This is a genomic window from Streptomyces sp. NPDC016851, from assembly GCF_055562795.1.
This window is the reverse complement of sequence record NZ_JBVHEP010000002.1, coordinates 228,036-312,943: the sequence shown is the minus strand read 5'-3', so window position 1 is coordinate 312,943 and position 84,908 is coordinate 228,036. Positions and strand designations below refer to the sequence as shown.

The window sequence follows — 84,908 nt, the reverse complement described above, 5'->3', positions numbered from 1 at the left end:
TTGGGGAGGTAGGCGGCGGGGTTGGTGTGGGCGAGTTGGCGTCGGATGCGTACGGCTTCGTGGGCGGGTTCGAGGGCGCCTTGGCGGTCTCCGGTCCCAGCCAGGTGGGCGGCGAGGTTGTTGAGTGAGGTGGCGAGGTTGGGGAGGTAGGCGGCGGGGTTGGTGTGGGCGAGTTGGCGTCGGATGCGTACGGCTTCGTGGGCGGGTTCGAGGGCGCCTTGGCGGTCTCCGGTCTCAGCCAGGCGGTTGGCGAGGTTGTTGAGGGCCATGGCGAGGTCAGGGAGGTAGGCGGCGGGGTTGGCGTCGGCGAGTTGGGTGTAGTGGCGTACGGCTTCGTGGGCGGGTTCGAGGGCGGCTTGGCGGTCTCCGGTGTCGGCCAGGCGGATGGCGAGGTTGTTGAGTGATCCGGCGAGGTTGGGGAGGTAGGCGGCGGGATTGGTGTGGGCGAGTTGGGTGTAGTGGCGTACGGCTTCGTGGGCGGGTTCGAGGGCGCCTTGGCGGTCTCCGGTCTCGGCCAGGCGGACGGCGAGGTTGTTGAGTGAGGTGGCGAGGTCGGAGAGGTAAACCGTGTCTCTGTCAGCCAGGTCCCTGTAGATGTCGGCCGCCTCGCGGGCGAATTCCACGGCAGCCGTGTGATGCGCGTTCCCCGACAAGGCGACGGAGACCTCGAACAGCGCCTCCGCCAGGTGCGGCAGCGCGTTCTCCCGGTCCCACACCACAAGGTCACGCAGCATGTCGATGCCCGGCCCCGGGGCGCTGGCCCAGGCCGCGTGGTGGGCCAGCCAGGTCCGTACGTACGGATCGGCCCGCTCCCAGCCGCCGGCCTCGGCCTGCCGCTTGAGGAGGTCCACCACCGCCCGCAGGACGACCACCTCGGCGGCCGCCCCCTCGGGTCCCTCGCGTCTCCTCAGATGTGAGACGAACTCCCGGTGATACAGCCGGTACACGGCCTGTGCGCCCGAACCATCCTCGACGATGTAGCGGCCGTAGGCGGACAGGACCCAGTCCACGTCGCCCTCGTCGTAGACGGCACCCTGCCCGCAGAGCGCCGAGGCCACGGCCTCCCAGACTCCGCCCGCGGGCATGCCCCGGCCGGCGGCCCACGCGAGCGCCGTGAGGAGGTCCCGCGCCGCCGAGGGGAGTTCGGTGCCGTCGTCGCGTACCCGCCGTGGGCCGGAGCGCAGGTCCTCCTCGAACGCGGCCTCCACGGAGTCGGGCAGCCCGGCGAGCAGGTCCTCGGTGTCGGTGGGCCCGTCGAACTCCCCGCCCGAGCGGTCCCGGAGGTCCCCGTGCTCTCGAAGCCGTGCGACGAGGAAGCCCGTGACCAGCCGGGCGAAGAGGAACCCCCCGTCCCGTGCCGTCGCGCGGTCCGCCAGGGCCTCGGCGACCCCGGCCCCGTCGACCTCGGCGGCCTCGCAGCGTCGCCGCACGTACTCGGCGATGTCCTGCCGGGTGTCCGGCTCGGCCTCCAGGTCCACCGTCGTGACGCTGTCACCGATGTGGCGGACCAGGGCGTCCGGCAGCGTCTCGCCCTCCTTCAGCCTGCCCCGGAAGGGCCGTTCCCGGGAGCCGACCAGCACGGGGAGCATCCGGCTCAGCGGAAAGACCAGCTCCTCGATCACGCCCTGGGTGTGCTCGGCCGGCACCTCGTCGAGACCGTCGAGGACCAGGACGGGAGGCGTCGGAAGCTCGCGCAGCTCCGCTCTCAGGGCGTCCGCGTTCCTCGGCTCGCGCAACCCCAGCCGGGCGGCGAGTTCCGCGGCGGCCTGTGTCGCGTCCAGGCCCCGCAGATGGACGGCCGCGAAGGTCCGGGCGTCCCGTGCACCCGGGTCCGGGTCACCCTCCCTGAGGGCTCCCTGCCGCTCGGCCTCCGCGCGCTGCTCGGGGTCCGCGAGTGTCGCGATACGGCCGAGCACCGCCGACTTGCCGCACCCGGCGGGCCCGGTGACCAGGAAGAGACCGGGAGTCGCGGCCTCCATCCACCCGATGATCTTCCCGAGCACCTGCCGCCGTCCGCTGAAGAACCAGCCCTCCTCCCGGTGCCCCACGCCGCGCGCGGCGAGCACCAGGTGCTCCACGAGGGTCGGTGCGGTACCCGGCCGGGCGAGGGGGTTGGGAAACGCGGGGCGTTCGTCGCCCACGGCGGCGCGTGCGGGCCGCTGGCCCTCCGCGTCCCATCTGGTCGGCAGTGCCCTCAGCAGCTCGACACCACTGACCAGCTCGTTGTGCGCGCTCCACGCACTCAGGTACTCGTCCGTCCGCGGGCCCTCCCGCAGCACCGCCGCCAGTGCCCGCAGCAGCGGGCCGTCGCCGTCCGAGACTTCGTTGCGCTGGCAGCTCGCCATGCTGCCGAGCCACTTGGTCCGGCCGGGCGGAAGGGAGATCTCGGACCAGTGTTTCAGGGCGGTTCGGACACCGTCCCCGACACCGTCTCCCGCATAGCAGGTGTCGACGACCACCAGGATCTGATCGGCCTCCGAGGAGACCGCGTATCCGATGAGCTCTTCCGTGGACACGCCCTGCTTGCGTATCCGGACGTTCCGCGTCCCCACATGGTCGCCGGGCTTCAGATCGCTGAGGACGAGCCGCAGTTCGTCGTCGGCGAGGACGCCGTGCCCCGACCAGAGGATCAACGCGGGCTTGCGGCCCCCCGAGCGCCGCCAGCCCTCGCTCCACTCCTCGATCTCCCGGTCGAAGGCAGCCCGGTCCGGGTTCCCCCCGCCCACCAGCCGCACGTCGAAGCCCAGCCCTTCGAGGAGGCCGGCGATCTCCTCCATCTGGGCCTTGGCGCCCACGAGCTGGGGGAAGGTCCGAGAATCGTCGTACGACTCGCACACCACGCACAGCGCGGTGGCCCTGAACTCCGGAGCCTCATTCACCCTCGGTGCCCTCTTCCCCCTCGTGCTCCATCACCAGCGTCAACGCCGTCACCGAGGCTTCCGGAGCGTGCCGTGCGCGGACCCTCAGCCGGTGCGGTCCGGGTGCGAGACCGGTGAGCGGTGCGGTGTAGCGCCCGTCGCCCCGGTTGCGCAGCGAGCGTTCGGGGCCGTCGTCCACGCTCAGGGCGAGTGCCAGCTCGTCGTGCCCGTGGACGTCCCTGGGGACCGACACCTCGACTTCCGCCGCCTCGCCTTCCGCCAGCACTTCCGGCGCGCGCACCCCGAGTGGCGGTGCCCCCGCATCCTCCGGACCGCGGTGCACCGGCAGCTCTGGTGTCAGCCACGCCCACACCGCCCAACGGACGGCGGAGTTGTTCTGCAGCGAACCGTGCTGTTCCCACGGGGTGTACGCGGGTCGCCGTACGCCCGTGAGATGGGCGCTGGACAGACGGGGCACCCGTCCGTCGCCGCCCTCGTCCGCGCCACCGATGGTGAACAGTGGCGAGAGCCGGCCGTCGGCCCCCGGCCGGGCCGTGGTCGGAGTCGGCTGCAGAACCCCGCTCACCGGCAGGTACTCCACCCCGTACGCGGCTCCCGTCCGGGACTCGCGCAACGCCGAGTGGAACAGCGCCGCGTCCTTGAGCAGGGCTTCGTCCACCCCCGGCAGCCCGGTGACCTCACGCGCGTAGCGGAGCTCCCCCGCTTCCGTGCCGTCACCCTCCAGACACGCGTAGTCCGGGGTGAGCTGATGCAGGGACGGCAGGCTGCGTGCGAATCGCGCCAGATTCAGCCGAAGCGGGCCGAACCCCGGCCGCAGGCCGTTCACCAGGTACAGCAGGGCGTCCAGCGAGCCCCGGTACGGCGTCCCGAGCGTGATCACCCGACGGGTGACCTCCGCGCCGCCGCCCAGCTCGACGTACTGCCGGGTCACCAGCCCGCCCATCGAGTGGCACACGAACACCACCCGGGCCTCCGCCCGCCCGGCGTCGGAGGCCCGCCAGCGGTCGAGTTCCTCCTCCACCCGCTCGCCGAGCCGTTCGGCGTTGTACCGGCAGGAGAGCCGCCAGTCGTAGGAGAAGTCCACCAGGTTGACCGGTGTACGAGGGTCGTCGCCCGGCAGTCGGCGTCGCAGGGTGAAGTGCCGCTCCAGCCAGTCCAGCAGCCCGTTGTAGCCGTCGACGAGCGGCCCGACCCCGGGCAGGGCGTGCAGATCCGGCATCGGCCCGGCGGGCCGCACGCCGTCACCGGGGTGGTCGTCCACCAGGTCGGAGGGGAGGACCAGCCGGGTCACGGACCTCCCGAAGGTCCTGATCCCGCGCAACAGGGCCTTTCCCGAGAGCCCCCATAACTCGTTCCCGTCCGCGTCCGTCAGCCGGCTGCCCATGATCCCCGGCACTACGACCACGAGATCGTCGACCCGGCCGCGCTGTGTCGTCATGCCGCCCCCGTATGTGCGCGTCGTGCTGTGAGGGGGTCAGCGTAATGACGGCGGAGTCGGCCGGACACGAGGAATGCGAAACTTGTCCGCACGAAACACGAAAGACGAAACGCGCTCTGGCCTGCGTGGAGAAGGGGTGACGCCGACCATGGTCGGCGTCACCCCTTCGTACTCCGCTACGAGCTACGAGCTACGAGCTACGGGCTACGGCAGCGCCAGCATCCGCTCCAGCGCCAGCTTCGCGAACGCCTCCGTCTCCTTGTCCACCTCGATGCGGTTGACCAGGTTGCCCTCGGCCAGCGACTCCAGGGTCCAGACCAGGTGGGGGAGGTCGATGCGGTTCATGGTCGAGCAGAAGCAGACCGTCTTGTCGAGGAAGACGATCTCCTTGCCCTCGGGTGCGAAACGGTTCGCCAGGCGGCGGACCAGGTTCAGCTCCGTGCCGATGGCCCACTTGGAACCGGCCGGCGCGGCCTCCAGGGCCTTGATGATGTACTCCGTCGAACCGACGTAGTCCGCCGCGGCCACGACCTCGTGCTTGCACTCGGGGTGGACCAGGACGTTCACGCCCGGGATGCGCTCGCGCACGTCGTTCACCGAGTCCAGGCTGAAGCGGCCGTGCACCGAGCAGTGGCCGCGCCACAGGATCATCTTCGCGGCGCGCAGCTCGTCGGCCGTCAGCCCGCCGTTCGGCTTGTGCGGGTTGTAGACGACGCAGTCCTCCAGGGACATGCCCATGTCCCGCACGGCGGTGTTGCGGCCGAGGTGCTGGTCCGGCAGGAAGAGGACCTTCTCGCCCTGCTCGAAGGCCCAGTCCAGGGCCCGCTTGGCGTTCGAGGAGGTGCAGATCGTGCCGCCGTGCTTGCCCGTGAACGCCTTGATGTCGGCGGACGAGTTCATGTACGAGACGGGCACGACCTGCTCGGCTATCCCGGCCTCGGTCAGCACGTCCCAGCACTCGGCGACCTGCTCGGCCGTCGCCATGTCGGCCATCGAGCAGCCGGCGGCGAGGTCGGGCAGGACGACCTTCTGGTCGTCGGACGTCAGGATGTCCGCCGACTCCGCCATGAAGTGCACGCCGCAGAACACGATGTACTCGGCCTCCGGGCGGGCGGCCGCGTCCCGGGCCAGCTTGAACGAGTCACCGGTCACGTCGGCGAACTGGATGACCTCGTCGCGCTGGTAGTGGTGGCCGAGTACGAAGACCTTGTCCCCGAGCTTCTCCTTCGCCTTGCGGGCGCGCTCCACCAGGTCCGGGTCGGACGGCGAGGGCAGGTCGCCTGGACACTCCACGCCCCGCTCGCTCTTCGGGTCGGCCTCACGGCCGAGGAGCAGCAGGGCGAGGGGCGTCGGCTGTACGTCGAGCTCCTGGGTTTGGGCGGTGGTCACGACACGCACCCTTTCTGTTCCGCGACTTTTCGTCGAATTGACGCTATCTATCATAACTGCTTCACGTCACTTTGACGATGGCCATAGCGTCTGTGTGACGTGAATCCCGGTGAGCCGCCGTTCATTCCCGGGAAGGCCGGGAAAGAGCCGTTTTCCGGTTCCGGGCGCGTGTGCGAGCATGAAAAGGAGCCGAGATCGAGCGCCCGGCCCGGAATGAATCCGCGGCCCCGCCGGTTGGACCCGTCGGCAAGCAGTCTCCGTACAACCCGGGAGAGATGTAGATGTCCGTATCGGACGAGACCACCACCGTCAGCGACGGCATCATCCTGACCGACGCCGCCGCGGACAAGGTCAGGACCCTGCTCGACCAGGAAGGCCGCGACGACCTCGCGCTGCGCGTCGCCGTCCAGCCCGGCGGCTGCTCCGGCCTGCGCTACCAGCTCTTCTTCGACGAGCGTTCCCTCGACGGTGACGTCGAGAAGGACTTCGGCGGTGTGAAGGTCGTCACCGACCGCATGAGCGCCCCGTACCTGGGCGGCGCCACGATCGACTTCGTGGACACGATCGAGAAGCAGGGGTTCACGATCGACAACCCGAACGCGACGGGCTCCTGCGCCTGCGGCGACTCCTTCAGCTGAGCCAGCCAAGCCGCTTCCCGCGGCCGCGGACATGACGAAGGCGGCGGCCCCCTGCGAGGGGGCCGCCGCCTTCGCGCTGTGCCGTGCCGTACTACCGCGTGTGCGTCGGGGGAGCCGGCAGCCGCGCGCCCTCCTTGGCCAGCGGGACGCCCTTGCCGTCCGAGCCCACGACCGCGCGGTCACCGAGCGGCTCGTCCAGCTGCACGGTCTTCTGGAACTGCTTCGCGATCATGATGCAGACCTTGCCCGGCCACGGGGTCGAGGTCACCGTGACCTTCACCTCGTCCCCGCTCTCGCTCGCCTTCACGTCGTAGTCGGAGCACACCCCGCCCGTGAAGGTCACGGTCAGCTCAGAGCCCTCGGCCCGGTAGCCGTCCACCTTCACGTCACGCGGCTCGGGAGCAGAGGTCGGCTTGTCACTCGGCCCGCTCGGCCCGCTCGGCGTCGAGGAGGCCAGATACTTCGGGTCGACCGCCGGGTACGTCACCGTGAACGGGTCCTTCGCGCCCGGCGCCGTCACCTCGAACAGCCAGGACGGCACCAGCGCCTGCCGCCCGTCCACGAAGTGCGAGGCCAGCCCGAACACCGCGTTCCGCACCGTCACCGCGTCCTGCTCGGGAGCGCCGCTCGCCGACGACTCGCAGGGCTGCTCCAGCCGGTCCTTCAGCGGCACGGGGCTCGCGCAGCCGCCGATGCCCATGCGGTGGTCGCCCGTCGGCCGCTTCTCCATCAGCTTCAGCGCCTCCTCGGCGCCGACCACGGGGTACGTGTCGCCCTTCACCGGCGTCTTCAGCTGACCGCTGCCGCCGACGACCTCGCCGTCCGGGCCGACCGTGACCCCGGTCGTCCAGCCGTGCGTCGGCAGTCCGCCGACCTCGGGAGCGGCGTTCACCACCCGCTGGGCGCCCATGACCTGGCTCATGTCGAGCTTCGCGTCGTCCTGACCCAACGCCTTCAGCACCGGCGCCGCGGCCTTCTCGGCCTCCGCCTCGCTCACCGGGCTGCCGCCGGAGCCCGGAGCGGTGCAGGCGTCGGTGCCCTTGCAGTCGTCGGTGCCGGGGGCGTACCGGTTGAAGGTCCAGGCGCCGGGTGCCTGCCTGTTCACCTGGAGGCTCGGCCCCGAACCGTCCTGACCGGCCCCGACCTTCCAGGCCTCGCCCTGCGCCACCGGAGTCCCCTCGACCCCGAGGGCCTTCGCCAGCCGGGCCACGTCCTCCTTGGTGACCTCGCCCCGCGCCCGGTACACCGGGGCTTCTTCGGGGCCGTCCGGGAGCGGGCCGTCCACCCGGTAGGTGGCGCCGTAGGGGTTCGGTTCACCGGGCGCGATGCCGTTGCCGCCGCCCGAGGTGGATTCCGAGTAGCCGTCGAGTGCGAGCGGCGGGGGAGTGCCGTCCCCGGCGGGCGCTCCCGGCGTCGAACCGCCACCGCCACCGGAGCCGCCCGAGGCGTTGGCCGCGAGCCAGGCCCCACCACCGCCGATCAGCAGCACGGCGGCGGCGACGGAGGCGATGATCGCGGGCGTCCGCGACCGCCCACTGCCCGGACGGACCGGGTGCTCCTCGTCGCGGGGCACGTCGCCGTCGGGGGCGGGGGGCGCTTTCTCGGGTGCTTCCGGGGCCGGGCCGGATTCCTCGGCGTCGGCACGGTCCCCGTCTCGGTCCGCGTCTTCGTCCGTCTCTTCGGCCGCCGCGGGCGCCTGGTCCGTCTCTTCGGCCGCTGCGGGCGCGTCGCCCGTCTTTTCGGCCGCCGTGGGCGCGTCGTCCGTCGGCTCCGGCTCCGAAGCCGACGCGTCCTCACCTGATGTCCCGGAAGCCTCGGCGGTCTCGATCGCCTCCGAAGCCTCAGCAGCGTCAGAAGCTTCAGTGGCTTCAGTGGCCTCATCGGTCTCTGCGGCCTCAGTGGCCTTTGCGGCCTCAGAGGCCTTCGCCGCCTCAGGGGTGTCCGCCGAACCCCGCTCCTCGACCTCCGGGGTGTCGGCGGATCCGGCGCCGCCCACTTCCCTGGCGTCGTCGTCGTTGTCGGGTCGCTCGGTGTTCACCGCATCGCTCCTTCGGCTGCACAGCTGTCCCATGGGACCCGGCCCGGTCCGACACGGGCAGCTGTCGGGTCGTATCCCGCCTCCCCTTTACGGGGGACAGCGATGGGACGCAGCGGGGGAGCGCACGGTTCCCTGCAGCGCGCCGCTCAGTCCCCGTAGTCCGACATCGCGTCGAGCAGCCGCGCCGACGCCGGGGGGACGGTCACACCGTGGATCAGGGCCGGGGAGACCGGCCGGGGGGCGACCCGGTCGGGAGCCGCCCAGTGGGGTGCCATCCGGGCGCCGTCGCCCGGCAGCGACGCCAGGTCGCCTTCGAGATCGACCGGAACGGGCACCTGGACCTTGAGGTTCGTCATATCCGCACCGTAGGCACGCCGGACCTCACGGAGAAAGATCTACTATCGGGTAGTTTTCATGCCTTCAGAGCGGCCCCGTCCACCCGATAGCGTGAAGCGTCAAGGTCCGCCTCCCACAGGAGAGTCCACGCCGTGCGCATCGCAGTCACCGGCTCCATCGCCACCGACCACCTCATGATCTTTCCCGGCCGCTTCGCCGACCAGCTCGTAGCGGACCAACTGCACACGGTTTCGCTGTCGTTCCTGGTCGACAAGCTCGACGTACGCCGCGGCGGCGTCGCCGCGAACATCGCGTTCGGAATGGGTCAGCTCGGCACCCGCCCGATCCTGGTCGGCGCCGCGGGCGGGGACTTCGACGACTACCGGGCCTGGCTCGACCGGCACGGTGTCGACACCGAGTCCGTCCACATCTCCGACACGCTGCACACCGCCCGCTTCGTGTGCACCACCGACGCCGATCACAACCAGATCGGCTCCTTCTACGCCGGCGCCATGAGCGAGGCCCGCCTCATCGAGCTGAAGACCGTCGCCGACCGCGTCGGCGGTCTCGACCTGGTCTCCATCGGCGCGGACGACCCAGAGGCCATGCTCCGCCACACCGAGGAGTGCCGCTCCCGGAACATCCCGTTCGCCGCCGACTTCTCCCAGCAGATCGCCCGCATGGAAGGCGAGGAGATCCGCATCCTGCTGGACGGGGCGACGTACCTCTTCTCCAACGAGTACGAGAAGGGCCTCATCGAGTCCAAGACCGGCTGGACCGACGCGGAGATCCTGTCCAGGGTGGGCCACCGGGTGACCACCCTCGGCGCGCAGGGCGTGCGCATCGAGCGGGCCGGCGACGACCCGATCGAGGTCGGCACCCCCGACGAGGAGCGCAAGGCCGACCCGACCGGCGTCGGCGACGCCTTCCGCGCCGGGTTCCTCTCGGGCCTCGCGTGGGGCGTCTCCCTGGAGCGTGCCGCCCAGGTCGGCTGCATGCTGGCGACGCTCGTCATCGAGACGGTGGGGACGCAGGAGTACCAGTTGCGGCGCGGGCATTTCATGGAGCGGTTCACCAAGGCGTACGGGGACGAGGCCGCGGCGGAGGTTCAGGCGCACCTGATCTGACCGTCGCCGTCTGCGGGCGCGTGGGGGCTGGTCGCGCAGTCCCCGCGCCCCCAAAAAAGGCGCGTTCAGCTCACCCGGCGGATCAGGTACGCCGTTCCCTTGTCCGCCGGCTCCTCCCCGACGTACTCCTGGTTCCTCATCTCGCACCACGCCGGGATGTCGAGCCGCGCCGCCTCGTCGTCCGACAGCACCCGGACCAGGCCGCCCACCGGCACGTCGCCGATGACCTTGGCCAGCTCGATCACCGGAATCGGGCAGCGCTTGCCGAGGGAGTCGACGACCAGGACGTCCTCCTCGCGGGCGACCTCGGAGGCGACCGGCGCCCCCAGCTTCTCCCGCACCGCCGCCACGGCCCCGGGGAGGACGGTCAGGAACCGCTCGACCTCCTCCTCCGCCGTCCCCACCGGCAGCGAAACCCGCACATTCCCCTCACTGAGTACGCCCATCGCCCGGAGCACATGGCTCGGCGTCAGCGTGCTGCTCGTGCAGGACGATCCGGACGATACGGAGAAACCCTCCCGGTCCAGCTCGTGCAGCAGGGCCTCCCCGTCGACATAGAGGCAGGAGAAGGTGACGACGCCGGGCAGCCTGCGTACAGGGTCGCCGACCACCTCGACGTCCGGCACGGCCTGCGGCACCCGCACCCGGATCCGCTCCGTCAGCTCCCGCAGCCGCGGGGCCTCCTCGGCGGCCTCGGCCCGTACCGCCCGCAGCGACGCGGCCGCCGCCACGATCGCCGGGATGTTCTCGAAACCGGGCGCCCGCCCCGATTCCCGCTCGTCCACCGGCCCTTGTGGCGCGAATCGCACACCCTTGCGGACGACGAGCAGCCCGACCCCCGACGGGCCGCCCCACTTGTGGGCGCTGGCCGTGAGCAGCGACCAGTCGCCCTCCACCGGCCCCCATCCCAGCGACTGCGCCGCGTCCACCAGCAGCGGTACACCCGCCGTCCGGCACACCTCGGCCACCTCGGTCACCGGCTGCTCGGTCCCCACCTCGTGATTGCCCGACTGCAGACAGGCCAGCGCCGTGTCCGCGCGCAGGGCGGCCGCGTATGCCGACGGCTCCACCAGGCCGGAGCGGTCCACCGGGATCTGTGTGACGGTCCCTCCGGTGGCCTCGAGGAGCTCCGCCGAATGCAGTACAGACGAATGTTCGACTGCTGACACGATCAGGTGGCGCCCGACCCGCCGCCGCCCGGCCAGCGCCCCGGCAATCCCCGTATGCACGGCACGCGTTCCGGACGACGTGAAGATCAGCTCGTCCGGCCGGCAGCCCACCGCCTCGGCAGCGGCCTCCCGCGCCGCGTCCAGCAGCACCCGGGCACGCCGTCCCTCCCTGTACAGACGCGCGGGATCCGCCCACCCTTCGTCGAGGGAGGCCTGAAGGGCCTGCCGGGCGATCGGATGAAGCGGAGCAGCGGAAGCAGCGTCGAAGTAGGCCACACCCCAACGCTAGAACGCCGACCAGGGAGACGTCCCTCAGGGGCGCGGGGAACTGCGCGAACGGCCACGACGAATGCCGCACCCGCCAATCAAGCGAACACCCCGACTCAGTAGGCACCCCTCCCCGAGAACCCCCGGAGGGCGTCGGCTAGGGTTTGGTCCGCATAAACATCCAAACCCCTGCCCGACGCAGGGCGGCGACCGACCAGCGAGAAGGCCAGGCCGCAGCCGATCCGCGCGGGCGAGACTCTCGGGAAGGCGCTACGTGAGTCCCAACGGCTCCGACCGCTCGCCGCGGCGCCCGATGCGGCGGAAGCTGCTGCAGGCACTGACCGCGGGCCTGGTCTTGGCGACAGCCACCGGTTGCTCGTACAACTGGGAAGACTTCCCCCGCCTTGGTATGCCCACCCCGACCACGGAAGAGGCTCCGCGGATCCTCTCCCTGTGGCAGGGGTCCTGGGCGGCTGCGCTCGCCGTTGGCGTGCTGGTGTGGGGTCTGATCCTGTGGAGTGCTTTCTTCCACCGGCGCAGCCGCACCAAGGTCGAGGTTCCTCCGCAGACCCGGTACAACATGCCCATCGAGGCGCTGTACACCGTGGTCCCGCTCATCATCGTCTCGGTGCTGTTCTACTTCACCGCCCGTGACGAGTCCGAGCTGCTCAGCCTCAAGAAGAAGCCCGACGTCACGGTCAACGTGGTCGGCTTCCAGTGGAGCTGGTGCTTCAACTACGTCGAGCCGGTCGCCGGTTCCACGGGTGACGCCAAGAAGTCCCCCGAGCTGGACGCGATCCCGGACCGGTTCAAGAAGGACTTCCCGGCGAACGCCGGCGGCGTCTACGACTGCGGCACCCCCGGCACCCGGAACCCGCAGACCAACAACCCGGGTCCGACGCTCTGGCTGCCCAAGGGCAAGACCGTCCGCTTCGTCCTCACCTCGCGTGACGTCATCCACTCCTTCTGGGTGGTGCCGTTCCTGATGAAGCAGGACGTCATCCCGGGCCACACCAACGCCTTCGAGGTGACCCCCAACAAGGAGGGCACCTTCCTGGGCAAGTGCGCCGAGCTCTGCGGCGTCGACCACTCTCGGATGCTGTTCAACGTGAAGGTCGTCTCCCCCGAGCGCTACGAGCAGCACCTCAAGGACCTCGTGGACAAGCAGCAGAACGGTTACGTTCCTGCCGGCATCGCGCAGACGAGCCACGAGAAGAACCGGGAGACGAACAACCTGTGAGCATCCTCAACGAACCCCAGGGTGCCGCGGCAGCAGGGTCCCACTACCAGGACGAGCTGCCGGTCAGGCGCCAGAACCGCGGCAGCGTCGTGGTGAAGTGGCTGACGACGACGGACCACAAGACGATCGGCACGCTGTACCTGGTGACGTCGTTCGCGTTCTTCGTCATCGGTGGCGTGATGGCGCTGTTCATGCGCGCCGAGCTCGCCCGGCCCGGTCTGCAGATCATGTCGACCGAGCAGTTCAACCAGGCGTTCACGATGCACGGCACGATCATGCTGCTGATGTTCGCGACGCCGCTGTTCGCGGGCTTCGCGAACTGGATCATGCCGCTGCAGATCGGCGCGCCGGACGTGGCGTTCCCCCGGCTGAACATGTTCGCCTACTGGCTGTACCTGTTCGGCTCGCTCATCGCGGTGGGGGGCTTCCTGACGCCGCAGGGCGCGGCCGACTTCGGCTGGTTCGCCTACAGCCCGTTGTCGGACGCGGTCCGCTCCCCGGGCATCGGCGCCGACATGTGGATCATGGGTCTGGCCTTCTCCGGCTTCGGCACCATCCTCGGCTCGGTCAACTTCATCACCACGATCATCTGCATGCGCGCGCCCGGCATGACGATGTTCCGCATGCCGATCTTCACCTGGAACGTGCTGCTGACCGGTGTCCTGGTCCTGCTGGCCTTCCCGGTCCTGGCCGCGGCCCTGTTCGCCCTGGAGGCGGACCGCAAGTTCGGTGCCCACATCTTCGACTCCGCCAACGGCGGCGCGCTGCTCTGGCAACACCTCTTCTGGTTCTTCGGCCATCCAGAGGTGTACATCATCGCGCTGCCGTTCTTCGGGATCATCTCCGAGGTCATCCCGGTCTTCTCCCGCAAGCCGATGTTCGGTTACTCGGGTCTGATCGGCGCGACCATCGCGATCGCGGGTCTGTCCGTGACGGTGTGGGCGCACCACATGTACGTCACCGGCGGTGTGCTGCTGCCGTTCTTCTCCTTCATGACCTTCCTGATCGCGGTCCCGACCGGTGTGAAGTTCTTCAACTGGATCGGCACCATGTGGAAGGGCTCGCTGTCCTTCGAGACGCCGATGCTCTGGGCGACCGGCTTCCTGATCACCTTCACCTTCGGTGGTCTGACCGGTGTCATCCTGGCCTCGCCGCCGATGGACTTCCACGTCTCCGACTCGTACTTCGTGGTGGCGCACTTCCACTACGTCGTCTTCGGCACCGTCGTGTTCGCGATGTTCTCCGGCTTCCACTTCTGGTGGCCGAAGTGGACCGGCAAGATGCTGGACGAGCGCCTCGGCAAGATCACCTTCTGGACGCTGTTCATCGGCTTCCACGGCACGTTCCTGGTCCAGCACTGGCTGGGTGCCGAGGGCATGCCCCGCCGGTACGCGGACTACCTCGCGGCCGACGGCTTCACCGCGCTGAACACGATCTCGACGATCAGCTCGTTCCTGCTCGGCATGTCGCTCCTGCCGTTCTTCTACAACGTCTGGAAGACGGCCAAGTACGGCAAGCCGGTCGGCGTCGACGACCCGTGGGGCTACGGCCGCTCCCTGGAGTGGGCGACCTCCTGCCCGCCGCCGCGGCACAACTTCATCACCATGCCGCGGATCCGCAGTGAATCCCCGGCGTTCGACCTGCACCACCCCGAGATCGCCGCTCTCGACCAGCTCGAGAACGTCGGTCACGGCGAGAAGGCCATCGCTGGTGGCAAGGAGGCCGGCAAGTGAAGATCCAGGGCAAGATGTTCATGTGGCTGAGCGTCTTCGTCCTCGCCATGGCTGTGGTCTATGGCGTGTGGTCGAAGGAGCCGGCCGGTACCACGGCCCTCTTCCTGGCCTTCGGCCTGTGCATCATGATCGGCTTCTACCTCGGCTTCACGGCCAAGCGGGTCGACGTCGGTGCGCAGGACAACAAGGAGGCGGACGTCGCGGACGACGCCGGCGAGGTCGGGTTCTTCAGCCCGCACAGCTGGCAGCCGCTCTCCCTGGCCATCGGTGGCGCCCTCGCCTTCCTGTCGATCGCGATCGGCTGGTGGCTGATGTACTTCTCGCTGCCGATCATCCTGATCGGCGTCTGGGGCTGGGTCTTCGAGTACTACCGCGGTGAGAACCGCACCCAGTAACACGAGCCGAGCGCTCCAGGGCCCGGACACTCCGCAAGGAGCGTCCGGGCCCCTGCTTTTGCCGCAATCCGTATCACTCGTACGAGTCACCCGGCGTGCCGCAGTTGACTTGGCTTCCTAGCGTGAGGCCATGAGCCACACAGCGATCTCCCGCCCCCGCACCGTCGTCAGCTGCACGCTGCTGGTGATAGCCCTCTGCGCGGGCGTCACCGCCTGCGGCTCGGACGGCAATCCGCTCTCCCACCGCCCCTACGACGCGGCGGACCAGATCTCCTTCAACGCCCCCTCAGAGGGCCGCAAGAAGGCCGACCCGGACAAGCCCCTGGAAGTGGTCGCCGAGGACTCCGACGGGCGCATCACGGACGTCACGGCCCACGACGCGTCCGGACGCTACGTGGCCGGCGAACTCTCCGCCGACGGCGGCCGCTGGCACAGCACCTCACCGCTCGCCGCCAACGCCAGCTACACGGTCCGGGTGAGCACCGAGGACGAGGACGGGGCGCCCGGCCGCAAGGTCCTCACCTTCGACACCGGCAAGCCCACCGCCAACAAGCGGCTGAACGTCACCTTCGGCCCCAAGGCGGGCACCTACGGCGTCGGCCAGCCCATCACGGCCGAGTTGAGCCAGCCGGTCAAGGACAGATCCCAGCGGGCCGTCGTCGAACGGGCCCTGAAGGTCTCCTCCATGCCCGCGACGGAAGGCGCCTGGCACTGGGTGGACGACAAGAAGCTCCACTACCGCCCGAAGGACTACTGGCCCGCGCAGGCCACCGTCCAGGTCCGCAGCAACCTGGACGGCATCAAGATCGGCGACCGGATGCGGGGCGGCAAGGCCAAGCCGCTGACGATCAACACCGCCGACAAGGTCATAGCCGTCACGGACGCCGCGGCCCACCAGATGACCGTCTACAAGAACGACGAGATCGTCCGGCAGATCCCGGTCACCACGGGCATGCCCGGCTACGACACGCGCAACGGCGTCAAGGTCGTCCTGGCCAAGGAGGGCACCGTCCGGATGACCAGCGCCAGCATCGGCGCCTCGGACTTCTACGACCTGATCGTCCACCACTCCGTGCGGGTCACCAACAGCGGCGAGTACGTCCACGCCGCCCCCTGGTCCGTCGGCTCCCAGGGCTACGCCAACGTCAGCCACGGCTGCACCGGCATGAGCACCGAGAACGCCGCCTGGTTCTACGAGAACGTCCGCGAGGGCGACATCGTCAAGGTCATAAACTCCGCCGGCGACACGATGGCCCCCTTCGGCAACGGCTTCGGCGACTGGAACCTCGAGTGGAAACAGTGGCGCACAGGCAGCGCCCTGACAGCCGGCACCCCGGAGGGCCCGACAGCAGCCGACAGAGCCCGCCTGCGACCGCAGAGTGCGTGACTGACCCAGGGGCGCGGGGAACTGCGCGAACAGCCCTCACGCACCCGCAGGTCGCCACACAACCGGACGTCCCGAGCTCCTAGGCGTTCAAAGCCGCCCTCTCCCGCAACAAGGAAGCCAGGGCCGCGGCGAACTCCACCGGATCCACCGGCAACGTCACCGCCGATTCAGCGCGACTCCAGGTCGCGAGCCACGCATCCTGAGGCCGCCCCATGAGCAGCAACACCGGCGGGCAGTCGAACACCTCGTCCTTGATCTGCCGGCACAGCCCCATGCCCCCCATCGGCACGGCCTCACCGTCCAGCACACAGACGTCGACCCCACCCCGGTCCAGCTCCTTGACCACCGCGTCAGGAGTCGCACACTCCACGAACTCCACCAGGGGAACGTCCGGCGCCGGCCGCCGTCCCGTGGCGAGCCGCACCTGCTCGCGGGTGTTGGAGTCGTCGCTGTAGACCAGCACCGTGGCGGTCGGCTGCATTGTTCCTCCGTGACGTCAGCGTCGTAAGGACAGGCCCGTTGGGCCGGATGCTACTCCCTTGAACACCACGTCAACACCGGTACGACCGGCTCAGACACTCCGAACGGCACCCCCCGGAGTGAGGGCGGGATAAGCGACCGACATAATGTCGGTCGTGGCGACAGCAACGACAGTAGAAACCGGGCACGCGCACCCGTCGGTCAACAGGCCGAACCTCACCAGCGTCGGAACCATCATCTGGCTGAGTTCCGAGCTGATGTTCTTCGCGGCCCTCTTCGCGATGTACTTCACCCTGCGATCGGTGACGGGTCCCGATCACTGGAAGGAGATGGCTGCCCATCTCAACTTCCCGTTCTCGGCGACGAACACCACGATCCTGGTGCTCTCCTCGCTCACCTGCCAGCTCGGCGTCTTCGCCGCCGAGCGCGGTGACGTGAAGAAGCTGCGGATGTGGTTCATCGTCACCTTCGTGATGGGTGCGATCTTCATCGGCGGTCAGGTCTTCGAGTACACCGAGCTGGTCAAGGAGGCGGGCCTGTCCCTGTCCTCCGACCCGTACGGCTCGGTCTTCTACCTGACCACCGGCTTCCACGGCCTGCATGTGACGGGCGGTCTCATCGCCTTCCTGCTGGTCCTGGGCCGGACCTACGCGGCCCGGAGGTTCACCCACGAGCAGGCGACCGCCGCGATCGTCGTGTCCTATTACTGGCACTTCGTCGATGTCGTCTGGATCGGCCTCTTCGCCACGATCTACATGATCAAGTAGCGGGACCGCAGCGCGCGCCCGACGAGGCACGCATCCCAGAAGCACCGACGCAGAAGATCCTGACACCGGGGTAATCCGTGAAAAAGCTCTCCGCACGACGACGCCACCCGTTGGCGGCGGTCGTCGTCCTACTCCTCGCGCTGCTCTTCAGCGGGGGGCTGTACGCCGTGTTCGCACCCACGAGCAAGGCTGAGGCCGACGAAACCGCCCAGTCCCTCACCATCGAGGAGGGCAAGAAGCTCTACTCGGTCGGCTGCGCCAGTTGCCACGGCACCGGCGGTCAGGGCACCTCCGACGGGCCGAGCCTGGTGGGTGTCGGCGCCGCCGCCGTCGACTTCCAGGTGGCCACCGGCCGTATGCCGGCCGCCACCTCCCAGGGCCCCCAGGTCCCGAAGAAGAAGAACATCTACAGCCAGGCCGAGATCGACCAGCTCGCGGCCTACATCGCCTCGCTGGGCGCCGGTCCTGCCATCCCGACCGAGGAGCAGTACGGCCCCCAGGGTGCCGACATCGCCAAGGGCGGTGAGCTGTTCCGCACCAACTGCGCGCAGTGCCACAACTTCACCGGCAAGGGCGGTGCGCTGACGCACGGCAAGTACGCACCGGACCTCGAGGGTGTCTCCCCGAAGCACATCTACGAGGCCATGGAGACCGGCCCGCAGAACATGCCGTCCTTCCCCGAGACCACGCTCTCGGTGGAGAACAAGAAGGACATCATCGCGTACCTGGACGCGGTCAACAGCAGCAAGTCCGAGAGCCCCGGCGGTCTCGAGCTCGGCGGCCTCGGGCCGGTCAGCGAGGGTCTGTTCGGCTGGATCTTCGGTCTCGGCGGGCTGATCGCCGTCGCCGTGTGGGTCGCCGCCCGGACCGCAAAGGCCAAGAAGTCATGAGTAGCCAAGACATTCCAGAAGAGAACCTGCCTGCCGTGCAGTCCGAGCAGACCGCAGGACATGACGAGCACGGGCACGGGGCGCTGAGCCCCGCGGACGAGCACCCGTTCGCCGACCCGGGCCTGCCCCCCCACGAGCACCGCATCCAGGACGTCGACGAGCGGGCCGCCAAGCGGTCCGAGCGCTCGGTCGCCCTGATGTTCACGGTGTCGATGCTGGCCACCATCGCCTTCATCGCCGCGTTCGTGGCGATCCCGGTCGACAAGTCGGTCTACATCTTCCCGCTGGGTCACATCAGCGCGCTGAACTTCGCGCTGGGCATGACGCTCGGCATCGCGCTGTTCTGCATCGGCGCGGGCGCCGTCCACTGGGCCCGCACCCTGATGTCGGACGTGGAGATCGCCGACGAGCGGCACCCGATCGAGGCGGAGCCCGAGGTCCGCGAGAAGGTCTTCGCGGACTTCAAGCAGGGCGCCAAGGAATCCGCGCTCGGCCGCCGCAAGCTGATCCGCAACACCATGTTCGGCGCGCTCACGCTGGTGCCGCTCTCCGGTGTCGTCCTGCTGCGCGACCTCGGCCCGCTGCCCGAGGACAAGCTGCGTCACACGCTGTGGTCCAAGGGCAAGCTGCTCGTCAACATGAACACGAACGAGCCGCTGCGTCCGTCGGACGTCGCGGTCGGTTCGCTGACCTTCGCCAAGCCCGAGGGCCTGGAGGAGCACGACCACGAGTTCCAGAACGAGATCGCCAAGGCCGCCCTGATGATCGTCCGGATCCAGCCGGAGAACATCAAGGACAAGCGCGAGCTCGAGTGGTCGCACGAGGGCATCGTCGCGTACTCGAAGATCTGCACCCACGTCGGTTGCCCGATCTCCCTGTACGAGCAGCAGACGCACCACGTGCTCTGCCCCTGCCACCAGTCCACCTTCGACCTCTCCGACGGTGCCCGAGTGATCTTCGGTCCCGCCGGTCACGCCCTGCCGCAGCTCCGCATCGGCGTGAACGACGAGGGCTACCTCGAGGCGCGCGGCGACTTCGAAGAGCCCGTCGGCCCTGCTTTCTGGGAGCGCGGATGAGCACTGCACAAGAACGACGCAAGGCGCCCGCGGGTGAGCGGGTCGCCGACTGGGCCGACGGCCGCCTCGGGATCTACTCCCTGGCCAAGGCCAACATGCGCAAGATCTTCCCGGACCACTGGTCCTTCATGCTGGGTGAGATCTGCCTCTACAGCTTCATCATCATCATCCTGACGGGTGTGTACCTGACGCTGTTCTTCCACCCGTCGATGAACGAGGTGGAGTACCACGGCAGCTACGTCCCGCTCCAGGGGCAGCTGATGTCGGAGGCGTTCGCCTCCACGCTGGACATCAGCTTCGACGTGCGCGGCGGTCTGCTCATCCGGCAGATCCACCACTGGGCGGCGATCATCTTCCTCGCCGCCATGTTCGTGCACATGATGCGCGTCTTCTTCACCGGCGCCTTCCGCAAGCCGCGCGAGATCAACTGGCTGTTCGGCTTCCTGCTGTTCGTCCTGGGCATGTTCACCGGTTTCACCGGCTACTCGCTCCCGGACGACCTGCTCTCCGGCACCGGTGTCCGCTTCACGCAGGGCGCGATCCTGTCCGTGCCGATCGTCGGCACGTACATCTCGATGTTCCTGTTCGGCGGGGAGTTCCCGGGTACCGACTTCGTCGCCCGGTTCTACTCGATCCACATCCTGCTGCTGCCGGGCATCATGCTCGGGCTCGTGGTCGGCCACCTGATCCTGGTCTTCTACCACAAGCACACGCAGTTCGCGGGTGCCGGACGCACCAACAAGAACGTCGTCGGCATGCCGCTGCTGCCGGTCTACGCGGCCAAGGCCGGAGGCTTCTTCTTCCTGGTCTTCGGTGTCATCGCGGCCATCGCCGGCGTCGCGACCGTCAACCCCATCTGGGTCCTGGGCCCCTACCGGCCCGACCAGGTGTCGACGGGCGCGCAGCCCGACTGGTACATGGGCTTCGCCGAGGGCCTGGTCCGCGCGATGCCGGGCTGGGAGATCAACCTCTGGGGTCACACGCTCGTCCTGGGCGTGTTCATCCCGCTGGTCCTCTTCGGCCTGTTCCTCGGGATCATCGCCCTCTACCCGTTCATCGAGTCGTGGGTCACCGGGGACAAGCGCGAGCACCACATCCTGGACCGGCCGCGCAACGCCCCGACGCGTACCGCCTTCGGTGTCGCGTGGGTCACCGGCTACATGATCATGCTGATCGGCGGTGGCAACGACATCGTCGCCACGCACTTCCATCTGTCGATCAACGCGGTCACCTGGTTCGTCCGGATCGGGTTCTTCGCCGGGCCGGTCGTCGCGTTCATCATCACCAAGCGCATCTGTCTCGGCCTCCAGCGCCGCGACAAGGAGAAGGTGCTGCACGGACGCGAGTCGGGCATCATCAAGCGCCTGCCGCACGGTGAGTTCATCGAGGTGCACGAGCCGCTCAGCCAGGAGCAGATGTACACGCTCACGGCGCACGAGCAGTACCAGCCGGTCGAGATCGGCCCGACGGTCGACGAGAACGGTGTCGAGCGCAAGGTGAAGGGCTCCGAGAAGCTGCGCGCCAAGCTCAGCGAGTCCTACTACGGCGAGGGAGCCCAGATCCCGAAGCCGACCGCCGAGGAGTACCGGGAGATCACGAGCGGCCACGGCCACCACTGATCACTGCTTCGCCACGCCACTGAAGGGCCCCGTCCGGTGTTCGGACGGGGCCCTTCGCGGTGCCCCGTGGCTGGATAGGGTGGACCTCGTTGAGACTCTCGTTCCGTACTGCGGGACGCCTGACCTTGGAGCGGCTTATGAGCGCTGTGACCCCCGCTGGAGGCGACACCGCGGCGGGCCGCTCCTGGCCCCTGCTGTTGAACGGTCTGCTGGACGGCAGGAACCTGACGGCCGACGACACCGCGTGGGCGATGGACCTGATCATGCGCGGCGAGGCGACGGACGCCCAGATCGCCGGACTCGTGGTGGCGCTGCGGGCCAAGGGCGAGACCGTCGAGGAGATCGCCGGGTTCGTCCGCGCGATGTACGAGCACGCGAACGTGATCGAGGTGCCGGGCCCGGCCGTCGACATCGTCGGCACGGGCGGCGACGGGGCGAAGACCGTCAACATCTCCACGATGTCGGCGATCGTCATCGCCGGCACGGGCGCGAAGGTCGTCAAGCACGGCAACCGCGCGGCGTCGTCGGCGTCCGGCGCGTCGGACGTGCTGGAGAAGCTCGGCGTCAATCTGGAACTGCCGACGCACCGGGTGGCCCAGGTCGCCGAGGACGCCGGGATCACCTTCTGCTTCGCGGCGAAGTTCCACCCGGCGATGCGCCACGCGGGCGCGGCGCGCGGCCAGTTGGGCGTCCGGACGATCTTCAACGTCCTCGGTCCGCTGACCAACCCGGCGAAGGTACGCGCCCAGGCCGTCGGCGTCGCGGATCCGCGCATGGCACCGATCGTCGCGGGCGTCTTCGCCGAGCGCGGCCACTCGTCCCTGGTCTTCCGGGGGGACGACGGCCTCGACGAACTGACCACCACCGCCACGTCCAGAGTGTGGGTCGTCCGCGACGGCAAGGTGACCGAGGAGGCCTTCGACCCGCGCGACGTGGGCCTCGAACTCGTCCCCGTGGAGGCCCTGCGCGGCGCGGACGCCTCCTACAACGCGGAGGTCGCCCGCCGCCTGCTGGACGGCGAGACGGGCCCCGTGCGCGACGCGGTCCTGCTGAACTCGGCGGCGGCCCTGGTGGCCCTCGAACCCGGCCCGGGGACACTCGTCGAGCAGATCCGCGCCGGCATGGCCAAGACGGCCGAATCGATCGACTCCGGGGCCGCCAAGCGGACCCTGGAGCGGTGGGTGGCGGCGAGCAACGCGTAGCGCCGGGTGTCCCGCGATCCGGACTCGGGTTGCGGGACGCCGATCTTTTCGCGTACGTTCCTGATCAGGTCATGAGTGACAGTCATGAGGCCCCGGCCGACTGTCCGGCAACCCTCCGTCCGTGGCGGGGTGCCCCGGGTGAAGACCAGGCCGCAGGCAGCGAGGTCTGTGGCAAGCGCGTGACGAGGAGTCTCTCGTGAACCAGCGAATGCGATAGGGCCGCAGAGCCCCGCCTCCGCACCCTCTTTCCTTCACCCCCCGCTTGAGCCATGTGCTCGCGGGCGGATTCCACCTGACTTCACGGGAGTTCCGCCATGTCCGTCTCCACCGTTGCCGCCGCCCCGTCCGTTTGTGCCCCGCTGCCCGTTCTGGGACGGGATGTCACCGTCCCGCTCGTCACCGGTGGCGAGGTCACCTACGCCGCGCTCGACTACGCCGCCAGCGCCCCGGCGCTCCAGCGGGTCTGGGACGACGTCGCCGCCTACGCGCCGTACTACGGCAGCGTCCACCGCGGTGCCGGGTACCTGTCCCAGCTGTCGACCGACCTGTTCGAGAACGCCCGCCGGACGGTCGCGGAGTTCCTCGACTGCAGGGACGGTGACCAGGTGGTCTTCACCCGGTCCACCACCGACTCCCTCAACCTCCTGGCCGCCGCGCTCCCGGCCGGCTGCCAGGTCTTCGTCTTCGAGACCGAGCACCACGCCTCCCTGCTGCCCTGGCGCGACGCCCGTGTCACGTACCTCGACGCCCCGCGCAGCCCCCGCCAGGCCGTCGAGACCCTGGAGCGCGCCCTCGCCGACCGCGACCCTTACGGCCCGGTCCTCGTCTGCGTCACCGGCGCCTCCAACGTCACCGGCGAGCTGTGGCCCGTACGGGAGCTCGCGGCGGCCGCGCACGCGCACGGCGCCCGGATCGTGCTCGACGCCGCCCAGCTGGCCCCGCACTACCCCGTGTCCGTCGCCGACCTCGGCGTCGACTGGGTCGCCTTCTCCGGGCACAAGCTGTACGCGCCCTTCGGCTCCGGTGTGCTGGCCGGACGGGCCGACTGGCTGCGCGAGGCCGAGCCGTACCTCGCGGGCGGCGGCGCCAGCCGCAAGGTCACCCGGCGTACCGACGGGGGAGTGGACGTGGAGTGGCACGACAGCGCCGCCCGTCACGAGGCGGGCTCGCCCAACGTCATCGGCGCCTACGCCGTCGCCTCCGCCTGCAAGGCGCTGACGGAGGCCGGCTTCGACACGCTCGTCGCGCGCGAGCAGTACCTGGTCGCCAAGGTGCGGGAGGGGCTCGCCGACGTCCCCCAGGTGCGGTTCCTGTCCCTGTTCGGGGACGACGCGCCGCGCGTCGGTGTGCTCTCCTTCGTCGTCGAGGGCTGGAACAGCTCGCACTTCGCCGCCGCGCTCTCCGCCGAGTACGGCATCGGCGTGCGGGACGGGCTGTTCTGCGCCCACCCGCTGGTGCGCACGCTGCTCGGCAGCGACCCGCAGACGCAGGGCGAGTGCGGGTCGCCGGAGTCGGTTCCCGGCGAGAAGTCCCTCAACGCCATCCGGGTCAGCTTCGGCGCGGGCACGCCGGACGAGCACGTGGAGCGGTTCGTGCGGGCCGTGCGGGAGCTCGTGACGGACGGGGCGCGGTGGAACTACCGCACGGAGGACGGGCGTTGCGTGCCGGACACCTCCGCCTGAACCGCCTCGAGGGTCAGGGGCAGCCGGGTGCCGAGGACGATCATCCGCAGGGCGCGTTCCGTGGCGTCGGTGAGCAGTTCGCTCGCGCGCAGCAGTGCCTCGGCCAGCTCCATCGGGGCGGGCAGGATGCCGTGGCAGGCGTCCACACCCGGCACCTCGTGCGCGCCCTCGCCGAGCGTGCCCGCCAGGGCCAGGACCGGGCGGCCGTGGAGCTTGGCCCGGCGGGCCACCTCGGCGGGGACCTTGCCGCGCGGCGTCTGGTGGTCCAGGGCGCCCTCGGCGGTGATCACCAGGTCGGCGCCGGCCAGCCGGGCGTCCAGGTCGAGGTGGTCCAGCAGTACGTCGAAGCGGGGGAGGAGACGGGCGCCGAGGGCGGCGAGGCCGGCGCCCAGTCCGCCGGAGGCTCCGGTTCCGGGGCCGTACCGCAGGTTGGTGTCCGGCACGGCGACGTCACGGGTGAGGACGAAGGCCCAGTTCTCCAGTCCGGCCGACAACTGCTCGACCTGCTCGGGCGTCGCGCCCTTCTGCGGGCCGAAGACCCGGGCCACGCCCCGCTCGCCGCACAGCACGTTGAACGGGTTGCAGGCGACGAGCAGCTCCACCTCCGCCAGGCGGGGGTCGAGGTCCCTGGGGTCGATGCGGTGCAGCCGCGTCAACTCCCGGCCCCCGAACGGGAGTTCCTGACCTCCCTCGTCCAGTAGCCGGGCCCCGAGCGCCTGGAGGGCGCCCGCGCCGCCGTCGGAGGTGCCCGAGTCGCCGCAGCCGACGAGGATCCGCCGGACGCCCGAGTCGAGTGCCGCCCGGATCAGTTCGCCGACGCCGTAGGTGGTGGTGGCGCCCGGGTCGCGCAGGTCGCGCGGGACCAGGGAGAGGCCCGCGACCGCCGCCATCTCCACGACCGCCGTGTCCCCGGAGCCCAGCAGGGCGAAGTGGGAGCCGACGGTCTCGCCGATCGGTCCGGTGGCGGGTACGGGGACGAGCGTGCCCCCGGTCGCCGCGGCGAGGGCGAGGGCCGTGCCCTCGCCGCCGTCCACCAGCGGGACGAGGTCCAGCTCGGCGTCGGGCAGGACCCGGCGTACGCCGGCCGCGATGGCGTCGGCGGCGGCCTCCGCGGACAGGGACTCCTTGAAACCACTGGGGGCTACGACGACACGGTTCAGCATGAGGGCTCCTTAGCGGGTGACGGAGACGCCGAGCAGCGGCCAGACCGCGACGGCGAAGAGCAGGACGAGCGCGGCGGTCAGCGGGGCCAGGAAGGCGGACAGCCGCAGTAGATCGCGCGGGGCGTAGGTGGGGGTGCCGGGAAGCTGCGCGAACAGCGTGACCGGCTTGGCGGAGGCGGGCAGGGTGTGGCAGAAGCCGGCGGCGGCGGTGGAGGCGAGCGCGGCGGCGACCGGGTTGACGCCGACGCCGACGGAGGCGGCCACGACGATCGGGACCAGGACGGAGGAGCGGGCGGAGCGGGACTGGAGGACCAGGTGGGCGGCCGTGCTGATGACGATCACTATCGCCAGGAACACCATCGGGGGCTCGTTCGTCGGCAGGCCGGAGACCAGCCACTTCGCCGCTCCCGAGTCGGCGAGCGCGACGCCCATCGCCATCGTCGCCGCCATGAACAACAGCAGCGACCAGGGGACGGTCTTCAGCGCGTCCTTCAGGCGTACGGTGCCGAGTGCGGGCGAGGCGGCCACGACCGCGCCGATCAGTGCCACGATCGCGGGCGGCAGGTGGTGCAGCGGCTCGCTGCACCACAGCAGCACGACCGTGGCGAGCAGCAGGGCGCAGCGCTTCTCGGCCTGCGTCCATGGGCCGGTGACCGCCTGTTCGCTGTGCTCCTGGATCTGCTGGGCGGTGATGTGAACGGGCCCGCGCCGGTCCTCGCGCCGCGTCATCGTCAACAGCACCAGCTCGGCGGCCAGGTGGGACGACACCACGGCCAGCGGAAGGCCCAGCAGCAGCCACTCCGTGAAGCCGATGTGCTGCCCGGTCGCCTCGAACAGCACCGACACGGTGATCAGATGCGCGCCGGCACCGATCAAAGTCGCTACTGCCGACAGAAGGATCACGGTCGGAAACAGCAGAGCCAGCATCACGACCAGTCGTTTGCGGTCGGCCAGGACCTTGGCGAGGGCCAGGAACACCGGCAGCGCCAGCGCGGCCCGGCCGGAGGTGGCCGGCACCGCGAAGGCCGTGACGACCAGGGCCGCCGTCGTCAGGTGCACGAGCTGTCGCACGGTGCGGGCTCCGCTGACGAGGAAGACCGCCGCACGGCCCGCGAGCCCGGTCCGCGACACCGCCGCCGCCAGGACGAACGCGCAGATCAGCAGCCACACGGTGTCGTCGCCGAGAGTGCCGAACAGGGTGTTGTTGCTGATCACGCCGGTCACCGTCAGCGCCAGTGCGGCGCCCAGCGCGATGTACGTGTCGTCTATCGACGTTCCGATCCACGCACAGGTCGCCAGGACGAACACGGCGAGGGTGAAGCGGGCGTCACCGCCGAGTCCCGGGAAGTTCCCCGGGACGGCCAGTAGGGCGCACAGCGAGAGTGCCACGCACAGGGCAGTGAGAGCTCGTAGGTTCCATGTCACGTCATCGAGGGTTCATCCGGGCCGTGAGCCGTCGATGAGCCGAACATGAAAGGAACTTCACCCGGTGGGGAGCCGGTAGCCCATCCCGCGCACGGTCTCCACCCGCTCCGCGCCGAGCTTCTTGCGCAGTGTGCGGACATAGACGTCCACGATGTTGGAACCGGGGTCGAAGTCGTAGCCCCACACGTGGGAGAGGATCTGCTCGCGGGACAGCACCTGCCCGGGGTGCCGCAGGAACAGCTCCAGCAGGACGAACTCACGGGCCGTCAGGTCGACGGTCCGCTCCCCGGACCTGGCGCGCCGGGTGCGCAGGTCCAGGCTCAGCGAACCGGCTCTGAGCACGGTCACCTCCGGCGCCCGGGCCGCCGTACGCAGCCTGAGGCGGACCCGGGCGAGCAGTTCCTCGAAGCGGAACGGCTTGGTCATCCAGTCGTCGGCGCCGCCCTCGAGGCCGGCCACCGCGTCCCGTACGGAGTCGCGTGCGGTCAGCACGATCACGGGGGTGGTCACCCGTGCCTCGCGCAGTTCGCGCAGGATCGTGAAGCCGTCGCGGCCGGGCAGGTTGATGTCCAGGACGACGAGGTCGAAGCCGCCGGTCAGGGCGTACTCGTAGCCGGCGTCGCCGTCGGTGACGACGGTCGTGGTGAATCCGTTCGAGCGCAGGCCCTTCTCGACGAAGGAGGCGATGCGCTCCTCGTCCTCGACGATGAGGATGCGGTTCACGTGTGATCGCCTTCCGGTGCCTGTGACGCGTGCAGAACGAGGGTGAAGGTGGCGCCGCCGCCGGGGGTGTCGGACAGCCGGACGTGGCCGTGGTGCCCTTCGGCGATGGCCTTGACGATGGCCAGCCCGAGTCCGGCGCCGGAGCCGCGTGCGCCTCGCCGGGCGGTGCCTCGCCGGAAGCGTTCGAAGATGACCTCGGCGTCCTGCGGCTGGACACCGGTGCCCGAGTCGGCGACGTACAGCTCGATGTGCGGGCCGGCCGTCCGGGAGCCGATGCGGACGGTCTGGCCGGGCGTGGTGTGCTGCACGGCGTTCTGCGCGAGTTGCACCATGGCCTGGGTGATCCGCTGGAAGTCCAGTTCGGCCTCCACGTCGGCGACCTCGGCCAGCCGCCAGTCGCGCTCGCCCAGGGTGCGGGCCTTGACGAAGACGTCGGCGGTGAGTTCGGCCACCTGAGCCGGCTCGGGGACGACGAAGTCGGGACGTTCGGTCTTGGCCAGGACCAGCAGGTCCTCGACGATGCGGCTCATCCGGTCGAGTTCGTCGGTGACCAGCCGGACCGTCTCCTCGCGTTCGGCCGGGTCGTCGCCCATGACCTCCAGATGACCCCGCACGATGGTGATCGGGGTGCGCAGCTCGTGGCCCGCGTCGTCGACGAACTCGCGCTGCGCGGCGAAGGCCCGGTCCAGACGGTCGAGCATGCCGTTGAAGGTCTCCGCGAGAGCCGCTATGTCGTCGTTGCCGTGCACCGGGATCCTGCGGGTGAGGTCCTGCTCGGTGATCTCCGCAGCCGCGGTGCGCACGAGCCGCACCGGCCTGAGGATGCGTCCGGCGACCACCCAGGCGATGCCGGTGGTGAGCAGCAGGGCGACGCCGGAGATGATCAGCAGGGTGCGGAACACGTTGTTCACCCGCTGTTGCTCGGGCTCCGGGTGGATGGCCACGACGAACGCGGCGTCCGGCTCCGCACCCGCCCGGGCCACCGGGACCTTGGCCCACCGGATCTCGCCCTGCGGCCGCCGCACCGTGCCGGAGGACTCCGGCGAGTCGAAGATGCGGCGTCTGGCGTCGGCGTCCTGGTGGAGGGGCAGCCCCGCGCTGATGGCGCCCTGCTGCCGGATCTGGCCCAGGTCACCGTCCGGCCCGCGGACCAGACCGATCAGTTCCTCGTCGGCGTCGGGGTTCTGCTGCTGGAGGAAGACCGTCAGCAGGCGGGGCGCGGTGGTGAACGGACGGTTCGTCTCGGGGTCCCTGCCCCGCTCCTCGAAGCCGGCGAACTCGTCGGCCTCCTGGGTGAGCAGACGGTTGATCCGGCTGTCGACGTCCCGCATCAGGAACGAGCGGGTGGTCGTGGTCACCTCGATCAGCGCCACCGCCATGACGAGCAGCAACCACAGCAGGATGCGGACCCGGGCGGTGATCCGCCGGCGGGCCGGGTCAGTTGGCGTCGTCGCGTCCGTCGTCGGGCCCGTCGTCTCCGGCGCCCTGACCGTGGTCGTCGTCATCGTCATCCATCGTGGGGCTGTCGGTCACCGGCTGCCGCGGCACGACCTCGTCGTCCGGAGAAGGATCGGGTGTGGGCTTGGTGGTGGGTGTCGGCGTGGGTGTGGGTGTGGGTGTGGGTGTGGGCGTGGGGGTGGGTGAGTCGCTGTCCAGCACCACCTTTGAGGGGACCTTCGGAGACTCCGGGCGGTCCGAGAGCGCGAAACTGGTCGCGGCGATACCCAGCGGGATCAGAACGACGGCGGACAGGGCCGCCATACGACGAGTGAAAGCCATGTGCCCGATCATCGGCCGGGAACACGGTGAGAAGGATGAGGGCCGGATGAAGAACTCTTCATCCGGGAGCTCCTCATCCGGGAGCGGTCCTCAGTTGTCCAGGCCGATCGAGAACGCCGCCTCCAGGTCGTGCTGCGAGTACGTACGGAACGCCACGTGCGTGTCCGTGCCCTCCACGCCGGGGATCTTGCTGATCCGGCCCGGAATGACCTCCGCCAGGTCCTCGTGGTCCTTCACCCGGACCATCGCGATCAGGTCGTAGGTGCCGGTGACGGAGAAGACCTCGCTGACGTTGTCCAGCGCGGCGATCGACTCCGCGATCTCGGGGATCCGGTCCACGCTGGTCTTGATGAGGACGATCGCGGTGATCACGGCTGGTTCTCTCCCTCGGGGGCCGGAGCTGGGGCGGCCTTCACTCTAGTAGGGCTGGTGGGACGGCCGTAGCGGACCGAGGCGTAGCCGAAGCCCAGGCCGAAGCCGACCAGGTGGGCGAGGTAGGCCACGCCCGGCCCGTCCGAGGCCCGCCCCGCCCCCAGCCACTGCAGCGCCGCCCAGAACGGCAGCACGATCCAGGCCGGGAAGCGCACCGGCAGGAAGAAGAGGAATGGCAGGAGACTGGTCACCCGGGCCCGGGGGAACAGGTAGAGGAACGCGCCGAGGACCGCCGAGATCGCCCCCGAGGCCCCGACCAGGGACTGCTCGGAGTCCGCGTTGACGGCGGCGTAGCCCAGCAGGGCCAGATAGCCGCAGCCGACGTAGAACAGGGTGAACTGCACCCGTCCCATCCGTTCCTCGGTCATCGCCCCGAAGACGTAGAGGAAGAGCATGTTGCCGAGCAGGTGCACCCAGCTGCCGTGGACGAAGAGGGCCGTCGCGGGGGTGAGGGCCGATCCGGCGGACCCCTCGAACAGTTCTGCGGGGATCACGCCCCAGCGCCGGAAATAGGCCCGCTGCGCGGCGAGCAGCTCGTCGCCCGTGCCGTACGCCGGACCGAGCCCCGAGGCGGGGCCGACCAGGAAGACCGCGCAGCACAGGGCGATCAGTGCGTACGTCACCGGCGCCGACGACCCCCGGACCGATCTGCCGGCCCGGACGATCGACGCACTCCACTTGCTGATCATGGCTACAGAGCATGACGTAACCGGACGCAACCGCACAGACCGCCTCGCCGCCGTGGACGCGTGGGCGGCGAGGACCCGCCAGGCCGTAGGGTTACGAGCCACACGCACCGGGGATGCCGGTGGCGTCACGGACACTAGAAGGAAAGAGAACAGGCCACGATGACGGTTCCCCTGCCGACCGCCTCGACGCGGTGGCGCTGCGCCCTCTGCGGCAACCTCACGAGGTTCGACGTGACCCGCTCGTCGAAGGTCGTCGAGTACGTCCACCTCGACCTGGCCGGAGAGCCGAAGGTCGAGGAGCGCGAGGTGCTCAGTGAGACCATCGAGTCGGTGCGCTGCCGCTGGTGCAACGCGGTGGACCAGGTGGAACTCGTGGACAGGCCGGGTGCCGGCTCCTGAGGGGAGCTGGCCCCGCACAGGCATTGGGGTGTGACGGATGGTGGAGACCACAGGCGGGGGGCCGGGCGACGGCGCCGCCGAGGTGCTCGACCGTCCGCTGCCCGACGGCGTGCGCCGCAGGGTCGTCCAGATCGTCTCCGACGGCTTCGGCTCGCTGACGGTCGGCGAGCTGCCCGCGCAGCTCAGGCAGTACGCCCGGTTCGCCCCGAACCGCCGGGCCAAGTTCGCCGGCAACGCCATGGCCGCGGCGCTGGAGACCGACCCGCTGTTCCGGCAGCGCATCGGGGAGAAGCTCAGAGAAGCCCAGCCGGAACTGACCGGCGCCCTCGACTCAGGCTCCCCGCCCCCGGCCGCGGACCCGCTCGACGTGGCGGCCGCGGCCTACGTACTGCGGCCCCTCGGCTGGGTGAAGCTGGTGACCGCCGCCGGCGAGGAGGCCCAGCGGGCCGACGCCGAGCGGGCCGACGAGGAGAACCGGGCCGAGCTGGAGCGGCTGCGCACCGAGCTCGCCCGGGCCCGTGACCACACCAGGGCCGAGACGGAGCGGCTGCGCACGGAGCTGGATTCGGCCAAGAAGGAAGCCGAGTCGCTGCACCGCAAGCTGCGCGCCGCCCTCAGCGACGTCAAGCGCGGCGAGGCCGCCCTGCGCAAGGCGCACGGCGAGATCGAGGCCGTCCGCGCAGAGGGGCACGCCCAGGTGTCCGCCGCCGAGAGCGAGAGCCGGCGGCTCAAGGCCCGGCTGGGGGAGGCCGAGGCCGCCCTGGAGGCCACGCGCCGGGCCGCGCGCGAGGGCCGCAGCGTCGAGGACATGCGGGTGCGGCTGCTGCTGGACACCCTGCTGGACGCCACTCAGGGGCTCCGGCGCGAACTGGCCCTGCCGCCGGTGTCGGTGCGGCCCGCCGAGACCGTGGACGCCGTCGAGCCGGGCAGGATGAGCCCGAAGGACATCGCCGCCCGCGCCCTGTCCGAGGACGACCCGCAGGTCCTCGACCAGCTGCTGGCGCTGCCGCAGGCCCATCTGGTCGTCGACGGCTACAACGTCACCAAGACGGGTTATCCGCAGATGCCGCTGGAGAAGCAGCGTCTGAGGCTGCTGGGGCAGCTCTCGCAGCTGGCGGCGCAGAGCGGCGCCGAGGTGACGTGTGTCTTCGACGGGGCCGAACTGGCCGCGCCGGTCCTGCTCGCGCCGCCGCGCGGGGTCCGGGTGCTGTTCTCGAAGCCGGGCGTCACCGCCGACGAGCTGATCCGCCAGCTGGTGCGCGCCGAACCGCCGGGCCGGCCGGTCATCGTCGCCTCCACCGACCGCGAGGTCGCCGACGGCGTGGCCCGCGCGGGCGCCCGCCCGGTGGCCTCGGCGATGCTGCTGAAGCGCCTTTCGCGATCCTAGAGGCCTTTGCGCCATCTGTAACTTACGGGCCCGATGCCTGAATTGATGGCGCATGTGTGCCACAGCGCGTCAAATGGGGCTCACCGCCTGTGAGTCAAGATGAAAAGATGGCTCACTGTGACGTGATTTTTCAGCTGAGGATTTGAACTGATCACAGGAAGGTCACTAGGGTCAGGCCCCGAACCTCCGCTCGGGTGATCGCTCACTGGGAGCGACGGCGGAGGGGCCGAAGAAGGAGCTTGTCACCCGTGGCGTCCCACCGTCGTCCCAAGCAGCCGAGCCGCGCACGTGTGACCGTGTTGACCACAGCCGCCGCCGCTGCCGTCGCCTTCAGCTCGCAGGCCGCCAACGCGGCCCCCAGCGAGAAGCCGAGCAAGGACGAGGTCAAGGCCAAGGTCGACAAGCTCTACGAAGAGGCGGAGCAGGCCACCGAGAAGTACAACGGGGCCAAGGAGAAGCAGGAGAAGCTCCAGAAGGAGATCTCCACCATCCAGGACAACGTCGCCCGCGGCCAGGAGGAGCTCAACGAGCTGCGCGACAGCCTGGGCCTCGCGGCCGCGTCGCAGTACCGGACCGGCTCCATCGACCCGTCCGTGCAGCTCTTCCTCTCCGCCGACCCGGACGACTACCTCGACAAGGCCTCCACGCTCGACCAGTTGAGCAGCCAGCAGGTCGAGGCGCTGAAGAAGGTCCAGGAGAAGCAGCGCGAACTGGCCCAGGAGCGCGCCGAGGCCTCCGAGAAGCTCAAGGACCTCGCCTCCACCCGGACCGAACTCGGCAACAAGAAGAAGGAAGTCCAGGGCAAGCTCGCCTCCGCGCAGAAGCTGCTCAACAGCCTCTCCGCCGCCGAGAAGGCCAAGCTCGCCGAGGAGCAGAACCGCGCCAGCCGGACCGCCGAGCGCGACGCCCTCACCAGCAACGTGCCGCCCGGCTCCGGCCGCGCCGCCGCCGCCTTCGCCTTCGCCCAGAGCCAGCTCGGCAAGCCCTACGTCTACGGCGCCACCGGCATGAGCTCCTACGACTGCTCCGGCCTCACCTCCCGGGCCTACGCCGCCGCCGGCGTGCAGATCCCGCGCACCTCCGAGGCGCAGACCGGAGCCGGCACCAAGATCTACTCGGTCAGCCAGCTCAAGGTCGGCGACCTGGTCTTCTTCTTCAACGACCTGCACCACGTCGGCCTCTACGCCGGCAACGGGCAGATCATCCACGCCCCGCGCACCGGCACGGTCGTCCGCTACGAGTCGATGGACACCATCGGCGGCCCGTTCATGTTCGGCGTCCGCGTCTGATCCCAGCGCCCGGGAGCCCCCGGCGTCTCCAAGATCAGGACACCGTATCCGCCGTTCGGGCGAATCACGGCAACCTCGAGTGAGCCCACGCCCCGCCAGTGACCTGCGTCAGTGGCGGGGCGTCGTGCCGCATACCCACGGATGGTCGTTGGCGGCCCCGCGTCACGGGGCTACTGTCTGCCGCGTTTCCTAGTCCGCCAGCGGAAGGAGAGCGGCTTCCCGTGGGGTCCCATCGCCGCCTTGCACCGTCCGGGTTCGACCGGGGCGCCAGTGCCGCGGTCAGCTTCCTTTCCGTCGCGGCCGCCGCCCTGGGCGCGGTACCGGCCGCGGCCGCACCGTACGACGACACCCGGGCCAAGGTGGACCGCCTCTACGAGCAGGCCGAGAAGGCGACCGAGGCCTACAACGAGGCCGGCGAGCGCGCCGACCGGCTGCGCGCCGAGGTCGGCACCGCCCGGGACCGGATCGCCCGGCAGCAGCAGCGCGTCAACTCCATGCGGGAGTCGCTCGGTTCGCTCGCCGGTGCCCAGTACCGGTCGGGCGGCATCGACCCGTCCCTCGCCCTGCTGTTCTCCGACGACCCGGACGACTACCTCGACAAGGCCTCCCGGCTGGACCGCATCACGGCCCACCAGGCCGGAGAGCTGAAGGAGCTTCAGCAGGCCATGCGCGAACTCGCCCAGGACCGCGAGGAGGCCGCCGGCAAGCTCCGCGAACTGGAGGAGAGCCGCAAGGCCGTCGCCGCCCACAAGAAGACCGTCGAGCACAAACTCGCCACGGCCCGGCGGCTGCTCGGCTCCCTTCCGGACAGCGAGCGTGACGCCTACGGCCGCGCCTCCCGCTCCGGCCGCGACGGCATCCCCGGCCCCGGCGGCGCCACCGCCGCCTCGGGACGCGGGGCCGCCGCCGTCGCCGCCGCCCGCAGCGCGCTCGGCAAGCCCTACATCTGGGGCGCCAACGGCCCCTCCGGATTCGACTGTTCCGGCCTGATGCAGTGGTCGTACGCGCAGGCCGGGGTCGCCCTGCCGCGCACCTCGCAGGCCCAGCGGTACGCCGGCCGGCAGGTCCCGCTGTCCGAGGCGCGCCCAGGTGACCTGGTCGTCTACCGAGGCGACGCCAGCCATGTCGGGATGTACATGGGCAACGGCCAGGTCATCCACGCGCCCTACCCCGGCGCACCCGTGCGCTACGACCCGGTCGGGATGATGCCCGTCTCGTCGGTCACCAGGGTCTGACCGGCGCGGCCCGGCGCCCGTACGATCGGGAACGTGGCTGGTCGAAGGTCGGGGTCCCCGGTGGTGGCGCTCGTTCTGCTGCTCGTCTTCCTGACCGGATGCGGCGGCCGGTCCGCCGCCGACAGCGCCACGGCCGACGTCCAGCGGCTCCTCGACCGGCGCGCCGCCGCGGTCCTCGACCACGATGAGCGGGCCTACGCGCGCACGGGCACGGGCACGGATTTCGCCCAGGTGCGCGCGCTGCCCCTGGCCGACTGGTCGTACCGCGTGACCGGCCTGCACCGCAGCGGCGACACCGCGACCGCCGACGCCGAACTGCGCTACCGCGTCGCGGGGTACGACCGGGCCCCGGTGACCGCCGGCCGCACCCTGAGGCTGAGCCGCGACGCGGACGGGCAGTGGTCCGTCGACGCCGACCGGCCCGCGAAGAAATCCGCCCAGCAACTGTGGGACCAGGGCGCCGTACAGGTCGTCCGGGGCGAGCGCAGCCTCGTGCTCGGCGTCGGGCAGTCCGGCCGGTCGCTGCGCGGCTTCGCGGACCTGGCCGACCGCGCGGTGCCCGCCGTCACTCAGGCGTGGGGCACGGACTGGGGCCGGCGCGTCGTCCTGCTCGTACCGAAGTCGCTGGAGGGGATGGCGGGGCTGCTCGGCTCACCCGCCTCCTCCTACCGCGGGATCGCGGCGGTCACCACGGGAGAGACGGGCGCACCGGCGCAGGCGCCCGCGGACCGCGTCATCGTCAACCCGGACGCGTTCGCACTCCTCGGCACCCTCGGCGAGCAGGTCGTCGTCACCCACGAGACGACCCATGTCGCCACCCGCGCCCACACCACCTCCTCCACCCCGCTGTGGCTGTCCGAGGGCTACGCCGACTGGGTCGGCTACCGGGCCGCCGGCCGCAGCCCGACCGAGGCCGCGCCCGAACTGTCCCGCGCGGTGACCCAGGGCCGGATCCCGTCCGCCCTCCCGGACGACAAGGACTTCGGCTTCACCGGCGACGCGAGCCGCCTGGCCCGGGCCTACGAGAGCGGCTGGACGGCGTGCCGGCTGATCGCCGACCGGTGGGGCGAGGCGCGGCTGGGCGAGTTCTACCGGGCCGTCGGGGAGCACCGGAAGCGGGCCGGGGCGGTGGAGGAGGCGATGCGCGAGGTGCTGGGGACGACGCCGGAGGCCTTCACGGAGGAGTGGCGGGACTATCTGCGGGTCCAGCTGGGCTGACCGGGCGACGGCTGGTCGGCCCGCGGGCTCATCTCGGCTGACGGCTGGCGTGGTCGACGGACGGCCGCACGTCCGGCTCGGCTGAGCGGGCGCGGCGGATCCGGCCGCCGCAGGCGCGGCCGAGCGGGCCGCGGCGAGGCCGCCCGCGGGTTCCCTCGGCTGATGGTGCCGTGGCCGGACCGGGCCGCACGCGGCCTCAACCGGCTATTCCAGCAGCGTGATGGCCTCCCGCAGCCAGGCCCGCTCCGCCTGGCCCGTCGCCCGCGCGACCCGCAGCATGCCCTGGCGGAACAGGTCGTCGGCCTCCTCGGCGCGGACCGGCTTGCCGGACTCGTAGAAGAAGCTCGACGGCGTCTCGAGGAAGTCCAGCCGGCGGCGCAGCACCGCGGCCTGCTCATGCCGGTCGGGGAGGTGGCGCAGGAACGCCAGGACCGTGTTGAAGCGGACCTGGTCGGTGATCTCGGCCTGCTTCGGACGGCGCAGCCGCTCCAGCAGCTCCTCGCGTCCCTTGCCGGTGAGAGCGAGGGTGCGGCGCGGGGCCGCGCTCGCGCCGGGCTCGGTGCGCTGGTCGAGCAGGCCCGCCCCCACCAGCCGCGTGATCGCCGGGTAGAGCGCGCCGTCGCTCACCGGCCGGACATGGCCGGTCAGCGCCTTGATGCGCTCCTTGAGCTCATAGCCGTGCAGCGGCTCCTCGGCCAGGAAGCCCAGGATCGACAGCTCCAGCATGGTCCTCCTCGTCCTCCTCGTCCTCCTTGCGGGGGCGTGAGATCCCATGCTACCTCTAACCGAGCTATCTCGAATCGAGGTTCGTGCGTCGGTCTCAGGGGGACAGTCACCGTGAACGCTCACCGCAAGCAGCTTCTCCAGCTCGCCCAGCCCGTCTACTTCTCACTCCTGGCGTCCGTCGCCGCCGGGATCATCAACACCGTCTGGGTCGCCCGGCTGGGCGGTCCGGCCGTGGCCGCCGTGGCCGTGGCCACCACGACGGAGAACGTGCTGCTGGGCGTCGCCCTGGTCTTCGGCTCTGGCACGACCGTGCTGGTCGCCCACGCCCGGGGCGCCCGCGACCCCGCCGCAGTCCGGGCGGCCGTGCGCGGCGGCTGGGCACTGTGGGCACTGGTGACGCCCCTGGTGGTGGCGGGCGGTCTGCTCGGCCGCGAACCACTGGCCCGGCTGGTGCTGGGCGGGTCCGACGGCGCCGCCCTCCCGCTCGCCGTCGCGTACTTCGCGCTCTCCATGCCCGGCATGGCCGTCTTCTTCGCCCAGCAACTCGTCGACGGCATCCTCAAAGGCACTGGCGACACCCGGACCCCGATGCGGCTCGCCCTGCTGTCCAACGGCCTGATCCTGGCCCTCGACCCCTTCCTCATCCACCTCTACGGCGTCCAGGGCGCCGCCGCCTCCACGGTGCTGTGCCGGTCCGTGGCACTCGGGGCCGGACTCGTCGCGGTCCGGCGCAACGCCCTGCTGCGGAGCACCCGCGGCGCGCCACCGGCCGAATCCCTGGCCGTCTCCCTGCGCCGGACGCTGACGACCGGCCTGCCCATGTCCGCCGACTTCACCGTGCGGCAGACGGGCGCCCTGGTCCTGGTCGCGATCGTGGCGCGGCTCGGGGTGACGGCGGTGGCCGCGTACTCGATCGCCTACAAGGTCATGTACGTGGCGACCATGGCCTTCTATGCCGTCCGCCAGGCCGCGTCCATCCACACCGCGCACACGCGGGGCGAGGGCAGGGACGCGCGTCGGGAGATCGGGCGGCAGGCCGTGCTGGTCTCCGGAGCCCTCGGCCTCACCGCCGCCGTGCTGCTGGCCGTCACCGCCCCGTGGCTCATGGCCGTCTTCGGGGCCGGACCCCCAGTCGCGCGCGAGGGTGTGCTCTTCCTGCGCTGTGTCGGGCCCTACCTGCTGCTGATGGCCTGCCTCATCGCGCTCGGCGGGGTCTTCGAGGGCGGCGGGGACGCCCCGAGGCTGCTGCGCGTGACGGTGCTCGGGACGGCGGTCCAGCTGCCGCTCGCGTACGGCCTGACGGGGCTCGGGCTGCCCGGCGTGTGCCTCGCGCTGGCGGTGGCGGCGGCGGTGCAGTGCGCTCTGGCGGGCATGCTGTTCCGGCGGGCTCCGGCTCAGGTGGTGGAGACCGGGGTCTCGTCGGAGCGGGTGGTGGGCTGAGCGGGCACGGAAACGGGGGCCGTGCGCGGCACCGTCGCCCGCCACAGGGCGCGGGCCGCGAGGAGCGCGGCGGCGACCAGCAGGCCGTTGCGCAGGAACAGCAGGGTCAGGCCGAGGCCGTCGCTGGCCACCACGCTGGCGAAGTAGAGCGGGAACTCCAGCACCGTCACGAAGCACGCCACCAGGACGAGCCCGACCGGCAGCCGCATCCGGCTCCCGGGGAAGTACAGGCAGACCGCGGCCAGCCCGACCAGCCACACCATGTACTGCGGGCTGATCACCCGGCTGGTGGTGGTGAACATCAGCACCGCCACGAAGGCCGCGTCGGCGACCGTGTGCTCCTCGAAGGTCCGGGCCAGCAGCCGCCACAGCACCAGCCAGCCGAAGGCCGCCCCCGTCAGGAACAGCGCGCCGGTGCTCACCTCGCTCACGTACGGCCCGAGGAACTCGATGGAGCCGTAGTTCAGCCGCACCTCGCCCCGCCAGCCGAAGTGGCGGGCGACATGGAAGACCAGCGCGCCCAGTGACTCCACCTCGGTGCCCCGGTCGCGCTGGGAGGTCAGGAAGGTGAACGCCCCCGGCGCGGCCAGGGCGAACACGCCCGTCACCGCGACGCCGGTCACCGCGGCCGACACCCAGGAGGCGGGCCGACGGACCCCCAGCAGGAGCATCGCCGGCCAGACCTTCAGCAGCGCGCCGAACGCGGCCAGCACCCCCATCACCTTGGGGTGCCGGGCGCCCGCGAGCAGCGCCGCCACGGCCACCGCCGTGACCATCACGTCGTAGCGGGCGTACACCGTCGGCCCGAGCAGCGGCACGCCCGCCACCCACACCCAGGCGCCGCGCAGCGACCTGCCGGGGCGCCGGCCCGCGTACGCCAGCAGGGCCAGGACGGCCAGGTCCGTGACGCCGACCAGCACGAAGAACGCGGTCGCGTACGGCAGGAAGGACAGCAGGCCGGGGGAGAGGATCGCCAGGGCGGCGGCGGGCGGGTACTGCCAGGTGACATCGTCCTGAGGGAACGTTCCGCTGGCCAGGACGTCGTACCAGCCCTGGTAGATCACGGACACGTCGCTCGTCACGTCCGGGCCCGGGAAGACGTACACCTTCAGCACGAACAGCAGCAGCACCAGCCTCGTGAGGCACCAGGCCACCGGCAGCCATGCCAGGGACCACTTCACGCCCGTCGTCCTCACCAGATCCCTGCCCGTCCGCGTACCGTGTCGAGGAGGCCATGATGTCCCCGACAGCTGTGAGCGTGCCACACCTGCCGGCGCGTACGGCCGTGCGGGGCGGTTCGGTAGGGTCGGCGGCGTGCGCAAGACCCTGATCGTGACCAACGACTTCCCGCCCCGGCCGGGCGGCATCCAGGCGTTCCTGCACAACATGGCGCTGCGGCTGGACCCGCAGCGGCTGGTCGTCTACGCGTCGACCTGGAAGCGGAGCCGGGAGGGCGTGGCGGCGACCGCCGCCTTCGACGCCGAGCAGCCCTTCACCGTCGTACGGGACCGCACGACGATGCTGCTGCCCACGCCGGGCGCCACCCGGCGGGCCGTCGGGCTGCTGCGGGAGCACGGGTGCACCTCGGTGTGGTTCGGGGCGGCGGCCCCCCTCGGGCTGATGGCACCGGCGCTGCGCGGCGCGGGCGCCGAACGGCTGGTCGCCACCACGCACGGCCACGAGGCCGGCTGGGCGCAACTGCCCGCCGCCCGGCAGCTGCTGCGCCGGATCGGCGACTCCACGGACACGATCACCTACCTCGGTGAGTACACGCGCTCCCGGATCGCCGGCGCGCTCAGCCCGCGGGCGGCCGCGCGGATGGCGCAGCTGCCGCCGGGCGTCGACGAGAAGACCTTCCACCCCGGCTCGGGCGGCGACGAGGTGCGGGCCCGCCTGGGCCTGACGGACCGCCCGGTCGTGGTGTGCGTCTCCCGGCTGGTGCGCCGCAAGGGCCAGGACACCCTGATCCAGGCCATGCCCCGGATCCTGGCGGCCGAGCCGGACGCCGTGCTGCTGATCGTCGGAGGCGGCCCCTACGAGAAGGACCTCCGCAGACTGGCCCACGACACGGGCGTCGCCGCCTCCGTCCGCTTCACGGGCCCGGTGCCCTGGTCGGAGCTGCCCGCCCACTACGGCGCCGGCGACGTCTTCGCCATGCCCTGCCGCACCCGCCGCGGCGGCCTCGACGTCGAGGGCCTCGGCATCGTCTATCTGGAGGCCTCCGCGACGGGCCTCCCGGTCGTCGCGGGCGACTCGGGCGGCGCCCCCGACGCGGTCCTGGACGGCGAAACGGGCTGGGTGGTCCGCGGCGGCTCTCCGCCGGAGGCAGCCGACCGCATCATCACCCTCCTCGGCGACGCGGAGCTGCGCCGCAGGATGGGCGAGCGAGGCCGCGAGTGGGTCGAGGAAAAGTGGCGCTGGGACCTACTCGCCGAGCACCTCAAAGACTTGCTGTAGGTGTCTTCCTTCAGGGGCGCGGGGAACTGCGCGATCAACCACGAACAACCCGCACTCGCCCACAACGATCAAGCAGCACCCCACTAGGCGGAACCCAATAATCCGCCGATGCTGCGCACATGACATCAAACCTGATACCCCGTCAGCTGACAAGACGTCAGATCCTCGGCATGGCAGCGCTGCAAACCGCAGCCACCCTGGGATTCACCCGCATCGGCCTCGACTCCGCCCGAGCGGCGCAGCCCGACGCGGTCGACACCGCCCCCGCCATAGTCATCGGCTCCGGCTACGGCGGCGCCGTAGCCGCCCTCCGCCTCGCCCAGGCCGGCATCCGCACCCTCGTCCTGGAGATGGGCCGGCTCTGGAACACCCCCGGCCCCGACGGAAAGATCTTCTGCTCCACCCGCACCCCGGACCAGCGCTCCATGTGGTTCCGCACCCGCACCGAGGCCCCCCTGGGCACCTTCCTCTGGCTGGACGTCGTCAACCGGGACATCGGCCGCTACCCGGGCGTCCTGGACCGCGTGCACTTCGCCCAGATGTCCGTCTACGTCGGCCGGGGCGTCGGCGGCGGCTCACTCGTCAACGGCGGCATGGCGGTCACGCCGCCCCGGGCCTACTTCGCCGAGCAGTTCCCCACCGTCGACGCCGACGAGATGTACGGCACGTACTTCCCGCGCGCCCGCGCCGCCCTCGGCGTGAACACCGTCGACCCGGCCTGGTTCGAGTCGACGGAGTGGTACCGCTTCACCCGCGTCTCCCGCAAGCACGCCGAGAAGACCGGCCTGCGGACCACCTTCGTGCCGAACGTCTACGACTTCGGCCACATGGCGCGCGAGGCGTCCGGCGCCGCCCCCAGGTCGGCACTCGCCGGCGAGGTCATCTACGGCAACAACCACGGCAAGCGCAGCCTCGACAAGACCTACCTCGCCGCCGCGCTCGGCACCGGCCACGTCACGATCCACACCATGGAGAAGGTCCGCGCGATCAGCCGGGCGCCGGACGGGAGGTACGTCCTGACCGCCGACCGCGTCGACGAGACCGGCCGGGTCGTCGGGACCAAGGAGTACGGCTGCACGTACCTCTTCCTCGGCGGCGGCAGCCTCGGCACCACCGAACTGCTGCTGCGCGCCCGGGAGACGGGCACCCTGCCCGATCTCGACCCCAGTGTCGGAGCAGGCTGGGGCACCAACGGCAACGTGATGCTGGGCCGGGCCAACCACCTGTGGGACACCGTCGGCGAGAACCAGTCGACCATGCCGGTCATGGGCATCGACGACTGGGCCAACGCCGCCAACCGCGTGTTCGCCGAGATCGCCCCGCTGCCGACGGGCCTGGAGCACTGGGTGAGTCTGTACCTGGCGATCACCGGCAATCCGGAGCGGGCGTCCTTCTCGTACGACACCGGCTCGGGCGCGGTACGGCTCGGCTGGACGGCCGCCCACAGCGCGGTCTCCGTCGCCATGGCCAGGAAGCTGTTCGACCGGATCAACGCCGCCAACTCGACGATCTACCGCTACGACCTGTTCGGATCGAGCAGCAAGGTCTTCGCCGACGACTTCACCTACCACCCGCTCGGCGGCTGCGTGCTGGGCCGCGCGACGGACGACTACGGGCGCGTGAAGGGCTACAGCAGGCTCTACGTCACCGACGGCTCGCTCGTGCCCGGGTCGATCGGGGTCAACCCCTTCGTGACCATCACCGCGCTCGCCGAACGCACGATGGCGCGGGTCCTCGCCGAGGACACCGCGCCATAGACGACCCCGTGGGTCACTTCGCGTAGATCGCCTCGACCTCGTGCGCGTAGTCCTTCGCCACCACGTTCCGCTTCAGCTTCAGCGAGGGGGTCAGGTGGCCCGACTCCTCCGTGAACTGGGAGGACAGAATGCGGAACTTCCGCACCGATTCCGCCTTCGACACCGCGGCGTTGCCGTCGTCGACCGCCGTCTGGATCGCGGCCAGCAGGTCCGGGTCCTCGCACAGCGACGCCGCGGTGGAACCCGCCGGCTTGCCGTGGTCCGCGCACCAACGGCCCAGGAACTCCTCGTCGATGGTGATCAGCGCGCCCACGAACGGCCGCCCGTCGCCCACCACCATGCACTCCGCGACCAGCGCGTGCGCCCGGATGCGGTCCTCGATCACGGCCGGGGCGACGTTCTTGCCGCCCGCGGTGACGATGATCTCCTTCTTGCGGCCGGTGATCCTGAGGTAGCCGTCCTCGTCGAGGGTGCCGATGTCACCGGTGTGGAACCAGCCGTCGGCCAGCGCCTCCGCGGTCGCGCCGGGGTTGTTCCAGTACTCCTTGAACAGGTGCTCGCCGTGCAGCAGCACCTCGCCGTCGTCGGCGATCCGTACCACCGAGCCGGGCAGCGGCTGGCCGACCGTGCCGATCTTCTGCCGGTCCCAGGGGTTGAACGCGGTGGCCGCGCAGGACTCGGTCAGGCCGTAGCCCTCCAGGACCGTGAAGCCGATGCCGCGGAAGAAGTGGCCGAGGCGCTCGCCCAGCGGGGCGCCGCCGGAGATGGCGTACTCGCCCCGGCCGCCGAGGACCGCGCGCAGCTTGCTGTAGACGAGCTTGTCGAACGTCTTGTGCTTGATCCGCAGACCGAGCGACGGGCCCGACGGGGTGTCCAGCGCCTTGCTGTAGGCGATCGCCGTGTCGGCGGCCTTGTCGAAGATCTTGCCCTTGCCGTCGGCCTGGGCCTTGGCGCGCGCCGAGTTGTAGACCTTCTCGAAGACGCGCGGCACCCCGAGGATCAGGGTCGGGCGGAACGCGGCCAGCTCGTCTGTGAGGTTCTTGATGTCCGGGACGCAGCCCAGCTTGATCGGCGCCATCATCGGCGCGATCTGCACGAGCCGCCCGAAGACGTGCGCGAGCGGCAGGAAGAGCAGCACCGAGCACTCGCCCGTGCGGAACAGCGGACGCAGCCGCTCCACGATGTTGCCGCACTCGGCGAAGAAGCTGCGGTGGGTGAGCACACAGCCCTTGGGACGGCCGGTCGTGCCCGAGGTGTAGACGATGGTCGCCGGGTCGTCGGCCTTGGCGATCGAGCTGCGCTCCTCGACCGTCTGGTCCGTGACGTCCTGCCCGAGCCGGCCCAGCTCCTCGATGCCGCCGCCCTCGATCTGCCACACGTGCTTGAGCGCCGGCAGCCGGTCACGCACCGATTCGACGGCGGCCGTGTGACCGTCCGACTCCACGATGCACGCGGTCGCGCCCGAGTCGCCGAGGATCCACTGCACCTGCTCAGGCGAACTGGTCTCGTACACCGGCACGGTCACCGCGCCCGCGCTCCAGATCGCGAAGTCCAGCAGGGTCCACTCGTAACGGGTGCGGGACATCAGGCCCACCCGGTCGCCGGGCTCGACCCCGGCGGCGATCAGCCCCTTCGCGGCCGTGTGCACCTCGGCGAGGAAGGCGGTGGCCGTGACGTCCTGCCAGGTGCCGCCGACCTTGCGGGCGATGACGGCGACGTCCGGGTGCTGCGCGGCGTTTCTGCGGACGATGTCGGTCAGATTGCCGTCCGCAGGGACCTCGTACAAAGCCGGAAGGCTGAACTCGCGCAAGACTGCTGCTCCTCATAGGGCGCCGGCGCCACGACGTTGTGTGATGCGACGGTCCGGTCCAAGGCTCGGGCAGGTGCTCCCGCATTCACTTGTTGAAATGCAGAGCACGACTGGACTGCCCGGACGTTACCCGCCGGTATGGGTTCTCCGACAGGGGGTCCCATCGAGATGTTCGCTGCGTCACACAGTTGGGTATTCCTTCGCGCACAGTAGTCCACGTACTAACTGACTGGCCAGTAACCGCAGGTAGGGCCGCCACTGTTCACAACTGCGCCCCTCGGCCTACCCTTGATCGCCATGGCACCCACACCAGCCGGAAATCACAGGACGCGCGTGCATGTGGTCAGCGACGTGCACGGCAACGCCCGTGACCTGGCGAGGGCCGGCGAGGGTGCCGACGCCCTGATCTGCCTGGGCGACCTCGTCCTCTTCCTCGACTACGCCGACCACTCGCGCGGCATCTTCCCCGACCTGTTCGGCGTCGAGAACGCCGACCGCATCGTCGCGCTGCGCACCGCCCGCCGCTTCCAGGAGGCACGGGAGTTCGGCGCCCGGCTGTGGTCCGGCGTCGGCGAGGACCGCGCCTCGGTGATCGAGAAGGCGGTGCGCAAGCAGTACGCCGAGATGTTCGCCGCGTTCCCCACTCCTACGTACGCGACCTACGGCAATGTCGACATGCCGCCCCTGTGGCAGGAGTACGCCGGCCCCGGCACGACCGTCCTCGACGGCGAGCGCGTGGAGATCGGCGGCTGGGTCTTCGGCTTCGTCGGCGGCGGCCTGCGGACACCGATGCGGACGCCGTACGAGATCAGCGACGAGGAGTACGCCGCCAAGATAGAGGCCGTCGGCGAGGTCGACGTGCTGTGCACGCACATCCCGCCCGAGGTCCCCGAACTCGTCTACGACACCGTCGCGCGCCGCTTCGAGCGCGGCAGCCGGGCCCTGCTGGACGCCATCCGCCGCACCCGGCCCCGCTACTCCCTCTTCGGGCACGTGCACCAGCCGCTGGTGCGGCGGATGCGGATCGGGGCAACCGAGTGTGTGAACGTGGGGCACTTCGCGGGGACCGGGACGCCGTGGGCGCTGGAATGGTGAGGACGTCCCAGGTCGGGTGAGATCGGCGGGTCCCGTGCGCGGTAGCCTTCACGCTGCACACGCTTGCGCACCACGACCTCATACCGGTCCGTATCTGGAGGAGCCACGGCGATGGCGGAACACACCAGCTCGAGCATCACCATCGAGGCGGCCCCGGCCGACGTCATGGCGGTCATCTCCGATTTCGCCCGCTACCCGGACTGGACCGGCGAGGTGAAGGAGGCCGAGGTCCTCAAGACCGACGAACAGGGCCGTGCCGAACAGGTCCGGCTCGTCATGGACGCGGGTGCGATCAAGGACGACCAGGTCCTCGCGTACACGTGGACCGGCGAGAACGAGGTGTCCTGGACCCTCGTGAAGTCCCAGATGCTGCGCTCCCTCGACGGCACGTACCTGTTGAAGCCGGCGGGGGCGGGGGGTACCGAGGTCACGTACGCGCTGACCGTGGACGTCAAGATCCCGATGCTCGGCATGATCAAGCGCAAGGCGGAGAAGGTCATCATCGACCGGGCGCTGGCGGGTCTGAAGAAGCGCGTGGAATCGGCCTAGCTGCGGGCAGTCGTGCCGCTGGGGCGGCACGGGTGGGCGCAGCGGCACCCCGCAGCGCCGGGTTGCGCACCCACTCGGCCTCAGCACCAACATGGGGTACCTCGTCAACGCCGAGTACCGTGCACCCCCATGCGCACCATCCTGATCACCGGCCCCGGCGGCAGCGGCCGTACCACCCTCGCGGCCGCGACCGCCCTGGCCGCGGCGGCGCAGGGCACCCGCACCCTCGTCCTCGGCACCGACCGCACGGACACCCTCGGCGCCGCGCTGGGCACCGGCACCGGTCCCGAGCCGGTCGAGGCCGCACCCCGCCTCATGGCCTGGCGCCCCGACCCCGCCCAGGACTTCCGCAGCGACCTCACCGCCCTCCAGGACCGCGCCTCCTCCGCCCTGGACCTCCTCGGCGCCTCCCGCCTCGACCCCGAGGAACTCAGCCCCCTCCCCGGAGCTGAGGAACTCGCCCTCCTGCGCGCCCTGCGCGACGCCGCGCTGTCTGAGGCGTACGACCTGCTCGTGGTCGACCTGCCCCCGGCCCCGCAGGCCCTCGCCCTCCTCGCCCTGCCCGAGGAACTCCGCCGCTACCTGCGCCGCCTGCTCCCGCCCGAACGCCAGGCCGCCCGCGCCCTGCGCCCCGTCCTGGGCCGGCTGGCCGGCGTCCCGATGCCCGCCGAGTGGCTGTACGAGACGGCCGCCCGCTGGGACCTGGAGCTGGCCGCCGTCGAGGCCGTCGTCGCCGACCGCGACACCGTCGTACGACTGGTCGCCGAGCCCGGCCCCGCCGGTGCCGACGCCCTCCGCACGGCCCGCCTCGGACTCGCCCTGCGCCGCCTGCGCACCGACGTCGTGGTCGCCAACCGCGTCCTGCCCGAGGCCTCCCCGGACACCTGGCTGGCCGGCCCGGTCGCCCAGCAGCGCAAGACACTGGACGAGTGGCAGGAGTCGCACGACGTCCGGACCGTCGCCCACCTCGGACGCGACCCGGTCGGCACCGACGACCTGGCCGCCCTCGCCGTACCCGGCGCCGACCCGGGCGAGCCCGTCCCGGCGGTCGAATGGCCGGTGGCCGACCGGCTCGGCGAGGACGGTGTGCTCGTCTGGCACATCCCGCTGCCCGGCGCCGTGCGTGAGGAGCTGGACCTCGTGCGGCGCGGCGACGAACTCGTCGTCACGGCGGGGCCTTTCCGCCGAATCGTTCCGCTGCCCTCCGCGCTGCGCCGCTGCACCGTCGACGGCGCCGCCCTGCGCGAGGGCGAGCTGCGCATTCGCTTCGCGCCCGACCCGAAGCTGTGGCCGCAGACGCGGTGAGAGGGGGTAACGTCGGAGGGACGAACCGTAGTCAGGAGTCCGTCATGAGCGAAGAGCTCCCCCCGTTCGACGCCGCCCGCGAAGAGGCCGCGGACGAGGTACGGGCGAGCGACGCCGACGCCTGGGCGACCGCGTGCGCCGAGGACCTCGAGGCGGAGAAGGCCCGCCGCCGCGCCGAGTACGGACCGCCCCAGGGCTCCGCGGCCGAGGAACTGAAGAAGCTCGTCGACGCCGTCGCGGACAAGCTGTCGGGGATCCAGTCCCCGCTGTTCGGTGCCGTCGCCGGGCCTGCCGCCGAGCAGGTCGTCCGCCAGGTCGTCCAGCAGGCCAAGGCCGCCGTGGAACCCGTCATCGAACGCAACCCGGACGTCTTCGACCACCTGGCCGCCGCCGGGAACGAACTGCTCGCCGCCTACCGCTCCGCCGTCGAGGCCCAGGAGCGGCGCTGGACCGGGCGCGACGACCGGATCGACCCGCGTGACCTGGACGAACGCCATGACCGGGGCGACGACACCGGTCCCGGGGAGCGCATCGACCTGGACTGAGCCCGACCTTCTCTTCGCGAGCCGCGACCGGCGTGCCGCCGCCGGTCCTGCCCAGCGTGCGGACGACAGCCGACCCGACGGCGTGCCTCGGGTACCGTTGGCCGTAGCGGGGCTCGACCGAAACTGAGGGATTCATGGGACTCACCATCGGCGTCGACATCGGCGGCACGAAGATCGCGGCCGGCGTGGTCGATGAGGAAGGCAACATCCTCTCGACCCACAAGGTGCCGACCCCGGGCACGCCTGAGGGCATCGTGGACGCCATCGCATCGGCGGTGGAAGGCGCACGCGTCGGGCACGACATCGTCGGCGTGGGCATCGGCGCGGCCGGCTACGTGAACCGGCAGCGCTCCGAGGTCTACTTCGCGCCCAACATCCACTGGCGCAACGAGCCGCTCAAGGAGAAGGTCGAGGCCCGTGTGGGCCTCCCGGTGGTCGTCGAGAACGACGCGAACGCCGCGGCGTGGGGCGAGTACAAGTTCGGCGCCGGCAAGGGCCACCGCAACGTCATCTGCATCACGCTCGGCACCGGCCTCGGCGGCGGCATCATCATCGGCAACAAGCTGCGCCGCGGGCACTTCGGCGTGGCCGCCGAGTTCGGCCACATCCGCATGGTGCCGGACGGGCTGCTGTGCGGCTGCGGCTCGCAGGGCTGCTGGGAGCAGTACGCGTCGGGCCGGGCGCTGGTGAGGTACGCCAAGCAGCGCGCCAACGCCACCCCCGAGAACGCCGAGATCCTCCTCGGGCTCGGCAACGGCACGCCCGACGGCATCGAGGGCAAGCACATCTCCATGGCCGCCCGCCAGGGCGACCGTGTGGCCGTCGACTCCTATCGCGAACTGGCCCGCTGGGTCGGCGCGGGCCTCGCCGACCTCGCCTCCCTCTTCGACCCCTCCGCCTTCATCGTCGGCGGCGGCCTGTCCGACGAGGGCGAACTGGTCCTGGGCCCGATCCGCAAGTCCTACAAGCGCTGGCTGGTCGGCGGCAACTGGCGCCCGGTCGCCGAGGTCCGCGCCGCGGAACTGGGCAACAAGGCCGGCCTGGTCGGAGCAGCGGACCTGGCGAGGGAACCCGACCCGATCATGTGACGCCCTCAGGGGCGCGGGGAACTGCGCGACCAGCCACGCACAACCGGTACTCGCGCACAACCCCCGCGCCCCGAGCTCTTGGGCGTAAATTGATCACATGCCCCTGCTCCCCAACTCCCGTACCGAACCCGACGGTTCCGCGGTCATCAGGGTCCTCAGCTACAACATCCGCTCGATGCGCGACGACACCGACGCCCTGGCCCGTGTCATCAAGGCCTGCGCACCCGACCTGGTCCTGATCCAAGAAGCCCCCCGTTTCTTCCGCTGGCGCAAGAAACTCGCCCGTCTGGCCCGCGAATCCGACCTGGTCATCGTCACCGGGGGCGCCACCACCACCGGTCCGGCGATCCTCAGCTCGCTCCGGGCGAGCGTCGAACGCACGGAGGACGTCCTCCTGCCCCCCACCCCCGGCCTGCACCGCCGCGGCTTCGCCACCGCCGTCGTCCGCTTCGCCGGCACCCGCCTCGGCGTCCTGAGCTGTCACCTGTCGCTCCAGAAGGACGAGCGCTACGACCAGTCAGGCCTGCTCCTGGACCGGCTCGCCGGCATGGGCGTGGAGCACATGATCGCCGGCGGCGACCTGAACGAACGCCCCGACGGCCCCGCCTTCCGCCGTCTCACCGACGCCCTGCAGGACTGCCACGCGACCGCGCCCTGGGGCGGCGAGCACACCTGGACGCCCGCCGACCCCTACCAGCGCATCGACGCGATCTTCGCGACCAAGGGCATCGAGGTGCTGGGCTGCGGCGTGCCGTTCGAACACCCGGGGGTGACCGACGCAGACCTGAGGGCGGCCACGGACCATCTCCCGGTCCTGGCCGCCCTCAAAGTGCCGGCTTCCTAGACGACCGCGCCCCGCCCCGGGTCGTCGTCCTCCTCGTCGTCCGTCCGCATCCGCATCACCAGCGTCACGAACCCGCCGACGAACCCGCCGATGCTCAGCGTGGTCAGCCACCAGGTCATCTCCCAGCCGAGCAGCACGGCCAGCAGAAGCAGCACCGGCCCGCCCAGCACGCCGAGCCAGGCGAACTTCGCGGTGGGGTCGGCGGACGGCAGCGGGGGCGGCTCCGGCGGCACGAAGTGCCCCTCGTCGTCCTCGTCGAAGTCGTCCTCGGCGGGCTCGGGCGCGGAGTAGTCGCGCGGGCCGACGCCGGGCGCGAAGGAGATGGAGCCGCCCAGAGGCTTGGCCGGCTTGTCCGGCTTGTCGCCGGATCCCTTTGGTTTCGGCCCGTCCGGCTCGCCGGGCTTCCCGGCCTCCGCGGGGGCCGACGCGGCCTCCGCGGCCGTGTCCACCCGGTCGTCGTTGACCCGGTCGTCGTTGGTCGGAGTCTCCAGCAGCGCCAGGTCCTCGATCGACTTGAACGGCTTGGCGCCCGGCGGGTCCGGCGGCTCGTCGCCGTACCCGGCGACGATCGCCGCCCAGGCGGCATCCTCGTCGAACGGGACGCCCTTCTCGTCCGGCTCGCGGCCCTCGCGGTCGGAGTCGTGCTCAGCCACCTGCGGTCGTCCCTTCCTTGCCGAGACCGGGCTCCCTGCCGAGGCCGGACGCGAGCCGGCTGATGAAAGAGGTGCTCTCCTCGAAAATCCGGTCCGCGTCATGGTCCAACGTGGCGACGTGGTAGCTCTGTTCCAGCAGGACCTCTTTCACGTCCGTCGACGAGATGCGGCTGAGAATACGGGCCGAGTCGGCCGGCGGCACCACATGGTCCTGCGGGCTGCGCAGCAGCAGCACCGGCTGCGTGACCTGCGGCAACTCGCGGTCGGCGACCTGGAAGAACTGGCGCAGGGAGTGCGCGGCGTGCAGCGGCACCCGGTCGTAGCCCAGCTCCCTGCTGTCCGGCTTGGCGATGTCGCTGGCGATGCCCTTCGTCGCGGGGACGAGGTGGCGGATCACCGGGAGGGCGTGCGCGGCCAGGCCGTGCACCTTGTTCGCAGGGTTGACGACCACCACTCCGCTGACGGCGTCGCCGTGCCGCGCGGCGAGCCGCAGGGCCAGGGCGCCGCCCATGGACAGACCGGCCACGAACACCTGCTCGCGGCGCTCGCACAGGAGGCGCAGCTCGCGCTCCACCTCCGCGTACCAGTCCTGCCAGCCGGTGATCCGCAGGTCCTCCCAGCGCGTGCCGTGGCCGGGGAGCAGCGGCAGCGAGACGGTCATGCCGCGTGCGGCGAGATGCTCCGCCCAGGGGCGCAGCGACTGCGGTGAACCGGTGAAGCCGTGGCAGAGGAGCACGGCGATCTCCCCGCCCTCGTGGCGAAACGGCTCGGCTCCGGCAAGGACCGGCACCTTCGGCCTCCTGGTCATGAGAAGGGACGGACACGATCACGGAATGTCACGGAACGTCATGGCAGGGGTCGCACGGCGTTCGCGGGACCTTCACCGTACGCGACGGCACTGACACCGACCAGGGCCGTCGGCGCCTTTGACGGCGCGCCGGGTTAAGGTCTGATCGACACATACAGGAGGCACTCGGTTGTTGTACGGCGCGATGAAGGTCGCTGTTGGGGGACCGCTGAAGGTCGCCTTCAGGCCCTGGGTGGAAGGCCTGGAGAACATTCCCGACGAGGGCCCCGCGATCCTGGCGAGCAACCACCTGTCCTTCTCGGACTCGTTCTTCCTGCCCGCGGTCCTGGACCGCAAGGTCACGTTCATCGCGAAGGCCGAGTACTTCACCACGCCCGGGGTGAAGGGCCGGCTGACGGCCGCGTTCTTCAAGGGCGTCGGCCAGCTGCCCGTGGACCGCTCCGGCGCGCGCGGCGCGGGTGAGGCCGCCATCAGGAGCGGCATCGAGGTGCTGGAGCGCGGCGAGCTGTTCGGTATCTACCCGGAGGGGACGCGCTCGCCCGACGGGCGGCTCTACCGCGGCAAGCCGGGCGGTCTCGCGCGCGTGGCGCTGGCGACCGGCGCGCCCGTCATCCCCGTCGCCATGATCGACACGGAGAAGATCCAGCCGCCCGGGAAGGTCATGCCGAAGCTGATGCGCCCCGGCATCCGGATCGGCAAGCCCCTGGACTTCAGCCGCTACCAGGGCATGGAGCACGACCGGTTCGTGCTGCGCGCCGTGACCGACGAGGTCATGTACGAGATCATGAAGCTCTCCGGCCAGGAATACGTCGACATGTACGCGACGGCCATGAAGCGGCAGCTCGCGGAGGCGGCGAAGGCGGAGAAGGAAGCCGAGAAGGCGGCGAAGGCCGCGCTCGCCCGGGCCGAGAAGGAACAGGCGGAGAAGGAACAGGCCGACAAGGAAGAGCCGGAGCGGTAGGAGCCGGAGAAGAGGCGGACGGAGCCCTGGTCGGGGGCGCGTTCCGGGGGTGGGGGAGATGGCCAGGCGCGAGCGAGTCATGAGGATGTCGGTCGAACAGCCGCTGTGGCGTGCGCTGACCGCCTATCGGGTGCTCACGATGCTGTACGCGATCGGCTTGTTCGCCACCGCCTACGAGGAGTTCGCCCGGCCCTGGGTCGCCGTCGCCTACTACGTCGTGCTGGCCGCGTGGACCCTGGCCACACTGCCCCGGGTCGCGAACGCGGCCCGCTGCACCAAGGGGTTTCTCGCCGCCGACCTCACTGTCGCCCTCACCGGCATCCTGCTCACGCCCGTCGCCGACGCGCACGAGCGGGTCCAGGCGGGCGGCCCGACGCTGCCGTCGATATGGACCGCCGGTGCCGTCCTCGCCTTCGCCGTCAAGGGCGGCTGGCGCTGGGCGGCCCTCGCCTCCAGCCTCGTGGCCGCCGCCAACCTGATCGAGCGCGGCAGCCCCGCCCGCGACACCGTCCACAACGTCATCCTGGTCTGCATCGCCTCCATCGCCATCGGCTACGTCGTCGAGGTCGCCCGCGCCTCCGAGCGCACCCTCGCCCGCGCCCTGGAGATCGAGGCCGCGACGAGGGAGCGGGAGCGCCTCGCCCGGGACATCCACGACAGCGTGCTCCAGGTGCTGGCGATGGTGCAGCGGCGCGGCGCGGTGATCGGCGGCGAGGCGGCCGAGCTGGGCCGGATGGCCGGTGAACAGGAGGTCGCGCTGCGCACGCTGGTCTCCGGCGGGCTCGTACCCGTCTCCAGGGTCTCGGAGGACGCCGCCGAGGGAGCCGTCGTCCGGGCCGTCGACGAACAGCCGGAGGAGAGCGGCCCTGTCGACCTGCGCGCCCTGCTCGCGCCGTACGCCGGGGCCAAGGTCAGCCTCGCCGAGCCCGGCGCGCCCGTGGCGCTGGCGCCGGCCGCCGCACGGGAGGTGGCCGCCGCCGTCGGGGCGGCCCTGGACAACGTCCGCAAGCATGCCGGGGACCAGGCGCGCGCGTGGATCCTCGTCGAGGACGAGCCGGACGAGGTGATCGTCACCGTACGGGACGACGGACCCGGCATCCCGGAAGGGCGGCTCGCCCAGGCCGAGGGCGAGGGGCGGCTCGGCGTCGCCCTGTCGATCCGCGGCCGGCTGCGCGACCTCGGCGGCAGCGCGGAGCTGATCTCGGTGCCGGGCCAGGGCACGGAGGTCGAACTGAAGGTACCGAAGGACGTGACGACCGTACGGGGGAAGGCGGAACAGCGATGACGGAGACCACGGAGGACCGGCGGGACCCGATCAAGGTCATGGTGGTCGACGACCACCCCATGTGGCGCGACGCGGTCGCCCGTGACCTGGCCGAGTCGGGCTTCGAGGTGGTGGCCACGGCGGGCGACGGCGAGCAGGCCGTGCGCCGTGCCAAGGCCGCCGCACCCGAGGTCCTGGTGCTCGACCTGAACCTGCCCGGCAAGCCCGGCGTCCAGGTCTGCAAGGAGGTCGTCGCCGCCAACCCCGCGCTGCGGGTCCTGGTGCTGTCGGCGAGCGGCGAGCACGCCGACGTCCTGGAGGCGGTCAAGTCCGGCGCGACCGGCTATCTGCTGAAGTCGGCCTCCACCGAGGAACTCCAGGACGCCGTCCGCCGCACGGCCGTCGGCGACCCGGTCTTCACCCCCGGCCTCGCCGGGCTGGTCCTCGGCGAGTACCGCCGTCTGGCCTCCGAACCCGCCCCCGCCCCCGACACCGACGAGCCGAAGGCGCCCCGCCTCACCGACCGCGAGACCGAGGTGCTGCGCCTCGTCGCCAAGGGGTTGAGCTACAAGCAGATCGCCGAACGCCTGGTCATCTCCCACCGCACGGTGCAGAACCACGTCCAGAACACCCTCGGCAAGCTCCAGTTGCACAACCGTGTGGAGCTCGTGCGGTACGCGATAGAGCGCGGCCTCGACGACGAGTGAGACCCACGCCACACTGACCTTTCGTCAGGCACCTGCGGCGAAGGGACTGTTCCATGCGCGTCGGAGTACTGACCGGAGGCGGCGACTGCCCCGGACTCAACGCCGTCATCCGGGCCATCGTCCGCAAGGGCGTGCAGGAGTACGGCTATGACTTCACCGGCTTCCGGGACGGCTGGCGAGGGCCCTTGGAAAACGACACCGTCCGTCTCGACATCCCCGCCGTGCGCGGCATCCTGCCCCGCGGCGGCACCATCCTCGGCTCCTCGCGGACCAACCCGCTGAAGGAGCGGGACGGCATCCGCCGCATCAAGGAGAACCTCGCCGAGCTGGAAGTCGAGGCGCTCATCGCCATCGGCGGCGAGGACACCCTGGGCGTGGCCGCCCGGCTGTCCGACGAGCACGGCGTGCCCTGTGTGGGCGTTCCGAAGACGATCGACAACGACCTGTCCGCCACCGACTACACCTTCGGCTTCGACACCGCGGTCGGCATCGCCACCGAGGCCATCGACCGGCTGCACACCACCGCCGAGTCCCACATGCGGGTCCTGGTCTGCGAGGTGATGGGCCGGCACGCCGGCTGGATCGCCCTGCACTCGGGCCTCGCCGGCGGCGCGAACGTCATCCTCATCCCCGAGCAGCGCTTCGACGTCGAGCAGGTCTGCGCCTGGGTGACGTCCCGCTTCCGGGCGTCGTACGCGCCGATCGTCGTCGTCGCCGAGGGGGCCATGCCCAAGGACGGCGACATGGTCCTCAAGGACCAGTCGCTGGACTCCTTCGGGCACGTCCGGCTGTCCGGGGTCGGCGAGTGGCTCGCCAAGGAGATCGAGAAGCGCACGGGCAAGGAGGCCCGCACGACGGTCCTGGGTCACATCCAGCGCGGCGGCACCCCCAGCCCCTTCGACCGCTGGCTCGCCACCCGCTTCGGCCTGCACGCCATCGACTGCGTCCGCGACGGCGACTTCGGCACGATGGTCGCGCTGCGCGGCACGGACATCGTCCGCGTCCCCATCGCGGACGCGACGGCCCGCCTGAAGACGGTGGACCCGACGCTCTACGAGGAGGTCGGGGTGTTCTTCGGCTGACCGCCCGGTCCAGGTACCGGTCGGGGCCGCGCGGCCCCGACCGGACCCCGGGCTACACCGAGGGCGCGCTCGTGCCCCGCAGCTGTCCCACCAGGTCCCGCACGACCCGCGCCCCGTTCAGCGTCAGCACCGACTCGGGGTGGAACTGCACCCCCGCGAACCCGGGCCCCCGCAGCGCGTGCACCTCCCCGTTCGCCGAGCGGCTGACCTCCACGCCGTGCGCGGCCAGCTCCTGACGGGCCCCTTCGTCGCAGCGCGCCACGAAGCTGTTGTAGAAACCGACCGTCTCGGGCCGCCCGAACAGGTCGATCGTCGTCTGCGCCCCCTGGTAGGGCACGTCCTTCCGTACGATCTCCAGTCCCAGCTCGGCCGCGATCAGCTCATGTCCGAGGCAGACGCCGAGCACGCCGTGCGGGTGCTCACGGATGACCTCGGCGGTGAGGCTCCGCAGAAGACGCATCTTGGGATCGGCGAGGTCGGAGGGGTCACCGGGACCCGGGCCGAGCACAACCGGGCCCTCGTGCGCGAGCACCGCCTCGCGGAGCCCGTCCTCGTCGTACCGGCGGACGGTCACCTCCAGTCCGCCCGACCGCAGCACATGCGCGAGCATCGCCGTGAAGGTGTCCTCGCCGTCGACGACCAGGGCGTGACCGGCGAGTTCCCCGGAGGGCTCCTGCATCCGCAGCCAGAACGGCGCGAGCGAGGCCCGGCGCCCGTCGAGCGCCGCCTGCACGCGCGGATCGTCGGCCAGGCGCGGCCGCACGGACTCCTCGCGCGGCCGTCCCGGCCGGACGCCCAGCGCCGTCAGTACCCCGGCCGCCTTCGCGTGCGTCTCCGCGACCTCGCCCGCCGGGTCGGACCCGCGCACGAGCGTGGCACCCACCGGCACCCGCAGCCGGCCACCGGCGTCGATGTCGGCCGTGCGGATGAGGATGGGGGAGTCGAGGGTCTGGGCGCCGCCCGAGTCCCTCCCCAGCAGGGCCAGCGCACCGGCGTAGTACCCGCGCCCGCCGACCTCGTGCCGCTCGATGACCCGGCAGGCGTTCTGCACCGGCGAGCCCGTGACGGTCGCCGCGAACATGGTCTCCTTCAGCACCTCGCGCGCGTCCAGCGAGGACCTGCCGCGCAGCTCGTACTCGGTGTGCGCGAGGTGTGCCATCTCCTTCAGCCGGGGCCCGACGACGACCCCGCCCATGTCGCCGACGGTGCACATCATCTTGAGCTCCTCGTCGACGACCATCGACAGCTCCTCGATCTCCTTGCCGTCGGCGAGGAAGTCCAGCAGGTGCTCGGGCGTCGGCCCCTCGGCGGGATAGCGGTAGGTGCCGCTGATCGGGTTCATGACGACCGTGCCGCCGGACATCCGCACGTGCACCTCCGGGCTCGCCCCGACCAGTGTCCGGTCGCCGGTGTGCACGACGAACGTCCAGTAGGCGCCCCGCTCGCCCTCCAGCAGCCGCCGGAACAGCGCCAGCGCGTCGGCCCGGCCGAACCCGGGGATCTCCCCCTCGTACGTCCGCCGGATGACGAAGTTCGCTCCCTCGCCCCGCCCGATCTCCTCCCGCAGCACGCGCCCGACGATCTCCGCGTACTCCTCGTCACCGACGTCGAAGCCACCGCCCTCGACCCGCACGTCGTGCGCCGGGAGCTGCTCCAGGGCGTCGGCGAGCGGGACGCCGTAGGACTCCACGGGGGTCAGCACCGACAGCGGCGTGCCGTCGTCGCGGACGTCGAAGCCGCGCTCGCGGATCTGCCGGAAGGGGACGAGCGCCAGGCCCTCGTCGGGGAGGTCGGCGAGGCGGTCGTACGTGGTGACGGGGCCGACGAGGACCTCGATCAGGTCGTGGTCGTGGCCCGGGGCGCGGCGGCGGAGCAGAGCGAAGGGGCGGGGCTCGTGCAGCAGCTGTGTCAGGTCCATGGTTCCTCCGTGGCTGTCGATCGACGGCGATCGATGTCGGTGAGGAGCGGACCTAAGGGAAAAACCGAAGGCCGCCCTCGGGCGGCCTTCGCGAAGTCTGTCGTACGCGCAGTCAGTGGGCCGCCGGATGAGCGGTCCACCACCAGGTCTGGATCGAGTGCGCGAACATGGCAGGCACCCTACCCCATGCCCCGAGGCCCCATGTCCGAGTCGTGTACCCCGTGTCTCAATTGCTGGGCATGGGCCAGGACGCCCGACACGACCCCGTAATGTTGAGGCCGTGACCGTGAACGCTAAGACCAGCGCGAGTGCTGGCAACACCTGGCGAGACCTGCCCGCGGCGCAGCAGCCCGAGTACCCCGACACCGAGGCTCTGCGCGCAGTCGTTGCGGACCTCGAGTCGTATCCGCCGCTCGTCTTCGCGGGCGAGTGCGACCAGCTGCGCGCCCGGATGGCGGCCGTCGCCAAGGGAGAGGCGTTCCTCCTCCAGGGCGGCGACTGCGCCGAGGCCTTCGACGCGGTGTCCGCGGACCAGATCCGCAACAAGCTCAAGACGCTGCTCCAGATGGGCGCCGTGCTGACGTACGCCGCGTCCGTGCCGGTCGTGAAGGTCGGCCGCATCGCCGGCCAGTACTCCAAGCCGCGTTCCAAGCCGACCGAGACCCGCGACGGCGTGACGCTGCCGACGTACCGGGGCGACTCCGTCAACGGCTTCGACTTCACCGAAGAGGCCCGGATCCCGGACCCCGAGCGGCTGAAGCGGATGTACCACGCCTCGGCCTCCACGCTGAACCTGGTGCGCGCCTTCACCACCGGCGGCTACGCCGACCTGCGCCAGGTGCACGCCTGGAACCAGGACTTCGTGAAGTCGTCCCCGTCGGGGCAGCGCTACGAGCAGCTGGCGCGCGAGATCGACAACGCGCTGAACTTCATGCACGCCTGCGGGGCCGACCCCGAGGAGTTCAAGACGGTCGAGTTCTACTCCTCGCACGAGGCGCTGCTGCTCGACTACGAGTCCGCCCTGACCCGGGTCGACTCGCGCACCGGGCAGCTCTACGACGTCTCCGCGCACATGGTGTGGATCGGCGAGCGCACCCGGCAGCTGGACCACGCGCACATCGAGTTCGCCTCGAAGATCCGCAACCCGGTCGGCATCAAGCTCGGCCCGACGACCACGGCCGAGGAGGCGTTGCAGTACATCGAGCGCCTCGACCCCGAGCGTGAGCCCGGCCGGCTCACCTTCATCGTCCGCATGGGCGCCGACAAGGTCCGCGACAAGCTCCCCGAGCTGGTCGAGAAGGTCACCGCTTCCGGCGCGACGGTGGCCTGGATCACCGACCCGATGCACGGCAACACCTACGAGGCGGCCTCCGGGCACAAGACCCGCCGCTTCGACGACGTGCTCGACGAGGTCAAGGGCTTCTTCGAGGTCCACAAGGCGCTCGGCACCCACCCGGGCGGCATCCACGTGGAGCTGACCGGCGACGACGTCACCGAGTGCGTGGGCGGCGGCGACGAGATCTTCGTCGATGATCTGCACCAGCGCTACGAGACGGCCTGCGACCCGCGGCTCAACCGCAGCCAGTCGCTGGACCTGGCGTTCCTCGTGGCCGAGATGTACAGGGACCAGTAACGGGTTCGCCTGTTACCCGACATCGACTGGGGCGCGGATCACATACGATCCGCGCCCCTCTCGACTTTTGTGCCTCCCACCCGGCGGGTAAGGTTAGGTTAGCCTCACCGATCAACGGGGACGGCGCCTTGGGAACGACCCTGTCGGGAGGTGGACCGCGTGTACGTGTGCAGTTGCTTCGGGATCACCGAGCAGCAGGTCAAGCAGCACGCGGACGGCGGCGCCTGCACCCCCCGGCAGATTGCCTCCGCCTGCAAGGCGGGCACGGACTGCGGGTCGTGCGTACGCCGCATCCAGGCGATTCTGGGCAGGGGTGCCTGCCCTCGCCGTGAGATGGCCGACCGGGGCCAGCCGGTGCTCGCGGAGCTGGAAGACGCCGCCTAGAACCGCTAGCTCGGCTGCTCGATCTGCTGCGCGATGTACAGCGCCTCGCCGATCTTGTCGATGAGCTCCAGCTGCGTGTCCAGGTAGTCGATGTGGTGCTCCTCGTCCTCGAGGATCGACTCGAAGAGGTTCGCGGACGTGATGTCGCCCTTGCTGCGCATCACCTCGATACCGCGCTTGAGGCGGTCGATCGCCTCGACCTCGACCTGCCGGTCCGCCTGGAACATCTCGGTGACCGTCTGACCGACCCGGACATGGAAGAGCCGCTGGTAGTTGGGCAGACCGTCCAGCATGAGGATGCGTTCGGTGATCTTGTCCGCGTGTTTCATCTCGTCGATGGATTCTTCACGCGTGTACTTGGCGAGCTTGGTCCAGCCTTTGTTGTCCTGGATCCGGTAGTGCAGCCAGTACTGGTTGATCGCCGTCAGCTCGCCGGTCAACTGCTCGTTGAGGAATTCGAGGACTTCGGGGTCGCCCTGCATCGCAGAGGCTCCTTCCGCGCGGGGGGAACTGGCAGGTTGCGCCGCATGATTCCACCGGTGGCGAAGATCGTCCAGTAAGTCTTCACTTACTAAGTAAGGGCATGCTTAGTTCTCATTGCCCTGTTTTGGGGTCGCCCCGGTCGGGGGCATCACCGGGGGTCTGTCAGGATGGAGCCATGGGTCAGCCGGTGGGACACGAATCGGGAGAAGGGCGCGATCCGGCAGGAGCGACGCAGCCCGGGCTTCCGCCGGGACAGCGGGTACAGCGCGGCTGGCCGGTCACGCACTACGGGCCCGTCCCCAAGTTCCGGCCCGAACGCTGGGAGTTCAGGGTCTTCGGCGCCACGGCGGACGGCGGCAAGCACTGCTGGACCCACGAGGAGTTCACGGCCCTGCCGTACACCACCGTCGTGGCCGATCTGCACTGCGTCACCAAGTTCAGCATGCTGGGCGCCGAGTGGGGCGGTGTCCCCGCGCGCACGATCCTCGACATCGCGCCGCCCGCCGACGACGTCACCCATGTGATGGTGTGGGCCGAGTACGGATTCAGCTCCAACCTTCGGCTGTCCGACTTCGCCTCCGAGCACGTCCTGTTCGCCACCCACAAGGACGGGGAGCTGCTCACCGCCGAGCACGGCTTCCCGCTGCGCCTGATCGTGCCCCACCTGTACGCCTGGAAGGGCCCCAAATGGGTGCGCGGCGTGGAGTACATGACCGCCGACCGGCGCGGCTTCTGGGAGGAGCGCGGCTACCACAACATCGGCGATCCGTGGCAGGAGCAGCGCTACTCGTACCAGGAGGAGGCGGGGGACGGCCCCGACCTCTGAGGCCTGCGAGGCTTTGACGCCTCTGGGGCCTGGGCGGTCTTCAGCAGTCGCGCAGCTTCTTCAGCCGTTCCACGTCCGCCGCGTGCCCCTCCTTGCCGCCCGGCGTCTCGATGATCAGCGGTACGCCCTCGGTCGCGGGGTGCGTCATCAGGGCCCGGAACGGGTCCTCGCCGATGTGGCCGACACCGATGTTCTCGTGCCGGTCCTTGTGCGCGCCCACCACGTCCTTGGAGTCGTTGGCGTGGATCAGCTTCAGCCGGCCCTCGCCCACCGTGTCCACCAGCAGGTCCAGCGTCTGGTGCATGCCGGACGGGCCGGTCAGGTCGTGCCCGGCGGCGAAGATGTGGCAGGTGTCCAGGCAGACGCCCAGCATCGGATGCGCGTCCAGCGCCTCGAAGTACGGGCCGAAGTCCCACGTCCGGGAGCACAGGGAGGCGCCCTGGCCGGCGGTCGACTCCAGCAGTAGACACGGATCGTCGTCGTGGGTCAGCTCGTCGAGCAGCGGCAGCAGACGCTCCCGGACCTGCTTCAGCGCCACCGACCGCTCCCGGCCGCCGGTCGCGCTGCCGGTGTGCACGACCACGCCCAGCGCCCCGATCTCCCGTCCGCGGCGCAGCGAGTGCCGCAGCGACTCCACCGACCGCTCCACGGTCGCCTCGGTGTGCGAGCCGAAGTTGATCAGGTAGGGGGCGTGCACGTACGCCGGGATCGACTCGGCCTCGCACGCGGCGCGGAACGCCTCGTCCTGCTTCGGATTGCCGGCCGGAGTGGCCCAGCCGCGCGGGTTGGCGACGAAGACCTGGACGGTCTCGGCCTTCAGGTCACGGGCGTAGGTCAGACCGACGGAGTGGAGCCCACCGGCCACGGGGACGTGGCCGCCCACGGGGTTGCGGGAGGGGCCGGACAGCTGATGATTCACCCGTTCAGGGTGCCATGCGCCCGGCCCTGCCCCGTCCACGGGCTCCCCGTCCGCTCCCTCACCTGATCTTGATCGTGATGGTCGAGCCCTTGGGCGCGGTCTCGCCGCCCTTCACGGACTGGTCCTTCACCGTGTCGCCGAACAGGCCGAGCAGTCCACGGTCCTCGTCGACCTGGAACCCGGCGCCCTCCAGCTCCCGTGTGGCGTCGTCGACACCGGCGCCGACCACGTCCGGGACCTCGATCATCTCGGGGCCCTTGGACACCGTCAGCGTCACCGTGTCGCCCTCGGCCGCCCGGCCGCCGGGGTTCGGGCTCTGCCGGGCCACCTGGCCCTTGTCGAACGCGGAGGAGGTGACCCGCTCGGTGGCGACCTTCACCTTGAGACCGGCGTCCGTCAGCTCGGCCCTGGCGTCCGCCAGGTCGTCACCGGTGACGTCGGGGATGTCGATGGGGCTGCCCTTGCTGACGACGAGCGCGACCGCCGAACCCGCGCGCACCTTCGTGCCGTCCGCCGGCCGCGCGGAGATCACCGAGCCCCTGGGCACGTCCTCGTTGAACTCCCGGGTGACCATACCCGGCTCCAGCCCGTCCTCCTTCAGCAGCGACCGCGCCTTGTCCAGCCGCTGGCCCTCCAGGGCGGGCACCCGGACGTTCTCGGGGCCGTCGGAGATGGTGAGGGACACCGAGTCGTTGCCGCGGATGCGCGTCCCGGCCTTCGGGTCGCTGCTGATGACCGTGCCGCGCTTCACGGTGTCGCTGTAGGCGTGCTCCACCTTGCCGAGCTCCAGCCCGGCGTCCGCCAGCCGGTCCTCGGCCTGCGCCTGCGTCTTCGCCAGCAGCGGGGGGACCTCGGTGAACTGGCCCGAGTTGACGTACCAGATGCCGGTGCCGAGCCCGAGCACGAGCAGGACGGCGACGACGATCGCCATGGGGCCGCGCCGGGGTCCCGAGCGGCGCCGGGACGGCGGGGGCGGCGGGGACGCGAAGCGGCTGGTGCGGTTGAGCGCGGTCGCGGAGCCCTCCTCGTCCTCGTTGACGGGCAGGGGGCGCGGCGTGGCCAGCGCGCGCGGGATCACGCTCGTACGGTCGTCGGCGTTGACGTGGTCAGCGGCGAGCGCCTGCGGCGGCACCGCGTCCAGTTGCCCCTCGGTCAGCCGGACGCGCCCGTCGCGGACCTGCGCGAGCAGCGCCACCGCGTCGTGCGGGCGGATCTCCGGGGTGCGGGCGGTCGCCGAGGCCACCATCTCGTCCAGCTCGTACGCCAGACCGGGCACGGCGGCCGAGGGGGGCGGGACGTCCTCGTGCAGATGCTTGTAGAGGATCACGGCAGGGGAGTCCCCGTCGTGCGGCTTGTCGCCGGTGAGCATCTCGTACAGCATCACGCCGCACGCGTACACGTCGACGCGAGGGTCGGCGGTGCCGCTCTCTATCTGCTCGGGGGCGAGGTACGAGACCGTGCCGAGGACGGTGCCGGTGGTGTTCGTCACCGTGTCCACGGCCCGTACGAGGCCGAAGTCGGCGACCTTGACCCGGCCGTCGTCCCCTATCAGGACGTTCTCGGGCTTCATGTCCCGGTGCACGAACCCGGCGCGGTGCGCGGCGCCCAGCGCGGCCAGCACCGGCTCCAGGATGTCCAGGGCGGCACGCGGCTGCAGGGCCCCGCGCTCACGCAGCACGTCCCGCAGGGTGCAGCCCGCGACGTACTCCATGGCGAGGTAGACGTAACCGCCGTCGGTGCCCTGGTCGAAGACCTGCACCACGTTCGGGTGCGCCAGCCGGGCCACCGACTTCGCCTCGCGGATGAACCGCTCGACGAACGAGCCGTCGACCGCGAGCGAGGGGTGCATCACCTTGAGTGCGAGGACCCGGTCGAGCCGGGTGTCCACGGCCCGGTAGACCGTGGCCATCCCGCCGACCGCGATCCGCGCGTCGACGCGATACCGGCCGTCGAGCACCTGCCCGACCAAGGGGTCCTGAAGGGTCGTGTCCACGCAGGCGAGTGTACGAGCCACGACTGACAGCTCTCGCGCCCCGGCCATTTTCGGAGCGCGACTGAAGCGGACCTGTGACGTGTATCCGACCACGCTGGGGGCAGTCGTAGCCGCCCCAGCTGCGGGCAGTCGTGCCGCTGGGGCGGCACGGGTGGGCGCAGCGGCACCCCGCTCCGCCGGGCTGCGAAACGCCCCGCCCTCAGCACCAACGCCGGGTCACTGAAAAGCAGGCCGCTCCGGATCAAGCGCAGCCATGCCCTCAGCAGGCGAAGACGCCTCCGCGAAATGCCGCCGAGGAATACGCCCCGCCCGATAGGCCAACCTCCCCGCCTCGACCGCGTTCCTCATGGCGGCAGCCATCAGCACCGGCTCCCGCGCCCGCGTCACCGCCGAGGCGAGCATCACACCCGCACACCCCAGCTCCATCGCCAACGCCGCATCCGACGCCGTACCGGCCCCCGCGTCCAGAATCACCGGCACGCGCGCGTGCTCGACGATCAGCTGGAAGTTGTGCGGATTGCGGATGCCCAGCCCGGAGCCGATCGGCGAGCCGAGCGGCATGATCGCCGCGCAGCCCACGTCCTCCAGCTTCCGCGCCAGCACGGGGTCGTCATTGGTGTACGGCAGCACCGTGAACCCGTCGTCGACCAGCGTCTCGGCCGCCTCCAGCAGCTCGATCGGGTCCGGCAGCAGGGTGCGCTCGTCGGCGATGACCTCCAGCTTGATCAGGTCCGTGCCGAGGGCCTCGCGCGCGAGACGGGCCGTGAGGACGGCCTCACCGGCGGTGAAGCAGCCCGCCGTGTTGGGCAGGACGCGGATGCCGAGCCTGTCGAGGACGGACAGCACCGAGCCGTGCACCGAGGCGTTCACCCGGCGCATCGCGACCGTCGTCAGCTCCGTCCCGGACGCGACCAGCGACCGTTCCAGCACGTCGAGACTGGGCGCCCCGCCCGTACCCATGATCAGGCGGGACGTGAAGGACGTACCACCGAGGACAAACGGATCGTCGGCCATGATCAGCCTCCTTGGACGGCGGTGAGGACTTCCACGCGGTCCCCCTCGGTCAGGGGCGTGGACGGCCACTGCGCGCGCGGGACGACGGTTTCGTTCAGGGCGGCGGCCACGCCGGACGGCGCGGCGGTGAGGGACTTCACGACGATGTCGAGAGCCGTACCGGGCCGGACCTCCCGGGGCTCCCCGTTGACGGAGATGTTCATGCGGGCTGCTCCGTGAGTGCGGGGGCGGTGCTGAAGCGCTTCGGCGTGAAGGGGCGGGCCTCCTCGGGGAGCTCGCCCGTCGCCAGGACGTGCGCCATGGCGTCGCCGGTGACCGGCGTGAGCAGGACGCCGTTGCGGTAGTGCCCGGTGGCCAGCAGCAGCCCCTCCAGCCCGGTGGGGCCGAGCAGGGGCGCGTTGTCGGGGGAGCCGGGGCGCAGTCCGGCCCGGGTCTCGGTGAGGGGCAGCTCGGTGATGCCCGGGACCAGCTCGTGCGCGTCGCGCAGCAGCTCGTACACGCCGCCCGCCGTGACGGTGGTGTCCCAGCCCATCTCCTCGCTGGTCGCCCCGACGACCAGCTCGCCGCTCTCGCGCGGCACCAGGTAGACGTGGCTGCCGCGCACGACGGCGCGCACGGTCCGGTTCAGGAAGGGCCCGTGCCGCTGCGGCATGGTCAGCCGTACGACCTGCCCTTTCACCGGCCGCACGGGGGGCAGCACATCCTCCGGGACGCCCGCGAGCCGCCCGCTGAGGCTGCCCCCGGCCAGGACGACCTGCCCGGCCTCCAGCGGGGTGCCGTCGTCCGTGACGGCGCCCGTGGCCCGGTCCCGCGCGACGGTGAGCCGCTCCGCCCACGCCCGGTGGAAGACCACACCGGCCCGTTCACACGCGGTGACCAGCGCCCCGGCCAGTCGCCGCGGATCGATCTGGTGGTCCCCGTCGACCCGCAGCCCGCCGCGCACGCCCGGCGCGAGCATCGGCTCCAGGCGACGGCACTCCCTGCCCGACAGCCACTGCGACTCCAGGCCCGACTGCTGCTGCAGGGCGTGCAGTTCGCGCAGATGGGCCCGGTCGTCGGCGTCCAGGGCCACGGCGAGCGTGCCGCACCGGCGGTAGCCGAGGTCGTGGCCGGTCTGCTCGGTGAGCTCGGCCGCGAAGTCCGGATAGCGCCGGGCGGAGGCCAGGTTCAGCCCGAGCAGGGTCTGCTCGCCGTAGTGCAGTTCCGTGACGGCGGCCAGCATCCCGGCCGCCACCTGCGCGGCTCCGCCGCCCGGCTCCGGGTCCGCCACGGCCGTGGCGAGCCCCCGCTGCGCGGCCCGCCACGCGGTGACCAGGCCGATGATCCCGCCCCCGATGACGAGGACGTCTGACGTGCGCGTACGCGACATGGGCGTCCAGCCCCTCCCTTCGCCGGCATGACCCGGATCAGGTTCGTACGGTCGGAGGCCGCCAGCCTCCCTCTCAGCCCGGTGCGTCCGGGCTCCCGCGAGTGCATTGCGTTGGCCACCCACCCTAGCCCGCTGCCGTGTGCCGCAGTAAGGGAGCCACCCCCACGGCCCGCTCCCTCGGCGGCTTCGTCCTCGCCCCGGTCGCGTGTGCAGCAGGTCACTGGGTATGAGCACTGACTGACAAAATGTCAGTTGTCTATGGTGATCAGGTGAGCGAGCAGACGCAGGAACCAGGTTCGTCCGCGCCCCGGCGCGTGGTCGTGGCGGGCGCGGGGATGGCCGGTGTCCAGACCGCGGTCGCCCTGCGTGAGCAGGGCTTCACCGGCACCGTGAGCCTGATCGGCGCCGAACCCCACCAGCCCTACGACCGGCCCCCCTTGTCCAAGGCCGTCCTGCTCGGCAAGGCCGAGGGCTCCGCCTTCGACGTCGACTTCGAGGCCCTGGGCATCGAGCTGCGGCTCGGCTGCGAGGTGCGTGGCCTGCGCCCGGGCGACCACGAGCTGGACACCGAGGACGGGCCGGTGCCGTACGACGTCCTGGTCGTCGCGACCGGTGCCGAACCGGTCCGGCTGCCCGGGGCGGAGGGCGTGCCGGGCGTGCATCTGCTGCGCACCCTGGACGACGCCGAGCGGCTGCGGCCGGTGCTGGCCGGCCGGCACGACATCGTGGTCGTCGGCGCCGGCTGGATCGGCGCGGAGTTCGCCACGGCCGCGCGGGAGGCGGGCTGCGCGGTGACCGTCGTGGAGGCCGCCGAACGGCCCCTCGCCGGGGCGCTGCCCGCCGAGGTCGCGGCGCCGATGGCCCGCTGGTACGCCGACGCGGGCGCCGTGCTGCGGACGCACGCGCGCGTGGAGCGCGTGGAGCCCGGCACGGTGGTTCTCGACGACGGCGCGCGGCTGCCCGCGGACGCGGTCGTCGTCGGCATCGGCGCCCGTCCGGCCACGGCCTGGCTGGCCGGCTCCGGGATCGAGCTGGGCACGCACGGCGAGATCGTGGCCGACCAGCACCTGCGTGCGTCGGTGCCCGACGTGTACGCGGTCGGCGACTGCGCCTCCTTCCCCTCGGGCCGGTACGGCGAGCGCCTGCTGGTGCACCACTGGGACAACGCCCTCCAGGGGCCGCGCACGGTCGCCGTGAACGTCGTCGGCCGGGCCTCGGGGGAGACCCCCGCGGTGTACGACCCCGTGCCGTACTTCTGGTCGGAGCAGTTCGGGCGATTCGTGCAGTACGCCGGGCACCACGCGGCCGCCGACACGACCCTGTGGCGCGGCGACCCGGCCGGACCGGCCTGGACGGTCTGCTGGCTGCGGGGAGACCGGCTCGTCGCGCTGCTGGCGGTGGGCCGTCCCCGGGACCTGGCGCAGGGCCGCCGCCTGATCGAGTCGGGCACGCCGATGAATCCGGCGTTGCTGGCGGACCCGGCGAGGCCGTTGAAGGCGGCCACGGCGTAGCTCGGGAGGCGCGCGGGTCCGCCCAGGTGGGCGGGCCCGGCTTCCGACTGTCAGTGGGGGATGGCAGGCTGGTTTCCGTGACCGAGATTGACGCAAAGATCGATGCTCTCGTCCCTGCCTGGCTCACCCTCCCCGACATCGCTGAACAGTTCGGCGTCGAGGTGACGCGCGTGCGGCAGCTGGTCAAGGAGGGCCAGCTCATCGCCGTACGCCGCGGTGAGAACCGCGCACTGCACGTCCCCGCGGCCTTCATCGACGGGGACAAGGTCGTCAAGGGCCTGGCCGGAACCCTGACGCTCCTGCGGGACGACGGCTTCACCGTCGAAGAGATGCTGGAGTGGCTCTTCACCCCCGACCCGAGCCTGCCCGGCACGCCGGCACAGGCCCTGAGCGAGAACCGTGGCACGGAGGTGAAGCGCCGAGCCCAGGCGCTCGCGGTCTGACCGACCACGACCGAACAACGGTCCGGCGCCGCACCCGCGGGGCCGGACCCGAACAACCGCCCGGTGTGGGCCGGGGCCTGTGGGGCGACCCGCGGGGCCCCGGTCACGGGGTGGCTTGTGCCCGGCACTGACGCGACGCCCGGTGCCTCGTAATGTCACCGGCACGGGCGCACCCCGCACCCGCACGCCACCGACACCAGGGGGACGACACGCATGGCCGCCACCACCCGCACCACCGCCCGCGCCCGGCTCGCCGACGCCCGGGTCTACCTCTGCACCGACGCGCGCAAGCGGCAGGGCGATCTCGTGGAGTTCCTGGACGCCGTGCTGGCCGGCGGGGTCGACATCGTGCAGTTGCGGGACAAGGGCATGGAGGCCGCCGAGGAACTGGAACACCTGGCCGTCTTCGCCGACGCCTGTGCCCGGCACGGCAAGCTGCTCGCGGTCAACGACCGGGCCGACGTCGCCCACGCCGTCGGCTCCGACGTGCTGCATCTCGGCCAGGGTGACCTCCCCGTCCCCGCGGCCCGCGCGATCCTCGGCGACGACGTCCTGATCGGCCGCTCCACGCACGCGGAGTCCGAGGCCGCCGCGGCCGCCGTCCAGGACGGTGTGGACTACTTCTGCACCGGCCCCTGCTGGCCCACCCCCACCAAGCCCGGCCGGCACGCCCCCGGCCTGGACCTCGTCCGGTACACCGCCGCCCTCGGCACCGACCGGCCCTGGTTCGCCATCGGCGGCATCGACCTCGGCAATCTCGACCAGGTCCTGGAAGCGGGGGCCCGGCGTGCGGTCGTCGTACGGGCGATCACCGAGGCCGACGACCCGGGCGCGGCGGCGGCCGAATTCGCGAAGCGGCTGCGGGAGCAGCAGGAGGCCGGCTCGTAGGCCCGTATGTCCAAGGGATGGACAACAAGTGCACAAATCGGGCCAAAGTTCGGTGCCCGGTTGGGGGACCGTCCGCCCCTGACTAACCTGCCGGTATGGCCCTCGGCACCGCATCCATCAGATCGGACCACGCGCGCACCGTCCGTGACCTGCTCGCGACCGGCAAAACGACGTACTCGTTCGAGTTCTACGCCCCGAAGACCCCGAAGGGCGAGCGGAACCTGTGGAACGCGCTGCGCCGGGTCGAGGCCGTGGCACCCGACTTCGTCTCCGTGACCTACGGCGCGGGCGGCTCCACCCGCGCGGGCACGGTCAAGGCGACCGAGGCGATCGCCTCCGACACCACCCTCACGCCCATCGCGCACCTCACGGCGGTCGACCACTCGGTGGCCGACCTGCGCAACATCATCGGCCAGTACGCCGACGCCGGGATCCGCAACATGCTCGCCCTGCGCGGCGACCCACCCGGCGACCCGATGGGCGACTGGGTGCCGCACCCCCGGGGCCTCGCCTACGCCGCCGAACTCGTCGAGCTGATCAAGGCGTCCGGCGACTTCTGCGTGGGCGTCGCCGCCTTCCCGGCGATGCACCCGCGCTCCACCGACTGGGACGCCGACGTCCGCCACTTCGTCGACAAGTGCCGTGCGGGCGCGGACTACGCCATCACGCAGATGTTCTTCCACCCGGAGGACTACCTCCGGCTGCGCGACCGCGTCTCGGCCGCCGGTTGCGACACCCCGATCATCCCCGAGGTCATGCCGATCGCCAGTGTGCGCACGCTGGAGCGGATCGGCTCCCTCACCAACGCCGCGTTCCCGGCCGCCCTGAAAGAGCGGATCCTCACAGCAAAAGACGATCCGGCCGCTGTACGCTCCATTGGTATCGAATTCGCCACGGAGTTCTGTGCGCGGCTGCTCGCCGAGGGTGTGCCCGGCTTGCACTTCATCACGCTCAACAACTCCACGGCGACGCTGGAAATCTACGAGAACCTGGGCCTGCACCACCGACCGCAGGCCTAGACCGTTCGCACCGGTATACGACACACTGCGTTGCGGCGACTGGGAGAGGGGCGTACATGGGCTGGGCGGTCCTCTACATCGCGTTCGGCATCGTCGCGCTGTGGCTGCTGGGCGAGGTGCTGTTGCAGTACAAGGCGCGGCTGCGCTGGCGGCTGCTGGCCTTCGTCGGTTTCCTCGGCGTCGTGGTCGGTGTGCTGATCCCGTCCGTCATCGTGATCGGGCTGGGCGCGGCCGCCTTCGCGGTCGGGCAGACCTACGTCACCCTGTCGTTCCGCAGCGGCTTCTCGGAAGGCTGGGCGATGAACGCGCCGATGCTGGGCGGCGGCAAGAGCCGCCGCGGTGAGCGCGGCCGTCAGGAGCCGAGCCTGGAGGTCTCCGGCATGGAGGCGGCCGACGGCGGCTACGGCGACGAGGGCGCCGACTACCGCCGCGACACCACCGCTCCCGCCTACGGCCAGGAAGACGACTACGACCGCGACGACGTCTTCACCCCGTCGCGGTCGGTGCAACCGACGGCCGCCGAGACCACGGCCGTCTACGAGCCGCAGCCCGTGCCCGACGACACCGGCTCCTACGGCGTGTACGGCGACACCGGCTACCAGCAGGGCCCGCCCCACGACCAGTACGCCGCCACGGCCCAGGGCACCGACCAGCCCTACTCCTACGACTACTCGGGCTACGGCCAGCAGCAGGGCTACGACGCCACGGACCAGCAGCAGTACGCCGCCTACTCCGACCCGTACATCGGCACGCCGACGTACGGCGGGGCCCCGTACGACACCTCCTACGGCGACCAGCAGTACTACGCCCAGCAGGGCTACGGCCAGGACCAGTACGCCGGCACCTACGGCGGCGAGACCCCGCCCGGCGGCGTATGGGTCCCGCAGCAGCGCAACACCGACGAGTACGGCCAGGAGCTGCCGCCGGAGCAGCAGCCGTACCCGTACCAGGGCAACGGGCAGCAGCAGACGCCGCAGCAGCAGACGCCCGGGAACGGCTTCGACGAGCAGTACCGTTTCTGAAGCCTGAACGCCGCCGCGGCGGCGGCGAGCTCACTGAGAGCCCCGGAACTCCGGTCCCTCCACGATCAGCCCCGCCACCAGCGCACCCGACATACCCGCGTGCGGCAGACCGCCGCCGGGATGCGCCCAGCCGCCGACGGTGAACAGACCGGGCACGCGCGTGCTGTTGGACGGATGCAGCAGCCGCCCGCCGTCCGCCGCCAGGGCGGGCACCGGCACCGCCCCGCCCTCCGCGCCCGTCGCCTCGGCGATGTCGGCCGGGGTGCGCACCTCGTGCCAGAGGAGGCGGTCGCGCAGATCCGGTACGGCGCGTTCGGCGACCGTGATCATGTTCTCGGCGAGCGCGTCGCAGGGCTCGCCGGGCCGGGCGGGCACCACCGTCGTGAGCGTGACCGCCTCGTGGTCCGCGTCCGGGACCAGTTCCGGGTCGTCGGGCCGCAGGACCGTGACCGTGGGACGCGGGTTCTGCGCCACCGTGCCGAACAGGGCGTCCAACTCGGCCTCGCGGTCCGCCGCGTGGACCACCGTGCGATGTGCCGTGCCCTCGGGGCGGGCGCCGCGCAGGGCGAGCAGCACCGTGACCCGGCTCGCCGCCGCGGGCTGCGGCGGCACGTCGCCGTCACCCCGCACCACGGCCTGTGCCGACAGCCGGTCCAGCGCGCCGGGCGCGACACCGGCGACCACGAAGTGCGCCTCCGCGACCGTGCCGTCGGCGAGTTCCACCCCCGAAGCGCGGCCGTCCTTCTCCAGCACCCCGGTCACGTCGGCGCCGAATCGGAACTCGACCTTTCGGGCCACACACCGCTCGTACACCGCGCGGGCCAGCTCACGCAGGCCGCCGCGCACGTACCAGATGCCGAAGGCGTGCTCCATGTACGGCAGTACGGCCGCGCTCGCCGGAGTCGTCCGGGGATCCAGGCCGTACGCCAGGGCGTGGCCCTCCAGGAGGGCGGTGAGCCGGGCGTCCCGCAGCTCCCAGGCGCCGACCTCGGCGAGCGTGCCGGCCCGGCGGGTGCGCAGCAGCCGCTTGTGAGGCACCGCCGGATAGGGCTCACGCTCGGCCAGCACCTGCCAGTTCGGCCACAGCGGCTCCTCCAGGAGGGGGCGGCGCGTGCGGTCCCAGGCCTCGCGGGCCCGCACCAGGAAGTCGCCCCAGCGCTTGCCCGCCCCGGAGCCGAGCGCCTCGTCCAGGGCCGCCACGACGCCCGCGCGCGAGGCGTTCGGCAGCGAGACCCGGGTGCCGTCCGCGAACACGTGCCGGGACGACGGGTCGACCTGGACCAGGTCGACGCAGGCCTCCAAGGGCTCCTTGCCGGTCTTGACGAACAGGTCGCGGTAGACGGCGGGCAGCGGGAGCAGGCCGGGGCCGGTGTCGAAGGAGAACCCGTCGCGCTCGAAGCGGCGCAGCGCTCCGCCGTATGTGTCCGTCCGCTCGTACACCACCACCCGGTGGCCCGCGACGGCCAGCCGGGCTGCCGCCGCCATGGCGCCCATCCCGGCGCCGATCACCGCAATCCGTGCCATGCCAGGGACCTTATCGGCCCCCACTGACAGGCCCCGCCGAGAGCCCCCTGACAGCCCCCGCGGCCGGCCTCCGAGTACGGGCGCGGAGGTGATCGTGACCAGTCGGCCATGGCACGTTCTGGGGCCGCGTGCGCAGGGCTGAGTAGGTGTACCTAGTGAGGGAGTTGAGTACGCGCGCGGATGGGAGACGACCTGAGAGAACGAGAGAGTGGAGGCACGGAGAGGGGGCACGGCTCCGGTACCGGCGACACGGGGCGCCGGAACGGGACCGGGCCCGCGATCCGCTCCTTCCGCCGACGGTGTCGGCGGGAGCGAGGCACGGGGGAGAATCGGGGGACGACCGAACGGGGGTCCTGCGGGGGGACGTACGGGGGAGCAGGAAAACGGGGGAGCACGGAAGGCGCCGGTTCGAGGTGGCCCGCGGGGGACGCGGCCACAGCGGACCGGCGCTTTCACATGCGTTCGGGTGCCTTCAGCGGCAGCGCTCAGGGGGTGTCCTCAGCGGCAGCCGCTCACCCGTCCCTGGAGCAGCCGGGACAGTGCCGCGTGGACGTCGTCCAGGGAGCGCTCCGGCTGGAAGGACTTCCAGTCCAGCGCGGCCACCAGGACCATGCCGACCAGCGCGGCCGCCGTCAGCGGCACGTCGATCTCGTCGCTGAACTCGCCGCCCGCCACGCCCGCGCGCAGCACGTCCTCCACGACCGCGACGGCCTGCTGCCGGACCACCATCAGCGTCGACTGCCAGGCCCGGTTCGTGCGCCACAGCTCGGCCACGTACAGCTGCGTGAAGGCCGGGTAGCGGTCGATGAAGACCAGCCCCGCGCGGATCATCGCGTCCAGGGCGTCGACCTTGGTGCCGCCCTCCCGGGCGGTGCGCTCGGCCGCTTCCCGCAGGGAGGCGGTGAGGAGGCCTACCCCGTGCCGCAGCAGCTCCTCGAAGAGGACGGACTTGCTCGCGAAGTTGTAGTAGACCGTGCCCTTGGCGACTCCGGCACGCTCGGCGATCTCGTCCACGGTCGTGGCGGAGAAGCCCTGCTCGGCGATGAGCGTGACGGCGGCCTCGTAGAGCTTCTGCCGGGTGGCCTCGCGGCGCGTGCTGCCGCCCGACGCGGCACTGCTGCTTTCCATGGCCCTGATTGTCACAGGAACCTTTCCGGGGGATGTCACCGAAGGGCTCACCGGGGACGTCGAAGGGCTCACCGGGGACGTCGAAGGGCTCACCGGGGACGTCGAAGGGTTCGCCGGGGATGTCGCCGAAGGGCTCACAGGGTCAGCTCCGGGTGCAGCCGGTCCAGCGTCCACACCTGGCGGCGGCGGGCCGACACGGCGGTCAGCGCGAGGGCGCCGGCGGTGAACGCCGTCAGCACCACGCACGCGTGCCACACCGGTTCCAGACCGCCGCCCGTGATGAGCCTGCGCAGCGCTTCGACGACGTAGCTCATCGGCAGGAACGGATGGAGCGCGTTGAAGAAGCCGGGACTGGTCTGCACGGGGTACGTGCCGCCCGCCGAGGTCAGCTGGAGCATCAGCAGGGCGAGGACGAGGATCCGGCCCGCCGCTCCGAAGCGCGCGTTCAGCCACTGCACGATCGCCGCGAAGCACGCCGTCACCAGGAACAGGAAGCCCACTGTCCCGGCCGCCCGCGCCATCTCCAGGCCGACCGCCCAGTGCAGCACCGACATCAGGGCCACCGTCTGGAGCACTCCGATCGCCACCACCGGCAGCCAGCCGGCCAGCGCGATCCGCCATGCCGGGGCGCCCGCTGCGAGCGCGCGCCGGTTCATCGGCGTGATCAGCATGTAGGCCACCATCGCGCCCACCCACAGGGACAGCGGAATGAAGTACGGGGCGAACCCGGTGCCGTAGTTGGGTGCCTTGTGCAGGTCCTGGGAGGCGAGCCGCACGGGGTCGGCCATGACCTCGGTGCGCCGGTCGCGGTCCTGCTTGTCGTAGTCGGGGATGCGCTCCGCCCCGTCGTGCAGTCCGCCGGCGAGCTTGCCGGAGCCGTCGACGAGTTTGAACATGCCCCCGTTGAGGTCGTCCGCGCCCGTCTTGAGCCGGCCGACGCCCTTGTTCAGGTCGACGGCACCGGTCCTGGCCGTGCCGAGCCCCTTGTGCAGTTTCTTCGCGCCCGCGGCGACCTCGGCCGCCCCGTCGTTCAGCTTGTTGATCTTCTTGACGGCGTCGTCGAGGTCCCCGGAGAGGTGCGGCGCGCGCTCGGCCAGGGCCTGGGACTGCTTCTGGAGGGTGGCGAGGTTCTTGTCCAGCTTCGCCAGATCGCCGTTGTGGTCAGCGATCAGCGTGTTGACGTCGCCGGCGATGAGGGCCGCGTCGGCCGCCGCCTCCTTGGCCTTCTTCAGGTCGGCACAGGCGGCATCGGGCAGGACGGGGTCCCCGCAGCGCCTGGCGTAGACGCCGTTCAGCGTGTCCGACGCCGTGCGGGCGCCCTTGGCGGCGGTCGGGGCCCTCTTCGCCAGGGTGTCCAGGTGCTTGCGGATCACGCCGGAGGAGTCGGCGACGAGCCGGGCGGTGTCGCCGATGGTCTTCTCGTTGCCCTTCAGGAAGGGGCGGACCTTGCCGGCGGTGCCGTTGATCTTGTCGGCGAGCTTCTGCGTGCCGTCCGCGACCTGCTTCGAGCCGTCCTCCAGGTCGCCCGCGCCCGTGTGGAGCTTCTTCAGGCCCGTGGACAGCTTGCCGCTGCCGTCCTTGGCGGTCTTCAGGCCGTCGGCGAGGTCCTTGGAGCCCTTCTCGGCCTTGCCGATGCCGCCCTTGAGCCGGTCGGCGCCCTTCGCCGCCTTCACGGTCTCGCCGTGGATGTCGGAGAACGAGACGAAGATCTTGTCCAGGAAGGACCGCGACGTCTTCGTGGACGCGGCCTGGCGCACCTCGCTGAACACCGTCCGGGAGATCTGCCCGACGATGTAGTTGTTCGCGTCGTTCGTGTGCACCTGGAGGGCGCCGGTCTCCGGGGAGTTCCCGGAGCTGGAGGCGATCCGCTCGCTGAAGTCGGCGGGCATGGTGAGCGACAGGTAGTAGGTGCCGTCCTCGACACCCCTGCGGGCCTCGGCGGCGCTCACCTCCCGCCAGTCGAAGGTCTTGCTGTCGTGCAGGCCCTTCGTGATGTCGTCGCCCGCCGTGATCTTCTTCCCGTCGGCGGTCGCCCCCTTGTCGTCGTTCACGAGCGCCACGGGGATACGGTCCAGACGGCCGAAGGGGTCCCAGAACGACCACAGGTACAGCGCGCCGTACAGCAAGGGCAGCACCAGCAGCGCGACCAGCGCGGCGCGCGGCAGCTTGCCCCGGCCGAAGCGGCGGAGCTCAAGCGCGGCGAGTTTCGGCGAGCGCATCGGCCTTCTCCTCTCCCTGACCGGCCTCTTCGCCCTCGGCGGCCCGGTGATCGTCGCTGTCGTCCCGGTTCTCCTGGCCGGCCTGGTTCCGGGCGTCCTGGCTCTCCTCTGTGGACACCCTGACGGCGCCCTCCGGGGCCTCGCTGCACACCGCCACGACCGTCGTCCCGGCGTCGGCGAGGGACCTGAGCAGGGACCAGACCTCGTCCCGCTCGCCGTCGGAGAGCTTGAGGTCGGTGTCGTCGACCCCGAGCAGCCGGGGCCGGCCGACGAGCGCGAGGGCGATGGACAGCCGGAGCGCCTCGAGGCGCTCCAGATCGCGTACGGCGGTACGGGGGCCCTTGGGCAGTGCCTCCAGGTCGAGGCCGGCGGCGGCCAGTGCCGCGTCGACGCGCTGCGCGGCCTCGGCCGCCCGCTCGCCGCGGGGACGCAGCAGCCCGCGCAGGGAGTCACCGAACCGCCGCTGGAGCAGGGCCCGTTCCCGCAGGTGCTCGCCGACGGTCAGGGCCGGGTCGAGCTCGCTGACCCCGGGCACATGGGCCAGGGCGCTGACCCGGCGCACCGCCGACAGCTGCTTGGGCAGCCTGGCCTCGCCGACCGTGGCCGTGCCCTCCGCGATCTTCATGCGCCCCGTCAGCGCGAGCAGCAGGCACGTACGGCCGGACCCGGACGGGCCCTCGACCGCGACGAGCGATCCCGGCTCGGCGTCGACGGAGATCCCGCGGAACGCCCACCCGCGCGGCCCTTTGACCGCAAGGCCGGCGGCGACGATCCGCGCCCCTCCCACTCGTTCCCCCACGAGTCTCCCTCGATCTGTCGGAGAATTTGAACTGACTGGTCAGTGCAAAAACTACTCCGAACCTACGATCGAAGCAAAACCGCAGGTCAGAACGGATTGTCAGTGCCATACCTCACGATGGGTCACATACGGCACTCCTTACCGGACGCGCCGTCACGCAGACGACAGGAGGTTCGTCATGGCCAGCTACCACGCAGCAGCCGCCCGCCGGCGCCGTGCCACCGGCCCTGCCCCCTCACTGACCGGACCGGCGAGCGACGTGCACCCCGTGCTGCGCCGGGCCACGGCCCCGCCCGCCGCCCTCGACCTGCTCGCCCAGGCCCACGCCGCCCTCGACGAGGCAGCCGTCCTGGAGACACCGAACGAGCGCTACGCGACGGCCCACCTCGCCGCCCTCCGCACCGCCGCCGCCGTGCTCGCCGCCCGGGGCCGGCCGGAGACCTCGCCCCGGGCCCGGGCCAAGATCAGGAGCGCCTGGGAAGTGCTCCCCGAGATCGCGCCCGAACTGTCCGAGTGGAGCGCCCTGTTCGCCTCCGGCGCCCGGCGCCGTGCCCGGGCCGAAGCGGGCATCCGGGACGCGGCCAGCAGCCGGGACGCCGACGACCTGATACGGGACGTGGCGATGTTCCTCCGCCTCGTCGAGCGCATGCTGGTCCTCCAGCCGGTCCTCCCGCAGCCCCGCCCGGACCAGGACCAGCCGGAGCGACCGGGGGAGGGGCGGGACATGCCGGACGCGGGCTGAGCGGGCACCGGCGGCGCCTGTCCGCCCGGTCGTGACGAGGCGGGTCCGGGTGAGCACCGGCCCAGGCCGGCGGGCCTGCCGGAGGCAATAGGGTCCGGCCTGCCAAAGGCAATAGGGTGGGGGGCGCCTGAAGTCTTCCCTCCCCCTCGCCGGGGCCGGGGGAGACGCCCCGTTCGCTCCGCCGTGCAAGAGGCGGTGCCGCGCCGAGGAGTCAACTGCCGTGTCGGACCCGATGCGCCCCCGCGCCTCACTCCGTACCGCCGTGGTCTGGGAGGTCCTCCAGGACGCCCTTGACCGCCGGGTCAAGGCCACGGGTCGGGAGTCGCTGGACGTCCTCGACACCGGGGGCGGCAGCGGCAACTTCGCGGTGCCCGTCGCCCGTCTCGGCCACCGCGTCACCGTCGTCGACCCGAGCCCCAACGCGCTGTTCGCCCTGGAGCGCCGCGCCGCCGAGGCGGGAGTGGCCGACCGGGTGAAGGGTGTGCAGGGCGACGCCCACGGCCTCTTCGACGTGGCCGAGCGCGGTGGCTACGACGTGGTGCTGTGCCACGGCGTCCTGGAGTACGTGGACGACCCGGCCGAGGGCGTCCGCAACGCGGTGGCCGCCCTGCGCCCGGAGGGCGTCCTCAGCCTGCTCGCCGCCGGTCTCGGCGGTGCCGTGCTCGCCCGTGCCCTCGCCGGGCACTTCAAGGAGGCCCGGCAGGCGCTCGACGACCCGAACGGTCGATGGGGCACGGGTGACCCCGTCCCGCGCCGTTTCACCGCCGAACAGCTCACCGGGCTGGTCGAGGGCGCGGGCCTGCGTGTCGGCGCCGTGCACGGCGTGCGGGTCTTCGCCGACCTCGTGCCCGGCGTCCTCGTCGACACCGAGCCCGGCGCCCTGGAGGCGCTGCTGAAGCTGGAGGAGGCAGCCGCCGAGCTTCCCGCCTTCCACTCGGTGGCCACGCAGCTTCACGTGCTGGGCGAAACCACTGAGACAGCTGTGACTGGCGAGGCAAACGAGGCTGGTGGGTCTGCCGAGGCCTGAGTCCCCTGGTGAGGTACCACCGCTGATCAGCGCCTTGGCTGTGCATGGAGTACGCCACAGGCCCCCCGAACGGCGGCTTGGCGCCGTATGATCGAGGGAGACCGTTCTGGCATGACGGGTCGGCCGCCGGGGAATGGAAGCCTCAGCGAGCCGGGACGTCCATGGCGGATTCCGGTTGGCCAATTGGCGCAGAGGGGCGGGTTTCACGGGGGCGATTCCCTGCCTATCCTGAAGAGACCCCCCGGGTCGCCCCGGCGACTGCACGATGAGGAGGACTCCGTGCCGCTCTCGGAGCACGAGCAGCGCATGCTCGAGCAGATGGAGCGAGCGCTGTACGCCGAAGATCCCAAGTTCGCGACGGCGCTCGAGGGAAGCGGGCTGCGTACGTACACCCGGCGACGGGTCTACCAGGCGGTCGCGGGCTTCCTCGTAGGTATTGCGCTCCTCATGGCCGGTATGGTCGCCAAGCAGGTCTGGCTCAGCGTCGTGGGCTTCCTCGTCATGCTGGGCTGCGCGGTGCTCGCCGTGACCGGCTGGCGCAAGGCCCCGAAGCCAGGTGAACAGGCGGCCGGGGCAGGCGGACAGCAGGCCGCCCGCCGACAGGGCCGGCAAAAGCGCTCCATGATGGACCGCATCGAGCAGCGCTGGCAGAAGCGCCGCGACGAGCAGGGCGGCCATTAGCCCGGAGCGCAGCTCCCCAGGACACACACAGACATACGTCAGGGGTGACCACCTACTAGGTGGTCACCCCTGACGTATGTGTACCGGCGCGACAGCCCCCTGCCGGGGCTGCCCGTCAGCCCTGCTGGCCCGATGCCTTCCGCCACGTCGGCCGCAGCGCCAGGGCACGTGTCCGCACGCCTGACCACCAGGCCGACACCGCCCACACCACGCGCACGGTCGAGCGGGGGACCAGGACCGCGCGGAGCCTGGCACCGCGCCCCACCCCGGCGCTCAGGCCCGCTGCCGCACGGCGGACGTCGTCCGTGAGGCCCGCCGTCGGGCGGGGATGCGGTGCGTACAGGACCTGCTCCACCGCGTCCGCCACCCGGTGCACCGAGGCCGCGGCCGTCGCGTCGAGGGAGCCCAGCCGGACGATACGGGCGGCAGCCTTGCGCGGCGTCTGCGACTCGTCCGGCGCGATGCCGAAGTCCCAGGCCGTGTCGGTCAGCTCCTGCCACACGGCCAGCGTGTGCGGCAGCGCGTCCGCCTCGCCGCGGCCGTGCGCCCCCAGCCGGACGGCGCGGGTCCGCCGGCGCCACAGCATCGGTGCCAGCGGGAGCGCCAGGACGGCGAGGCCGCCCAGGGCCCAGGCCAGGACCGCGTACCACTTCGGGCCGTCGTCGCCCGTGGGCAGCACCGCCTGCGGGGACTCGCTCGCGCATCCGCCGTCCAGCTTCTTCTGCTCCGGCGTGCAGCTGTCGCTCGTCGACGGCGTCGGGGAGGGCGCGGCGGACGACGTCTGGGTCGGGCGTGCCTCGTCCGGCACCGAGCTGCCGGTGTCGTCCGGCAGGGTGTACTGCGGCATCGAGCCGCGGTTCGGGGTCGGCTCGAAGCGGGTCCAGCCCACGCCCTCGAAATACAGCTCCGGCCAGGCGTGCGCGTCGCGCAGCCCCACCGACACCGAGCCGTCCGCCTGCGGGGAACCGGGCGCGAAGCCCACCGCGACCCGGGCCGGTATGCCCAGGGAACGGGCCATCGCCGCCATCGCGAAGGAGAAGTGCACGCAGAAGCCCTGCTTGTCCTTCAGGAAGCGGGCGATGCCCTCCGAGCCGCTGCCGACCTGCACCCGGGTGTCGTACTCGAAGCCGCCGGTCACCGCGAACCAGTCCTGGAGCTTGACCGCCTGGTCGTAGGGGTTGGCGGCGCCCGCGGTGACCTGGCGGGCGGTCCGGCCCACCACCGCCGGCAGCGAGTCGGGCAGCTTGGTGAAGTCGCGCTCGATGGCCCCCGGCGGAGGCGGCGCCGAGGCCAGCTGCTCCGCCGTCGGCTGCACGTCCAGGCTCTTGACCTGGTACGTGAGCCCTCGTGTGTTCTGGCCGTGGTCGCCGACCAGCGTCATGCCGAGGGGCTCGTAACGCCAGTTGCCCCGGATGCTGACGTCGCTCGGCGGGTACGGCATGGGCAGCCAGTCCTGGGCGTACCAGCCGGCCGCGGTGATCGTGCTGGCGACCTCCGTGCGCTTGACGTCGGAGCCGAGGCCGATCGGCGTCGGGAAGGTTCCGCCGGGGACGGCGGTGATGGAGCGCCGGGACGGCTTCCAGCTGGTGCCGTCGAAGTCGTCCAGGGACACGATCCGCAGATAGAGGTCCGAGACGTCGGCCATCTTCGTCTTCACGGACAGGACCTGCCGGTCCTCGTCCACGTTCAGATTGTCGCGCAGCGACACCAGCGGGTTCACGGCGGAGATCGTGCCGCCGTTGCCCGTGCCGCCGCCCGCGCCCGTGCCCACGGAGTCCAGCAGGCCGCCGTTCATCGCGGGCAGGCCGAGCGGCACCACCAGGGCGATGCCCAGCGCGACCACGCCGATGCGCCGGCCGGTGCGGACCGGGGCGACGGCGCCGCTCGGTTCCCCTCCGGCCGTGCGCGGGGCCCCGCCGAAGACCCGGCCCCACTGCGAGAGCCGGTCCCGGCCCTCGGCCAGGAGCAGCATCAGATAGCCCGCCGCCGCGACCAGGAACCACAGCCAGTCCGTGCCCCCGTCGGACAGCCCCGCGGCCACCGAGTACAGCGCGAGCAGCGGCAGACCGGCCGGGGCGGCGCTGCGGAAGGTCACCGCGAGGGTGTCCACCAGCAGCCCGATGATCAGGACACCGCCGATGAGCATCAGCCGGATGCCGTCGGACTCCAGGGGCGCCGGGATCGCGTACCGCGCGATGTCGTCGCCGCCCTGCCGGAGCAGCTGCGCGAAGCGGTCGAGGGCCTCCGGCCCGGGCACCAGCCCGGCGAGGGCCTGTTCACGGGCGAACAGGAACGTCAGCAGCACCACGGTGACCACGGCCTGGGCCGCCACCGTGAGCGGCCGCGCCAGCGGCACCCTGCGGGTCGCGGCACCCACGCCCGCCTGCACGGCCAGCAGGAAGGCCGCCTGCACGATCCACGTCGCCGGTCTGACGAGGGGCAGCAGGGCGCACGCGGCCATCAGTGTGGCCGCCCACGCGCCCAGCGTCAGTCGTACCCGCCCGCTCATCACGGCCCCTCCCCGCCGCCCGCGGCGGCCAGACCCCTGCGCTCCCGGTCGGCCTGCCGCCACAGCTCGTCCACGGAGGCGCCCCGCGGCACGCGGAGGGCCGTCCAGCCCGCCTCCCGCAGCATGCGCAGCCGCTCCCCGCTCCGGTCCAACGGACCGGGTACGTCGCTCGGTTCCCGCACCCAGGTGTCGCTGTCCAGCACGAAGGCGACCGCGCCCGGGCTGCGCTGCCGCATCCGGCCCAGCACGGCCGCCTGCTCCTCGTCCAGGTCGCCGAGGAAAGCCACCAGCAGCCCCTCGTTCCCGCCGCGCAGCACGTCGTACGCCCGGGACAGACCCGCGCCGTCGGAGTGGTCGATCACCGCGAGGGTGTCCATCATCAGCCCGGCCGCGTCCGCCGACTCCTGGCTCGCGCCCGCGAAGCCGTCCCCGCCGTCACCGGGCACCGCGCTGCCGGTGTCCGTCAGCAGCCGTACCGAGTAGCCCTGTTCGAGCATGTGCACCAGCACCGACGCGGCGCCCGACACGGCCCACTCGAAGGCCGAGTCCGGTCCCGCGCCCTGATAGGCGATGCCCCGGGTGTCGAGCAGCACCGTGCAGCGGGCGCGCTGCGGCTGCTCCTCGCGGCGCACCATCAGCTCGCCGTAGCGGGCGGTGGAGCGCCAGTGCACCCGGCGCAGGTCGTCGCCGTAGCGGTACCCGCGCGGGATCACGTCGTCCTCGCCGGCCAGCGCGAGCGAGCGCTGCCGCCCGTCGCCGTACCCCTTCGCCTCGCCGCTGAGGCGCACCGGCGCCAGTGCCTCCACGCGCGGGATCACCGTCAGGGTGTCGTACGTCGAGAAGGACCGGGTCAGCTCGCACATGCCGAACGGGTCGGTCAGGCGCAGCTGGAGCGGGCCCAGCGGGTAGCGGCCGCGCAGGTCGGAGCGCACCCGGTAGGACACCTCTCGCCGGCCGCCCGCCTCCACCCGGTCGAGCACGAAACGGGGCCGGGGGCCGAGCACGTACGGCACCCGGTCCTGGAGCATCAGCAGGCCCGTGGGCAGCCGCGAGACGTTGTCCATCCGCAGGTGGACCCGGGCCTCGCTGCCGGCCGGCACGCGCGCGGGGGAGAGGCGGCGGCTGCCCGCGACCCGGTAGCGCGTGCGGTACAGCACCGTCGCGCACACCAGCGGCAGCACCGCCAGCAGCAGGCCCACGCGCAGCAGATCGCTCTGCCCGAGCACATACGCACAGACGGCGGCCGCGACGCCGGCGGCCAGGAAGGAGCGTCCGCGGGTGGTCAGACCGGCCAGGGCGGTGCGGATGCCGCCCTGCTCGCCCCGGTCGGCCTCCGCCTGCCCTGTCCCCGCGGTGGTCATCACAGCCTCCGCGGCGGCTGCTGGGGATACGCCGGCACGCCTCCGCCGAGGCCGCCGAACCCACTCTGCTGCTGGGGCGCGGCCGGCACCGGGGTGCGCTGGAGGATCTCCTCGACGACCTGCTCGGCCGTGCGTCGGTTGAGCTGGGCCTGGGCGGTGGGCAGCAGGCGGTGGGCCAGTACGGCGACGGCGAGTGCCTGCACGTCGTCCGGCAGCGCGTACTCCCGGCCGCTCAGGGCCGCGGACGCCTTCGCCGCGCGCAGCAGGTGCAGCGTCGCGCGCGGGGAGGCGCCCAGTCTCAGGTCGGGGTGCGTGCGCGTGGCGCCGACCAGTTCGACCGCGTAGCGCCGGACCGGCTCGGCGACGTGGACGCCGCGCACCGCCTCGATCAGCTTGAGGATCTCGTGCGCGTGGGCCACGGGCTGGAGGTCCTCCAGCGGTGAGACGCCGCCGTGCACGTCCAGCATCTGCAGCTCGGCCTCGGCACTCGGGTAGCCGACCGAGACCCGGGCCATGAAGCGGTCGCGCTGGGCTTCCGGCAGCGGGTAGGTGCCCTCCATCTCGACCGGGTTCTGCGTCGCCACCACCATGAAGGGGCTGGGCAGCTCGTAGGTCTGGCCGTCGATGGTGACCTGGCGCTCCTCCATGGACTCCAGGAGCGCGGACTGCGTCTTGGGCGAGGCGCGGTTGATCTCGTCGCCGATCACCACCTGCGCGAAGATCGCGCCCGGCTTGAACTCGAAGTCGCGGCGCTGCTGGTCCCAGATGGACACACCGGTGATGTCCGAGGGCAGCAGGTCGGGCGTGAACTGGATGCGCCGCACCGAGCAGTCGATGGACCGCGCCAGCGCCTTGGCCAGCATGGTCTTGCCGACGCCCGGGACGTCCTCGATCAGCAGATGTCCCTCGGCGAGCAGTACGGTCAGCGAGAGCCGTACGACCTCGGGCTTGCCCTCGATCACGCCTTCCACCGACTCCCGCACGCGTTGCACCACGGCGGTCAGATCAGTGAGGCTCGCTCGATCGTCATAGGTCGTCACCCGGCCCTCCTCGGCCTTTCCCTTGCTCTCAGGAAGCACGGGATACCCCATTTTCCCGGGCCGACGCCCCAAGACGCGGGCCGGCCCACCCCGAACCACGGACACCACGCGCGAAACGTTCCGCGTGACGCCACCCCCGCATTCTTGCTGCCGTTACCGATTCGTGTCACTCGACTGTGGATAACTGGCCGCGATATGTCCGCCTTGCGACCATTCGAACGTGTGACTGACAGGCTTTCGACAGCTGCGGCAGGTTGTGTTCGGGGCGGGCGGCCAGGTCAGACGGCGGGGTCGACCTCACGCAGCCGGCCGGTCTTCACGTCGAAGACAAACCCCCGCACGTCGTCCGTGTGCGGCAGGAACGGCGAGGTGCGCACGCGCTGCATCGACTGCCGTACGTCCTGGTCGACGTCCCGGAAGGACTCCACCGCCCACGCCGGGCGCTGGCCGACCTCGGCCTCCAGTTCGTTGCGGAAGTCCTCGGTGAGGCTCTCCAGACCGCAGCCCGTGTGGTGGATGAGGACGATGCTGCGCGTCCCCAGCTTGCGCTGACTGATGGTGAGGGAGCGGATCACGTCGTCGGTGACCACGCCGCCGGCGTTGCGGATCGTGTGACAGTCACCCAGTTCGAGACCGAGCGCCGCGTGCAGGTCGAGCCGGGCGTCCATGCAGGCCACGATGGCGACGTGCAGCACGGGCCGGGCGTCCATCCCCGGGTCGGTGAACTCGGCGGCGTACCGGGCGTTGGCGTCGACGAGGCGGTCGGTGACCGTGCCACCGTCGGCTGGGGCGTTCTCCGAGGCCGTGGGAACCGATGCAGAAGTCGTCATATCCATGACGTTACTGGTCACACCCCGTCCGAGCCTCTTGTGAGAGTGGACAAAGAATGTCAGCCAGCCTCTGGTGTGAGGTAACCCACAAGGGTGGTGTGCCGGCGGTCGCGACGCGCAGGCCGGTTGATTGACCGGGAGACAGGGTGGACTAAAGTGACGCGAAGCGGGAGGCGAGACCCTCCCCGCTGGACTGTTTTCCCCGGAGACCCCGGCGACGACCGGAGATCTCCCCACGTGCGCGGCGCGTACGTACGGCTCGGCCTCCTCCCGCTCCCGGTCGGCTGACGCTTCCGGCGCCGGCAGGCCTCCCCTTCACGAGCGGGCGGGGACCCGGCGGTGCGTAGGCCCGCGCCGGATCTGAGAGGGCCCCTTGAGCCAAAGTCGACACGTCCCGGTGATGCTCCAGCGGTGCCTGGATCTGCTGGCACCCGCCCTGGAGGGCCCGGACGCCGTGGTCGTCGACTGCACCCTCGGTCTCGGCGGCCACAGCGAGGCGCTCCTGGAGAGGTTCCCCGGAGTCCGTCTCGTCGCCCTCGACCGCGACAAGGAGGCCCTGCGCCTGTCCGGCGAGCGTCTCGCGCCTTACGGGGAGCGCGCCACCCTCGTCCACGCGGTGTACGACGAGCTCCCCGAGGTGCTGCACAAGCTGGGCATCGCGCGCGTGCAGGGCGTGCTGTTCGACCTCGGCGTCTCCTCCATGCAACTCGACGAGGCCGACCGCGGCTTCGCCTACGCCCAGGACGCCCCGCTCGACATGCGCATGGACCAGACGTCCGGAGCCAGCGCCGCCGAGGTCCTCAACACGTATCCGCCGGGCGAGCTGGTGCGCATCCTCCGGGCGTACGGCGAGGAGAAGCAGGCCAAGCGGATCGTGTCCGCGATCGTGCGCGAGCGCGAGAAGGAGCCGTTCAGCACCAGCGCACGGCTCGTCGAGCTGATCCGGGACGCGCTGCCGCAGGCCGCCAAGCGCACCGGCGGCAACCCGGCCAAGCGTACCTTCCAGGCCCTGCGCATCGAGGTCAACGGCGAGCTCGCCGTCCT

The 84,908-nt window shown here is 71.3% G+C and carries 77 protein-coding genes and 2 riboswitches (1 of these 79 only partly in view); of the genes, 42 read left to right on the top strand and 35 right to left on the bottom strand.

What is annotated here, in order from left to right; genetic code table 11:
* The 3 genes from ACZ3I3_RS04130 to nadA form a co-directional block, all read right to left on the bottom strand.
* A partial coding sequence (locus ACZ3I3_RS04130; protein ID WP_467362355.1) for a tetratricopeptide repeat protein occupies positions 1 to 2,879 on the bottom strand: 2,879 nt, incomplete at its 3' end.
* Complete coding sequence (locus ACZ3I3_RS04125) at positions 2,872 to 4,317, bottom strand: alpha/beta hydrolase (protein ID WP_467362354.1); 1,446 nt, start codon at positions 4,315 to 4,317, stop codon at positions 2,872 to 2,874. The genes ACZ3I3_RS04125 and ACZ3I3_RS04130, both read right to left, overlap by 8 nt.
* Before the next feature lie 204 nt (positions 4,318 to 4,521).
* Complete coding sequence (nadA, locus tag ACZ3I3_RS04120; RefSeq protein WP_356924417.1) at positions 4,522 to 5,706, bottom strand: quinolinate synthase NadA; 1,185 nt, start codon at positions 5,704 to 5,706, stop codon at positions 4,522 to 4,524.
* Between the two features lie 281 nt (positions 5,707 to 5,987).
* Between nadA and ACZ3I3_RS04115 the strand changes: the two genes are divergently transcribed.
* On the top strand, positions 5,988 to 6,344 hold the full coding sequence (locus ACZ3I3_RS04115) for a HesB/IscA family protein (protein WP_086851802.1): 357 nt from the start codon (positions 5,988 to 5,990) through the stop codon (positions 6,342 to 6,344).
* Positions 6,345 to 6,435: 91 nt separating this feature from the next.
* Here the strand turns inward: ACZ3I3_RS04115 and ACZ3I3_RS04110 are convergent, their stop codons facing one another.
* On the bottom strand, positions 6,436 to 8,382 hold the full coding sequence (locus tag ACZ3I3_RS04110; protein WP_467362352.1) for a hypothetical protein: 1,947 nt from the start codon (positions 8,380 to 8,382) through the stop codon (positions 6,436 to 6,438).
* 146 nt (positions 8,383 to 8,528) lie between these two features.
* A complete protein-coding gene (locus ACZ3I3_RS04105; protein WP_467362350.1) occupies positions 8,529 to 8,738 on the bottom strand; it encodes a hypothetical protein in 210 nt (69 codons plus the stop codon).
* 132 nt (positions 8,739 to 8,870) lie between these two features.
* Between ACZ3I3_RS04105 and ACZ3I3_RS04100 the strand changes: the two genes are divergently transcribed.
* Positions 8,871 to 9,845: a carbohydrate kinase family protein gene (locus ACZ3I3_RS04100; protein WP_467362348.1), complete on the top strand. Its 975-nt coding sequence runs from the start codon at positions 8,871 to 8,873 to the stop codon at positions 9,843 to 9,845.
* Between the two features lie 65 nt (positions 9,846 to 9,910).
* Here ACZ3I3_RS04100 and ACZ3I3_RS04095 read toward each other — a convergent pair whose 3' ends face one another.
* A complete protein-coding gene (locus tag ACZ3I3_RS04095; protein ID WP_467362346.1) occupies positions 9,911 to 11,290 on the bottom strand; it encodes an aminotransferase class V-fold PLP-dependent enzyme in 1,380 nt (459 codons plus the stop codon).
* Between the two features lie 265 nt (positions 11,291 to 11,555).
* Here ACZ3I3_RS04095 and ctaC point away from each other — a divergent pair, with 265 nt between their 5' ends.
* The 4 genes from ctaC to ACZ3I3_RS04075 all read left to right on the top strand — a co-directional run bounded on the left by ctaC (position 11,556) and on the right by ACZ3I3_RS04075 (position 16,036).
* Entirely contained in the window at positions 11,556 to 12,521 is a 966-nt protein-coding gene (gene ctaC / locus ACZ3I3_RS04090; RefSeq protein WP_359201219.1) for an aa3-type cytochrome oxidase subunit II, read from the top strand.
* Positions 12,518 to 14,254 (top strand): aa3-type cytochrome oxidase subunit I, encoded by a 1,737-nt coding sequence (gene ctaD / locus ACZ3I3_RS04085; RefSeq protein ID WP_467362344.1) that lies wholly within the window; start codon positions 12,518 to 12,520, stop codon positions 14,252 to 14,254. The genes ctaC and ctaD overlap by 4 nt, the downstream gene beginning before the upstream one ends.
* Positions 14,251 to 14,649: a cytochrome c oxidase subunit 4 gene (locus tag ACZ3I3_RS04080; protein ID WP_356929770.1), complete on the top strand. Its 399-nt coding sequence runs from the start codon at positions 14,251 to 14,253 to the stop codon at positions 14,647 to 14,649. Before ctaD ends, ACZ3I3_RS04080 begins: the two co-directional genes overlap by 4 nt.
* Before the next feature lie 130 nt (positions 14,650 to 14,779).
* Positions 14,780 to 16,036, top strand: coding sequence for a L,D-transpeptidase (locus ACZ3I3_RS04075; RefSeq protein WP_467362341.1), 1,257 nt, complete (start codon positions 14,780 to 14,782; stop codon positions 16,034 to 16,036).
* Positions 16,037 to 16,115: 79 nt separating this feature from the next.
* Here the strand turns inward: ACZ3I3_RS04075 and ACZ3I3_RS04070 are convergent, their stop codons facing one another.
* Positions 16,116 to 16,517, bottom strand: coding sequence for a response regulator (locus ACZ3I3_RS04070; protein WP_467362339.1), 402 nt, complete (start codon positions 16,515 to 16,517; stop codon positions 16,116 to 16,118).
* 145 nt (positions 16,518 to 16,662) lie between these two features.
* Here ACZ3I3_RS04070 and ctaE point away from each other — a divergent pair, with 145 nt between their 5' ends.
* From ctaE to ACZ3I3_RS04040, 6 genes are all read left to right on the top strand, one after another.
* A complete protein-coding gene (gene ctaE / locus ACZ3I3_RS04065; RefSeq protein ID WP_033312739.1) occupies positions 16,663 to 17,283 on the top strand; it encodes an aa3-type cytochrome oxidase subunit III in 621 nt (206 codons plus the stop codon).
* A gap of 77 nt (positions 17,284 to 17,360) precedes the next feature.
* The gene (qcrC, locus tag ACZ3I3_RS04060; protein WP_356929772.1) at positions 17,361 to 18,173 is read left to right on the top strand and encodes a cytochrome bc1 complex diheme cytochrome c subunit; all 813 of its coding nucleotides are present in this window, start codon (positions 17,361 to 17,363) and stop codon (positions 18,171 to 18,173) included.
* A complete protein-coding gene (gene qcrA / locus ACZ3I3_RS04055) occupies positions 18,170 to 19,249 on the top strand; it encodes a cytochrome bc1 complex Rieske iron-sulfur subunit (RefSeq protein WP_467362337.1) in 1,080 nt (359 codons plus the stop codon). The genes qcrC and qcrA overlap by 4 nt, the downstream gene beginning before the upstream one ends.
* Positions 19,246 to 20,868, top strand: coding sequence for a cytochrome bc1 complex cytochrome b subunit (qcrB, locus tag ACZ3I3_RS04050; protein ID WP_467362335.1), 1,623 nt, complete (start codon positions 19,246 to 19,248; stop codon positions 20,866 to 20,868). The genes qcrA and qcrB overlap by 4 nt, the downstream gene beginning before the upstream one ends.
* A 137-nt stretch (positions 20,869 to 21,005) precedes the next feature.
* A complete protein-coding gene (trpD, locus tag ACZ3I3_RS04045; protein ID WP_467362333.1) occupies positions 21,006 to 22,070 on the top strand; it encodes an anthranilate phosphoribosyltransferase in 1,065 nt (354 codons plus the stop codon).
* 67 nt (positions 22,071 to 22,137) lie between these two features.
* A riboswitch (SAM riboswitch) is annotated at positions 22,138 to 22,254 on the top strand.
* 130 nt (positions 22,255 to 22,384) lie between these two features.
* Positions 22,385 to 23,752, top strand: a complete 1,368-nt coding sequence (locus ACZ3I3_RS04040; RefSeq protein WP_467362331.1) for an aminotransferase class V-fold PLP-dependent enzyme — start codon at positions 22,385 to 22,387, stop codon at positions 23,750 to 23,752.
* On the opposite strand, the gene ACZ3I3_RS04035 is transcribed toward ACZ3I3_RS04040, so the two are convergent.
* From ACZ3I3_RS04035 to ACZ3I3_RS04005, 7 genes are all read right to left on the bottom strand, one after another.
* Positions 23,707 to 24,915: a glycerate kinase family protein gene (locus ACZ3I3_RS04035; protein WP_467362330.1), complete on the bottom strand. Its 1,209-nt coding sequence runs from the start codon at positions 24,913 to 24,915 to the stop codon at positions 23,707 to 23,709. The genes ACZ3I3_RS04040 and ACZ3I3_RS04035 overlap by 46 nt on opposite strands.
* 9 nt (positions 24,916 to 24,924) lie before the next feature.
* Positions 24,925 to 26,340, bottom strand: a complete 1,416-nt coding sequence (locus tag ACZ3I3_RS04030) for an SLC13 family permease (protein ID WP_467362328.1) — start codon at positions 26,338 to 26,340, stop codon at positions 24,925 to 24,927.
* A gap of 57 nt (positions 26,341 to 26,397) precedes the next feature.
* Complete coding sequence (locus ACZ3I3_RS04025) at positions 26,398 to 27,063, bottom strand: response regulator transcription factor (RefSeq protein ID WP_279542168.1); 666 nt, start codon at positions 27,061 to 27,063, stop codon at positions 26,398 to 26,400.
* Positions 27,060 to 28,568, bottom strand: a complete 1,509-nt coding sequence (locus tag ACZ3I3_RS04020; RefSeq protein ID WP_467362325.1) for a sensor histidine kinase — start codon at positions 28,566 to 28,568, stop codon at positions 27,060 to 27,062. The genes ACZ3I3_RS04025 and ACZ3I3_RS04020 overlap by 4 nt, the downstream gene beginning before the upstream one ends.
* Positions 28,501 to 28,842 carry a small secreted hydrophilic protein gene (locus ACZ3I3_RS04015; protein ID WP_467362323.1) on the bottom strand — a complete coding sequence of 114 codons (342 nt, stop codon included), beginning with the start codon at positions 28,840 to 28,842 and terminating at the stop codon, positions 28,501 to 28,503. The genes ACZ3I3_RS04020 and ACZ3I3_RS04015 overlap by 68 nt, the downstream gene beginning before the upstream one ends.
* Before the next feature lie 90 nt (positions 28,843 to 28,932).
* The gene (locus tag ACZ3I3_RS04010; protein WP_010048935.1) at positions 28,933 to 29,214 is read right to left on the bottom strand and encodes an Lrp/AsnC family transcriptional regulator; all 282 of its coding nucleotides are present in this window, start codon (positions 29,212 to 29,214) and stop codon (positions 28,933 to 28,935) included.
* Positions 29,211 to 29,963 (bottom strand): rhomboid family intramembrane serine protease, encoded by a 753-nt coding sequence (locus ACZ3I3_RS04005; protein ID WP_467362321.1) that lies wholly within the window; start codon positions 29,961 to 29,963, stop codon positions 29,211 to 29,213. The genes ACZ3I3_RS04010 and ACZ3I3_RS04005 overlap by 4 nt, the downstream gene beginning before the upstream one ends.
* 159 nt (positions 29,964 to 30,122) lie before the next feature.
* On the opposite strand from ACZ3I3_RS04005, the gene ACZ3I3_RS04000 reads away from it, so the two are divergent.
* From ACZ3I3_RS04000 to ACZ3I3_RS03980, 5 genes are all read left to right on the top strand, one after another.
* The gene (locus ACZ3I3_RS04000) at positions 30,123 to 30,362 is read left to right on the top strand and encodes a hypothetical protein (RefSeq protein WP_020272953.1); all 240 of its coding nucleotides are present in this window, start codon (positions 30,123 to 30,125) and stop codon (positions 30,360 to 30,362) included.
* A 37-nt stretch (positions 30,363 to 30,399) separates the two neighbouring features.
* Positions 30,400 to 31,749 (top strand): NYN domain-containing protein, encoded by a 1,350-nt coding sequence (locus ACZ3I3_RS03995; protein WP_467362319.1) that lies wholly within the window; start codon positions 30,400 to 30,402, stop codon positions 31,747 to 31,749.
* Positions 31,750 to 31,997: 248 nt separating this feature from the next.
* Positions 31,998 to 33,038, top strand: coding sequence for a C40 family peptidase (locus tag ACZ3I3_RS03990; protein WP_467362317.1), 1,041 nt, complete (start codon positions 31,998 to 32,000; stop codon positions 33,036 to 33,038).
* A gap of 221 nt (positions 33,039 to 33,259) precedes the next feature.
* On the top strand, positions 33,260 to 34,273 hold the full coding sequence (locus ACZ3I3_RS03985; protein ID WP_467362315.1) for a C40 family peptidase: 1,014 nt from the start codon (positions 33,260 to 33,262) through the stop codon (positions 34,271 to 34,273).
* A gap of 33 nt (positions 34,274 to 34,306) precedes the next feature.
* Positions 34,307 to 35,491, top strand: a complete 1,185-nt coding sequence (locus tag ACZ3I3_RS03980) for a hypothetical protein (protein WP_467362313.1) — start codon at positions 34,307 to 34,309, stop codon at positions 35,489 to 35,491.
* A 204-nt stretch (positions 35,492 to 35,695) separates the two neighbouring features.
* On the opposite strand, the gene ACZ3I3_RS03975 is transcribed toward ACZ3I3_RS03980, so the two are convergent.
* Positions 35,696 to 36,217: a PadR family transcriptional regulator gene (locus ACZ3I3_RS03975; protein ID WP_467362311.1), complete on the bottom strand. Its 522-nt coding sequence runs from the start codon at positions 36,215 to 36,217 to the stop codon at positions 35,696 to 35,698.
* Positions 36,218 to 36,328: 111 nt separating this feature from the next.
* Here ACZ3I3_RS03975 and ACZ3I3_RS03970 point away from each other — a divergent pair, with 111 nt between their 5' ends.
* A complete protein-coding gene (locus tag ACZ3I3_RS03970; protein ID WP_467362309.1) occupies positions 36,329 to 37,657 on the top strand; it encodes an MATE family efflux transporter in 1,329 nt (442 codons plus the stop codon).
* Here ACZ3I3_RS03970 and ACZ3I3_RS03965 read toward each other — a convergent pair.
* The gene (locus ACZ3I3_RS03965; protein ID WP_467362307.1) at positions 37,612 to 38,853 is read right to left on the bottom strand and encodes a glycosyltransferase 87 family protein; all 1,242 of its coding nucleotides are present in this window, start codon (positions 38,851 to 38,853) and stop codon (positions 37,612 to 37,614) included. The two genes, ACZ3I3_RS03970 and ACZ3I3_RS03965, sit on opposite strands and share 46 nt — an antisense overlap.
* 118 nt (positions 38,854 to 38,971) lie before the next feature.
* Here ACZ3I3_RS03965 and ACZ3I3_RS03960 point away from each other — a divergent pair, with 118 nt between their 5' ends.
* Together ACZ3I3_RS03960 and ACZ3I3_RS03955 are read left to right on the top strand one after the other, a co-directional pair.
* Positions 38,972 to 40,114: a glycosyltransferase family 4 protein gene (locus ACZ3I3_RS03960; protein WP_467362306.1), complete on the top strand. Its 1,143-nt coding sequence runs from the start codon at positions 38,972 to 38,974 to the stop codon at positions 40,112 to 40,114.
* A 119-nt stretch (positions 40,115 to 40,233) separates the two neighbouring features.
* Positions 40,234 to 41,871, top strand: a complete 1,638-nt coding sequence (locus ACZ3I3_RS03955; RefSeq protein ID WP_467362305.1) for a GMC oxidoreductase — start codon at positions 40,234 to 40,236, stop codon at positions 41,869 to 41,871.
* A gap of 13 nt (positions 41,872 to 41,884) precedes the next feature.
* On the opposite strand, the gene ACZ3I3_RS03950 is transcribed toward ACZ3I3_RS03955, so the two are convergent.
* The gene (locus ACZ3I3_RS03950) at positions 41,885 to 43,681 is read right to left on the bottom strand and encodes an AMP-dependent synthetase/ligase (protein WP_467362303.1); all 1,797 of its coding nucleotides are present in this window, start codon (positions 43,679 to 43,681) and stop codon (positions 41,885 to 41,887) included.
* Positions 43,682 to 43,978: 297 nt separating this feature from the next.
* On the opposite strand from ACZ3I3_RS03950, the gene ACZ3I3_RS03945 reads away from it, so the two are divergent.
* The 6 genes from ACZ3I3_RS03945 (at position 43,979) to ACZ3I3_RS03920 (ending at position 49,107) form a co-directional block, all read left to right on the top strand.
* A complete protein-coding gene (locus ACZ3I3_RS03945; RefSeq protein ID WP_467362301.1) occupies positions 43,979 to 44,776 on the top strand; it encodes a metallophosphoesterase family protein in 798 nt (265 codons plus the stop codon).
* A 111-nt stretch (positions 44,777 to 44,887) separates the two neighbouring features.
* The gene (locus tag ACZ3I3_RS03940; protein ID WP_086564878.1) at positions 44,888 to 45,325 is read left to right on the top strand and encodes an SRPBCC family protein; all 438 of its coding nucleotides are present in this window, start codon (positions 44,888 to 44,890) and stop codon (positions 45,323 to 45,325) included.
* 129 nt (positions 45,326 to 45,454) lie between these two features.
* A complete protein-coding gene (locus ACZ3I3_RS03935) occupies positions 45,455 to 46,630 on the top strand; it encodes an ArsA family ATPase (protein ID WP_467362299.1) in 1,176 nt (391 codons plus the stop codon).
* A 44-nt stretch (positions 46,631 to 46,674) separates the two neighbouring features.
* On the top strand, positions 46,675 to 47,175 hold the full coding sequence (locus tag ACZ3I3_RS03930; protein WP_467362298.1) for a DUF5304 domain-containing protein: 501 nt from the start codon (positions 46,675 to 46,677) through the stop codon (positions 47,173 to 47,175).
* Positions 47,176 to 47,309: 134 nt separating this feature from the next.
* Positions 47,310 to 48,263 (top strand): ROK family glucokinase, encoded by a 954-nt coding sequence (locus ACZ3I3_RS03925; protein WP_020272969.1) that lies wholly within the window; start codon positions 47,310 to 47,312, stop codon positions 48,261 to 48,263.
* Positions 48,264 to 48,360: 97 nt separating this feature from the next.
* A complete protein-coding gene (locus ACZ3I3_RS03920) occupies positions 48,361 to 49,107 on the top strand; it encodes an endonuclease/exonuclease/phosphatase family protein (RefSeq protein WP_467362296.1) in 747 nt (248 codons plus the stop codon).
* Here ACZ3I3_RS03920 and ACZ3I3_RS03915 read toward each other — a convergent pair.
* Positions 49,104 to 49,760, bottom strand: coding sequence for a hypothetical protein (locus ACZ3I3_RS03915; RefSeq protein ID WP_467362294.1), 657 nt, complete (start codon positions 49,758 to 49,760; stop codon positions 49,104 to 49,106). The genes ACZ3I3_RS03920 and ACZ3I3_RS03915 overlap by 4 nt on opposite strands.
* Positions 49,753 to 50,550: an alpha/beta hydrolase gene (locus tag ACZ3I3_RS03910; protein WP_467362721.1), complete on the bottom strand. Its 798-nt coding sequence runs from the start codon at positions 50,548 to 50,550 to the stop codon at positions 49,753 to 49,755. Before ACZ3I3_RS03910 ends, ACZ3I3_RS03915 begins: the two co-directional genes overlap by 8 nt.
* A gap of 202 nt (positions 50,551 to 50,752) precedes the next feature.
* On the opposite strand from ACZ3I3_RS03910, the gene ACZ3I3_RS03905 reads away from it, so the two are divergent.
* From ACZ3I3_RS03905 to ACZ3I3_RS03890, 4 genes are read left to right on the top strand one after another with little or no spacing between them, the layout of a single operon-like run.
* Positions 50,753 to 51,529, top strand: coding sequence for a lysophospholipid acyltransferase family protein (locus tag ACZ3I3_RS03905; RefSeq protein ID WP_467362292.1), 777 nt, complete (start codon positions 50,753 to 50,755; stop codon positions 51,527 to 51,529).
* A gap of 58 nt (positions 51,530 to 51,587) precedes the next feature.
* The gene (gene macS, locus ACZ3I3_RS03900; RefSeq protein WP_467362290.1) at positions 51,588 to 52,814 is read left to right on the top strand and encodes a MacS family sensor histidine kinase; all 1,227 of its coding nucleotides are present in this window, start codon (positions 51,588 to 51,590) and stop codon (positions 52,812 to 52,814) included.
* Positions 52,811 to 53,500, top strand: coding sequence for a response regulator (locus ACZ3I3_RS03895; RefSeq protein WP_467362288.1), 690 nt, complete (start codon positions 52,811 to 52,813; stop codon positions 53,498 to 53,500). Before macS ends, ACZ3I3_RS03895 begins: the two co-directional genes overlap by 4 nt.
* 53 nt (positions 53,501 to 53,553) lie before the next feature.
* Positions 53,554 to 54,582, top strand: coding sequence for a 6-phosphofructokinase (locus ACZ3I3_RS03890; protein WP_467362286.1), 1,029 nt, complete (start codon positions 53,554 to 53,556; stop codon positions 54,580 to 54,582).
* A gap of 52 nt (positions 54,583 to 54,634) precedes the next feature.
* Here the strand turns inward: ACZ3I3_RS03890 and ACZ3I3_RS03885 are convergent, their stop codons facing one another.
* Together ACZ3I3_RS03885 and ACZ3I3_RS03880 are read right to left on the bottom strand one after the other, a co-directional pair.
* Positions 54,635 to 56,500, bottom strand: a complete 1,866-nt coding sequence (locus ACZ3I3_RS03885) for an anthranilate synthase family protein (protein WP_467362284.1) — start codon at positions 56,498 to 56,500, stop codon at positions 54,635 to 54,637.
* Positions 56,501 to 56,612: 112 nt separating this feature from the next.
* Positions 56,613 to 56,669: a trp operon leader peptide gene (locus ACZ3I3_RS03880; protein WP_082319877.1), complete on the bottom strand. Its 57-nt coding sequence runs from the start codon at positions 56,667 to 56,669 to the stop codon at positions 56,613 to 56,615.
* A 111-nt stretch (positions 56,670 to 56,780) separates the two neighbouring features.
* On the opposite strand from ACZ3I3_RS03880, the gene ACZ3I3_RS03875 reads away from it, so the two are divergent.
* Together ACZ3I3_RS03875 and ACZ3I3_RS03870 are read left to right on the top strand one after the other, a co-directional pair.
* Positions 56,781 to 58,133 (top strand): class II 3-deoxy-7-phosphoheptulonate synthase, encoded by a 1,353-nt coding sequence (locus ACZ3I3_RS03875; protein WP_467362282.1) that lies wholly within the window; start codon positions 56,781 to 56,783, stop codon positions 58,131 to 58,133.
* Positions 58,134 to 58,283: 150 nt separating this feature from the next.
* Positions 58,284 to 58,517 carry a (2Fe-2S)-binding protein gene (locus ACZ3I3_RS03870; protein ID WP_020272981.1) on the top strand — a complete coding sequence of 78 codons (234 nt, stop codon included), beginning with the start codon at positions 58,284 to 58,286 and terminating at the stop codon, positions 58,515 to 58,517.
* A gap of 5 nt (positions 58,518 to 58,522) precedes the next feature.
* Here ACZ3I3_RS03870 and bfr read toward each other — a convergent pair whose 3' ends face one another.
* The gene (bfr, locus tag ACZ3I3_RS03865; protein WP_020272982.1) at positions 58,523 to 58,999 is read right to left on the bottom strand and encodes a bacterioferritin; all 477 of its coding nucleotides are present in this window, start codon (positions 58,997 to 58,999) and stop codon (positions 58,523 to 58,525) included.
* A 176-nt stretch (positions 59,000 to 59,175) separates the two neighbouring features.
* Here bfr and ACZ3I3_RS03860 point away from each other — a divergent pair, with 176 nt between their 5' ends.
* Positions 59,176 to 59,826: a sulfite oxidase-like oxidoreductase gene (locus ACZ3I3_RS03860; RefSeq protein ID WP_467362280.1), complete on the top strand. Its 651-nt coding sequence runs from the start codon at positions 59,176 to 59,178 to the stop codon at positions 59,824 to 59,826.
* A 40-nt stretch (positions 59,827 to 59,866) separates the two neighbouring features.
* Here ACZ3I3_RS03860 and ACZ3I3_RS03855 read toward each other — a convergent pair whose 3' ends face one another.
* The 5 genes from ACZ3I3_RS03855 to thiO all read right to left on the bottom strand — a co-directional run bounded on the left by ACZ3I3_RS03855 (position 59,867) and on the right by thiO (position 65,121).
* Positions 59,867 to 60,745: a deoxyribonuclease IV gene (locus tag ACZ3I3_RS03855; protein ID WP_467362278.1), complete on the bottom strand. Its 879-nt coding sequence runs from the start codon at positions 60,743 to 60,745 to the stop codon at positions 59,867 to 59,869.
* A gap of 58 nt (positions 60,746 to 60,803) precedes the next feature.
* Positions 60,804 to 62,738 carry a Stk1 family PASTA domain-containing Ser/Thr kinase gene (gene pknB / locus ACZ3I3_RS03850; protein ID WP_467362276.1) on the bottom strand — a complete coding sequence of 645 codons (1,935 nt, stop codon included), beginning with the start codon at positions 62,736 to 62,738 and terminating at the stop codon, positions 60,804 to 60,806.
* A 216-nt stretch (positions 62,739 to 62,954) separates the two neighbouring features.
* A complete protein-coding gene (locus tag ACZ3I3_RS03845) occupies positions 62,955 to 63,752 on the bottom strand; it encodes a thiazole synthase (RefSeq protein ID WP_467362274.1) in 798 nt (265 codons plus the stop codon).
* A 2-nt stretch (positions 63,753 to 63,754) separates the two neighbouring features.
* On the bottom strand, positions 63,755 to 63,955 hold the full coding sequence (thiS, locus tag ACZ3I3_RS03840) for a sulfur carrier protein ThiS (RefSeq protein WP_467362272.1): 201 nt from the start codon (positions 63,953 to 63,955) through the stop codon (positions 63,755 to 63,757).
* Positions 63,952 to 65,121, bottom strand: coding sequence for a glycine oxidase ThiO (gene thiO, locus ACZ3I3_RS03835; protein WP_467362271.1), 1,170 nt, complete (start codon positions 65,119 to 65,121; stop codon positions 63,952 to 63,954). Before thiO ends, thiS begins: the two co-directional genes overlap by 4 nt.
* Positions 65,119 to 65,230: riboswitch (TPP riboswitch) on the bottom strand. Its footprint overlaps the gene before it by 3 nt.
* 160 nt (positions 65,231 to 65,390) lie before the next feature.
* Between thiO and ACZ3I3_RS03830 the strand changes: the two genes are divergently transcribed.
* From ACZ3I3_RS03830 to ACZ3I3_RS03810, 5 genes are all read left to right on the top strand, one after another.
* On the top strand, positions 65,391 to 66,632 hold the full coding sequence (locus ACZ3I3_RS03830; protein WP_467362270.1) for an NAD(P)/FAD-dependent oxidoreductase: 1,242 nt from the start codon (positions 65,391 to 65,393) through the stop codon (positions 66,630 to 66,632).
* Between the two features lie 77 nt (positions 66,633 to 66,709).
* A complete protein-coding gene (locus ACZ3I3_RS03825; RefSeq protein ID WP_184982857.1) occupies positions 66,710 to 67,075 on the top strand; it encodes a helix-turn-helix domain-containing protein in 366 nt (121 codons plus the stop codon).
* A 213-nt stretch (positions 67,076 to 67,288) separates the two neighbouring features.
* Complete coding sequence (gene thiE / locus ACZ3I3_RS03820) at positions 67,289 to 67,963, top strand: thiamine phosphate synthase (protein WP_467362269.1); 675 nt, start codon at positions 67,289 to 67,291, stop codon at positions 67,961 to 67,963.
* Between the two features lie 95 nt (positions 67,964 to 68,058).
* Positions 68,059 to 68,982, top strand: coding sequence for a methylenetetrahydrofolate reductase [NAD(P)H] (metF, locus tag ACZ3I3_RS03815; RefSeq protein ID WP_467362268.1), 924 nt, complete (start codon positions 68,059 to 68,061; stop codon positions 68,980 to 68,982).
* 56 nt (positions 68,983 to 69,038) lie between these two features.
* The gene (locus ACZ3I3_RS03810; protein WP_467362267.1) at positions 69,039 to 70,004 is read left to right on the top strand and encodes an SCO2102 family sporulation regulator; all 966 of its coding nucleotides are present in this window, start codon (positions 69,039 to 69,041) and stop codon (positions 70,002 to 70,004) included.
* A 30-nt stretch (positions 70,005 to 70,034) separates the two neighbouring features.
* Here the strand turns inward: ACZ3I3_RS03810 and ACZ3I3_RS03805 are convergent, their stop codons facing one another.
* From ACZ3I3_RS03805 to ACZ3I3_RS03790, 4 genes are all read right to left on the bottom strand, one after another.
* Positions 70,035 to 71,528 (bottom strand): phytoene desaturase family protein, encoded by a 1,494-nt coding sequence (locus ACZ3I3_RS03805; protein ID WP_467362265.1) that lies wholly within the window; start codon positions 71,526 to 71,528, stop codon positions 70,035 to 70,037.
* Positions 71,529 to 72,026: 498 nt separating this feature from the next.
* Complete coding sequence (locus ACZ3I3_RS03800; RefSeq protein WP_020274478.1) at positions 72,027 to 72,656, bottom strand: TetR/AcrR family transcriptional regulator; 630 nt, start codon at positions 72,654 to 72,656, stop codon at positions 72,027 to 72,029.
* A 134-nt stretch (positions 72,657 to 72,790) separates the two neighbouring features.
* A complete protein-coding gene (locus tag ACZ3I3_RS03795; RefSeq protein WP_467362263.1) occupies positions 72,791 to 74,875 on the bottom strand; it encodes a YhgE/Pip family protein in 2,085 nt (694 codons plus the stop codon).
* On the bottom strand, positions 74,847 to 75,674 hold the full coding sequence (locus ACZ3I3_RS03790; RefSeq protein WP_467362261.1) for an ATP-binding cassette domain-containing protein: 828 nt from the start codon (positions 75,672 to 75,674) through the stop codon (positions 74,847 to 74,849). Before ACZ3I3_RS03790 ends, ACZ3I3_RS03795 begins: the two co-directional genes overlap by 29 nt.
* 178 nt (positions 75,675 to 75,852) lie before the next feature.
* Here ACZ3I3_RS03790 and ACZ3I3_RS03785 point away from each other — a divergent pair, with 178 nt between their 5' ends.
* From ACZ3I3_RS03785 to ACZ3I3_RS03775, 3 genes are all read left to right on the top strand, one after another.
* Complete coding sequence (locus tag ACZ3I3_RS03785; protein ID WP_356922989.1) at positions 75,853 to 76,416, top strand: SAV_6107 family HEPN domain-containing protein; 564 nt, start codon at positions 75,853 to 75,855, stop codon at positions 76,414 to 76,416.
* Positions 76,417 to 76,636: 220 nt separating this feature from the next.
* On the top strand, positions 76,637 to 77,443 hold the full coding sequence (locus ACZ3I3_RS03780; RefSeq protein ID WP_467362259.1) for a methyltransferase: 807 nt from the start codon (positions 76,637 to 76,639) through the stop codon (positions 77,441 to 77,443).
* Positions 77,444 to 77,722: 279 nt separating this feature from the next.
* Positions 77,723 to 78,124 (top strand): DUF3040 domain-containing protein, encoded by a 402-nt coding sequence (locus tag ACZ3I3_RS03775; RefSeq protein WP_467362258.1) that lies wholly within the window; start codon positions 77,723 to 77,725, stop codon positions 78,122 to 78,124.
* Positions 78,125 to 78,239: 115 nt separating this feature from the next.
* Here ACZ3I3_RS03775 and ACZ3I3_RS03770 read toward each other — a convergent pair whose 3' ends face one another.
* The 4 genes from ACZ3I3_RS03770 to ACZ3I3_RS03755 all read right to left on the bottom strand — a co-directional run bounded on the left by ACZ3I3_RS03770 (position 78,240) and on the right by ACZ3I3_RS03755 (position 83,870).
* On the bottom strand, positions 78,240 to 80,633 hold the full coding sequence (locus ACZ3I3_RS03770; protein WP_467362256.1) for a transglutaminase TgpA family protein: 2,394 nt from the start codon (positions 80,631 to 80,633) through the stop codon (positions 78,240 to 78,242).
* Entirely contained in the window at positions 80,633 to 81,994 is a 1,362-nt protein-coding gene (locus tag ACZ3I3_RS03765) for a DUF58 domain-containing protein (RefSeq protein ID WP_467362255.1), read from the bottom strand. Before ACZ3I3_RS03765 ends, ACZ3I3_RS03770 begins: the two co-directional genes overlap by 1 nt.
* The gene (locus tag ACZ3I3_RS03760) at positions 81,994 to 83,034 is read right to left on the bottom strand and encodes an AAA family ATPase (protein ID WP_467362253.1); all 1,041 of its coding nucleotides are present in this window, start codon (positions 83,032 to 83,034) and stop codon (positions 81,994 to 81,996) included. The genes ACZ3I3_RS03765 and ACZ3I3_RS03760 overlap by 1 nt, the downstream gene beginning before the upstream one ends.
* A 278-nt stretch (positions 83,035 to 83,312) precedes the next feature.
* Positions 83,313 to 83,870, bottom strand: a complete 558-nt coding sequence (locus ACZ3I3_RS03755; RefSeq protein ID WP_467362251.1) for a beta-class carbonic anhydrase — start codon at positions 83,868 to 83,870, stop codon at positions 83,313 to 83,315.
* 367 nt (positions 83,871 to 84,237) lie between these two features.
* Between ACZ3I3_RS03755 and rsmH the strand changes: the two genes are divergently transcribed.
* Positions 84,238 to 84,908: the 5' portion of a 16S rRNA (cytosine(1402)-N(4))-methyltransferase RsmH gene (gene rsmH / locus ACZ3I3_RS03750; RefSeq protein ID WP_467362250.1), read on the top strand. The gene runs 286 nt beyond the window's last position; 671 of the gene's 957 nt are visible here — the first part of the coding sequence; the start codon lies at positions 84,238 to 84,240; its stop codon lies off the right edge, out of view.

Coding starts and splice junctions, on each gene's coding strand:
- ACZ3I3_RS04070 (WP_467362339.1), bottom strand. CDS start 16,517: ATGCAGCCGACCGCCACGGTGCTGGTCTACAGCGACGACTCCAACACC.
- ACZ3I3_RS04075 (WP_467362341.1), top strand. CDS start 14,780: ATGAGCCACACAGCGATCTCCCGCCCCCGCACCGTCGTCAGCTGCACG.
- macS (WP_467362290.1), top strand. CDS start 51,588: ATGGCCAGGCGCGAGCGAGTCATGAGGATGTCGGTCGAACAGCCGCTG.
- trpD (WP_467362333.1), top strand. CDS start 21,006: ATGAGCGCTGTGACCCCCGCTGGAGGCGACACCGCGGCGGGCCGCTCC.
- qcrB (WP_467362335.1), top strand. CDS start 19,246: ATGAGCACTGCACAAGAACGACGCAAGGCGCCCGCGGGTGAGCGGGTC.
- metF (WP_467362268.1), top strand. CDS start 68,059: ATGGCCCTCGGCACCGCATCCATCAGATCGGACCACGCGCGCACCGTC.
- ACZ3I3_RS03770 (WP_467362256.1), bottom strand. CDS start 80,633: ATGAGCGGGCGGGTACGACTGACGCTGGGCGCGTGGGCGGCCACACTG.
- ACZ3I3_RS03785 (WP_356922989.1), top strand. CDS start 75,853: ATGGCCAGCTACCACGCAGCAGCCGCCCGCCGGCGCCGTGCCACCGGC.
- ACZ3I3_RS03755 (WP_467362251.1), bottom strand. CDS start 83,870: ATGGATATGACGACTTCTGCATCGGTTCCCACGGCCTCGGAGAACGCC.
- ACZ3I3_RS04015 (WP_467362323.1), bottom strand. CDS start 28,842: ATGGCTTTCACTCGTCGTATGGCGGCCCTGTCCGCCGTCGTTCTGATC.
- ACZ3I3_RS03860 (WP_467362280.1), top strand. CDS start 59,176: ATGGGTCAGCCGGTGGGACACGAATCGGGAGAAGGGCGCGATCCGGCA.
- ACZ3I3_RS04105 (WP_467362350.1), bottom strand. CDS start 8,738: ATGACGAACCTCAAGGTCCAGGTGCCCGTTCCGGTCGATCTCGAAGGC.
- ACZ3I3_RS03925 (WP_020272969.1), top strand. CDS start 47,310: ATGGGACTCACCATCGGCGTCGACATCGGCGGCACGAAGATCGCGGCC.
- ACZ3I3_RS03905 (WP_467362292.1), top strand. CDS start 50,753: ATGAAGGTCGCTGTTGGGGGACCGCTGAAGGTCGCCTTCAGGCCCTGG.
- ACZ3I3_RS04115 (WP_086851802.1), top strand. CDS start 5,988: ATGTCCGTATCGGACGAGACCACCACCGTCAGCGACGGCATCATCCTG.
- ACZ3I3_RS03895 (WP_467362288.1), top strand. CDS start 52,811: ATGACGGAGACCACGGAGGACCGGCGGGACCCGATCAAGGTCATGGTG.
- ACZ3I3_RS04005 (WP_467362321.1), bottom strand. CDS start 29,963: ATGATCAGCAAGTGGAGTGCGTCGATCGTCCGGGCCGGCAGATCGGTC.
- ACZ3I3_RS03945 (WP_467362301.1), top strand. CDS start 43,979: ATGGCACCCACACCAGCCGGAAATCACAGGACGCGCGTGCATGTGGTC.
- ACZ3I3_RS03955 (WP_467362305.1), top strand. CDS start 40,234: ATGACATCAAACCTGATACCCCGTCAGCTGACAAGACGTCAGATCCTC.
- ACZ3I3_RS03845 (WP_467362274.1), bottom strand. CDS start 63,752: ATGGCCGACGATCCGTTTGTCCTCGGTGGTACGTCCTTCACGTCCCGC.
- ACZ3I3_RS03975 (WP_467362311.1), bottom strand. CDS start 36,217: ATGCTGGAGCTGTCGATCCTGGGCTTCCTGGCCGAGGAGCCGCTGCAC.
- ACZ3I3_RS03765 (WP_467362255.1), bottom strand. CDS start 81,994: ATGACCACCGCGGGGACAGGGCAGGCGGAGGCCGACCGGGGCGAGCAG.
- ACZ3I3_RS03800 (WP_020274478.1), bottom strand. CDS start 72,656: ATGGAAAGCAGCAGTGCCGCGTCGGGCGGCAGCACGCGCCGCGAGGCC.
- thiO (WP_467362271.1), bottom strand. CDS start 65,121: ATGTCGCGTACGCGCACGTCAGACGTCCTCGTCATCGGGGGCGGGATC.
- ACZ3I3_RS03995 (WP_467362319.1), top strand. CDS start 30,400: ATGGTGGAGACCACAGGCGGGGGGCCGGGCGACGGCGCCGCCGAGGTG.
- ACZ3I3_RS03935 (WP_467362299.1), top strand. CDS start 45,455: ATGCGCACCATCCTGATCACCGGCCCCGGCGGCAGCGGCCGTACCACC.
- ACZ3I3_RS04020 (WP_467362325.1), bottom strand. CDS start 28,568: ATGACGACGACCACGGTCAGGGCGCCGGAGACGACGGGCCCGACGACG.
- ACZ3I3_RS04125 (WP_467362354.1), bottom strand. CDS start 4,317: ATGACGACACAGCGCGGCCGGGTCGACGATCTCGTGGTCGTAGTGCCG.
- ACZ3I3_RS04000 (WP_020272953.1), top strand. CDS start 30,123: ATGACGGTTCCCCTGCCGACCGCCTCGACGCGGTGGCGCTGCGCCCTC.
- ACZ3I3_RS03795 (WP_467362263.1), bottom strand. CDS start 74,875: ATGCGCTCGCCGAAACTCGCCGCGCTTGAGCTCCGCCGCTTCGGCCGG.
- bfr (WP_020272982.1), bottom strand. CDS start 58,999: ATGCAGGGCGACCCCGAAGTCCTCGAATTCCTCAACGAGCAGTTGACC.
- ACZ3I3_RS03885 (WP_467362284.1), bottom strand. CDS start 56,500: ATGGACCTGACACAGCTGCTGCACGAGCCCCGCCCCTTCGCTCTGCTC.
- ACZ3I3_RS03805 (WP_467362265.1), bottom strand. CDS start 71,528: ATGGCACGGATTGCGGTGATCGGCGCCGGGATGGGCGCCATGGCGGCG.
- ACZ3I3_RS04035 (WP_467362330.1), bottom strand. CDS start 24,915: ATGCTGAACCGTGTCGTCGTAGCCCCCAGTGGTTTCAAGGAGTCCCTG.
- ACZ3I3_RS04040 (WP_467362331.1), top strand. CDS start 22,385: ATGTCCGTCTCCACCGTTGCCGCCGCCCCGTCCGTTTGTGCCCCGCTG.
- qcrA (WP_467362337.1), top strand. CDS start 18,170: ATGAGTAGCCAAGACATTCCAGAAGAGAACCTGCCTGCCGTGCAGTCC.
- ACZ3I3_RS03940 (WP_086564878.1), top strand. CDS start 44,888: ATGGCGGAACACACCAGCTCGAGCATCACCATCGAGGCGGCCCCGGCC.
- ACZ3I3_RS03920 (WP_467362296.1), top strand. CDS start 48,361: ATGCCCCTGCTCCCCAACTCCCGTACCGAACCCGACGGTTCCGCGGTC.
- ACZ3I3_RS03930 (WP_467362298.1), top strand. CDS start 46,675: ATGAGCGAAGAGCTCCCCCCGTTCGACGCCGCCCGCGAAGAGGCCGCG.
- thiE (WP_467362269.1), top strand. CDS start 67,289: ATGGCCGCCACCACCCGCACCACCGCCCGCGCCCGGCTCGCCGACGCC.
- ACZ3I3_RS03810 (WP_467362267.1), top strand. CDS start 69,039: ATGGGCTGGGCGGTCCTCTACATCGCGTTCGGCATCGTCGCGCTGTGG.
- ACZ3I3_RS03890 (WP_467362286.1), top strand. CDS start 53,554: ATGCGCGTCGGAGTACTGACCGGAGGCGGCGACTGCCCCGGACTCAAC.
- ctaE (WP_033312739.1), top strand. CDS start 16,663: ATGTCGGTCGTGGCGACAGCAACGACAGTAGAAACCGGGCACGCGCAC.
- thiS (WP_467362272.1), bottom strand. CDS start 63,955: ATGAACATCTCCGTCAACGGGGAGCCCCGGGAGGTCCGGCCCGGTACG.